Origin of the sequence: Kribbella italica, from assembly GCF_014205135.1 — a bacterium.
GTDB lineage: Bacteria > Actinomycetota > Actinomycetes > Propionibacteriales > Kribbellaceae > Kribbella > Kribbella italica.
This window is the reverse complement of record NZ_JACHMY010000001.1, coordinates 6,587,767-6,698,983: the sequence shown is the minus strand read 5'-3', so window position 1 is coordinate 6,698,983 and position 111,217 is coordinate 6,587,767. Positions and strand designations below refer to the sequence as shown.

112 protein-coding genes and 3 tRNA genes (2 of these 115 running past the window's edge) are annotated in these 111,217 nt (G+C 68.8%); 52 read left to right on the top strand and 63 right to left on the bottom strand.

Annotated elements, in window-relative coordinates; all coding sequences use genetic code 11:
• The 5 genes from HDA39_RS31295 to HDA39_RS31275 all read right to left on the bottom strand — a co-directional run.
• Window positions 1-42: the start of a DUF72 domain-containing protein gene (locus HDA39_RS31295; protein WP_184801328.1), read on the bottom strand. 846 nt of this gene lie to the left of the window's left edge; 42 of the gene's 888 nt are visible here — the first part of the coding sequence; the start codon lies at window positions 40-42; its stop codon lies beyond the left edge, outside the window.
• A 12-nt stretch (window positions 43-54) separates the two neighbouring features.
• The gene (gene fgd, locus HDA39_RS31290; protein ID WP_184801326.1) at window positions 55-1,059 is read right to left on the bottom strand and encodes a glucose-6-phosphate dehydrogenase (coenzyme-F420); all 1,005 of its coding nucleotides are present in this window, start codon (window positions 1,057-1,059) and stop codon (window positions 55-57) included.
• 147 nt (window positions 1,060-1,206) lie between these two features.
• Window positions 1,207-2,427, bottom strand: a complete 1,221-nt coding sequence (locus tag HDA39_RS31285; RefSeq protein ID WP_184801324.1) for a hypothetical protein — start codon at window positions 2,425-2,427, stop codon at window positions 1,207-1,209.
• Window positions 2,424-3,002, bottom strand: coding sequence for a hypothetical protein (locus tag HDA39_RS31280; RefSeq protein WP_202893171.1), 579 nt, complete (start codon window positions 3,000-3,002; stop codon window positions 2,424-2,426). The genes HDA39_RS31285 and HDA39_RS31280 overlap by 4 nt, the downstream gene beginning before the upstream one ends.
• Window positions 3,003-3,135: 133 nt before the next feature.
• The gene (locus HDA39_RS31275) at window positions 3,136-3,690 is read right to left on the bottom strand and encodes a hypothetical protein (protein ID WP_184801320.1); all 555 of its coding nucleotides are present in this window, start codon (window positions 3,688-3,690) and stop codon (window positions 3,136-3,138) included.
• Between the two features lie 106 nt (window positions 3,691-3,796).
• Here HDA39_RS31275 and HDA39_RS31270 point away from each other — a divergent pair.
• Window positions 3,797-3,872: transfer RNA gene (locus HDA39_RS31270), tRNA-Arg, on the top strand.
• Between the two features lie 116 nt (window positions 3,873-3,988).
• Here HDA39_RS31270 and HDA39_RS31265 read toward each other — a convergent pair.
• The 7 genes from HDA39_RS31265 to HDA39_RS31235 all read right to left on the bottom strand — a co-directional run bounded on the left by HDA39_RS31265 (window position 3,989) and on the right by HDA39_RS31235 (window position 10,074).
• Entirely contained in the window at window positions 3,989-5,305 is a 1,317-nt protein-coding gene (locus tag HDA39_RS31265) for a tyrosine-type recombinase/integrase (RefSeq protein WP_184801318.1), read from the bottom strand.
• Complete coding sequence (locus HDA39_RS31260) at window positions 5,305-5,490, bottom strand: helix-turn-helix domain-containing protein (RefSeq protein WP_184801316.1); 186 nt, start codon at window positions 5,488-5,490, stop codon at window positions 5,305-5,307. The genes HDA39_RS31265 and HDA39_RS31260 overlap by 1 nt, the downstream gene beginning before the upstream one ends.
• An 18-nt stretch (window positions 5,491-5,508) precedes the next feature.
• On the bottom strand, window positions 5,509-7,164 hold the full coding sequence (locus HDA39_RS31255) for a replication initiator (protein WP_184801314.1): 1,656 nt from the start codon (window positions 7,162-7,164) through the stop codon (window positions 5,509-5,511).
• Complete coding sequence (locus HDA39_RS31250) at window positions 7,161-7,553, bottom strand: WhiB family transcriptional regulator (protein ID WP_184801312.1); 393 nt, start codon at window positions 7,551-7,553, stop codon at window positions 7,161-7,163. Before HDA39_RS31250 ends, HDA39_RS31255 begins: the two co-directional genes overlap by 4 nt.
• Window positions 7,550-9,106 carry an FtsK/SpoIIIE domain-containing protein gene (locus HDA39_RS31245; protein ID WP_184801310.1) on the bottom strand — a complete coding sequence of 519 codons (1,557 nt, stop codon included), beginning with the start codon at window positions 9,104-9,106 and terminating at the stop codon, window positions 7,550-7,552. The genes HDA39_RS31250 and HDA39_RS31245 overlap by 4 nt, the downstream gene beginning before the upstream one ends.
• A 250-nt stretch (window positions 9,107-9,356) precedes the next feature.
• Complete coding sequence (locus tag HDA39_RS31240; protein WP_184801308.1) at window positions 9,357-9,623, bottom strand: hypothetical protein; 267 nt, start codon at window positions 9,621-9,623, stop codon at window positions 9,357-9,359.
• A 1-nt stretch (window position 9,624) separates the two neighbouring features.
• Window positions 9,625-10,074 carry a plasmid replication, integration and excision activator gene (locus HDA39_RS31235; protein WP_184801306.1) on the bottom strand — a complete coding sequence of 150 codons (450 nt, stop codon included), beginning with the start codon at window positions 10,072-10,074 and terminating at the stop codon, window positions 9,625-9,627.
• A gap of 132 nt (window positions 10,075-10,206) precedes the next feature.
• Between HDA39_RS31235 and HDA39_RS31230 the strand changes: the two genes are divergently transcribed.
• Together HDA39_RS31230 and HDA39_RS31225 are read left to right on the top strand one after the other, a co-directional pair.
• Window positions 10,207-10,995 (top strand): GntR family transcriptional regulator, encoded by a 789-nt coding sequence (locus HDA39_RS31230; RefSeq protein ID WP_184801304.1) that lies wholly within the window; start codon window positions 10,207-10,209, stop codon window positions 10,993-10,995.
• The gene (locus HDA39_RS31225; RefSeq protein WP_184801302.1) at window positions 10,992-11,504 is read left to right on the top strand and encodes a GNAT family N-acetyltransferase; all 513 of its coding nucleotides are present in this window, start codon (window positions 10,992-10,994) and stop codon (window positions 11,502-11,504) included. Before HDA39_RS31230 ends, HDA39_RS31225 begins: the two co-directional genes overlap by 4 nt.
• 89 nt (window positions 11,505-11,593) lie before the next feature.
• Here the strand turns inward: HDA39_RS31225 and HDA39_RS31220 are convergent, their stop codons facing one another.
• The 3 genes from HDA39_RS31220 to HDA39_RS31210 form a co-directional block, all read right to left on the bottom strand.
• Window positions 11,594-12,685, bottom strand: coding sequence for a hypothetical protein (locus HDA39_RS31220; protein WP_184801300.1), 1,092 nt, complete (start codon window positions 12,683-12,685; stop codon window positions 11,594-11,596).
• Between the two features lie 607 nt (window positions 12,686-13,292).
• Window positions 13,293-15,275, bottom strand: coding sequence for an ATP-binding protein (locus HDA39_RS31215; RefSeq protein ID WP_184801298.1), 1,983 nt, complete (start codon window positions 15,273-15,275; stop codon window positions 13,293-13,295).
• A 118-nt stretch (window positions 15,276-15,393) separates the two neighbouring features.
• Window positions 15,394-16,761 carry a class I SAM-dependent methyltransferase gene (locus tag HDA39_RS31210; RefSeq protein WP_184801296.1) on the bottom strand — a complete coding sequence of 456 codons (1,368 nt, stop codon included), beginning with the start codon at window positions 16,759-16,761 and terminating at the stop codon, window positions 15,394-15,396.
• A gap of 204 nt (window positions 16,762-16,965) precedes the next feature.
• Between HDA39_RS31210 and cutA the strand changes: the two genes are divergently transcribed.
• Entirely contained in the window at window positions 16,966-17,286 is a 321-nt protein-coding gene (gene cutA / locus HDA39_RS31205; RefSeq protein ID WP_184801294.1) for a divalent-cation tolerance protein CutA, read from the top strand.
• On the opposite strand, the gene HDA39_RS31200 is transcribed toward cutA, so the two are convergent.
• The gene (locus HDA39_RS31200; RefSeq protein WP_184801292.1) at window positions 17,283-18,452 is read right to left on the bottom strand and encodes an NsdA family TPR-like regulatory protein; all 1,170 of its coding nucleotides are present in this window, start codon (window positions 18,450-18,452) and stop codon (window positions 17,283-17,285) included. The two genes, cutA and HDA39_RS31200, sit on opposite strands and share 4 nt — an antisense overlap.
• Before the next feature lie 960 nt (window positions 18,453-19,412).
• Here HDA39_RS31200 and HDA39_RS31195 point away from each other — a divergent pair.
• Entirely contained in the window at window positions 19,413-19,976 is a 564-nt protein-coding gene (locus HDA39_RS31195) for a hypothetical protein (RefSeq protein ID WP_184801290.1), read from the top strand.
• 242 nt (window positions 19,977-20,218) lie between these two features.
• Here HDA39_RS31195 and HDA39_RS31190 read toward each other — a convergent pair whose 3' ends face one another.
• A complete protein-coding gene (locus tag HDA39_RS31190; protein ID WP_184801288.1) occupies window positions 20,219-20,419 on the bottom strand; it encodes a hypothetical protein in 201 nt (66 codons plus the stop codon).
• Between the two features lie 130 nt (window positions 20,420-20,549).
• Between HDA39_RS31190 and HDA39_RS31185 the strand changes: the two genes are divergently transcribed.
• Window positions 20,550-21,080 carry a YciI family protein gene (locus HDA39_RS31185; RefSeq protein ID WP_184801286.1) on the top strand — a complete coding sequence of 177 codons (531 nt, stop codon included), beginning with the start codon at window positions 20,550-20,552 and terminating at the stop codon, window positions 21,078-21,080.
• Window positions 21,081-21,445: 365 nt separating this feature from the next.
• On the top strand, window positions 21,446-23,320 hold the full coding sequence (locus HDA39_RS31180) for a phosphoenolpyruvate carboxykinase (GTP) (protein WP_184801284.1): 1,875 nt from the start codon (window positions 21,446-21,448) through the stop codon (window positions 23,318-23,320).
• 141 nt (window positions 23,321-23,461) lie between these two features.
• Here HDA39_RS31180 and HDA39_RS31175 read toward each other — a convergent pair whose 3' ends face one another.
• Window positions 23,462-23,695, bottom strand: a complete 234-nt coding sequence (locus tag HDA39_RS31175) for a hypothetical protein (protein WP_337925968.1) — start codon at window positions 23,693-23,695, stop codon at window positions 23,462-23,464.
• Between the two features lie 147 nt (window positions 23,696-23,842).
• On the opposite strand from HDA39_RS31175, the gene HDA39_RS31170 reads away from it, so the two are divergent.
• Window positions 23,843-24,733 carry an LLM class flavin-dependent oxidoreductase gene (locus tag HDA39_RS31170; protein WP_184801281.1) on the top strand — a complete coding sequence of 297 codons (891 nt, stop codon included), beginning with the start codon at window positions 23,843-23,845 and terminating at the stop codon, window positions 24,731-24,733.
• Window positions 24,734-24,789: 56 nt separating this feature from the next.
• Here the strand turns inward: HDA39_RS31170 and HDA39_RS31165 are convergent.
• Window positions 24,790-24,879 (bottom strand) — tRNA-Ser (locus HDA39_RS31165).
• Between the two features lie 298 nt (window positions 24,880-25,177).
• Between HDA39_RS31165 and HDA39_RS31160 the strand changes: the two genes are divergently transcribed.
• The 4 genes from HDA39_RS31160 to HDA39_RS31145 all read left to right on the top strand — a co-directional run bounded on the left by HDA39_RS31160 (window position 25,178) and on the right by HDA39_RS31145 (window position 29,208).
• Window positions 25,178-26,725 (top strand): LCP family glycopolymer transferase, encoded by a 1,548-nt coding sequence (locus tag HDA39_RS31160; protein ID WP_184801279.1) that lies wholly within the window; start codon window positions 25,178-25,180, stop codon window positions 26,723-26,725.
• A gap of 65 nt (window positions 26,726-26,790) precedes the next feature.
• A complete protein-coding gene (locus HDA39_RS31155) occupies window positions 26,791-27,735 on the top strand; it encodes a hypothetical protein (RefSeq protein ID WP_184801277.1) in 945 nt (314 codons plus the stop codon).
• A 12-nt stretch (window positions 27,736-27,747) separates the two neighbouring features.
• Window positions 27,748-28,206 carry a hypothetical protein gene (locus HDA39_RS31150; RefSeq protein ID WP_184801275.1) on the top strand — a complete coding sequence of 153 codons (459 nt, stop codon included), beginning with the start codon at window positions 27,748-27,750 and terminating at the stop codon, window positions 28,204-28,206.
• A 42-nt stretch (window positions 28,207-28,248) separates the two neighbouring features.
• On the top strand, window positions 28,249-29,208 hold the full coding sequence (locus HDA39_RS31145) for an alpha/beta fold hydrolase (protein WP_184801273.1): 960 nt from the start codon (window positions 28,249-28,251) through the stop codon (window positions 29,206-29,208).
• 82 nt (window positions 29,209-29,290) lie between these two features.
• Here the strand turns inward: HDA39_RS31145 and HDA39_RS31140 are convergent, their stop codons facing one another.
• A complete protein-coding gene (locus tag HDA39_RS31140; RefSeq protein ID WP_184801271.1) occupies window positions 29,291-30,157 on the bottom strand; it encodes an HIRAN domain-containing protein in 867 nt (288 codons plus the stop codon).
• A gap of 231 nt (window positions 30,158-30,388) precedes the next feature.
• Here HDA39_RS31140 and ilvA point away from each other — a divergent pair, with 231 nt between their 5' ends.
• The 4 genes from ilvA (at window position 30,389) to HDA39_RS31120 (ending at window position 34,223) form a co-directional block, all read left to right on the top strand.
• Entirely contained in the window at window positions 30,389-31,660 is a 1,272-nt protein-coding gene (gene ilvA / locus HDA39_RS31135; RefSeq protein WP_184801269.1) for a threonine ammonia-lyase IlvA, read from the top strand.
• Window positions 31,661-31,731: 71 nt separating this feature from the next.
• Window positions 31,732-32,061 (top strand): hypothetical protein, encoded by a 330-nt coding sequence (locus HDA39_RS31130; RefSeq protein WP_184801268.1) that lies wholly within the window; start codon window positions 31,732-31,734, stop codon window positions 32,059-32,061.
• 90 nt (window positions 32,062-32,151) lie between these two features.
• Window positions 32,152-33,558, top strand: coding sequence for a sensor histidine kinase (locus HDA39_RS31125; protein WP_337925967.1), 1,407 nt, complete (start codon window positions 32,152-32,154; stop codon window positions 33,556-33,558).
• Window positions 33,555-34,223, top strand: a complete 669-nt coding sequence (locus HDA39_RS31120) for a response regulator transcription factor (protein ID WP_184801266.1) — start codon at window positions 33,555-33,557, stop codon at window positions 34,221-34,223. Before HDA39_RS31125 ends, HDA39_RS31120 begins: the two co-directional genes overlap by 4 nt.
• A 67-nt stretch (window positions 34,224-34,290) precedes the next feature.
• On the opposite strand, the gene HDA39_RS31115 is transcribed toward HDA39_RS31120, so the two are convergent.
• From HDA39_RS31115 to HDA39_RS31055, 13 genes are all read right to left on the bottom strand, one after another.
• On the bottom strand, window positions 34,291-34,782 hold the full coding sequence (locus tag HDA39_RS31115) for a hypothetical protein (protein WP_184801264.1): 492 nt from the start codon (window positions 34,780-34,782) through the stop codon (window positions 34,291-34,293).
• 96 nt (window positions 34,783-34,878) lie between these two features.
• A complete protein-coding gene (locus HDA39_RS31110; RefSeq protein WP_184801262.1) occupies window positions 34,879-38,130 on the bottom strand; it encodes a family 78 glycoside hydrolase catalytic domain in 3,252 nt (1,083 codons plus the stop codon).
• A gap of 85 nt (window positions 38,131-38,215) precedes the next feature.
• Window positions 38,216-38,497 (bottom strand): helix-turn-helix domain-containing protein, encoded by a 282-nt coding sequence (locus HDA39_RS31105; protein ID WP_184801260.1) that lies wholly within the window; start codon window positions 38,495-38,497, stop codon window positions 38,216-38,218.
• A gap of 4 nt (window positions 38,498-38,501) precedes the next feature.
• Window positions 38,502-39,983 carry a rhamnulokinase gene (locus tag HDA39_RS31100; RefSeq protein WP_184801258.1) on the bottom strand — a complete coding sequence of 494 codons (1,482 nt, stop codon included), beginning with the start codon at window positions 39,981-39,983 and terminating at the stop codon, window positions 38,502-38,504.
• 80 nt (window positions 39,984-40,063) lie between these two features.
• On the bottom strand, window positions 40,064-41,527 hold the full coding sequence (locus HDA39_RS31095) for an L-fucose/L-arabinose isomerase family protein (RefSeq protein WP_184801255.1): 1,464 nt from the start codon (window positions 41,525-41,527) through the stop codon (window positions 40,064-40,066).
• A complete protein-coding gene (locus HDA39_RS31090; protein WP_184801253.1) occupies window positions 41,514-41,879 on the bottom strand; it encodes a hypothetical protein in 366 nt (121 codons plus the stop codon). Before HDA39_RS31090 ends, HDA39_RS31095 begins: the two co-directional genes overlap by 14 nt.
• 7 nt (window positions 41,880-41,886) lie before the next feature.
• Window positions 41,887-43,926 carry a bifunctional aldolase/short-chain dehydrogenase gene (locus HDA39_RS31085; protein ID WP_184801251.1) on the bottom strand — a complete coding sequence of 680 codons (2,040 nt, stop codon included), beginning with the start codon at window positions 43,924-43,926 and terminating at the stop codon, window positions 41,887-41,889.
• On the bottom strand, window positions 43,923-45,086 hold the full coding sequence (gene rhaI, locus HDA39_RS31080) for an L-rhamnose isomerase (RefSeq protein WP_184801249.1): 1,164 nt from the start codon (window positions 45,084-45,086) through the stop codon (window positions 43,923-43,925). The genes HDA39_RS31085 and rhaI overlap by 4 nt, the downstream gene beginning before the upstream one ends.
• Before the next feature lie 3 nt (window positions 45,087-45,089).
• A complete protein-coding gene (locus HDA39_RS31075) occupies window positions 45,090-45,422 on the bottom strand; it encodes an L-rhamnose mutarotase (protein ID WP_184801247.1) in 333 nt (110 codons plus the stop codon).
• Between the two features lie 13 nt (window positions 45,423-45,435).
• The gene (gene rhaS, locus HDA39_RS31070) at window positions 45,436-46,527 is read right to left on the bottom strand and encodes a rhamnose ABC transporter substrate-binding protein (protein WP_184801245.1); all 1,092 of its coding nucleotides are present in this window, start codon (window positions 46,525-46,527) and stop codon (window positions 45,436-45,438) included.
• On the bottom strand, window positions 46,524-47,573 hold the full coding sequence (locus HDA39_RS31065) for an ABC transporter permease (RefSeq protein ID WP_184801243.1): 1,050 nt from the start codon (window positions 47,571-47,573) through the stop codon (window positions 46,524-46,526). Before HDA39_RS31065 ends, rhaS begins: the two co-directional genes overlap by 4 nt.
• On the bottom strand, window positions 47,563-48,588 hold the full coding sequence (locus HDA39_RS31060) for an ABC transporter permease (RefSeq protein WP_184801241.1): 1,026 nt from the start codon (window positions 48,586-48,588) through the stop codon (window positions 47,563-47,565). Before HDA39_RS31060 ends, HDA39_RS31065 begins: the two co-directional genes overlap by 11 nt.
• Window positions 48,585-50,063: a sugar ABC transporter ATP-binding protein gene (locus tag HDA39_RS31055; protein ID WP_337925966.1), complete on the bottom strand. Its 1,479-nt coding sequence runs from the start codon at window positions 50,061-50,063 to the stop codon at window positions 48,585-48,587. Before HDA39_RS31055 ends, HDA39_RS31060 begins: the two co-directional genes overlap by 4 nt.
• Window positions 50,064-50,561: 498 nt before the next feature.
• Between HDA39_RS31055 and HDA39_RS43485 the strand changes: the two genes are divergently transcribed.
• Complete coding sequence (locus HDA39_RS43485) at window positions 50,562-51,674, top strand: LacI family DNA-binding transcriptional regulator (protein WP_337925965.1); 1,113 nt, start codon at window positions 50,562-50,564, stop codon at window positions 51,672-51,674.
• Here the strand turns inward: HDA39_RS43485 and HDA39_RS31045 are convergent.
• Complete coding sequence (locus HDA39_RS31045) at window positions 51,667-52,239, bottom strand: transglutaminase domain-containing protein (RefSeq protein WP_184801237.1); 573 nt, start codon at window positions 52,237-52,239, stop codon at window positions 51,667-51,669. The genes HDA39_RS43485 and HDA39_RS31045 overlap by 8 nt on opposite strands.
• Window positions 52,240-52,343: 104 nt before the next feature.
• Here HDA39_RS31045 and HDA39_RS31040 point away from each other — a divergent pair, with 104 nt between their 5' ends.
• A complete protein-coding gene (locus HDA39_RS31040; protein ID WP_184801235.1) occupies window positions 52,344-53,291 on the top strand; it encodes an aldo/keto reductase in 948 nt (315 codons plus the stop codon).
• Between the two features lie 58 nt (window positions 53,292-53,349).
• Window positions 53,350-53,901 (top strand): DUF4240 domain-containing protein, encoded by a 552-nt coding sequence (locus tag HDA39_RS31035; RefSeq protein ID WP_184801233.1) that lies wholly within the window; start codon window positions 53,350-53,352, stop codon window positions 53,899-53,901.
• Here the strand turns inward: HDA39_RS31035 and HDA39_RS31030 are convergent.
• Entirely contained in the window at window positions 53,898-54,590 is a 693-nt protein-coding gene (locus tag HDA39_RS31030; protein ID WP_184801232.1) for a hypothetical protein, read from the bottom strand. The genes HDA39_RS31035 and HDA39_RS31030 overlap by 4 nt on opposite strands.
• Window positions 54,591-54,787: 197 nt before the next feature.
• Here HDA39_RS31030 and HDA39_RS31025 point away from each other — a divergent pair, with 197 nt between their 5' ends.
• On the top strand, window positions 54,788-54,961 hold the full coding sequence (locus HDA39_RS31025; RefSeq protein WP_184801230.1) for a CsbD family protein: 174 nt from the start codon (window positions 54,788-54,790) through the stop codon (window positions 54,959-54,961).
• Here HDA39_RS31025 and HDA39_RS31020 read toward each other — a convergent pair.
• Together HDA39_RS31020 and HDA39_RS31015 are read right to left on the bottom strand one after the other, a co-directional pair.
• Entirely contained in the window at window positions 54,951-56,192 is a 1,242-nt protein-coding gene (locus HDA39_RS31020) for a DUF6596 domain-containing protein (RefSeq protein WP_184801228.1), read from the bottom strand. The two genes, HDA39_RS31025 and HDA39_RS31020, sit on opposite strands and share 11 nt — an antisense overlap.
• Window positions 56,189-56,545 carry a YciI family protein gene (locus tag HDA39_RS31015; protein WP_238357101.1) on the bottom strand — a complete coding sequence of 119 codons (357 nt, stop codon included), beginning with the start codon at window positions 56,543-56,545 and terminating at the stop codon, window positions 56,189-56,191. The genes HDA39_RS31020 and HDA39_RS31015 overlap by 4 nt, the downstream gene beginning before the upstream one ends.
• A 162-nt stretch (window positions 56,546-56,707) precedes the next feature.
• Here HDA39_RS31015 and HDA39_RS31010 point away from each other — a divergent pair, with 162 nt between their 5' ends.
• Window positions 56,708-58,108, top strand: coding sequence for an MFS transporter (locus HDA39_RS31010; protein ID WP_184801224.1), 1,401 nt, complete (start codon window positions 56,708-56,710; stop codon window positions 58,106-58,108).
• Here HDA39_RS31010 and HDA39_RS31005 read toward each other — a convergent pair.
• The 3 genes from HDA39_RS31005 to HDA39_RS30995 all read right to left on the bottom strand — a co-directional run bounded on the left by HDA39_RS31005 (window position 58,059) and on the right by HDA39_RS30995 (window position 59,509).
• A complete protein-coding gene (locus HDA39_RS31005) occupies window positions 58,059-58,406 on the bottom strand; it encodes a YciI family protein (protein ID WP_184801223.1) in 348 nt (115 codons plus the stop codon). The two genes, HDA39_RS31010 and HDA39_RS31005, sit on opposite strands and share 50 nt — an antisense overlap.
• A gap of 77 nt (window positions 58,407-58,483) precedes the next feature.
• Window positions 58,484-58,639 carry a DUF6131 family protein gene (locus tag HDA39_RS31000; RefSeq protein ID WP_184801221.1) on the bottom strand — a complete coding sequence of 52 codons (156 nt, stop codon included), beginning with the start codon at window positions 58,637-58,639 and terminating at the stop codon, window positions 58,484-58,486.
• Between the two features lie 96 nt (window positions 58,640-58,735).
• Window positions 58,736-59,509, bottom strand: a complete 774-nt coding sequence (locus HDA39_RS30995; protein ID WP_184801219.1) for an enoyl-CoA hydratase/isomerase family protein — start codon at window positions 59,507-59,509, stop codon at window positions 58,736-58,738.
• Between the two features lie 254 nt (window positions 59,510-59,763).
• Here HDA39_RS30995 and HDA39_RS30990 point away from each other — a divergent pair, with 254 nt between their 5' ends.
• Window positions 59,764-60,669, top strand: coding sequence for an SH3 domain-containing protein (locus HDA39_RS30990; RefSeq protein WP_337925964.1), 906 nt, complete (start codon window positions 59,764-59,766; stop codon window positions 60,667-60,669).
• A gap of 69 nt (window positions 60,670-60,738) precedes the next feature.
• Here the strand turns inward: HDA39_RS30990 and HDA39_RS30985 are convergent, their stop codons facing one another.
• Window positions 60,739-62,007, bottom strand: coding sequence for an FAD-binding oxidoreductase (locus HDA39_RS30985; RefSeq protein WP_184801217.1), 1,269 nt, complete (start codon window positions 62,005-62,007; stop codon window positions 60,739-60,741).
• A 72-nt stretch (window positions 62,008-62,079) separates the two neighbouring features.
• Complete coding sequence (sigJ, locus tag HDA39_RS30980; protein WP_184801215.1) at window positions 62,080-62,946, bottom strand: RNA polymerase sigma factor SigJ; 867 nt, start codon at window positions 62,944-62,946, stop codon at window positions 62,080-62,082.
• Between the two features lie 70 nt (window positions 62,947-63,016).
• Between sigJ and HDA39_RS30975 the strand changes: the two genes are divergently transcribed.
• Window positions 63,017-63,724 (top strand): glycoside hydrolase family 16 protein, encoded by a 708-nt coding sequence (locus HDA39_RS30975; protein ID WP_238356186.1) that lies wholly within the window; start codon window positions 63,017-63,019, stop codon window positions 63,722-63,724.
• On the opposite strand, the gene HDA39_RS30970 is transcribed toward HDA39_RS30975, so the two are convergent.
• Entirely contained in the window at window positions 63,702-64,523 is an 822-nt protein-coding gene (locus HDA39_RS30970) for a helix-turn-helix transcriptional regulator (protein ID WP_184801210.1), read from the bottom strand. The genes HDA39_RS30975 and HDA39_RS30970 overlap by 23 nt on opposite strands.
• A 100-nt stretch (window positions 64,524-64,623) precedes the next feature.
• Between HDA39_RS30970 and HDA39_RS30965 the strand changes: the two genes are divergently transcribed.
• The 4 genes from HDA39_RS30965 (at window position 64,624) to HDA39_RS30950 (ending at window position 68,372) form a co-directional block, all read left to right on the top strand.
• Window positions 64,624-65,508: an SDR family NAD(P)-dependent oxidoreductase gene (locus tag HDA39_RS30965; RefSeq protein WP_184801208.1), complete on the top strand. Its 885-nt coding sequence runs from the start codon at window positions 64,624-64,626 to the stop codon at window positions 65,506-65,508.
• Window positions 65,509-65,646: 138 nt separating this feature from the next.
• Entirely contained in the window at window positions 65,647-66,651 is a 1,005-nt protein-coding gene (trpD, locus tag HDA39_RS30960) for an anthranilate phosphoribosyltransferase (RefSeq protein WP_184801206.1), read from the top strand.
• A gap of 4 nt (window positions 66,652-66,655) precedes the next feature.
• The gene (locus tag HDA39_RS30955) at window positions 66,656-67,561 is read left to right on the top strand and encodes an RNA polymerase subunit sigma-70 (RefSeq protein ID WP_184801204.1); all 906 of its coding nucleotides are present in this window, start codon (window positions 66,656-66,658) and stop codon (window positions 67,559-67,561) included.
• Between the two features lie 55 nt (window positions 67,562-67,616).
• Complete coding sequence (locus HDA39_RS30950) at window positions 67,617-68,372, top strand: nuclear transport factor 2 family protein (protein ID WP_184801202.1); 756 nt, start codon at window positions 67,617-67,619, stop codon at window positions 68,370-68,372.
• On the opposite strand, the gene HDA39_RS30945 is transcribed toward HDA39_RS30950, so the two are convergent.
• Complete coding sequence (locus HDA39_RS30945) at window positions 68,373-69,272, bottom strand: LysR family transcriptional regulator (protein WP_184801200.1); 900 nt, start codon at window positions 69,270-69,272, stop codon at window positions 68,373-68,375. It abuts the gene before it with no gap.
• A 111-nt stretch (window positions 69,273-69,383) separates the two neighbouring features.
• On the opposite strand from HDA39_RS30945, the gene HDA39_RS30940 reads away from it, so the two are divergent.
• The 3 genes from HDA39_RS30940 to HDA39_RS30930 all read left to right on the top strand — a co-directional run bounded on the left by HDA39_RS30940 (window position 69,384) and on the right by HDA39_RS30930 (window position 72,106).
• On the top strand, window positions 69,384-69,806 hold the full coding sequence (locus HDA39_RS30940; RefSeq protein WP_238356185.1) for a PPOX class F420-dependent oxidoreductase: 423 nt from the start codon (window positions 69,384-69,386) through the stop codon (window positions 69,804-69,806).
• A gap of 166 nt (window positions 69,807-69,972) precedes the next feature.
• The gene (locus HDA39_RS30935) at window positions 69,973-71,448 is read left to right on the top strand and encodes an alpha/beta hydrolase (protein WP_184801198.1); all 1,476 of its coding nucleotides are present in this window, start codon (window positions 69,973-69,975) and stop codon (window positions 71,446-71,448) included.
• Window positions 71,449-71,467: 19 nt separating this feature from the next.
• Entirely contained in the window at window positions 71,468-72,106 is a 639-nt protein-coding gene (locus HDA39_RS30930; RefSeq protein WP_184801196.1) for a hypothetical protein, read from the top strand.
• On the opposite strand, the gene HDA39_RS30925 is transcribed toward HDA39_RS30930, so the two are convergent.
• The gene (locus HDA39_RS30925) at window positions 72,075-72,986 is read right to left on the bottom strand and encodes a GNAT family N-acetyltransferase (protein ID WP_184801194.1); all 912 of its coding nucleotides are present in this window, start codon (window positions 72,984-72,986) and stop codon (window positions 72,075-72,077) included. The two genes, HDA39_RS30930 and HDA39_RS30925, sit on opposite strands and share 32 nt — an antisense overlap.
• 160 nt (window positions 72,987-73,146) lie before the next feature.
• On the opposite strand from HDA39_RS30925, the gene HDA39_RS30920 reads away from it, so the two are divergent.
• A complete protein-coding gene (locus HDA39_RS30920; RefSeq protein WP_184801192.1) occupies window positions 73,147-73,581 on the top strand; it encodes a hypothetical protein in 435 nt (144 codons plus the stop codon).
• Between the two features lie 12 nt (window positions 73,582-73,593).
• Here HDA39_RS30920 and HDA39_RS30915 read toward each other — a convergent pair.
• Window positions 73,594-73,682, bottom strand: a tRNA-Ser gene (locus tag HDA39_RS30915).
• 119 nt (window positions 73,683-73,801) lie between these two features.
• Between HDA39_RS30915 and HDA39_RS30910 the strand changes: the two genes are divergently transcribed.
• The gene (locus tag HDA39_RS30910; protein WP_184801190.1) at window positions 73,802-75,019 is read left to right on the top strand and encodes an MFS transporter; all 1,218 of its coding nucleotides are present in this window, start codon (window positions 73,802-73,804) and stop codon (window positions 75,017-75,019) included.
• A gap of 245 nt (window positions 75,020-75,264) precedes the next feature.
• On the top strand, window positions 75,265-75,873 hold the full coding sequence (locus HDA39_RS30905; RefSeq protein ID WP_184801188.1) for a gamma carbonic anhydrase family protein: 609 nt from the start codon (window positions 75,265-75,267) through the stop codon (window positions 75,871-75,873).
• Between the two features lie 156 nt (window positions 75,874-76,029).
• On the opposite strand, the gene HDA39_RS30900 is transcribed toward HDA39_RS30905, so the two are convergent.
• From HDA39_RS30900 to HDA39_RS30880, 5 genes are all read right to left on the bottom strand, one after another.
• Window positions 76,030-77,196 (bottom strand): sucrase ferredoxin, encoded by a 1,167-nt coding sequence (locus HDA39_RS30900; RefSeq protein ID WP_184801186.1) that lies wholly within the window; start codon window positions 77,194-77,196, stop codon window positions 76,030-76,032.
• The gene (locus HDA39_RS30895; protein ID WP_337925963.1) at window positions 77,193-78,686 is read right to left on the bottom strand and encodes a cupin domain-containing protein; all 1,494 of its coding nucleotides are present in this window, start codon (window positions 78,684-78,686) and stop codon (window positions 77,193-77,195) included. Before HDA39_RS30895 ends, HDA39_RS30900 begins: the two co-directional genes overlap by 4 nt.
• Entirely contained in the window at window positions 78,683-79,351 is a 669-nt protein-coding gene (locus tag HDA39_RS43480; RefSeq protein WP_184801184.1) for a BatC protein, read from the bottom strand. The genes HDA39_RS30895 and HDA39_RS43480 overlap by 4 nt, the downstream gene beginning before the upstream one ends.
• Window positions 79,352-79,477: 126 nt before the next feature.
• Window positions 79,478-81,124, bottom strand: a complete 1,647-nt coding sequence (cobC, locus tag HDA39_RS30885; RefSeq protein ID WP_184801182.1) for an Rv2231c family histidinol phosphate aminotransferase CobC — start codon at window positions 81,122-81,124, stop codon at window positions 79,478-79,480.
• Between the two features lie 197 nt (window positions 81,125-81,321).
• The gene (locus HDA39_RS30880) at window positions 81,322-81,810 is read right to left on the bottom strand and encodes a MerR family DNA-binding protein (protein WP_184801180.1); all 489 of its coding nucleotides are present in this window, start codon (window positions 81,808-81,810) and stop codon (window positions 81,322-81,324) included.
• A gap of 162 nt (window positions 81,811-81,972) precedes the next feature.
• On the opposite strand from HDA39_RS30880, the gene HDA39_RS30875 reads away from it, so the two are divergent.
• From HDA39_RS30875 to HDA39_RS30860, 4 genes are read left to right on the top strand one after another with little or no spacing between them, the layout of a single operon-like run.
• A complete protein-coding gene (locus HDA39_RS30875; protein ID WP_337925962.1) occupies window positions 81,973-82,782 on the top strand; it encodes a carbon-nitrogen hydrolase family protein in 810 nt (269 codons plus the stop codon).
• Window positions 82,782-83,354, top strand: a complete 573-nt coding sequence (mobA, locus tag HDA39_RS30870) for a molybdenum cofactor guanylyltransferase (protein WP_184801176.1) — start codon at window positions 82,782-82,784, stop codon at window positions 83,352-83,354. Before HDA39_RS30875 ends, mobA begins: the two co-directional genes overlap by 1 nt.
• 47 nt (window positions 83,355-83,401) lie before the next feature.
• Window positions 83,402-84,307 carry a phosphotransferase family protein gene (locus HDA39_RS30865; protein WP_184801174.1) on the top strand — a complete coding sequence of 302 codons (906 nt, stop codon included), beginning with the start codon at window positions 83,402-83,404 and terminating at the stop codon, window positions 84,305-84,307.
• Window positions 84,308-84,330: 23 nt separating this feature from the next.
• Window positions 84,331-85,308, top strand: a complete 978-nt coding sequence (locus tag HDA39_RS30860; protein WP_184801172.1) for an NAD(P)H-quinone oxidoreductase — start codon at window positions 84,331-84,333, stop codon at window positions 85,306-85,308.
• 31 nt (window positions 85,309-85,339) lie between these two features.
• On the opposite strand, the gene HDA39_RS30855 is transcribed toward HDA39_RS30860, so the two are convergent.
• A complete protein-coding gene (locus HDA39_RS30855) occupies window positions 85,340-85,753 on the bottom strand; it encodes a VOC family protein (RefSeq protein WP_184801170.1) in 414 nt (137 codons plus the stop codon).
• Between the two features lie 72 nt (window positions 85,754-85,825).
• On the opposite strand from HDA39_RS30855, the gene HDA39_RS30850 reads away from it, so the two are divergent.
• The 6 genes from HDA39_RS30850 (at window position 85,826) to HDA39_RS30825 (ending at window position 91,463) form a co-directional block, all read left to right on the top strand.
• Entirely contained in the window at window positions 85,826-86,398 is a 573-nt protein-coding gene (locus tag HDA39_RS30850; protein ID WP_184801168.1) for a TetR/AcrR family transcriptional regulator, read from the top strand.
• A 25-nt stretch (window positions 86,399-86,423) separates the two neighbouring features.
• Window positions 86,424-86,798 (top strand): VOC family protein, encoded by a 375-nt coding sequence (locus HDA39_RS30845; protein WP_184801166.1) that lies wholly within the window; start codon window positions 86,424-86,426, stop codon window positions 86,796-86,798.
• A gap of 71 nt (window positions 86,799-86,869) precedes the next feature.
• On the top strand, window positions 86,870-87,454 hold the full coding sequence (locus HDA39_RS30840) for a TetR family transcriptional regulator C-terminal domain-containing protein (protein WP_184801164.1): 585 nt from the start codon (window positions 86,870-86,872) through the stop codon (window positions 87,452-87,454).
• Window positions 87,455-87,505: 51 nt separating this feature from the next.
• Complete coding sequence (locus HDA39_RS30835; protein ID WP_184801162.1) at window positions 87,506-88,117, top strand: PadR family transcriptional regulator; 612 nt, start codon at window positions 87,506-87,508, stop codon at window positions 88,115-88,117.
• Window positions 88,114-88,833 carry an ABC transporter ATP-binding protein gene (locus HDA39_RS30830; RefSeq protein ID WP_184801160.1) on the top strand — a complete coding sequence of 240 codons (720 nt, stop codon included), beginning with the start codon at window positions 88,114-88,116 and terminating at the stop codon, window positions 88,831-88,833. Before HDA39_RS30835 ends, HDA39_RS30830 begins: the two co-directional genes overlap by 4 nt.
• Window positions 88,833-91,463: an FtsX-like permease family protein gene (locus HDA39_RS30825; RefSeq protein WP_184801158.1), complete on the top strand. Its 2,631-nt coding sequence runs from the start codon at window positions 88,833-88,835 to the stop codon at window positions 91,461-91,463. The genes HDA39_RS30830 and HDA39_RS30825 overlap by 1 nt, the downstream gene beginning before the upstream one ends.
• Before the next feature lie 13 nt (window positions 91,464-91,476).
• Here HDA39_RS30825 and HDA39_RS30820 read toward each other — a convergent pair whose 3' ends face one another.
• On the bottom strand, window positions 91,477-91,647 hold the full coding sequence (locus HDA39_RS30820; protein ID WP_184801156.1) for a hypothetical protein: 171 nt from the start codon (window positions 91,645-91,647) through the stop codon (window positions 91,477-91,479).
• A 25-nt stretch (window positions 91,648-91,672) separates the two neighbouring features.
• Between HDA39_RS30820 and HDA39_RS30815 the strand changes: the two genes are divergently transcribed.
• Both HDA39_RS30815 and HDA39_RS30810 read left to right on the top strand, forming a co-directional pair.
• Window positions 91,673-92,203, top strand: coding sequence for a CGNR zinc finger domain-containing protein (locus HDA39_RS30815; RefSeq protein WP_184801154.1), 531 nt, complete (start codon window positions 91,673-91,675; stop codon window positions 92,201-92,203).
• 112 nt (window positions 92,204-92,315) lie between these two features.
• A complete protein-coding gene (locus HDA39_RS30810; protein WP_184801152.1) occupies window positions 92,316-92,921 on the top strand; it encodes a proteasome activator in 606 nt (201 codons plus the stop codon).
• 3 nt (window positions 92,922-92,924) lie between these two features.
• Here HDA39_RS30810 and HDA39_RS30805 read toward each other — a convergent pair whose 3' ends face one another.
• Window positions 92,925-93,722, bottom strand: a complete 798-nt coding sequence (locus HDA39_RS30805; protein ID WP_184801150.1) for an HAD family hydrolase — start codon at window positions 93,720-93,722, stop codon at window positions 92,925-92,927.
• A gap of 578 nt (window positions 93,723-94,300) precedes the next feature.
• Here HDA39_RS30805 and HDA39_RS30800 point away from each other — a divergent pair.
• Window positions 94,301-94,855 (top strand): WhiB family transcriptional regulator, encoded by a 555-nt coding sequence (locus tag HDA39_RS30800; RefSeq protein WP_238356183.1) that lies wholly within the window; start codon window positions 94,301-94,303, stop codon window positions 94,853-94,855.
• A 206-nt stretch (window positions 94,856-95,061) separates the two neighbouring features.
• Here HDA39_RS30800 and HDA39_RS30795 read toward each other — a convergent pair whose 3' ends face one another.
• Together HDA39_RS30795 and serS are read right to left on the bottom strand one after the other, a co-directional pair.
• Window positions 95,062-95,856 (bottom strand): HAD family hydrolase, encoded by a 795-nt coding sequence (locus HDA39_RS30795; RefSeq protein WP_184801145.1) that lies wholly within the window; start codon window positions 95,854-95,856, stop codon window positions 95,062-95,064.
• The gene (gene serS / locus HDA39_RS30790) at window positions 95,853-97,127 is read right to left on the bottom strand and encodes a serine--tRNA ligase (RefSeq protein ID WP_184801143.1); all 1,275 of its coding nucleotides are present in this window, start codon (window positions 97,125-97,127) and stop codon (window positions 95,853-95,855) included. Before serS ends, HDA39_RS30795 begins: the two co-directional genes overlap by 4 nt.
• A 105-nt stretch (window positions 97,128-97,232) precedes the next feature.
• On the opposite strand from serS, the gene HDA39_RS30785 reads away from it, so the two are divergent.
• Window positions 97,233-98,822, top strand: a complete 1,590-nt coding sequence (locus HDA39_RS30785) for a bifunctional phosphatase PAP2/diacylglycerol kinase family protein (protein WP_184801141.1) — start codon at window positions 97,233-97,235, stop codon at window positions 98,820-98,822.
• An 8-nt stretch (window positions 98,823-98,830) separates the two neighbouring features.
• On the opposite strand, the gene HDA39_RS30780 is transcribed toward HDA39_RS30785, so the two are convergent.
• Window positions 98,831-99,325 carry a DUF4446 family protein gene (locus tag HDA39_RS30780; RefSeq protein ID WP_337925960.1) on the bottom strand — a complete coding sequence of 165 codons (495 nt, stop codon included), beginning with the start codon at window positions 99,323-99,325 and terminating at the stop codon, window positions 98,831-98,833.
• A gap of 120 nt (window positions 99,326-99,445) precedes the next feature.
• Here HDA39_RS30780 and larB point away from each other — a divergent pair, with 120 nt between their 5' ends.
• A complete protein-coding gene (gene larB, locus HDA39_RS30775) occupies window positions 99,446-100,162 on the top strand; it encodes a nickel pincer cofactor biosynthesis protein LarB (RefSeq protein ID WP_184801137.1) in 717 nt (238 codons plus the stop codon).
• A complete protein-coding gene (larC, locus tag HDA39_RS30770) occupies window positions 100,159-101,445 on the top strand; it encodes a nickel pincer cofactor biosynthesis protein LarC (RefSeq protein ID WP_184801135.1) in 1,287 nt (428 codons plus the stop codon). The genes larB and larC overlap by 4 nt, the downstream gene beginning before the upstream one ends.
• A gap of 1 nt (window position 101,446) precedes the next feature.
• On the opposite strand, the gene HDA39_RS30765 is transcribed toward larC, so the two are convergent.
• The 3 genes from HDA39_RS30765 to HDA39_RS30755 are packed head-to-tail and all read right to left on the bottom strand — an operon-like array spanning window position 101,447 to window position 104,113.
• Window positions 101,447-101,764 carry a cupin domain-containing protein gene (locus HDA39_RS30765; RefSeq protein WP_184801133.1) on the bottom strand — a complete coding sequence of 106 codons (318 nt, stop codon included), beginning with the start codon at window positions 101,762-101,764 and terminating at the stop codon, window positions 101,447-101,449.
• 10 nt (window positions 101,765-101,774) lie between these two features.
• The gene (locus HDA39_RS30760; RefSeq protein WP_184801131.1) at window positions 101,775-103,361 is read right to left on the bottom strand and encodes an MptA/MptB family glycosyltransferase; all 1,587 of its coding nucleotides are present in this window, start codon (window positions 103,359-103,361) and stop codon (window positions 101,775-101,777) included.
• Entirely contained in the window at window positions 103,361-104,113 is a 753-nt protein-coding gene (locus tag HDA39_RS30755; protein ID WP_184801130.1) for a glycosyltransferase, read from the bottom strand. Before HDA39_RS30755 ends, HDA39_RS30760 begins: the two co-directional genes overlap by 1 nt.
• 197 nt (window positions 104,114-104,310) lie before the next feature.
• Here HDA39_RS30755 and HDA39_RS30750 point away from each other — a divergent pair, with 197 nt between their 5' ends.
• Window positions 104,311-105,507, top strand: a complete 1,197-nt coding sequence (locus tag HDA39_RS30750; RefSeq protein WP_184801128.1) for an arginine deiminase — start codon at window positions 104,311-104,313, stop codon at window positions 105,505-105,507.
• A 212-nt stretch (window positions 105,508-105,719) separates the two neighbouring features.
• On the opposite strand, the gene HDA39_RS30745 is transcribed toward HDA39_RS30750, so the two are convergent.
• From HDA39_RS30745 to HDA39_RS30735, 3 genes are all read right to left on the bottom strand, one after another.
• The gene (locus HDA39_RS30745; RefSeq protein ID WP_184801126.1) at window positions 105,720-106,700 is read right to left on the bottom strand and encodes a DUF5926 family protein; all 981 of its coding nucleotides are present in this window, start codon (window positions 106,698-106,700) and stop codon (window positions 105,720-105,722) included.
• A 47-nt stretch (window positions 106,701-106,747) separates the two neighbouring features.
• Window positions 106,748-107,164, bottom strand: a complete 417-nt coding sequence (locus HDA39_RS30740; RefSeq protein ID WP_184801124.1) for an ATP-binding protein — start codon at window positions 107,162-107,164, stop codon at window positions 106,748-106,750.
• Window positions 107,165-107,415: 251 nt separating this feature from the next.
• Window positions 107,416-108,273, bottom strand: a complete 858-nt coding sequence (locus HDA39_RS30735) for a glycerophosphodiester phosphodiesterase (protein ID WP_184801122.1) — start codon at window positions 108,271-108,273, stop codon at window positions 107,416-107,418.
• Between the two features lie 98 nt (window positions 108,274-108,371).
• Between HDA39_RS30735 and HDA39_RS30730 the strand changes: the two genes are divergently transcribed.
• Window positions 108,372-109,454, top strand: a complete 1,083-nt coding sequence (locus HDA39_RS30730; protein WP_202893167.1) for a zinc-binding dehydrogenase — start codon at window positions 108,372-108,374, stop codon at window positions 109,452-109,454.
• A gap of 3 nt (window positions 109,455-109,457) precedes the next feature.
• Window positions 109,458-111,217, top strand: partial view of a DUF4132 domain-containing protein gene (locus tag HDA39_RS43890; protein ID WP_184801120.1) — the 5' portion only. Its footprint extends 130 nt past the window's final position; 1,760 of the gene's 1,890 nt are visible here — the first part of the coding sequence; the start codon lies at window positions 109,458-109,460; its stop codon lies beyond the right edge, outside the window.

Genomic DNA, 111,217 nt, shown 5'->3' with positions numbered 1-111,217 from the left:
CGAGATGCCCACCCGGTACGGACCGTCCTCCCAGCGTTCCATCCCGGCGAGTGGTCAGCCGAGCTTGCGCAGCAGCGGTACGACGTCCTCGGTGAACTGGGTCAGGAAGCGTTCCTGGTCGTGGCCGGGGCCGTGGACCACGAAGTGGTTGAACCCGGCATCCAAGTACGGCTGGAACTGCTGGACGACCTCTTCGGGGTCGGAGGCAACGATCCAGCGCTTGGCGACCTGCTCGATCGGCAGCTCGTCGGCGAGTCGCTCCATCTCGGTCGCGCTGTCCACGCTGTGCTTCTGCTCCGGCGTCAGCGACAGCGGCGCCCAGAACCGGGTGTTCTCCAGCGCGTGCTCCGGGTCGCGGTCGTAGGAGAGCTTGACCTCGAGCATCCGGTCGACGTCCTCGAACTTCTTGCCGGCCTTCTCCGCGCCCTCGCGCACGGCCGGCATCAGCTTGTCGTTGTAGAGCTCCATGCCCTTGCCCGACGTCGCGATGAACCCGTCGCCCGCGCGGCCGGCGTACTTGGCGACCAGCGGTCCGCCCGCGGCCACGTAGATCTTCAGCGGCGTCTCCGGGCGGTCGTAGATCGACGCCTCGACGGTCTTGTAGAACGGCCCGTCGGAGCTGACCGACTCCTGCGTCCACAGCGCGCGGATCAGGTCGACCGACTCGCGCAGCCGCGCGAACCGCTCCTTGAACTCGGGCCACTCACGGCCCGACACGGCGATCTCGTTCAGCGCCTCGCCGCTGCCGACGCCGAGCATGATCCGGCCCGGGTACAGCACGCCGAGGGTCGCGAACGCCTGGGCAATCACGGCCGGGTTGTAGCGGAACGTCGGCGTCAGCACCGACGTACCGATCAGCACCCGGTTCGTGCGCTCGCCGACCGCGGCCATCCAGGCCAGCGCGAACGGCGCGTGCCCGCCCTCGTGCCGCCAGGGCAGGAAGTGGTCGGAGACCGTGACGCTGTCCAGCCCGAGCTCCTCCGCGCGTACCGCGTACTCGACCAGGTCCCGCGGTCCGAACTGCTCCGCCGACGCCTTGTAACCGATCCGAATGCCCACCGTCTCGCTCCTCCGTCGTAGTCCGTCCACCGAGTGACAACCCGCGCACCGCGCGTTCTATGCCGCCACTGGTGTGTCGCCACCGTACTGCGCCGGGCGTTCGCGTGAACGAGGCGCCGAGAGGCAGCCCACGACGCCGTACGACGGTCAGCTGGTCTGGCGCCAGATGTCGTTGACGACCTTCTGGGCGCCCGGCTCCTCACCCGGCGCGGCGACGGCGGCCGTGCCGACCAGCCACCAACGGCCCTGGGAGCTGAAGACGTGGCTCATCACCAGCGTGTACGGCTTGTTGGTGACGGCGTACCAGGTCGCGCTGTCCCGCCGGGTGGTCGGAGCGGAGGTCTTGTACGTCGTGCTCCACTCCTTGTCGAACGCCGCCCGGCCGGCCAGGCACGCCGCCTGGTCGGTGCACGGCCGGAGCGCGATCCGCAGGTCGATCCCTGCCTTCGCCGGGTTCGTCCCGGTGAGCACGCGGCGGTAGATCGTCGTCGACGACTCCGTGGCCTGCTTCTCGTCGAGCACCGGCGGCTCCGGGAAGCCGAACTCGAACGGCAGGTCCAGCTGCCGCGCGACCTGAAGGTCCGCGCCCGGCGGGTAGATCGCGCCGACCACCGGCGCGAACGGCCCGGACCGGGACCACGGCACGGAGGTCACCTTGTCGATCCCCGGGCTGAGCACGCCCGTCGGCAACGCGGCCGGACTGACCGCGGCCGGCGGCGGGACGGCCGGGTCGACCTCCGAGGTCGCGCTCTTGATGGCGGCGCCGATGGAGTAGGTGATGCTGAACACGGCGAGCACCACGACCACCGCCACGAGATAAGGCCACTTCTTGGAGGTGCGGGTCGCCTGCGCAGGCCCGCCGGGGCCCGCCGCGCCGGCGGAGCCCGGCGGACCGGCGGAGCCCGGCAGACCGGCGGAGCCCGGCGGACCGGCGGGGCTCGCCGGGGCGGCGGAGGCGGCGTGCGGCTCCCGCTCACCACCCGGGATCGGGGCAGCGCCGTACGGCGTGAGCTGTTCGCGGACCGCGGCCAGGGACTGCTCGTCGTTGCCGAGCAGGCCGTCGAGCGGGTCGAGCAGGCGCTCGGCGCCGGACTGGCCCGGGACGAGCTGCGTGACGGCGTACGGCCTGGTGGCGGTGAGGTTGGCGGCCCAGAGCGGGAGCTCCTGGCGCTCCGGCTCGAGCGCGGCGGTCCGGCTGGCCTGGCTGAGGCGGTCGCGGACCGCGGGGTCGTCGGCGCCGGCCGCGCTCAGCACGAGGACGACGACCTCCATCCCGGTGAACGACCGTCCGCGCCAGATCTCGGCGAGCGGGTGGTCCAGCAGCCGCTGGTCGAGCTCGTACCCGGAGATCTCCGGCGCGCTGTTCACTTCGCCTCCCAGACGGCCCGGTCGGCCAGGACGAGTGCGGCCTGCTCGGCCTTGTCGGGCGCGACCGGATGCGCCTCGTAGTCCACCTGGACGACGAGGTCGTCGCGCAGCACGACCACCGACACCTTCCAGTCCTCGCCGCCGGTCCGCCCGAGGCGGTCGATCCTCGTCGGGTAGTGCCGGCCGGGCGTGAGCTCGCCCTTCTCGCGGTCGAACGCCTTGCGCGCCATCTGGTCCGGCCGGAACGGCGGTTCGCCCTCGCCGCCGAGCTTCCCGGCGTACGGCGTGATCTGGACGTTGACCGTCGCGCCGGTGTAGGTCCGCTGACCCGACTCCTCGGCGACCGCGCGGCAGCGCACCTCGCCGGTGCCGGTCTGCGCGAACACCGGAGAAGATGCCTTGGGCAACAACCCGGAGATGTCGCCGAGCCGCTCGCACAGGTCGGCCGGCAGTTTGCGCGCGCCGGCGACGTCGTCCTCGTGCACCGGCTCACCGGCGGCGAACCCGATCCCCAGCCCCGCGACCAGCGCCACCCCGGAGGCGATCAGCGCACCCCGCACCACTCCACCAGCCATGCCCCAGACCCTAGCCACGCGGAAGCTCTCCCTTACCGATCACGTTTCCGGCCGCCCGGCAACGCGTCTTAGACGACAGCACCCGCGATCCGGTTCCCCCGCGTTTCCAGAAACCTGTACGGCGTACCGGAACTCAGCCCAGCAGGGTTTTGACCGTGCCGCCGGACTCGCTCAGCTTGCTGCCGAGTCCGGACAGGGCCTCGCCGACCGAGGCCAGGATGCCGGACAGGTCCTCCAGGTTGCCGGCCAGGCTCTCGATCTCGGTCGCGACACCACTGACCTGCCCGCTGCCGTCGTTCAGCCGCTTGGCCGCCGCGTCACCGACGCCGGGGATCTTGTCCAGCTCACCGGCCAGCCCGGACAGCATCCCGGCCGCGTCCTTCAGCCGGTCGCGGGCCGCGTTCATCGTGGTCGCGCTGCCGCTGAGCGCCTTCCGCGCGCCACCCTCGCCGTCGTCCCCGACCAGCGCACCGGCCGCCTTCGCCGCCTGCTCGCCGGCCTCGGCCAGCCCGCCACCGATCGTCTTCAGCAGCTCCGGCAGCTTGCCGATGAACGCGAGCGCGTCGTCCGGCAGGTCCTTGACCAGCTGGAGGACCTTCTCGAAGTCGTCGGAGTTCTCGAGCACGAACCCGACGGCCTTCTTCACGTCGTTGAGATCCCGCCCACCGAGCAGATCACCGATGTCCATGCCGCGAAATCTAGCCCTCGCCGGCCCGCCGTCCCGCCGTCCCGCGCCCGCTCACCCCCGATTAGCACCAAGAGCCGGTCTCGATGTATCGTTTTCGTCGTTGCCTGCGCTCGTAGCTCAACGGATAGAGCATCTGACTACGGATCAGAAGGTTGGGGGTTCGAATCCCTCCGAGCGCGCCAGCAGAAGACCAGGTCCATCAGGTGGATGACCTGGTCTTTTGTCATTCCCAGGACATGCCGAGAGGGCGGCCCACCAGCTCGGCCACCCTCTCCGTACCCCCGCCCGTACCCCAACGTCACTCCTCCGGCTGCTCCCCGAACAGAAAGCCGAGCTTGTCGACAGCATCCCGGGTCACGTCCTCGGCGACGTCCACGTAGATGACCTTCGTCACGGTCGGTGAGCTGTGGCCGAGCACGTCCTGGATGTTCTCCAGCGGCACCCCCTGGCTGTAGAGCAGCGAGGCGCACGAGTGCCGGAGGTCGTGGAACCGGATACGCCGTACGCCGGCCTTCTCGCAGAGCCGGTCAAAGTGGCGGTTCATGTTCCGCGGCTCGATCGGGGTCCCGATCATGGTCGAGAACACGTAGCCCCCCGCCTGCCATGACTCACCCGCGTTCTTCCGCTCCTGAGCCTGTGCGGCCCGGTGAGCCCGCAGAGCGGAGACGAGCGGCTTCGGTACGGCGACCAGGCGAGTACTACCGTCCGTCTTGACGTCCCCGAGCTTGAGCGCTCCATCCACCCGGTGGAGCGCCTGGTTGACCTGGATCAGAGCGGCCTCCAGGTCGACGTCCGACCAGCGCAGCCCCAGAGCCTCACCGCGACGAAGGCCGAGCGACAGCGCTACCGCGTACAGGGCGTAGAGCCGGTCATCCCGGATGGCCTCCAGGAATTTGGTTGCCTCGGCGCGGCTCCACGCTTTGAACTTCGGCCGGTACTTGTGGTTCAGCCGGAGCTTCTTGGCGACGTTCTCGGTCAGGATCTCGTCCTCGGACACGGCGTCTTGGAGAGCCGCGCGAAGCAGGCGATGCAGGTACCGAACTGTCCCATCCGAGACCGTCGACCGGCAGCAGACCTTCAGGACCAGCGCACAGCACCGAGCGCCCTCGATCGCCTTGGCGTTCTTCCGAGCTGGCCGGCCTTCCCGCTTCTTCCGCTCGACCTCTGCCCGCTCCTCCCGCGCCCTGTCCTTGCCCTGGGCACAGCACTGGCAGACCTGCTGGAGCTGGAACAGGCCGCGCCGTACGTCGTTCGGGCGGAGCGTGGTGAGCTTCTTCTTGCCGAACAGCGGTACGAGGTACTTGGTGATGAGCCACTTATAGCTAGCAAAGGTCGTGTCGCGGACCCGGTGCCGCGCGTGCTCCTCGAGCCAGTACTCCAGGTACTCCGCCACCGTCTGAGAGCTGGAGGCCACCCGCTTGCCCGACATGGTGTCGGCCTGCATCTTCGTCAGCTTCTCGTGGACCTCGTCCCACGACTTGCCGTAGACGCTCTTCCGGACCTCACGACCATCCGTCGTGATGACGTAGGCGCGACCTTCGTACAACCCGTTGGAGCGTTGCCGAATGTTGCCCTCACCGTTGACGTTGCGCTTGCCCTTCTCCGCCTTCGCCATCAGGCCGCGTCCTCGATCAGCCCGGCCACGTAGCTTCGGATGGACTCCATCGGCACCCGTCGACCGTTGCGAACCTTCACGCTCGTGAGCTCCCGTTCCTTGATGAGCCGGTAGACGGTCCACCGAGAAACGTTCAGGTGTTCGGCCGCTTCCTCGACCTTCAGCAGTCGTGAGTCGTCTTGCATGGCTTGCTCCCCAGAAAGCTAGGCCGCAGTCGCGGCGGATGAGTTGTCAGTTGCCGAATTGCTGTCGTCCGGCGGAGCGCCGGGCAGGTTGGCGCGTTGCTTGGCCTGCTCGTACTGCGTGCGCCATCGAATGCGGGTGGCGATGGCTTCGGCGAGGACTTCTTTGTGGGTCGGGATGCGCCGCAGGCTGCGTTCCTCGCCGGGGCGGATCGGTTGCCAGATGAACCGAGGTGCTTCGGGGTCGTCGTTATGGGTGGCTAGCGCGTTCTGGTCGTCCATCTCGACGCCGGCCGCCGCGAGGGTTTGGCGGACGACCTCTGATCGGTCGGCGCGGTGCTCGGTCAGGGTCTTGCCGGTCCACTGACGCGAGACGAGGACTCGTCGACCACCGAGGCCGAGGTGTGCGCGGTCGTGGGCCTTGGAGGCGCACTCACCCGGGATGGTGCTGCCGGTGGCATCCTTCGGGACGATGCCGTACCGGAGCCAGTTGGCGCACTCCGGTGAGCAGGGCAGGACGCGGACGTGTGCGTGGAGTTTGCTGATGTGAGCGCGCTGGGCTGGGTGGATCTCGTCCAGGTCTTCGCCGTACGTCTCGCCGATTACCTTGCCGAGGTACTTGGTCAGGTAGCCGACCGCCTTGCCGACCTTGGCGTCAGAGTCGGCAACGATGCCTTGGTAGTCGATCTGTGAGCCGAGGCGGACGACGTGAGCAGGTTGGGCCGCGGGGTCCGCGCCGAGGTCATCCAAAGCCTGATCCCAAGTCGGGAGCAGAGCGCCCGTCGACGGGTCCACGAATACGCCGGCCATCTCATCCCAGACGGGCATGTCCGGGTTTGACGCGCAGCCGTAGACGGGTCGCTGATGGCTCGGCCACCACACTTGGTGGTACGTCGCCTTGGCGACCTCGCGGACGGTTTCGCGGGCAACGACGCCTCGGACGGCGGCGTGCAGGTGAGGTGCTAGACGTTTCTGCGGTTCGACCACGGCGAAGTACTGCGCCTTGTAGCCGGCGCAACGGCGAAGGTTCTGCATGAAGCGGTCGATGAGCTTCGGGAAGTGCAACGCGTCGAGGGCCGCCCGGCGGTAGTTGTAGCTGTCCGGGTCTACCGGGGTCGAGAGCAGCGGTGAGTTCTGGCCGTGGATCACACCGCAGTCGCACGGGATCAGGCCCTTGCCCGGCACGCGGTGTGGCAGTCGGTGTGTCGCTCCGTAGGAGCCGAGCGTCAGCGTGATGAACATGGACGGCCGGTAGGTCTTGCCGTTGGGACCGGGGAACGTCGCGCCGATCGTGCGTTTGTCCATCTCGACCTTGGGCAGGTCGGCGGCGTCTTGGCGTCGTCGGGTCGAGCGGACTCGCCGTGTGGATTCCTCCTCATCTGCCGCGGCTTGCTCGTCGGGTACGTCGGTAGAGTCCGCCGGCGGTTCTGGTTCGGTCTCGCGGTGCCAGCCCTCGCGGCATTGCTGCATGCGGAGGCGACGGTTCGCGTCGGCGCAGGGAGGACATTTGCTGACCAGCGTGGAACCGCACGAGACTCCGACCACTCGGTCAGTGCCGGTCTGTGTGTCGATCACCCGGTTGAGCACCGGCCGTACGCAGACGCCGTTGGTCACGGCCAGGTCCCGAACGACGTCGAGCGAGAACCGGTCGAGGGTGGTCTGTGCGGTGGGGTTCATGCCGCTGCCCTCCACAGGGCGGCCGGGCCGTCGAGGACGACACTGAGCGCCTCGTCAACGTCGGCGCCGAAGGCAAGCTCTTCACGGATGGCGTCGCGCTCGGCCTCCGTCGTCCGGCCCCACACGCCTTGTTCGTCGGCAACGATCGCGGCAGCCAGGCAGGACCGCACAACCGGGCAGAAGGCGCAGAGATCCTTGGGTTCCGTCAAACGGCGAACCTCGCGGTCATCCTCGGCGTAGAAGTCGTCCGTGTCGAGGTAGCCGGCGCAGTACGCCTGATCCTGCCAACGAACGTCAATCCGTCGCACCAGCGATGCCCGAGACTTCGTGGACAGTCCAGGCACCAAGGGGAGGACCAGTTGACCCGACACCTGCCGCCGCGCGGTCATGCTGCTACTCCTTCCGGGGTGGGGATTGGCTCACGAGCGCCGACGAGATCGGGCGCGTAGAGGTCGACGAGGACGGCGATGTCTTCGTCGGTGATGTGGGAGAACCTGACCCGAATTGGCTCTGTCTCACCGTCGACCGCGACGTACCCGACGCCCGGCAAGGTCTCGGGGATCTTGTCGCAGCGGGCACCCCGCTCCCTGGCACCGTCAGCGAGGACGAGGCGGACCTGCTCGGCCTCGGCCATCCGCAAGGCAAGCCGGGTCGGGAACAGGTCGCGGAACGGGAGCACCTCCTTGCGGGGGTCTTGCAGCGCGCCCACGACGGTGATGCCGACCGCGCGACCTTGCGACAACAGGAGCGAGAACGCCTTGGCAATCCGCTTCTTCATCGCCGGGTCCGTTACGTACGCCGTCAGCGAGGCCAGCTCGTCCGCGATCAGGACGATGAACGGTTCGTCGCGACTCGGCTTGAGGAGGCGGGACAAGCCGCGGAGCTTGCCCTGTCGGCGGCGCATGATCGCTACCAGATCTTCAAGCAAGGTTGCGAATGCCTCTTCGTACTCGGCATCGCTCGCGCCGTCCATCGCCGGATCGGAGCCGTAGCAGAACCGGTGGAACAACCGCCGGCCTAGCGCGAGCTCCATCCCGCCCTTGGGGTCGAGAACCCAGAGTTGGACAAGACCTGACCGGATGCCCGGACCGAGTGCAGCGATGATCGACCACAGAACCGACCCCTTACCGGCACCGGTCGCACCTGCCACCAGGAGATGCGTGTAGAGCAAACGGAGCCGGAACATCAGACCGTCTTCGCGACGTGCGACATCGAGCGCTTGCAGGTTCGGAGGATCAGTCGCGGGGATCGGAGCAACGACTTCCCGCAGCGGGTCATTCGTGAGGAACCACAGCACCAGCCGATCGGTTCGCCGAGGCAGCGCCCAGGCGAAGAGACGCGCCATCCAGCCCTCGGCACCGCCCGGCCACCACGCGGGGATCATCGAAGCGGCCGACCGCACCCGGCAGTCCTCAGCGCCGAAGGTACGTGCGAGGCGCTCGGCGTGCTCGGCGTAATCGGTGAGGATCTGGCCCGGCAGCAACCGAACCGTCACCTGATCGACCGTGCCCGACGAGCGAACCTTGACGATTCGGGGCACGAACGTTCGATCGTCCATCCGAACCGTCAGGTTGAGCGCGCGCATCGTCGCGTCCCAGCGGGTCCGGTACTCCAAGAACCGTCGCCGTGAGCCACGCATCCGCCACACGACCCGCTGCGCGAACGAATCGGGCCACCGCCAGCGCCAACCAGCCAGGCCGGACGCCGGTACAGCCGCAGTAGCAATGACCAACCACCACTCGCCACCGGTCCAGAGCTGGTATGCCTTGAGGGCCAGAAGCGGCACGATGACGAAAGCCGGATGCCGAACCAACCAAGCGATCCCCCGGAGCAACGCCCGCAGGCAGTACCAGATCACGACCCACTTGAGCCGGATGGCGACGGTCGGAGCGCGAAAGTTCACCGGGCCCATCCCGACCTCCTTGCCCTTGATCTTCGCCATTGCCGTCAACTGCCTTTCGGTTCGGAGTCATCACGCTTTACCGCGCCCTCGGGCAGGCGGAGGGTGTACCTCGGACACGGGCCGGGTGAGTGCCGGCGCATGCCGCAGAAGGGGCATTGACCGGCCTTCGCTCCGCCGTCCGGCACACCGCAGTACCCGATCTCTTCCCCGTCCGAGCGAGCGAAGACCTCCCGCGCCTGCCGACCACAGGTGCACAACTCCCCTGGCGCTGCAGCACGCCAGGGCGTCATCAGATCCACCCCTCCGAGTAGAGGACGCGGTTGACCGGCTCGCCCTCGTCCTCGTCGCTGTCCTCGTCGTACTCGTGGTCCTCCCAGTCGTCGCCCTCGTCATCGGAGTCCGACAACCACGCCTGGTGCTGCTTGAGCCACAGACGCGTTTCGAGCCGGACGACGTTGCTCGGCTCACCGACCAGCAACTCACTGAGCAGAAACGCCGCCCGGCCGCACTGATACGCCATGTACTGACCGGGGTCCACGCTCTCCGCGACGCTCATCTCAAGCCGCCTTCTGCTCAGTCGCACGCGAGCCCGGCATGTTCTTCGGGGCGCGGATGCCCATGCAACGGAAGCTCCAGCCCTGACGGGCGCGACAGCGGTGCGAGCGACCCTCATCCGGAGCCGAGCAACCTCGGGTGTCGACCCACGGGGAGGCCGTCATGCCCTGCAACTCGATCGCCGTAAACGGCAGGCCGGGAAGCGCGGGCGGGAGCACCGGCTGAACCGACGAGATGATTCGGACGGTGAACGTCCGGTCGGCCTTGCGAGCCTCGGGGTCACCGTCCATGACGTCGAGAGTCCAGACCGGCTGGCCCGAGTCCTCGTCGATCGTCTGGACAGCGTTGGTCTTCGTGGACTTCTCGAAGTCCCGAGCTGGGGTCACCTCCGACACCGCGAACAGGCCGTACGGGAAGGTGTCGCCGAACTCAACGATGATTCTGCGCGGCATAGCCATGGTGGGTCAGTTCCCTTCATTGGATTCGTACCAACGTTTGGTATGAGACCAATCTTTACCCCGTCGCTGGCGCGAAGTCAAGGAAAATGGGACCATTGGTTGGTACGAACCAGGAGGTTCCCTCGAATGGCACAGTCCGCACCGCTCTACCAGCGCATCGCAGCCGAGCTGCGCGAGCAGATCCGCACCGGCAAGATCAAGGCCGGCGAACGGCTGCCGACCGAGCAAGACCTCATGGCCTCGCACGACGTCTCCCGCAACACGGTCCGCCTGGCGCTCGGCATGCTGCAGAACGAGGGCATGGTGACCAGCACCCCCGGGCGCGGCACAGTCGTGCGCGAGCGGATCATGGCCGATTACCACGCGACTTGGGCGGAGACTCGTGATCGTCGGGCCAGCGACCAGGCCGACGCGTTCCAGTCCGAGATGGCAGAGCAGGGGCGGCACGCCGAGTACCGCGACTTCGCGATGAGCCTCGAAGTGGCCGGCCCCGACTTCTCCAACCGGCTCCAGGTCGCCGAGGGTGAGGCACTGGTGTCCCGCGGCTTCATCCGGTACGCCGACAACCAGCCGCTCAGCATCCAGGTCAGCTACTACCCAATGGACATCGCCCAGCAGGCCGGCCTAGTCGTCCCCAACGACGTTCCCGGTGGCGCGATCCGCGCGATGGCCAAGGTCGGACACGAGGAGATCGGCTACCGCGACGAGATCACTGCCCGCATGCCGACCCCTGACGAGACCCGCAAGCTCCAGCTCGGCTCCGGCACACCGGTCATCGTCTATGTACGGACGACATTCAGCGACAAGCGCCCGCTCCGGCTCACACACACCACGTTCGCCAGTGACCGCAACCGGGTGATCTACGAACTCGGCGACGTCCGCGCCTACCTGGCCCAAGAGGGCTCCGAAGCATGATCATCGAGCGCGCCGACGCCAACGACCTGGGCGTCATCCTCACCCTCCGCACCGAGGCCAGCGAGTGGCTCGCTCAACGCGGCATCAAGCAGTGGGCCGTCGCCTGGCCCACCCCCGAGGAACAGAACCGCCGCATCCTCGCCAGCATCGAGGCCGGCGAAACGTGGATGATCCGCGACGAGAACGAGGCCACCATGGCCACCGTTGCCCTGGACACCTTCTCGGACCCTCGCCTCTGGACCCCCGAGGAACAGGCCGACCCGGCGATGTACCTGCACCGCCTCATCGTTCGCCGCAAGCACGCCGGCCTAGGAACCGAAATCATGGACTGGGCCTGCCACAGAGCCCACCGCCTCGGCCTCCACTGGCTCCGCATCGACGTGTGGACCGACAACACCGGCTTGCATGACTACTACCTACGCAACGGCTTCAAGCACGTTCGGACCCTCAATCTTGCGGACTACCCATCTGGTGCGCTGTTCCAAAGGGCGACGAGCCAACCCGGCTGATCAAGCTCCGTTCGACAAGAAGATCGGTCTTGTGTGAGGCGACCTTTCACATGCGCGTTGACCACGCGGGCCACCCAGACAGCCGCAAGTTATGCAACCTCGGGACTCTTCCCGGCACCTTTCGACGGCGCTGCGTGAACCCAACTAGGTTCGCAAAAGCACCGAACTGGCGCCCCTACGTCATGCCGTGCTAGGTGGACCGGATCATAGGCGATCTCGCTGCTTTCATACTTCATGCCGTCGTCTCGTCCGCAGAATGCCGTCTCCGGCTTGACCTTCGCTCTTCGTCCGTCGAATACGACCAGATAGCCTCGCCGATCATGCAGCGGTGCCCGCGTCCGCGTCAGCTCCAAATAGTCGACCAATTGACGCAGACCATCCTTCGCTCGCGCCTCTGTGTATTCCGTGGTCTGCTTCGGCGGATTCAATTCACCACTTTTCCCGAGCCACTTGATTTCAATAAGCCCAATCCGGTTTGAATCAGCCCATCGAACCGTGATATCAACCGGGTTGCGATCATCTGCGGGCGATTCCTGATTTACATCCGGCCTGCCATCTCGAAGGGTTGCTCGCAGGTAGTGGTAAAGAGAGCGCCGCATGAGCGACTCCGGGCCTGCCTTCCACATCACTCTCGCTGGCTCGCGCCACGCCTCGGGCAGAATAGGGCATTCACTCGATCGAGCAACCATGGTCGCGTAGCGTTTTAATGCTGCTTGGAGATCATTGAATAACGGCAATCCAAACAGAGGATACCCTCGACCTGAGGCCACTTCGGCCTCTGAACCGTTAATCCAGAAGCGCTCTCCATCAATTTTGGCGTATCGATAGATGATCGCATCTTGAGGGAGGCTATCCGGACTGCTCTCGATCTTCCAGACGGCTAAACGACCATCGGATAGCACCTGAATGGTCAGAGTGCCGGTGTTGAGAGCCGCAATCTCAACTGGTGAATCGAGTAGCGTCGCCGACGCCAGATCTAATGGATCCGATTGCTGGCCGAGCAATTTGAAGACAATCAGTGACTCACTTACCGACTCGTAATCGATCGCTTGGAAAATGTCCTTCAACACCGGATGCAGTGCGCGAACGGTATCGATTCCCGGTTGACCAAATTTGTCACGTATTTGAGTGAGATAATGATCGCGTGCGAGATCCGATAAAGCAGCCAGGTCTCTCATCATGCCTTGGTTCCATCCGCCGCGACCAAGTCTGTTTCGTCTTCATTGAGAAGGAACGTTAGCCAAACAACCGCCGGAATAAGCAGGTCAGAACCCGGCCCCAACGATTCCTCTAGAGTCTTAAAGTATTGGTAGAGCGTGAGGCGGCCATAGTCGTCTAGGAGCGCGCGTGGGCTATCTGCCGCTATTGATGCGGCAATTTGCGGCTCTCTCCGAAGGCCATTTGACAGTGCCGGCAGGGGCAAAGCGTCCGTGGCGCCTGTCGCACCGGAGATATAGCGTCTGCGAGATTCGAACCTGCGCATAGCGGCCCAGCGTCGCAGCCACTCTGCTCCAACGGGTGATAGCGAATATCGCACGTCGTCCTGGTCTACCAAGCCTGAGGTCCGCAGTCGATCCATTGCCGCAAGCAGATCGGGAGAGAATGGTGTCATCGTGTCGGTCGTTGCAAAGCCATAGCCCCACTCCGCACTTGGGCGCCCGTCGTAGACACTCAAGAGACAGGCAAGATATGCAACAGCCTGAACCTCCGCGAGACTCGCGGAGTCAAATCGCTCTGAGAGAGCAGCAGTTATCGCAAGCGCGTCAAACGACGCATCCGTATTGTCACTCATGTGTGACTACCCCCGGATGCAAGGGCCCTCTCGATCTCATCGAATGCTTCATCAAACAGCGCCTCAGACTCCGCCTGCACCTCCGAGAGCGTCGTCCACGCCGTCATTCTCTCGACTCGCATCACGGAAGGACCGCAGACCCGCGCAAGCTCTTGGACCAAGCGACTTGAGTTAATATTCGCTGTCATAATCAGCCTGTTGTTGGCCTGAACAAATTTCCCGAACATTCGTCCAGCCCGACTCTCATAGGCAATATCTAGCGAGCCCTCGGGAGTGTCGATCAACAAGCACGCAGACGAGTTGTCGCCGCCTAAATGCTCGGCCAGCGCCATACGTAGCGCGATATCGACAAAGTATCGCTGGCTTTCAGAGAGCTGAGTGGTCATTCTGCGAGCCGTGCCATTGATCGTCAGGGCCAGTTCTGGCCCTCGAGATCGCTGTTCCATCCGCACCTGAAGGTCAAGGCCCAGAAATTCATATGCAAGATGTTGGAATCTCGGCAGGAATGTTCTCTCGGCGTCTAGATACCGCGTCGCTAGGTCCCGCTGAACAGGTTCTAGCATACCGCGAAATTCATCTCGCTTGCGCCGGAATTCGTTTCGTCGCTGAACTGCGGCGGCGCGCTCCGCCTCCAGTTGTCCTATCAACGCGGTGACCGCCGACGGCCCGTGATCGTCGGTCGTTAATGTGATGTCTCCATGAAGGCGCTCGAATTCGACGCGCGAAGCGAGTGCGCGTTCATTTGCTTCCTTGGCCTCATCAACCTCCGACAGCGTTCGCTGCAGCGTTTCCTCTGCTGACTTCAGACCCTCACGAACTTCCGTGATCCTTGCGTCTAGTTCTTCCAGTTGCTCGAACGCCTCATTGCTCCGATGACTACGATCTTCAACAGGAGAGAGGCAGAGTGGGCATTTACGCTCGTCGAGGCAAGTTCTGGCATGGTCAGCGAGCGAGCTTCCCTTGTTGCCACAGATCGAACATTTTCCGTCATCAAGCAGTGATTGAATGATGGGATGGTCGTGCGGATCCACCCCGGGCGCAAACTGCGACGAGAATAGTCGATCGTAGTCTGTATTCATCGCGTGGAGACGTGCTGCGGCCGACGTGTACGCTTGCCGTGCGTCGTCAGATGCACGCAATTTTGCCTGCACTTGATTCGCGCTGGTGTCGCAGACGGCGACGATCTCCTGATACAGCTCGATCAGTCCATCATCTTCCGGCGCGGCCGAGGCGACGCGACCCCTAAGCTCTTTGATCTTTTGAGCCGCTGTTGTTGCTTGATACTGAGCGTTTCGCGCTTGAGATTCAAGCCGGTCTGATCTGCGGAGCCACTCATCTGCTTGACTGGCTAAGGTGCCGTCTACTCCGAATACTAGGTAAAGAGCTTGCCGAGCAACCTCTGGATCCCAGAACAAGAGATGCCGTCGCTCATCAAAAGTTAACAAGAAATGTTGAAGAAAGACCAACTGTTCAAAGGTGGCTAAGCCAGACCGTTCGACAATCGACTCCGTGAATCGGTCGTGCAAAGCCCGCGCTTCTTCCTCGTCCTCTGCAGTGCCACTGAACTCTGAACCGTCCGCACTTGCGATGGTGAGGCCACGCAGGGAGGTAGGACTGAACATCCCACGTGTAACGACGTAACGCGCACCGTTAACCGACAGCTCAATCGTCACTTCGGCGGTGTCGCGGTCAAGCTCGCTGACTCGTCCAGTGAAGTAGTCTCTACTGAATGAGAGACTATGCTTGAAGTATTCTTTGAGCGACGCGAATTTCTGGTCTGGATCGGCCACAATGCCCGTTAAGGCATAATTCAGGATCGCAAGAAATGTTGACTTACCCAGGCCATTTGCGCCGGACAGACAGAAGACGCCATTGCCGAACTCGACATCCACAAGTGGCATTTCTCGATACAGCGTCATATGTTTGATAATGAGGCGATCCACGTTCGGGAGGTGGATAGCACCTGTTTCGGCCGGCAAGGGAGCCTCCTGGCGGAAGGATCTGCGCCGCGCGGTCAGCGCCGACTATGGTTAGCGAAGAGCTTAGCGATAGGTTGTCACGTCGTATAGAGTTTACAACTGGAGACGGTGTCGGTCTCTAGTTGACCGGGCTCCAGTCAGCCGAGGGGGCAAGGCTCACGACGCTCTCTCGCAGATTATGGTCATCCCCACGCCTCCGGGGCCAGCGCGCGATCCTGATCTCCTCGACCGTCCAGCCAGCCAGCTCCGCTAGGGCGCTCATTAGAAGGTCCGCTGCTATAACGAATTTCTCGCTGCCAGTGCCATGGGCTGAATTTCCAACTACGAACGCCAGTCGTCCAGTCTCTTTGGTGAGATGCCGGCACGAGGAGAGCACCGCGAACATGTCGTCTGCGTAGCCTTCAATCACCTGGCGTCTGCCTTTCTCGTAACGACCAGGCGGCACCGCATCAAGCACCGGCGATACGATCTCACCTATCCGCTTGGCTGCGGCGGAATTGCGGTAGGCATAAACTTCTGGAAATTGAACGCTAGGATGGCTCCTAACGGTCGATAGCCGCTGGTCCCTCATGTGTGAAGTACTTGCGTACAAACCCAAGGCCCAAGCCTCAGTCTTGTATACCTCGGTGTAGTCAATATTATTTGGATATGGCGGCGAGAACACAGTCCAATCAATGCTGCTTGGCGAGACATGCATATCTGGGGCGCGGCCATCGGCATGCACCACGTTCGCGGCGACCCCTGACCCCATCGGGGCCCGTGCCCGCAAGTCCGTCAGGCAATCGCCAACCAGTTGATCAAAGGTCTTTTTGGGATCCAACGGCTTTCGTTCGGGCATGAACCGCAGCGCCCGGCCATCCCGGCGCATTCGTCCCGCCGGCTCGACTGCACCAGCAAGAGCCACCCGCAAGATATTCCGCACATCCTTGTCGGACTCGGCATCGATGGCTCGGGCGAGCGCTATAAGTCTGACTCGGTTCTCGGTAGGGAAGTATGCAGTATTGTTGAGAGTAACTGAGGGTGTCGTAAGATCTGACGGCTTCGACAGCAGTTTCTTGTATCGCTTCTCGGCAGCCAAAGCGCCTTTTCGGACGCTATCGGCGAGCGTCATGCCGCGCACGATCGCGGCCGTCTTCGCGGCCGCAATCGTATAGATGAGCGGATTTCGCTCGATTCCTGTCGCGGTGACCTCAACATCAAACTGATTCGCAAGGGAGATTGCACTCAACACTGTGGTGCCGCTGCCCACGAAAGGGTCCAGGACGGAAACTGTGCTATCTGTGCTAGCGCCAGCGTCCTTCAGGAGTCTTGATAAGAGCTGTGAAGAGTACGCTTCTTTTAGGTGAAACCAGCGGTGAAAAGGCTCGTCCAGGTTGCCTTGAGGAACAACAAGCCTGCTGTAATCGCCGCTGCGGTCGGACACCAGCCACCGTTCCTCCAGCGCGCGATAGTGATGAGCCAAGGTCTGCTGGGCTGTAACGGTCACGGGTCTCCTTGCGAGCTCAGCAGCCGCTTGAGCGGCCCAGATGCGGCGTGCAGGCCATCTTGCCATGAAGGGTAAGGCCGTTGCTCAGCCAACCTCCGGTGGTCATGGAATAGGCTCAGGTTTTCTGAATCTGCACCCGCGCGTGCGATAGGTCTGGCCGCGAGACGAAAGCTGACCTGACGTCCTGGACCTACACTCGGCGACATGTCTGAGTACTTGCAGGTCTCGACAGCGACGGCAACCCGTGATGAGGCGGTCCAGCTCGCAGGATCAGCAGTGGGTGCTGGCCTTGCGGCAGGCGCACAGGTTGTGGGACCGGTTATCTCGGTCTTCTGGCATGAAGGGCAGTACGGCGAGGGCGAGGAGTGGCAGTTGTTACTGAAGACCACCGAGCGCCGGTACGCCGAGCTTGAGGCCCACCTGTTGGAGAAACACTCGTGGGAAAATCCCGAAGTGAGCGCGGTGGCGATCACCGCGGGCGCAGCCGGCTATCGCGACTGGCTTGACCGGACGACTGAGGGCTAGCCGCGGGCCCGCTCAAGCACTGCCGCGACCTCAGGTCCCCCGTAACGGGCCAAGCGACTGAGAATGCCTCGCAGTCTCTCGCCTGGACGAACCGAGCCGACCCCAGAAGCGAGGTCGATGGCGTGCTCTGTCACGTAAGCGGCCCGCTCGGGGTCATCGCCATCCATCAGAGCGTGGGCAAGCCAAGTGCTGTAGAGCGCCTTGTCACGGGAGTGCGTGTCGTCGTACCGCGAAAGAGCATCGTCTAGCAACGGAACTGCACGGGCTGGACGACCGAGCTCGGTGTAGCAGCGGCCAGCCATGATGTCGATCTCCAGCGGATCGACCCAGAACACCCAGTCCGGCTCCGGGAAGTGCGACGACTCGTTGACCGCGGCTACAGCGGCATCAAGTGCTCGTGCAGTCGCCGAGACTTGCCCGCTCACGGCGTAGGTCCAGGCGAGGCGTTCTTGTAAGAGGGCGCGAACCCGAGGCGTCGCCCTCATGCCCGCGATCCGGGTGGACTCGGCGGCAGTCTGGATATCGGCTTTCTCGTAGGCCATGAACGCCAGCGAATTGCCGTGCAGGCTGGGGTCGCCCGACTCCTGCGCTGCAATCAACGCGGTCTTGTAGTGCCGTCGCGATTCGACGTACCGGCCAGCGTCAAAGGCAGCCCAGCCCGCCATCTGAGCCTGCTCGGCGAAGACTCCGGTCAGGGCCCGGGCCGTCGAACTGCTGTAGCTCGCGGTCTTGATCAGCCTCGCCGTCGCAGCCATCTCGCTCGTGTAGACCTGATAGGTATCCATCCCGCCGAGGTGATCGTCCAGGCGGCGCAGGCGGGCAGTACGTTGCCGGAGCTGGCGAATCTGTGTCGCGCCGATCTGGCTTCCGTTGCGTGCCCGTGTGAGCGGTGCGAGAGCCAGCACGGTCGCTAGGCCGGCGAAGACTCTCCGGTCGACAGACTCGGGGCCATACTCGTCTGTTCGCAGCAGGTCGTCCAGTTGCTCTTCGGACAGTTGCAGCTTCCGCGCCAGTTCAGGGCGCACCCATGCTTGTGGCTCGGTCTTGCCAGCTTCCCAGCGGACCACCGTCGACCGCTCGACGCCGAGCGCCTCGGCCAGACCGTCTTGGCTCAGGCCGACAGATTTGCGGCGCTGAGCGAGGGAGAGCCGTCGAGCGTGCGCCACGGATGCCTCATTTCTGCCTCATTCGGCCGGAACTACCTGCTGTTACCTAAGCCGTGCGGCGAGTCAACACCACAGCAAAACGGTACCAGTGGACGAAGGGCCGACACAGCGATGATCAAGCCAACGGCGAGCGATGGCGTCGAGTGGGCGGGGGACAGCGGCCGGTCCGGCGAGGCGAGTCCACAGGACTGGCCGGTCCTCCAGAGCTCCTCCTCAGACCCGTGCGACGGAAACAACCCGATGACCGGCCGCCCGTGTCGGCTCGGCTACCACCAGGGTTACCACCGCGACGACACAGGCGCGGAGTGGCTGGAGGACTGACCCCCTGATCGGCAGGGCCGGCGTGCTGACCCCTGCATCCGCGCCCGTCCTGCCTTCCACCGAGCGACCCCGGCTGAACTCCTCACAGCCGGGGTCGCTTCATTTGCGTCGGGCGAGGGCAAGGAAGCCCCACGCCCATGGGCGCTCCAGCAGCTAGCGAAGGCCAAGGGCCCTACTCGACTGTTGCTGCAAGCAGGTTGCGCCACAGTCAGCGCGTCCAGATCCTCGGCGGCAAACCCATGCCGCCTGACCGTCGTACGTAGGTGATCGGCCGTCCTGCTGCCGAGTTGACCTCTTAAGAATCAAGGCGCGCCGCAAGCGGCGCGCGGCGGGGCCGGGCTTACGACCTCGCGGCCGACGCCCTCACCCCCGCCGACAGGCCAAACGGCGTACCCGATTCCCAAGCGGTCTCCGCGGCTACTGGGTCGGCTGATCTCCGGGTCTGTGGTTCGGGCCGGCGGGTCGGCCTCGTCCCCCTGGCCGCTCGATTGTCCGGTCAGACCGCCGCGCATCAAGAGCGCCTACGGCGTCCCTCCGGGATCGGGCACGCCCGACTCTTGACCCACGACGCCCTGCCCTTGGGTTGCAGCTATCAGGGGGACGGGGCAGGTGTGGCGGTCGAGCGCTACGATCGCCGCCATGGATGCTGCTGTGGCTGCGCTGTTGGGTGTGGGGATAACCGCCCTTGCAGGGGCAGGCAACACGCTGGTCTCACACTCTCTGCAGGGCCGTCGTGACGCCCGTCAAGCTGACCAGAACTCCGCGGAACTGCGGCAGGCGCGCCGGCGGGAGCTGTATGCCCGCTTCCTGGGATCGGTCGAAGACCTCAGGATGTCGTTCATGGACTTGTCTGCTGCGCTCGCCACGGACGAGCAACTGGATGCCTTCCGGCGCGCCCGAGCTGCGCAGGCTGACTTCCATCGGCTGTTCTACGAGATCCTGCTCGTCACCGAGCAGGAGGGTACCCAAGCCGCTGCCGCCGAGGTCCAGAAGGCATTCAACGGCGTGCTGCAGGGATTCCAGGAACTAGCGAAGTCGGAGTACGACCCGACCGTGACTAGACCAGACGACGTCCTACGTGATCTCGACCGGGCCGGCAAAGCTCTGGGGCTATTCGTCGTAGTCGCTCGCCAGGAAATCTTGCACCCCGCTGGGGGTAAAGGGGGGTCCGCCAGGAACGCCGAAGCCAGCCTTGGCGAGTAAGCCATGCCGGCGTGTCACTCCGATTCAGAGGCTGCGTCCGTACCCCAGTCGTACCCCAACGGCCGCTCATTGAGAGCCAACCGGCGCACTTGGTGGCTCGGAGGCCGAGCAGTTGGTGTGCTGGAGAGTCCTCGGTGCAGGCTCCTACGGATCAGAAGGTTGGGGGTTCGAATCCCTCCGAGCGCGCAAGCAAAGCCCCAGGTCATCAGGTGGACGACCTGGGGCTTTGTCGTTGCCGGGGGTCAGCGGCCGTCGCGGCCCTTGGACGCGTCGCGGACCTCCGGGGAGTCCCAGCGGCCGCCCTTGGCGCGGATGTTGTCCGCGGCCTTCTTGTGGCCCATCTCCTCGAGCTTCTTGGGCACGTTGTTCTGAGCCCTCAGCAGGTCCATCGACTTCTGCATCGCTCGCTCGTTCCTGCGTGCTTCGCGCTCTTCCTTGCCCATGCTCATCTCCTGTACGACTCGAGGTGAGGCCGTGCGGACCTCGTACTTGTCGGGGAAGCTTCTCCCGTCGGGGGTTCAACGGGCGGTACGACGCGGGCCCGGGGCAACTGGTTCCAGGAGAGGATCGAGGATGGAGTACTTCGTGTACGGGCGCGATCGCGCCGGGGCGTTCCCGCTGAAGGTGGAGCTGAGCGAGCAGCACTGGACCTTCATGGACCGGTACGCCGGGGAGCTGATCGCGCGCGGGCCGACGCTCACCCACGACGACGAGGACGCCGAGACCACCGGCAGCCTGCACATCCTCGACGTACCGGACGCCGAGGCCGTCGAGCGGTTCGCGTACGACGAGCCGTACTACCTGGCCGGCGTCTTCGACGACGTCCTGGTCCGCGGCTTCCGCAAGCGCGTCGGTACGACGATGTGGGACTTCGCCGGCGCCGTCCCCGGCTACACCCGCTACCTCCTGCTCGCCACGGACGGCGTCGACCACGAGCCGCCGGACTCGCCGCACGTGATCCTGTACGGCGACCTGCTCGACGGCACGACCCTGGTCGGCCAGGCTGCGCTCGTCGAAGCCCCGACCCCCGAAGCTGCCGCGGCACTCCGCCCCGGCGCAGACGTCCATGTCTGGCGCTTCGGCGGCCGGCCCACCGAGGACTAGCCCCGCCGAGCAAACCCCCGGAGCGCCGGCAGCCCCTCGCCCACCGCCACCGCCCGCCACCCGCCACCCGCCACCCGCCACCCGCCACCCGCCACCCGCCACCCGCCAACAAGACCACCCACCCCTGAAGCCCCGCGCCAAAACCACCCGGCGCGGGGCTTCAGCACGTTCCGTGGCCGGTCGCGCCAGGAAACTTCCGGCGGAAAGCGGTTGTCGGCAAAAGTTTGTGATCGGGCTCACGTACTCGCGGTTCTCAACACCCCACCCGGTCGCGTACGGTTAGTACCACTTGCACACTGGTATACGCCCACTGCGTTGACTGGTATGCGACAGATCACACCGCCGAACAGGGGAATGAGCCGCCGATGACGACCACCGCCAGCCCTGCCCAGACCGAGGAAGCGCTCAGTGTCGAGAGCTCCGTTGCACCGAACACCATCGACCTGACCGACGCCCCGACTGAGCACGAGGGCTTGCGGGCCTGGGTCGCCGAGGTCGCCGCACTCACCCAGCCGGACCGGATCCACTGGGTCGACGGCAGCGACGCGGAGTACAACCGGCTCACCGACGAACTGATCGCGGCCGGCACGCTGGTCCGCCTGAACGACGCGAAGAAGCCGAACTCCTTCTGGGCCCGGACCGATCCCTCGGACGTCGCCCGCGTCGAGCAGCGCACGTTCATCTGCTCGGTCGACGAGGCCGACGCCGGCCCGACCAACAACTGGATGGACCCGGCCGAGATGAAGGCCCTGATGACGGGTCTGTACCGCGGCAGCATGAAGGGCCGGACGATGTACGTCGTCCCGTTCTGCATGGGCCCGCTGAGCGCCGAGAAGCCGATGTTCGGCGTCGAGATCACCGACTCGGCGTACGTCGTCGCCTCGATGCGGATCATGGCCCGCACCGGCGCCGAGGTCCTCGCGAAGATGGGCGTGGACGCGCCGTACGTGCCGTGCCTGCACTCGGTCGGCGCGCCGCTCGCGCCGGGCCAGGCCGACGTCATGTGGCCCTGCAACGACGAGAAGTACATCGTCCAGTTCCCCGAGGAGCGGACGATCTGGTCCTACGGCTCCGGGTACGGCGGCAACTCGCTGCTCGGCAAGAAGTGCTACTCGCTGCGGATCGCCAGCGCGATGGCCCGTGACGAGGGCTGGCTGGCCGAGCACATGCTGATCCTGAAGCTGATCTCGCCGGAGAAGAAGGTGCACTACATCGCGGCCGCGTTCCCGAGCGCCTGCGGCAAGACCAACCTGGCGATGCTCGACCCGACGCTGGACGGCTGGGAGGTCGAGACCCTCGGCGACGACATCGCCTGGATGCGGTTCGGCGAGGACGGCCGGCTGTACGCCGTGAACCCGGAGTTCGGCCTGTTCGGCGTCGCGCCGGGCACCGGCTGGAAGACCAACCCGAACGCGATGCGCACGATCGAGAAGGGCAACTCGGTCTTCACCAACGTCGCGCTGACCGACGACGGCGACGTGTGGTGGGAGGGCTACTCCGAGACCCCGCCGAACCACCTGACCGACTGGAAGGGCCGTGACTGGACGCCGGGCAGCGGCGAGCTGTCCAGCCACCCGAACAGCCGGTTCTGCACGCCGATCCTGCAGTGCCCGATCATCGCCGACGAGTACGACGACCCGAACGGCGTGCCGATCTCGGCGATCGTCTTCGGCGGCCGCCGGGCGACCACGGTCCCGCTGGTGACCGAGGCGCGGAACTGGCAGCACGGCGTGTTCATGGGCGCGACGCTGTCGTCGGAGACCACCGCGGCCGCGGTCGGCGAGGTCGGCGTGGTCCGGCGCGACCCGATGGCGATGCTGCCGTTCCTCGGCTACAACGCCGGCGACTACCTGGACCACTGGCTGACCGTCGGCAAGGAGCACGATGCCGAGAAGCTGCCGAAGGTCTTCTACGTGAACTGGTTCCGCAAGGACGAGGCCGGCAAGTTCGTCTGGCCGGGCTTCTCGGAGAACAGCCGGGTGCTCAAGTGGATGATCGACCGGATCGAGGGCCAGGCCGACGCGGTGGAGACCCCGATCGGTGCGGTGCCGGCCGCCGGCGCGCTCGACGTGAGCGGGCTGGAGCTGACGCCGGAGGCGCTGCAGGTCGCGCTGAACGTCGACGCCGAGGAGTGGAAGGCCGAGCTCCCGCTGATCGAGGAGTGGTTCGCCAAGCTCGGCGACACCGTCCCGGCCGCGCTGAGGCTCGAGCTGGACACCCTGCGCAGCCGCCTCGGCTGACCCAGTACGCCGGCGGCTGACCGGAAGCCAGTACGCCGGGGAGCGCGAAGCGCCTCGTCCCTCACCCGGGGCGAGGCGCTTCGCCGTACCCGGAGCTGTTGGGGCCAGGCGGGTGCATCGCCCGGCCACGCAGCCCGGGGGTCAGACGCGGGGTGGTGGAGCGATGCGGTCGAGCGGAACCCGTGTGGTGAGTTCCTGGCCGTTCGGGCCGTCGTACTGGACCAGGCCGACCCAGCCGTCTCCGCAGTGCAGCCGGCTGATCAGCCAGGCCGGTCTCCAGGCCCTGTCGACCCAGCAGGCGACGTGCGCCGGGAGGGACAGCTGGAGGAACAAACGGAGGTCGTACACCTGCGGTCTGACGGCTGAGTCCGTCACCGCCACCACACCCTTTCGTGAGGTCAAAAGGCTTCACCGAACGCCCGCTCCTCACCGCGGCCTCACCCGCCGGGCACCTCCCCAGTTACCCACCCCGCACCCCGATCACACCTGCAGGCACGCCGTACCGGCACATATGTTGGACGAATGAAACTTGGAATCATGCTCCCGGTCGGTGGCGACGACGGGCCGGACGGACAGATGCCGCGGTGGGCCGACACGCGCCGAATGGCACTCGCGACCGAGGCGGCCGGGCTGGACTCGGTCTGGCTGGCCGACCACTTCTTCTACCGGGACCCGAGCGGTACGACGTACGGGATCCACGAGGCGTGGACGCTGCTGAGCGCGGTCGCCGCGGTGACCGAACGGGTCGAGCTCGGGACGATGGTGCTGTGCTCGTCGTTCCGCGACCCCGGGCTGGTCGCGCAGATGGCCACGACGCTCGACGAGGTCTCCGGCGGCCGGGTGATCCTGGGTGTCGGCGCGGGCTGGCACGACCCGGAGTACGAGGCCTTCGGGCTGCCGACGGACCACCGGGCGTCGCGGTTCGCGGAGTGGGTCGAGATCGTGGCGCGGCTGATTCGCGGCGAGACGGTCACGCACAAGGGCACGTACTACCAGGTCGACGAGGCGGTGCTCGTGCCGCAGCCGGAGCGGCGGATCCCGATCCTGGTCGCGTCCCGGCAGCCGCGGATGCTGGACCTGACCGCGCAGTGGGCCGACCAGTGGAACACGGCCTGGTTCAGTGGCGTCGAGGACAAGGCCCGCGAGCGGCTGGCGGCCTTCGACGAGGCCCTGACCAGGAACAACCGGCCGGTCGGCGAGGTCAGCAAGACGGTCGGCCTGACGGTCCGGGACCCCGACCAGAAGCCGTCGGACGAGCCCGGGGCCTTCACCGGCACCGTCGAGGAGCTGGCCGAGGTCTTCACGGCGTACGCCGAACTGGGCGTCGAGCACCTGATCGTCGGGCTGCAGCCGATGACGCCGCGCTCGGTCGAGCGGCTCGCCGGGGCGAAAGCGCTCGCTTTCGGCGGCTGAAACCCGTCGTCCGACGACAAGAGCCGCCAGCGGATGCTGGCGGCTCTTGCGTACTGCGGAGGCGGCGAGATTTGAACTCGCGAGAGGGGATTACCCTCAACCCGCTTAGCAGGCGGGCGCCATCGACCGGACTAGGCGACGCCTCCTCCGACGGCCCCCGGAGGGACACGACGACGACCAAGACTATCCGGCCGGGGGCCATCGGAGCAAAGCGGGTGGACGGCGACCGGCGACGGCCGGGACCGGACGCCGTGGGAGTGTCGACCGGGCCCCCTGTAATCTGGCCGAATCGACGGGGGTCGAGTGTTGAAGTCAACCGAGGAGGCCGTGACGGCGTCTGTACTACCGGGGAGCTGATCCCACCAGGTCGTCAGCCTGCCCTCAGGGCCCGCCAGCCGCGGGTCCGCATCGCCGCCACCCGTCGTCGATCCAGGAAACGGAGCCATGTCGCGGAGCACTCGCGCAGCCGGTCGGAGGTCTGCACCCAAGGCCAACCGGTCGCGCCACAAGGCGCACCGCGCCCGGACCGTCTCGAAGGCGATCGGCCTCACCCTGGTCAGCGCCCTCGTCCCCGGGTCCGGTTTCGTCATGGGCGGCCGGACCAAGCTCGGCGCCTTCGTGATGACGCTCAGCATCGGCCTGCTCGGGCTGCTGGCGTTCGTCGGTCTGACCAAGCGTGACGCCGTGCTCACGCTGGCCGTCGACCCGAGCCAGCTGCTGATCGCGACCGCCGCGGTGGTCGTGCTCGGCCTGCTCTGGATCTGGATCGTGGTCGCCTCCCACAAGCTGCTCCGCCCGGTCAGCCTGACCGCGGTCGGCCGGCTGGCCGGTTCGGCGTTCGTCGGTCTGCTCTGCTTCGGCATCGCGGTGCCGACCACCGTCGCGGCGCAGTCGGTGATGGCCCAGCGCGACCTGGTCGGCAGCGTGTTCGCCTCCGAGGGCAACTCCAAGAGCGCGACCCGGCCGAAGGTCGAGGACAAGAAGGACCCCTGGGCGGACACTCCCCGGCTGAACATCCTGCTGCTCGGCGCGGACGACGGCGCCGGCCGCGAGGGCACCCGGACCGACACCGTGATGGTCGCCAGCATCGACACCAAGACCGGCGACACCAAGCTGATCTCGCTCAGCCGGAACTGGATGCGGATGCCGTTCCCGGAGGACTCCCCGCTGCACAAGTTCTACCCGGACGGATTCTACGACCCCGACGGCCCGGCCGAGCAGCCCGAGTTCTACCTGGACGCGATGTACCGGAACCTCCCGCTGGCGCACAAGCAGGCGCTCGGCCCGTCCGACAACGAGGGCGCCGACGTGCTGAAGGTCTCGGCCGGCGCGGCGCTCGGCCTGGACATCGACTACTACATGCAGGTCAACCTCAAGGGCTTCGAGTCGATCGTCGACGCGCTCGGCGGCATCTCGGTCAACATCAACTACAAGGTCCCGATCGGCGGCGACTACAAGGGCCCGAGCCCGAACGACGACATCCTGCCGAAGGACTACCTGCAGCCCGGCCCGAACCAGAAGCTGAACGGCCACGACGCGCTCTGGTTCGCCCGCGGCCGGTACGGCCTGGACGACGCGTCCCGGCAGGAGCGGCAGCGCTGCACGATCCACGCGCTCGTCAGCAGCGCCAATCCCGGCACCCTGGTGACGAAGTACCAGCAGATCGCGTCGGCCAGCAAGAAGCTGCTGCAGACCGACATCCCGCAGGAGATCCTGCCGGCCTTCATCGAGCTCGGGCTCAAGGTCAAGGGCGCCAAGGTCACCAACGTCGACCTGGACAAGAAGAAGAACTTCCCCAGCGGCCAGAACCCGGACTACGAGGCGATGGCGCAGATCGTCCAGAACGCGATCGCGAACAAGAAGCCGGTCCCCACCACCACCGGCACGCCGACCAAGAAGCCGTCGACCGGCAAGACGAGCCCCGCCAAGCCGCCGGCCGGTGGCACCGAGGACCTCAACGACGCCTGCGCGTACCACCCGGCCAACCCCTGATCCCTGCGGCAGGAAGCTGTCGACTGCCTGACCGGCCGGGCCGGCGTCTGCCAGACTTGTTGCCGATGAGGATCTCGTCGCGTGTCCCAGCCGTTGCCGTGGTGGTCATCGGCTTGGTCGTGACGGGCTGCTCCGGCGAGACGCCGGTGAGCGCGCCCCCGACGACGTCGCCCACGCCGTCGACGCCTCCGCCTCCCCCACCGCCGCTGTCGGCGGCGCAGTACCAGAAGGTGTTGAGCGGCATCGAGCAGCGACTCCGGCCGCTGCTCGTGCGGGCGATGGCGGCAACCACCCCGGCGGCGACGGACGCCGCACGGCTCCAACTCGCCGCGGCGCTCGAACGCGAGGACAAGGCGCTGCAGCTGGTCACCGAGCCGGACGGCCTCTGGATGGCGCACGGTTCGGTCGGCGCGGTCCTCGGCGGCTACCGCACCCTCCGGGAGACCTTCAGTACCGGCAAGCTCGACAAGTCCACCAGCTGCGGCATCCCCAAGCCCGCGGCGATGCTGCTGTACGAGGCCAAGCGGGACATCTACTACACCGTCAACAGCAGCAGCATGGTCGCGGCGGCCAAGGGACTTGCCGCGGCGAAGATCACCTTCGGCAAGTCGCTGCGGGTCTCGGAGCCGGTGCGACCGGCGACGCCCGACCGGCGGGCCGCCAACGGCGCGGTGGTCCAGCGCTCAGGGCCTCGCGGCTCCGGCCGGCTGCGGATCACCAACGGCACAACTTCGGACGTCGTGGTTGCCGTCGTCCAGGGCGATCCTCGGAAGCCTCAGGCCTCGATCTACGTTCGGAGCGACGAGCGAGCGACGCTGACCGGAATCCGCGGCGCGTACTCGGTGTACTTCAAGTCCGGCACCGACTGGGACTCCGGGCGCCGGGGCTTCACCGATCTGTGTGCGTACGAACGGTTCGACCAGCGGTTCGCGGCGGAGTCCAGCTGGCAGGTCAGCCTGGAGAAGACGGCGATCGGGAATGCCACTACAAGCTCGGTGCCGGCCTTCTGAGATCCTGGCTCGATGCGTACGACGTACCGGATGCGGGCAGGGCGGTTCCTCGGAGTGCCGGCCGCCGGGCTGATCCTGCTCGGCGTGGCCGCGATCGCATGGGCGGTCGGGCTGCCGGACGCGGTGGTGGGTGTGTTCCTCGTGCTCGGGGGTCTGGTCGCGCTGGCCGGACTGTGGATCCTGCTCCGGCCGCCGGCGTTGCTGAAGCTCGGCAAGGACCAGATCGAGGTCCGGGGCGTGAAGACCGACTGGACCGACGTCACCGAGGTCGGCCGGGTCGAGACCACGCACGGCGAGGCCGTCGTCCTGCGGACCAAGCACAAGGACGGCTCGATCCTGATCCCGGTGCGCTGGCTGCCGCCGGGCCGCGACGAGCAGCTCGCGACCGACCTCCGGGAGCGGCTGAACGCGGCGCACGGCTACACCATCTGGGACGGCACTGCCGGTGAGGACGCCGATCGCGCAGAATGATCCGCGGTGGAAATTGTCCGGATCTGATCGAAGGAGTCGCCCGTGCTGTCGTTCGAGCTGTCTGCCGAGGAACTGAGCGTCTACCAGGGCACCAACCCGCGCCCGGACGACTTCGACCAGTTCTGGGACAAGGCGCTGGCCGAGCTGGCCGGGACCGCCGCCGAGGAGTCGTTCGTCGACGCGGCCGACTTCCCGCTGACCACGGCGACCGCCCAGCACCTGTACTTCAACGGCACCGGCGGCTACCGCGTGCACGCCAAGGTGATCCGCCCGCAGCAGCCGACCGGGCCCGCCGTACTGATGTTCCACGGGTACGGCGGCGAGCAGCCGCGCTGGGTCGACCTCCTGCCGTACGCCGCCCGCGGCTTCACCGTCGCGGCGCTGGACGTGCGTGAGCAGGTCGGCTTCCGCACCGGGTCCCAGGAGCCGAACACCTTCAGCCTGCAGAACCACCTGGTCCACGGCCTCGACGGCGGGCCGGACAGCCTGCTCTACAAGCACGTCTTCCTCGACACCCGCCGGCTGGCCGACCTCATCCGCGCGCTGCCCGAGGTCGACGCCTCCCGCGTCGCGGCGACCGGCTGGAGCCAGGGCGGAGGCCTGACGCTGGTCTGCGCCGCACTCACGCCGGAGATCAAGTACGCCGCCAGCGTGTACCCGTTCCTCACCGACTACCAGCGCGCGTGGGAGCTCAACCTGGAGCGCGGCCCGTACGACGAGATCACCACCTGGTTCAAGAAGCGCGACCCGCGGCACCTGCGCGAGCAGGAGGTCTTCACGACCCTCGGCTACATCGACGTACAGAACCTGGCACCACGGATCCAGGCCGAGGTCACGCTGTTCACCGGCCTCGAGGACCAGACCTGCCCGCCCTCCACGCAGTACGCGATCTACAACAAGCTCACCGGCGTGAAGGAGCTCCGCACCTACCCGGACCTCGGCCACGACGACCTGCCGGGCGCGCACGACGACATCTACCAACTGATCGGCGCCAAGCTCTGAGCACCCGGACCACCACCCCTGGTGGACCCGCAGTACCCGCCACCACCTGACTGATTGGTGAGTACTGCGCGTCCGCCGTGGGCTAGTTGGCCTCCTTACCGGCCCAGTAGTGCCAGGTAGGGGAAGCGACTGGGGATCGGGTCAGACCGTCCGGCCAGGTGGCCGGCAGGTCGTGACTCCGGGCCGCGTAGAGGATCACCTCCGAGGCGAATCGGTCACCGCGTACGGCGACCCGGGCGGCCGTCTCCGCCCGCATGTCGGCGAGGTAGTGGACGGCCGGCAGGAACTCCGCGCTGAGCCGCGGACTGAGCCGGCCCACCGCTTCGTCGTCCAGCCGGATCTCGACCACCATCCGGTGCCGGTCGTTGATGCCGTCGTCCTCCTCGACGGCATGCATCGTGCCGTACGCCCAGCACTCGCCTTCCGGCCGGAAGAACGGTGCCAGCACGTCCGGATGCACCTCGCTGCCCGGGACCACGATCCCGCTGCCCGGCGGCAGCACGTGGAAGCTCCCGGGCGGTGGCAGATTGACCGGAACCAGCATGTGTGGCTGGCCCAGTGCGACCGCCACACTGGCGTGGAACTCGGTGCCCTGGTCGCCCTTGCCTTCCCAGTCCGCCGGCTCCCACTCACTGACCCACAGGTGGCAAGGGACCTGCGGTTGCAGACCCTGTGCCACCAGTTCTGACAGCACCGGGTGGTACCGGTGCGCATCGTCCCTCGGCAGGTAGCCGACCACCTTGCCCTGCACCCGGACAGCGATCGAGCGCGGGTCGAAGCGGTTGTGCGGTTCCGGGACGAGATCCGCCGCGGTGTCCAGGTCTGCTCCTCGCGCTGGGATGGGATCGGGAAACAGGCCACGAATCGCCTGCTCGTGCGGGGCTTCCCGCACGACCTCCTGACCACACCACAGGGCGTCTCCCCACAGACTGAACGGATTCAGTTCCATGCGTTGCCCTCCAGTCCCCGTTGACCGGTTTACTCGGCTCATCCCGTCCAGGACCCTGGCCGTTACACCGAGTGAGCGTATGAGAACTAGACTGCCCAGCCGAAGCTCTTTTCACGCATGAAAAACGGACCCGAAACTCAACGGTGTCCGCTCGTCCGTAGTGTGGACGCAGGCCGTCTTGTGCTGCGGGAAAAGTGGAGAATCACGTGCAGATGCACGGGAAGGAACGTCATGCAGGGCAGTGAAACAGTCGCTCGATCGATCGTCGACGCACAGGCGGTGGAGCAGGCCGTCGGCCGGCTCGGCGGCGTCGCGCTCCGGACTCCGCTGCAACGCAACCCGCGACTCTCCGCACGCACCGGCGCCGACGTCTGGCTGAAACGCGAGGACCTGCAGGTCGGCCGGTCGTACAAGCTGCGCGGTGCCTACAACCTGATCGCCCAGTTGTCGGACGTGGAGAAGAAGGCCGGCGTCGTCTGCGCCTCCGCGGGCAACCACGGCCAGGGACTCGCGTACTCGTGCCACACGCTCGGCGTCAACGGCCGCGTCTACGTGCCACGGACGACGCCGCGCCAGAAGCGCGACCGCATCGCCGCGCTCGGTGGATCGCAGATCGAGGTGATCATCACCGGCGACTCGTACGACGACGCGGCCGCCGCCGCGCTCGCCGAGTGCGAGGCGTCGGGGGCGACGCTGGTCCCGGCGTTCGACGATCCGCGAACCGTCGCGGGGCAAGGCACTTTGGCGGTCGAGCTCGTCGAGCAGCTCGGCCACGCGCCCGACGTACTGGTGGTTCCGGTGGGTGGCGGTGGATTGATCGCCGGTGTTGCGACGTACTTGGCCGAGCGGCACCCCGGCGTACGGATCGTCGGGGTGGAGCCAGCTGGTGCGGCGAGCATGGCTGCTGCGTTGGCTGCTGGTGAGCCGGTGACGTTGGAGCAGCTGGACAGCTTCGTCGACGGTGCCGCAGTACGGCGGGTCGGTGCGGTCACGTTGCCGCTCGTCGCTGCCGCTGAGGTCGAGATGACGTCGGTGCCGGAGGGCCTGGTCTGCTCGGAGATGCTCGAGCTCTATCAGACCGATGGCCTGATCGCCGAGCCCGCCGGCGCCTTGTCCGCCGCTGCCTTGGGCCGTGGAGTCGAGGTGAAACCGGGCGAGACGGTGGTGTGTCTGCTGTCCGGTGGGAACAACGACGTCAGCCGGTACGGCGAGATCCTCGAGCGGTCGCTGGTGCACGAAGGGCTCAAGCACTACTTCCTGGTGACGTTCCCGCAGGAGCCCGGCGCGCTGCGGCAGTTCCTCGACCAGGTGCTCGGGATTGACGACGACATCACGCTGTTCGAGTACGTCAAGCGGAACAACCGGGAGACCGGCGTCGCGCTGGTCGGGATCGAGATCGGGCGGCCGGGTGATCTGGCCGGGTTGCTGGACCGGATGGACGCGGCGCCGTTGACGATCGAGCGGATCGATCCGGGATCGCCGGAGTTCCGGTTCCTCATCTAGGCCTTGGTTCGATGAGAATTCTGTAATGTTCGGCTCATGCGGTTCTTCGGGAGGGATCGCAGGCTGTGAACATGCGATCTCCACGCCTGATCTACCTGGCGGTTGCCGTGGTGCTGGCAGTGGCCGGGTTCGCGCTGACCCAGTACCTTGCGGACCGGTCGTCGCCGGGGCTGGGCGACACGGTCGTCGTACCGGCTTCGGGTACGTCGTCCTCGCCGCCCCCGTCGCCCGGGACGCCGCCGGCCACGCGGCCGACCGTCGCGCCGTCCACCGTGATCCCGTCGAAGCCCGGCGCGGACCCGGTGACGCCGGGCAGCCCGCGGACGGCCGGCGATGACGACGACCAGGACGACGACGGCATCGACGACGATCTGGACGACGACGTGGACGGCGATGACTGAGCCTTGGTGGTCTTCCTGAGACGCCGCGAGGGTGATGGCGACGCGGGAGATCGCGAGCGCCGGACCCGGCGGAGCGGGGTCAGTGCGCGGGTGCGGATCATCGGGTGGATGCTGGCGGTGCTCGCGCTGGCCGTCGGCGCGGTGGTCTTCCTGACCTGGCAGCTGCTCTCGGCGCGCTCCGACGCGTCCGCCGACGCCGAACTGACCCACGAGGCGACCAAGTTCCGCGCGTACGTCGGCTCGGACACCGCCCGTCCGCTCGACACCCCGGAGGAGCTGCTCGACCTCTGGCTGCGAACCAATCTCCCGGACACTTCCGAGGCGTTCTTCACGATCGTCGACGGACGCGCGTACCACCGCAGCCTCGGCACTCCGCCGGCACGCCTCGACACCGACCTCGCGTTCGTCCAGCGGATCTCGGCCGGCACCACCCCGCAGTACGGGTGGGTGGACAGCACGGCCGGCAAGGTCCGGTACGGCGTGATTCCGGTCCGGGTCGGCTCGCAGCCGGTGCGTTCCCAGCTGGTGCTGCTGGAGTTCCGCGACCTGCTGGCGCAACCGCTCGAGGACGCGACGAAGGCGCTCGCGCTGATCGGTCTGGTCACGCTGGCGATGGCGGCCGGTGCGTGCTGGATCGTCACCGGCCGGGTGCTCGCGCCGATCCGCGGCGTCCGGACGACCGCCGAGCAGATCGGCGAGTCCGACCTGCGCCGCCGGATCGATGTCGTGGGCAACGATGATGTGGCGCAGCTGGCCCGGACGTTCAACACGATGCTGGACCGGCTGGAGGTCGCGTTCGTCGCGCAGCGGGAGTTCGTCGACAACGCCGGGCACGAGCTGCGGACGCCGATCACGGTGATCCGCGGGCACCTCGAACTGATGAGCGACGACCCGGTCGACCGCGAGGAGACCCGCGCCCTGGTGCTCGACGAGCTGGTCCGGATGAACCGGATGGTCGACGATCTGCTGGTCCTGGCCAAGAGTGGGCGCCCCGACTTCCTCAAGCTCGAGGAGGTCAACCTGACCGAACTGATCATCGAGGTCGTCGCCAAGGCCCGCCCGCTGGCCGACCGCACCTGGCGCGTCGACGAAACCGCGGACACCACCGTCGTCGCCGACAGCCAACGCCTCACCCAGGCGCTGATGCAGCTGGTCTCCAACGCCGTACGGCACACCACGACCGACGATCGCATCGCGCTGGGCTCGCGCGTGCATCTGCTGCGTGCTGCTGAGGACTGCCCTGTGGGCGCGCATGTTCACCTGTGGGTCGCCGACTCCGGGGAGGGCGTGGCGCCCGGAGACCGGGAGCGGATCTTCGAAAGATTTGCCCGGGGCAACGATCAGGTGCGGACCGACGGCGCCGGGCTCGGACTGGCGATCGTGCGCTCGATCGCCCAGGCCCACGGCGGCGAAGTCCAGCTGGCCGACGACGGCACCCCGGGCGCGCGGTTCGAGCTCGTGCTGCCGTGGACACCGACCGAGGGGAGCTCACGATGAACCGGATTCTGATCGCCGAGGACGAGGACCGGATCGCCTCCTTCATCGAACGCGGGCTGCGCAGCAACGGGTTCATCACCACCGTCGTCGCCGACGGCGAGTCGGCGTACCAGGAAGCGGTCAGCGGTGCGTACGACCTGCTCCTGCTCGACATCGGGCTGCCGAAGGTCGACGGTTTCACCGTCCTGCGCCGGCTCCGCGAGGCGCGGGTGAGCATGCCGGTCGTCATCCTCACCGCCCGCGACAGCATCCGCGACACCGTCGCCGGACTCGAAGGCGGCGCCGACGACTACATCGCCAAACCGTTCGCCTTCGAGGAACTGCTGGCCCGCGTCCGCCTCCGCCTGCGCAGCGACGGCTCCGGTACGGCGGATGCCACGATTCTTCAGGTCGGTGACCTCAGCCTCGACCTCCGCACCCGGCGCGCCTCGATCGACGGCCGGACCGTCGACCTCACTGCCCGCGAGTTCCTGCTGGCGGAGGTCTTCTGCCGCCATCCTGACCAGGTCCTGTCCCGGGAGCAGCTGCTCTCCCAGGTCTGGGGCTTCGACTTCGACCCGGGGTCGAACGTCGTCGACGTTTATATCCGGTACCTGCGTAAGAAGCTGGGTCCCGACCGGATCCAGACCATCCGGGGCATGGGGTACCGCCTCCGCACGGACTGAGCTTCTGCTCGGTTGTCACTGGGAGCAGTTCGCTACCTCGAAGCCGCGGTCCTCGGACTCTGGTCTCTCATTCCGGACGCTTGCCGTCCAGCACCCCACCGAAGTGCTCGGAGTCCATGTCGGAGGGACAGCCGTCGCCCTCCTCATCGATCACCGGCTCGACGCGATCGGACTGCACCGGAGCTTCGACGTCATCGGACTGCACCGAACGCTTGACATCGTCGGACGGCGTCGGGGCCGGCGCACTGGTTGCCGCCGCCTCTTCACCCAGACCATCGCCCCAGGTCGCCGTGTGCGGCGTCGTCGCGCGAACCGGCTCGGCGCTTGCCGCCGCACCAGAATCCCGCTGGTCGTCCGCAAGGGCCTGCCCTGTCGCGGGTGCCGCACCGGCTTCCGTCGGCGGGTCGTCCGGGTGGGCTGTCGCGGCTCGGACCTGTAGTTCGTGTTCTCGCGCCGCCTGCTCGGTGCTGCGTAGCTGCGACTTCTTGGCCGCACCGGTGAACACCACCAGCAGAAGCAGCACCACGACCACGCCCACGACGATCCACAGGACGGTCATTCCGTCCATCAGTCCTCCTCGGCTCGATACTCGCCGTCACAGGTACCCGGGTCGCGCCCAGGACTAACCCACCGTCCTGGACGCGACCCGCACCACTCAGGGACGAACGCTGAACCGATAGTGGCCCGAGGCAACAGTCACCGTCGTACCGGCCCCGTCGACAACCCCGCTGACCCCCTCCACCTGGCGAAGAGCGCGACCACCTTCAGTCACCCGATCCGCCGACCCAGGAAGCTTCACGATCGCCGTAGTGTTGGCCGGAACCCGCACCTCGAGCGTGAACCGCCCGTCCGACTCCTGCTTCCACCGACTCCCGACCACCCCGTACGGCGTCCGGTGCTCGAGCTCCGCCGACGTGATCCCGTCACCCGGCGTCGGCGCGATCAGCGCCTTCCGGTAGCCGGGCTCCGCCGCCGACACCCCGGCCAGCGTCCGGTACATCCACTCGCCCACCGCGCCGTACGCGTAGTGGTTGAACGAGTTCATCCCCACGTCGTTGAACGTCCCGTCGGGATTGATCGAGTTCCACCGCTCCCAGATCGTCGTCGCGCCCTTGCCGATCTCGTAGCCCCACGACGGGTACGACGTGTTCTGCAGCAGTTTGTACGCCAGGTCCGAGCGCCCGATCTTCGTCAGCACCGGCAGCAGCCCGTCGACCCCGAGGAACCCGGTCGACAGATGCGTGTCCCGCCGCTGGATCGCCGCCGCGAAGTGCTCGCCCGCCGCCGCGATCCGATCGTCCGGTACGAGATCGCTCGTGAACGCGAGGATGTACCCGGTCTGACTGTCCGACCCGACCTTCCCGTCCGCCGCGACGAACCGGCCGGCGAACGCCGCCCGCACGTCCTCGTACACCTGCTGGTACTTCGCCGCGTCGGCCGTCTTCCCGATCGCCGCCGCCATCTGGCTCAGCTGCCGCGCGCCCTTGGCGATGAACGACGTACCGATCAGCTCGCCGGGAGTCGGGTCGTCGAGGTTCAGCCAGTCGCCGTAGTCCCCACCGCCCCGGATCAATCCGTTCGAGCTGGCGACCAGGTAGTCGACGTACTGGGCCATCGAGTCGTAGTGCTGCCGGATCACCGACGTGTCGCCGTACGCCTGCCACAGCGTCCACGGCACGTTGACCCCGGCGTCGGCCCAGCCCGCGTTGCCCATGCCGCCGTCGAACGCGTTCGGCACGGTCGGCGCGACACTTGCGTACGCGCCGTCCGCACGCTGCGTGTCGCGGAGGTCCTGCAACCACTTCGTCAGGAACGCCTGCGAGTCGAGGTTGTAGACAGCGGTCCGCGCGAACACGTTGATGTCGCCGGTCCACCCCATCCGCTCGTCGCGTGCGGGCGTGTCCGTCGGGATCGAGAGGAAGTTGCCGCGCTGACCCCAGACGATGTTGCTGTGCAGCTGGTTCACCAACGCCGAGTTGGTCCGGAACTCGTTGGTCTGTTCGCCGTCCGTCCCCAGCACGACGCCGACGATCGCGCTGGCCGGAGGCGCCATCGCGACACCGCTGACCTCGATGTACCGGAAGCCGTGGAAGGTGAAGCGCGGCTGGTACGTCTCCAGCCGGTTGGTCGCGAACGTGTAGTGGTCCGTCGCCTTCGCCGACCGCAGGTTGTCGGTATAGAGCGTGCCGTCGGGGTTGAGCACTTCGCCGTACCGGATCTTGACGGTCTGCCCCGGCGATCCCCGCAGCGTCAGCCGGGAGACGCCGACCATGTTCTGGCCGAGGTCGTACAGGTACACGCCGGCCGTCGGCGACGGGATCGCCTTGGCCTTCAGCAACTGCGTGACCCGGACCGGTTGATCGGTCTGCGGGACCAGTTTGCTCGTCGCACTCGGCCGGACCTGCACCGGCGTCCACTCGTACGCCGTACGCCGCGCATCGCGACTCTCCCCGTTGAGCAGATCGGCAACCCGTACGGCGCCGGGCGCGGTCTGCCAGCTGGAGTCGGTCGCGAACACGTCGCTCGAACCGTCGGTGTACGTGACCCGGAGCTGGACGATGAACGCGGTGTCGCTGCCGTACTTGTTCGCGCCGAACATCGCCAGGTTGCCCGCGTACCAGCCCGGGGCGACCTCGGCGCCGAACGTGTTCGCGCCAGACTTCAGCTGCTTGGTGACGTCGTAGCTCTGGGACTGGATCCGGCGGGCGTAGTCGGTCCAGCCCGGGGCCAGCTCCTGGTCACCGACCTTGCGGCCGTTGAGGTTGAGCTCATAGATGCCCTGGGCTGCCGCGTGGATGCGCGCCGATCGGATCTTCTTTGCCTTGGGCAAGGAGATCTGCTTCTGGAACACCGGGATGGGTTTGCCGGGCAGCCAGAGGTCGGTGTTGCCCTTGACCTGCAGACCGCCTTGCGGGCGGACCGTTCCGTCCGGGAAGGTCTGGTCGCCGGTGGGGAACTTGGTGTCGACGAGCACCTCGCCGCCTGCGCCAGTCACCTTCAGGCTGTGGACGATGCCGTCTTCCTCACCGTTCGTGCGGAACCCGACCACGCCGGGCGCGTTGTGGTCGGAGCGCTCACGGGTGTCGATCTGCACGTCGTCTAGCCAGGTGGTGATGGTTTGGCCGGAGGTGGTGATGCGGAGGTGGTGTTGCTGTTTGAGGTCAGTGCCCGCAGGGAGCGGGATCTCGCCGAGCAGGACGTAGCCGCCGCCTGGTTGCCGGACGTGCGGGCGGAGCACGGGTTTGTCGGGGGTGAGCTGGTTGAGCTGCCACATGTAGCCGAGACCGCCGCGGCCGCGGAAGAAGACGCCGAGCGCGTCCTTCACCAGGGTCACGTCCGCGTCGATCGTCGTATCGGTCCACTCGGCGCCCGGCTGGTTGTCGGCGCCGATCCACTCGCCCTGCCAGTCCGCCGGCTGCAGCGGTCCGGTCTCGAACGTCGCGGCCGAAGACCAGGCGGAGGCGCGGCCCCGCTCGTCCCATACGCGAACGGTCCAGCGGTACGCCGTGTAGGCGGTCAGCGCGGGCCCGCCGTACGGGACCTCGACGGACTGGTCTGATCGGACCACGCCGCTGTCCCAGACGTCCGGCCGAGAGGCGCCACCAGCCTTGCCCGATTCCTCCTGGGTCGGGTCGGAGGCCGCGGCGGACGAGCCCTTGGCCGAGTCCTTCGACACGTGGATCTCGTACCGGCTTTGGGCAATACCGCGCCGCTGGCCGTCGAGCTGCCAACTGAGGCGTGGCGGCGTACCGGCGACGCCGAGTGGGTCGGTGAGGTTGTTGGTCTTCAGGTTCAGGACCTGGATGGCGGAACCTTTCGGGTCGGGCGGAGAGCCGGTCGCGGGAACCAGCGGGGTCAGCAACAGCACGGCAGCCACCAGCGGGCCGAGCCGAGAACGGAACGACATGGGCGAACTCCTCACAGAGACGGGGCGATCTACAGGGGAGACGAAGCACTTCGTACGGGTGGTGCGGTGGGTTGGGTGGGCGGGGTCAGAGCAGGCCGCGGTGTGCTGCCCAGACGATGGCTTCGATGGCGGTTCCGAACCCGAGCCGGTCGCACGCAGCGCGGGTCCGGCGTCGGACGGTCCGTTCGGACAGGTCGAGCCGGCGGGCGACTGCTTCGATCGGCAAGCCGGTCGCGATCAGGCGGAACAGCCGCAGGTCTTCGGAGCTCAGTCCCCGCGGCAGCAGTTGGTTGAGGTCGTTGGAGGGCAGCAGGTTGTGGTCCCTCAGGTCCGGGTGGGCGAGGGTCTCGTTGTGCAGGGCGGTCATCGGATCACCTGGTTCCGAACACCCGGGACTCGGCGGCGTCCCAGTCGGCCGGTCTACCCTGCGGCGCATACCGCCGCAGACGATGGGTCGCACGGACCAGCGCGCGCATCGCGCCCAGATCCGGCAACGGTTCCCCTAGGGCGCGTGCCTGGACCAGCACGTTGCCCAGTGCGGACGCCTCGACGGGACCGGCGAGCACCGGCACTCCGCAGGCGTCCGCGGTCAACTGGCAGAGCAACTCGTTCTGCGAGCCCCCACCGATCACATGCACCACGTCGATCTCACGACCGGCGATCTCCCGCGCACTGCGCAGCGTCCGCCGGTAGGCCAGCGCGAGACTCTCCAGCACGCACCGCACAGTCGCCGCACGGGTCGCCGGCTTGTCCTGCCCGGTCCGCGCACAGAACTCGTCGATCCGCGCCGGCATGTTGCCTGGGGCGAGGAAGGCTGGATCGTCGGGATCGATCAGTACGCCGAACGCCGGCGTTTCCGCAGCCTCGTCGAGCAGCGCGACGAGGTCGTCGGTCCCCCAGACTCGCAGGCACTCCTGGAGGATCCACAGGCCCATGACGTTCTTGAGGAACCGCGTGCGGCCGTCGACGCCGCCCTCGTTGGTGAAGTTCGCTTGGCGGGCTTCCTCGGTGAGCACCGGCTCCGGCAGTTCCAGCCCGGCCAGAGACCAGGTGCCCGAGGAGATGTAGGCGAAGTTCTCGCCTTCGGCCGCCGGCACAGCAACCACAGAGGACGCGGTGTCGTGCGAACCCACCGCGATCACCGGAACCCGCAGACCTTCGGCGACCTCACCGTTCACGCCACTTGGGGTCAGACCGGTTTGGTCGGCTAGCTCGGGGAGGAGTGGGCCGATGAGGTGGCCGGGTTCTCGGAGGGTGGGGAGGAGGGTTGTGGGGATGCCGACTCGGTGAGCCAGGTCCTCGCTCCAGGTGCGGGTGCGGACGTCGTACAGCTGGGTGGTGGAGGCGTTGGTCGCCTCGGCGCCGGGGATGCCGGTGAGCCAGTAGGCGAGGAGGTCGGGGATGAGGAGGAGTTGGTGGGCTTGGTCGAGGGACTGTTCGGCGACCAGCTGGTAGATGGTGTTGAAGGGGAGTTGCTGGAGGCCGGTGATGGCGTACAGGTCTTCGGCGGGGACGGTGCGGAGGACCTCGTCCATCACGCCGTCGGTCCTGGAGTCGCGGTAGTGGATCGGGTTGCTGAGGAGGCGGCCGGACTCGTCGAGCAGGCCGTAGTCGACGGCCCAGGAGTCGATGCCGATGCCGTCGATCGGGCCACCGGCGGCGGCTTTGGTGAGGCCGACGAGGGTTTCGCGGTAGAGGTGCAGGATGTCCCAGTGCAGCGTGCCCTGGATGTCGACCGGGCCGTTCCAGAAGCGGTGGACCTCGGTCAGTTGCAGGGTGCCCTCGCCGATGTCGCCGACCATGACGCGGCCGCTGGACGCGCCGAGGTCTACTGCGGCCAACCGAAGAGTCATGGGGCGAAGCTCCTTCCGGGGCGACTGGTGCGGGGCAGAAAATCCAGCGCAGGTCAGGGGAAAGCGAAGTGCTGCAGGGCTCAGCTGGGGTTGATGACCTCCAGCGGGAGGTGGAGCAGGCTGGAAACAGCCTTGAGGTCTGCTACCTGGTGACCGGTGCCAAGCGCCCAGTGGTGGGCTACGCCGGAGGCCGACCAGGCGTCGGTCCACTCGCCGGGGTCGCAGCCGAAGTCGACGCGGCTGGTGGTGTTGCCGATCTGGAGGAGAGGACCGGGAACGACCTCACCCTCGGAAGCGATCAGCTTGAACGTGCCGTCCCGAAGCTGGCCGAGCCCGAGCGCGGTCACCGGACCGTGCGCCACGTCGAACTCCACCGACACACCCCACCCACGCTTGCCGTGGTAGACCCCCAGCCCGCGCAGCAGCGGTTTCGCCGAGCTGATCGCGAGATGGGCCGGCCCGTCGTGCCCCATCTCGACCACGTTGTCGTGGAAGTTCAGTGCCTGCAACTCGGTGAACGAACCGCCCGCGCCGAGCTTGTCCATCATCAGCATCGCCAGCGAGGTCCGCAGCTCGTACTCCCCGGCCGCCGGCACACCCCTTGCCGTGAGCAACGATGCGCCGAGGATCATGCCGGCCGCGACCCGTTCGTGCGTCTCGCCGTCGAGGCCGCGGTGGTAGTACGCCAGGGTGTCGAGCTGGAAGTCCTCGACCAGCCGGTCCAGCGCGACCGACACCGTCGCGCCCCAGCGGAAGTCGTCCTCGACCACCGAGTCGTCGAGCGTGAACACTTCCTGGGCGACCTTCATCCGCGCCTCGGTCTCGGCCGCGGTCACCTTCTCGACCCGGACCCGGAGGTCGTCGATCTCCAGGATCTCGACGTGCCCGCCGAGCTGCGCGGAGACCAGGGTCGGGTCGGTGATCACGTCCATCATCCCGGGGTACAGATGTCCGAGCAGCCCGTGCCGCCCGTGCCGGAACGCAGCCCGTATGCCGGCCGCCTTCAGCCATCGACGGATCCTCGTCCACGCGCGCTCGTCCTCGAGGTACCCGGAGACCGACCGGAAGTCGATACCGCACCGCTCGAACGCGTTCGCCATCTCCGGCAGCGGGCAGGCGCCGCAGTACGCGAGCCAGGCTCCGGTGTCGAACGACGCGTGATCCATCGCCTCGGTGGGCTGCAGGTTGAGCAGCAGCACCGGTGCGCCGGAACGTTGTGCGACTGGGACCAGCATCGACGCGGTCATGTACGTCGTCAGGAACCCGACGATCAGGTCGCAATCCGCCAGCCGCAACTTCTCGGCCGCTGCGGCGCCTTCTTGGGCGTCGGAGATGAAGCCGACGTCGACGACCTCGCAGTCGAACTCGCCGAACCGCCCGGCTACTCGTCGCGCCGATGCCTGCAACTGCGGCAGCAGCTCCGGGAACTGCGGCCAGTAGGCACCGAGGCCACCTGCGACCAGTCCGATGCGGGTCTTGCGCGGCTCGACCCACGGCAGCAGACCGCCGCCGTCGACGGACCGGGCAGGATCAGCACTCCACATGGTCGTCCTCCTCGAGATAGAGCGGAGTCCCGCCCAGCAACATCTCGCCGTGGGTGGGAGTGACGCGGGGCGACCCCACGCCGCGGGTGGGACTGAGGCGGGGCGTCCCCTCGGCGCGGATCGCGGCGACGCCCGCCGACACCCCCGCGTGAGTGGGAGTGAGACGGGGCGCCCCCTCGGCGGGAGCCTTGGCGACGCCCAGCGACACCCCGGCGCGGGTGGGAGCGAGACGGAGCGTCCCCTTGGCGCGGATCGCGACGCCCGGCGACACCCCCGGGTGGGGCGCTCCGACGCGGAGCGTCACCTCGGCGGGAGGCTTGGTGAGGCGGGGTGGCAGCAGGCTGGTTGTCATGGGTGCCTCAGCGGAGGAATGCCGCGGCTACGCCGGCGTCTACTGGGACGTGGAGGCCGGTGGTGTGGGACAGGTCTCCGGCGGTCAGCGCGAAGACGCCGGCTGCGACGTGTTCCGGCAGGACCTCACGTTTGAGCAGTGTCCGCTGCGCGTAGAACGCGCCCAGCTCCGACTCCGGTACGCCGTACACCGCGGCGCGCTTCGCGCCCCAGCCCTTCGCGAAGATCCCGGAACCGCGCACCACGCCGTCCGGGTTGATGCCGTTCACGCGGATCCCGTACTCGCCGAGCTCCGCCGCGAGCAGCCGGACCTGGTGGGCCTGGTCGGCCTTGGCCGCGCCGTACGCCACGTTGTTCGGGCCGGCGAAGACGGCGTTCTTGCTGGAGATGTAGACGATGTCGCCGCCGATCCCCTGGTCGATCAGCACCTTCGCCGCGACCTTGGAGACCAGGAACGAGCCCTTCGCCATCACGTCGTGCTGCAGGTCCCAGTCGTGCTCGGTGGTTTCCAGCAGCGGCTTCGAGATCGACAGGCCCGCGTTGTTGACGATCAGGTCGACACCGCCGAACGCCAGCACCGCCTGCTCGAACGCCGCCGCGACCGCGGCCTCGTTCGACACGTCGGCGCCGACAGCGATCGCCTTGTCCGTCGTACCGATCTCCTTGGCGACGGCCTCTGCTGAGGCGGTGTCGAGGTCGGCAACCACCACGCACGCGCCTTCGGCCGCGAGCCGCAGCGCGATCGCCTTGCCGATGCCCGATCCACCGCCGGTGACGAACGCGACCCGGGTGGCGAGCGGCTTCGGCTTCGGCATCCGCTGCAGCTTCGCCTCCTCGAGGGCCCAGTACTCGATGCGGAACTTCTCGCGCTCGTCGATCGGCGCGTACGTCGAGACCGCCTCGGCCCCGCGCATCACGTTGATCGCGTTGACGTAGAACTCGCCGGCGACCCGGGCGGTCTGCTTGTCCTTGCCGAAGCTGAACATGCCGACCCCCGGCACCAGCACGATCGCGGGATCGGCACCGCGCATCGGCGGGCTGTCCGGCTCCTTGTGCCGGTCGTAGTAGGCCGCGTAGTCCTCGCGGTACTGCAGGTGCAGCTCCTTGAGCCGAGTCACCGCCTCCTCCAGCGGAGCGCTCGGCGGCAGGTCGAGCACCAGCGGCCGCACCTTCGTCCGGAGGAAGTGGTCCGGGCATGACGTCCCGAGCGCGGCCAGCTCGCCGAGCTTCTCGCGGGCGGTGAACTCCAGCACGACGTCCGCGTCGTTGAAGTGCCCGACCTGCGGGTTGTCCGTCGACGCGAGCCCGCGGATCACCGGCGCGAGCGCTGCGGCCCGCCGCCGTCGCTCCTCGTCCGGCAACGCCTCGAACCCCGGTACGACGGCGCCGAACGGCTCCGGCTTGCCGCGCTCGGCCAGGAACTGCTCGGCGGTGCGGATGATCTCGATCGAGTTCGCCTCGCACTCGGCCGAGGTGTCGCCCCAGGCCGTGATGCCGTGCCCGCCGAGGATGACGCCGATGGCCTGCGGGTTCTCCCGCTTGGTCTGCGCGATGTCCAGGCCGAGCTGGAACCCGGGCCGCCGCCACGGCACCCAGACCACTCGCTCGCCGAAGCACTCCGCGGTCAGCTTCTCGCCGTCCGCGGCGGTCGCCAGCGCGATCCCCGAGTCCGGGTGCAGGTGGTCGACGTGCGGAGCGTCGACCAGTCCGTGCATCGCGGTGTCGATCGACGGCGCCGCTCCGCCCTTGCCGTGCAGGCAGTAATCGAAGGCGGCGACCATCTCGTCCTCGCGGTCGACGCCGGGGTAGACGTCGACCAACGCGTTCAGCCGGTCGATCCGCAGCACGGCCAGGCCGGCCGCGGTCAGGGTGCCGAGGTCACCGCCGGAACCCTTCACCCAGACCAGGTCCACCGGCTGCTGGGTGACCGGGTCGGTCGCCGTGCCCTTGGCGGACGTGTTACCGCCGGCGTAGTTGGTGTTGCGCGGATCGGCACCCAGTCTGTTGCTTCGAGCAACAAGCTCGGTCGCGGTCTCGCTCACTGTCATGCTCCCCATCCGGCCTGCCGGCCGTCGGCTCGGTCCTTGGTGATCTGCTCGAAGTAGCCGCTGCGCTGGTACGCCGCGACCGGGTCGGGGTCGAGCCCTTGCTCGGTCCGCAGCTCGGCGAGCAGCGGCCGGACATCGGTGTTGTACGCGTCCATCAGCGCCGCGTTCGCGCCCAGCACGTCGCCGTCCTGCTGGGCCTTGCGCAGGGTGTCCCGGTCGACCAGCAGTGCCTTCGCGGTGGCTTCCTGGACGTTCATCACCGAGCGGATGATGGCCGGGATCTTCGCCTCGATGTTGTGGCACTGGTCGAGCATGAAGGCGATCCCGCGCTCGGGATCGAGCGCGTTGCCGCGAACGATCTCGTTCATGATCCGGAACAGCTGGAACGGGTCGGCCGCGCCCACCATCAGGTCGTCGTCGGCGTAGAAGCGGCTGTTGAAGTCGAACGCGCCGAGCTTGTCCACCCGGAGCAGGAACGCGACGATGAACTCGATGTTGGTGCCCGGCGCGTGGTGCCCGGTGTCGATGCAGACCGTCGCCTTCGGCCCGAGCTCCAGGCAGTGCGCGTACGACGTCCCCCAGTCCGGCACGTCGGTGGTGTAGAAGGCAGGCTCGAACAGCTTGTACTCCAGCAGCATCCGCTGGTCGGCGCCGAGCCGGTCGTAGACCTCCTTCAGCGCGGTCGCCAGCCGCTCCTGCCGGTCCTGGATGTCGTCCTGACCGGGGTAGTTCGTTCCGTCGGAGAACCACAGCTTGAGGTCCCGGGAGCCGGTCGCGTCCATGATGTCGACGCACTCCAGCAGGTGGTCGGTGGCCTTGCGCCGGATGCTCGGGTCCGGGTTCGTCACGCTGCCCAGCTTGTAGTCGTCGTCCTGGAACACGTTGCTGTTGATCGCCCCGAGCCGCACGCCGTGGTCCTTCGCGTACGCTGCCAGCGCCGCGTAGTCGTCGACCTTGTCCCAGGGGATGTGCAGCGCGACGCTCGGCGCGACGCCGGTGTGCTTGTGCACGACCGCGGCGTCGGCGATCTTCTCCTCCGGCGACCGCGGAACGCCCGGCTGGCTGAACACCTTGAACCGGGTGCCCGAGTTGCCGAACGCCCAGGAGGGCAGCTCGATCTCCTGCCGGCGCAGGGCGGATTTCACGGCTTCGGTCGTCATAGGTCAGTCCTTCGCAGGTGTGAGGTGGAAGATCTCGCGGAGCAGCAGGAACGACTCGTCGGGCGGCCGGCCGTCGATCCCGGTGAAGAAGTCGGTCATCTGGGCCTGCCAGCGCTCGTTCACCTCGGTCGCCGCCATCGCTTGCTGGGCCGCCTCCAGGTCGTCGGCCTCGACGTACCCGATCAGCAGGCCGTCGTCGCGGAGGAAGAGCGAGTAGTTGTGCCAGCCGGAGTCGCGGAGCGCGGCCTGCATGTCGGGCCACACGTCGCGGTGCCGTTCGACGTACTCGTCCAGCCGGTCGGGCTTGACCTGGAGGCAGAAGCAGTAGCGGTTCACGAGTGCTCCGGGATCAGAAGTCGAACTGGTCGATGTTGGCCGCGGTGAACTCGGTCGGGGGGCCGAGCACGATCTCGCCGGACGCTCCGACGGTGTATTCGCCGAGCTTGCCGGCCTTGAACTTCTCGCCCTGGGCGCCGGTGATCTGGCCGGACTTCAGGGCGGCGCCGGCGTACGCGGCCAGGTAGCCGATGTCGGCCGGGCTCCAGAGCGCGAACTTCTTCACCGTGCCGTCCTTGACGAACTGGCGCATCTGGTTCGGCAGGCCGAGCCCGGTGATCGCGACCTTGCCCTTGTAGTTGGACGAGCTGACGTACCGCGAGGCGGCGGCGATGCCGACCGTGGTCGGCGAGACGATCACCTTGAGGTTCGGGTAGGTCTGCAGCAGGCCCTGGGCCTCGGTGAAGGACTTCTGGTCGTCGTCGTTGCCGTAGGCGATCTTGACCAGCTTGAGCTTCTGGTTCGCGGGCTTGGCCAGCTCGGTCTTCATCACCTCGATCCAGGAGTTCTGGTTGGTCGCGTTCGGCGTCGCGGACAGGACGGCGATCTCACCGGAACCGCCGGCCAGCTCGCTGGCCATCTTCACCAGGCTCTCGCCGATGCCCTGCGTGGTCGCCTGGTTGATGAACGCGTCCCGGCAGGTCTTGGCCGCGTCGGAGTCGAAGGTGACGACCTTGATCCCGGCCTTGCGGGCCTGGTTCAGCGAGGGGCAGACCGCGTTCGGGTCGTTGGCGGCGATCGCGATCACGTCCTGCTGCTGCTGGATCAGGGTGTTGATGTAGCTGACCTGCGACGAGGCACTCGCGTCGTTCGGCCCGACCAGCTTGTACTCGCCCTTGATCTCGCCGACCGCGACCTTGCCGCCGCCGACCTCGACGTCGGTGTAGGGGTTGTTCAGCTGCTTGGGCAGATAGGCGATCTTCAGACCCTCCTTCAGCGGCGCGTTCGGGTCGGCCGCGGCCGACGTCGAGGCGCTCGGCGCCGCGGTCGCGTCACTCGCGGTGCTCTCCTTGGTCGTGCCACCGCCGCAGGCGGTCAGCGCGAGGGACAGGACGGCCACCGCCGAGAGCGGGACCGCCGTACGGCGGGACAGGCGGAAGGTCATGAGAGGTCCTTTCTGGACGGTGACCCAGAGGTTGGTTCGGTGCGGTGCCGGCGGCGTTGCACCGCGGTACGGACGGCGTTGGCGAGGTTCGGAGCGAGAACCGAGGCGATCAGCAGGACACCCGTCACGACGTTGAGCGCCTCGTTGGAGACGTCGGACAGGCGGAGCGCGTTCTGCAGGGAGGCGAGCAGGACGACGCCGGCGATCACTCCCGGCAACGCACCCTTGCCGCCGAAGATCGACACCCCACCGAGCAGCACCGCGGCGACCACCGCGAGCTCCAGACCGGCGCCGTTGTCGGCGCGGGCGCTGGAGTACCGCAGGGTCCAGAGCACTCCGGCCAGGCCCGCGACCAGACCGCTCACGACGTACAGCCAGAACTTGAGCCGGCCGGGACGGACGCCGGCGAATCGCGCTGCCTGCTCGCTCGCTCCGACGGCGAAGACCGCGCGGCCGACCGGCGTCGCGTGCAGGACCACGCCGAACACGATGGCGAGGATCACCACGATGATCAGCACGTTCGGGATCGAGGTGCCGCCGATCGTGCCGGTCACCCAGTCGGTGTAAAGCGCCGGGAAGTCGGCGACCGCGCTGTCACCGAGCACGACGAAGGCCAGGCCGCGGTAGAGCGCCAGGGTGCCGATCGTGACCGCCAGCGAGGGCAGGCCGAGCACGGTGACGAAGAAGCCGTTCACCGCACCGAGCACCGCGCCCAGCAGCAGGCAGACCGGGATGATCGTCTCGATCGGCTGGTTCGCGTTCCACAGGTAGCCCATCAGGGCGCTCGAGAGACCGAGCGTGCTGGCCACCGAGAGGTCGATCTCGCCGGTCACGATCACCAGCGTCATCGGCAGCGCGACCAGGGCGATCGGCAGCAGGTCGAGGACCAGGAAGCCGAAGTTCTGCGAGGTGCCGAAGTTGTCGACGCTCGCCGCCGCCACGATCAGCACCAGCACGGTCAGGGCGATGATCGCCACGTTCCAGTTCGCGAACCGGCCGGCCAGGTGGCCCGGGCGGTCGGTGAGCGCCGCGGTCTCAGCTGACATGGGAGCCTCGCTTCTTCAACGTCGCGGCGACCCGGGCCGCGACCAGCCGATCGGCACCGATCGCGAGCAGGATCAGACCGCCGACGATCGCCTGCTGCCAGAACTGGTTGATCTCGAGAACGGCCAGCGCGCTGCCGATCGTGGTCAGCAGCAACGCGCCGAGCGCCGCACCCCAGACCGACCCGCTGCCACCGAAGACGGCGACACCGCCGACCACGACCGCGGCGACCACGTTCAGCTCGTAGCCGGTGCCGGCGGCGGCGTCGATCGTGCCGAAGCGGGCGGCGAACAACACCCCCGCCAGACCGGCCAACGCGCCGCTGACCAGGAAGGCCGCGACCGTACGACGCCCGACCGCGATCCCGGCCAGCTTGGCTGCCTGCGGGCTCGAACCCATCGCGTAGAGCTCGCGGCCGGCCCGGTAGTTGCGCAGCACCAGGCCGGTGACGACCAGGACCAGCAGGGCGATCAGCACCAGGTACGGCACCGAGACGAGGGACGCGTTGCCGAAGTCGAGAAAGCCCTGCGGCAGCTCGTCGGCGTTGATCTGCTGACCACCGGCCCAGAAGTAGGTGATGCCGCGGACGACGTACAGCGTGCCGAGGGTGACGACCAGGGCCGGGACGTTGCCGTACCGAACCAGGACGCCGTTGGCGGCGCCGCAGATCCCTCCGACCGCGGCGCCGACCAGCAGGGCGACCACGACCGGGAGCCCCGGATTGTCCCGGAGCAGCGTGCCGACGGTGAAGGCGCTCAGTCCGAGCACCGAGCCCACCGAGAGGTCGATGTTGCGGGTGATCACCACCACGGCCTGGCCGACCGCCAGAACGGCCAGGATCGCGGTGCCGAGCAGGATGTCGCGGATGCTCTGCCCGGACAGGAACCGGGGGTTCGAGATCGCGGTCACCGCGACCAGCAGGACCAGCGCGATCACGATGCCCAGCTCACGGGCCCGGAGCACCACGTCGAGCGAGGATCTGCGCGCGGTCACGCCGGGCAGCCCGACGGCCGTCATACGGTCACCTCCTGACCGGTGGCGGCGAACATCACGGACTCCTCGGTGGCGTCGGCCCGGTCGAGCGCGGCGACCAGCCGGCCCTCGCGCATCACCAGCACGCGATCGGCCATGCCCAGCACCTCGGGCAGCTCCGACGAGACCATCAGAACGGCGACCCCTTCCGCGGCCAGGCTGGACATCAACCGGTGCACCTCGGCCTTGGTCCCGACGTCGATTCCGCGGGTGGGCTCGTCGACGATCAGCAGTTTCGGTGCCATCGACAACCATTTCGCCAGCACGACCTTCTGCTGGTTGCCGCCGGACAGCGTGCCGACCTCGTCGCTGAGCCGTCCGTACTTGGTCTTCAGCCGCGTGGTCCACTCCTTCGCCGACCGGCGCTCACTGCTGCCGGTCAGGAAACCCAGCTGGGACAGGGCTCTCGACCGCGGGAGCGTGACGTTCCGCTCGATCGACAGCTCCATCAGCAGGCCCTGCTGACGACGGTCCTCCGGGACCAGCGCGACCCCGGCGGCCATCGCGGCGCGGGGCGAGCCGGGCTTGAGCTTGCGCCCACCGACCTCGACCGTGCCGCCGTCGCGCGGGTCGACGCCGAAGATCGACTGCACCACCTCGGACCGGCCCGACCCGACCAGGCCTGCCAGCGCGACGATCTCGCCGGCCCGGACCTCGAAGTCGATGTCGACGAACACCGGGTCCCGGCGCAGGCCGCGCACCGACAGCACCACGGCGCCCGGTGTCACGTCCTGCTTGGGGAACAGCGCGTCGAGATCACGCCCGACCATCCGGCGGACCATCTCGTCGACGCTGAGCGCCGCCAGTGGATCGGTGGAGACGTGCTTGCCGTCGCGCAGGATCGTCACCTTCTCGCAGAGCGCGGTGATCTCCTCGAACCGGTGCGAGATGAACACCAGCGCCGCACCGTCGTCCCGCAGGGACCGGGCGACCGCGAACAAGCGCTCGACCTCGACCCCGGTCAACGCGGCGGTCGGCTCGTCCATCACCACCACCCGGGCGTCGGCCGACAGCGCCTTGGCGATCTCCACCAGCTGCTGGTCGGCGATCGACAACCCGCGGGCCGGCCGGTTCGGCGCGATGGACACGCCGAGCCGGGCGAACAGCTGCTCGGCCTGGCGCTGCATCGCGGCCCGGTCGATGGTTTTGAAACGACCCAGCGGTTGCCGGCCCATCGCGATGTTCTCCGCGACGGACAGGTCCGGGAACAGCGTCGGCTCCTGGTAGATCACCGCGATACCGGCCGCCTTGGCGTCGGCGGGGGTGGACAGCTCGATCGGGGCGCCGTCCAGCTCGAGGGTGCCGGAGTCCGGACGGTGCACGCCGGCCAGCATCTTCACCAGCGTGGACTTGCCCGCGCCGTTCTCCCCGACCAGCGCGTGCGCCTCCCCGCCGTACAGGTCGAAGGACACGTTCTGGACGGCGGCGACCGCGCCGAACGACTTCGAAACTTCACGCACCCGTAGCACCGGAGTCTCCGTCGCCATCGTCACCTCCGAAGATCTCGATCAGTTCGTTGCTGAAAGGTTTCAAGAAGATTGCCCGACGGCGAGGCCGAGCGTCAAGGGGCAGAGGGGAAGTCTGTGGACAACCACAGGCGGACCCTGCGGACAACCACAGTCCGGACAGGTACGCTTCGTGAGCTATCACGTTTCAAGCGGGGAGGTCACGTGGCTCCACCCAGCGCATCAGGACGCGCCGGAGCGCCGGATCCTGCCTCCGACCGCGGCGGCAACGGACAGACTCCGCGCGGCGGTGCCTCCCAGCGCGCCGGCGGCGGTACGCCGAGGAGCGGCTCGCCTGCGCCGCGCGCTCCCCGTACGGCTTCGACGCGGACGGGTTCAGCCGCTCCACGAGCCGGAGCGCCACGTGGCAGCGCGGCCGCGCCGAGGACCGCTGCGTCACCCTCGCGAGGCGGAGCACCTGCTCCTCGTACGGGAAGAACGCCGCGCGTCCCGGTGAAGCGCATCCCGGCGGCCGCCGTACCGGGTGAGGCCACGACGCCTGCCGCGCGAGTGGCTGGGCGTGGCCGTGGACGTGGTGCGGCTGGAGTCAAGGACGTGGCCGCGGCAGCGGGAGTGTCGCTGGGGACCGTGTCCAACGTGCTGAACCGGCCGGAAATGGTCAGCCCCACCACCCGGGCCAAGGTCGAGGCTGCGATGGAGTCGCTCGGCTTCGTCCGCAACGAGTCGGCCCGTCAGTTGCGGGCGGGCAGCAGCCGGATCCTGGCGTACCTGATGCTCGACGCCGGCAACCCGTTCTTCACCGACGTCGCCAAGGGCGTGGAGGAGGCGGCTCGCGAGGCGGGTCTGTCGGTCTTCCTCTGCAACAGCAACGAGGACGCGGCGCGCGAGGCGGACTACCTCGATCTGCTCGAGCAGCAACGCGTCCAGGGCGTGCTGATCACGCCGATCGACCCGCACACACCACGGATCACCACGCTGCCGATGCGCGGTACGCCGGTCGTCGTGGTCGACCGTTCGCTCGACGAGGGCATGCACTGCTCGGTCGCGGTGGACGACGTGCTCGGCGGCGAGGTCGCGCTGGGCCACCTGATCGAGCTCGGCCACGAGCGGATCGCCTTCGTCGGCGGGCCGAACACGATCGGCCAGGTCACCGACCGGCTCGAAGGTGCCCGGAACGCCTTGCAGGACGCGGGTCTACCCGCGGAGAACCTGGTCGAGCTCACCACTGCCGCGCTGACCGTCGCCGAGGGGCGGGGCGCCGGCCAGCGGCTCGCTGGGCTGCCGGCGGACCGCCGGCCGACGGCGGCGTTCTGCGCGAACGACCTGCTGGCGCTGGGGCTGCTGCAGCAGTGCGTCAGCCTCGGGCTGCGCGTGCCGGAAGACCTGGCGATCGTCGGGTACGACGACATCGAGTTCGCCGCGGCGGCCGCCGTACCGCTGACGTCCGTGCGGCAGCCGCGTCACCTGCTCGGCAAGACCGCCGCCGAGCTGCTGCTCGACGAGTCGTCGAATCCGGACCACGAGCACCAGAAGGTCACCTTCACGCCGGAGCTCGTCGTACGGACCTCTACCCGCGGCAAGGCCGCTGGGCAGGGCCTCAGCTGAGATCGCCGGGCAGGCCGCCGTTCGCGACGAGGGCGATGACGTCGTCGGTCGAGCGGAGGGCCGCCACCAGGCCGGGGTCGGGTGTGGCGAAGACACCGGGCAGATCGGCTTCGCCCTGGGACGGGTCCGGGGTGTAGGCGAGGCGCTCGTCGGACAGGGAGAACGCGGTGGTGACGCCGGGCTTGTCGCCGCGCGGGTCCTGCCGGTACCAGATGCCGTCGAGCTGTACGGCGGTGAGGCCGTGCAGGAAGAAGCCGCCCTTACCGTCAGCCAGGCGTTGGTAGCAGATGCCGGCCGGCACGCCCTCGGCGCGGAGCAGCGCGGTCAGGAGGTGGGCCTTACCGTGGCACAGGCCGGCGCCGTGAGCGAGCACCTCGGACGCGGCGACCGTCGGGCGGGGGTCGCCGATGTCCATCGAGTGCTTCACCTCGTCGCGGGTGAACTCGAAGGCGGCGCGCGCGAAGTCCGTCGTACCGGGGCGGTCGCGGCGGAGCCGGGCGGCGGTCTCGGTGATGGCGGGGTGGGTCGCGTCGATCACTGCGTCGGAGGCCAGGAAGTCGTTCACAGCTTGGAGCCTGCCACGGACTGTCCATGATGCGAAGCCATTTGTCTCAGGAAGCGAGCGGTCGGATTGACCTGGAGTGAACTCCGGATCAGATCGTGGAGGGCATGACTGATCTGAAGATGGCACTCGGGGCGATGCTGTTCGGTACGACGATCGACGAGCGGACGTCGTTCGCTCTGCTGGACCAGTACGTCGACGCAGGTGGGCAGTGGATCGACACGGCCGACTGCTACGCGTTCTGGGTGGACCCGAGCGGGCGCGGCGGGAAGAGCGAGGAACTGCTCGGGCGGTGGTTCGCGCAGCGGCCCGGCGTACGGGATCGGGTGAAGGTGGCGACCAAGGTCGGCTGCGAGCCGCTCTGGCCGGGCAGCTTCCCGGAGCACTCGAAGGGGCTGTCCACGAAGGCGATCGACGAGGCGGTGGAGACGTCGCTGCGGCGGATGGGGATCGACCACGTCGACCTCTACCTGGCCCACCGCGACGATCTGCAGACCCCTCTGGAGGAGACCGTCGCCGCCTTCGGCAAGCACGCGGCCGCCGGCACGATCGGCCGCGTCGGACTGTCCAACTACGCGCTCTGGCGAGTCGAGCGCGCCCGGGGCATCGCCGAGCGGCTGGGCGTCACCGGGCCGACCGCGTTGCAGCTGCGCTACTCGTACCTGCAGCCGCGTCCCTTCGTCCGGAACCACATCCACGACCACCGCTTCGGCTGGATCACCGACGAGTTCCTCGACTACGCCGACCAGAACCCGTCGCAGGAGCTGTTCGCGTACACCCCACTGATGTCCGGGAGCTATGAACGCCCCGACCGCCCGTTCGACGAAGCCTTCGACCACCCCGGCACCACCCGCCGCCTGGCGGCCCTCACCCAAGCCGCCACCACCCTCGGCGTCACCCGCAGCGAGGCAGTCCTCGCCTGGCTCACCGGCGGCTCCCCCGCGGTCACCCCAGTCGTCGGCGTCAGCACTCCGGACCAGCTCACCCACGCCCTCTCCGGCGCCCGCCTGACCCTGCCCACCGACGTCCGCGCCGCCTTGGACGAAGCCTGGTAAGCAGAAGGTTGGCTCCAGGGGCTCCTCCGGAGAGCGGGTTTCGTGCCACGCTTTGCGGGTGGACAGGGATGGGTTCTGGGGGCTGGTGGACGCGGCCCGGGAGCAGGTTGACGACACGGTCGTGGATCCGGACGGGGTCGCGGATGCGCTGATCAAAGAGCTGGGTGGGCTGGCGGCCGAGGAGATCGTCGGGTTCGGGGTGCAGTTGGAGTTGCTGCTGAGCCAGGCCTACCGGTGGGATCTGTGGGGTGCTTCCTACCTGCTCAACGGTGGGATGGGGGACGACTCGTTCGACCACTTCCGGGGGTGGCTGGTGGTGCAGGGGCGTGAGGTCTGGGAGGCCGCGCTGGCTGATCCGGACTCGTTGGCGGACGTGGTCGACGAGGACCTGGAGGACACCAGCGAGCTGTTCGACGGGGAGGCGGTGCTCGCGGTCGGGGCGGAGGCCTACAGCGCGGTGGCCGGGTCGGAGAAGGCGTTCTGGGCGGCGGTCGACGCGGGAACGCCGGACTCGCCGGACGTGCCGGCGGGCGAGGATTTCGACTTCGACGACAAGAGCGAAATGGAGTCGCGGTTCCCGCGGCTGGCCGCGCTCTACCTGGAGGGTTAGGCCGGTTCGCCACCGATGCGTTCGATGAAGGTGCGCAGCGAGCGGCGCCAGCCGGCTTGGCCTGCGTCGGGGTCGGCTGCGGCGAGGCTGACCAGGTGCTGGGTCATCTCGAAGCCGGCGACCGCCTCCTGCAGGGCGGTGAGGGTCTCTTCGGGCAAGGGCTCCCGGTCCGCCAGGACCTCGTCGCCGCGGTCGGGCACGACCTGGTGAGTCGTCCAGCTGCCGAGCCCGTCGGGGACCAGCAGCTCGGGGACCAGCGACTCGTGGGACAGCGACGCCAGGTCGCGGTTCCCGTTGTCGATGCTGAAGATCGTCGTACCGCGGCGCCGGACGTCCTCGATGCGTTCCAGCAGGGTGTCCGCCGGGTTGGCCTCGGAGACGATCAGCAGGGACTCGCCCTTGCCGGAGTCGCGGAGGCGGTCCAGGCCGATCGCCAGGTGCGGCGGAGCGTCCGGCGGCGGAGCCCAGCGGACCAGTGAGGGCCTGACGTCCTCCACGCCGGCCCGGTGCAGCTCGTCGTCCAGGTGCGCGGTCAGGTGCCACGGCTCGTCGTCGGGCGGGCCGAACAGCATCAGCCCGCCTCTGCGCGTCGTGTAGCGCCGCAGCGAGTGGGCGAACGACGTGGTCCGGGTGCCCAGCTCGGTGCCGGTCAGCATCTCGCGCAGCAGCGACGCCTTGGTGAGGTCCACAAGCCCAACCTGACACATGACACCGGCTACCGCGACCCCGCCGTACGGCGTGAGGTGGGTCACGCCGGCGTGACGGATGCGTGGCTGGACCCGACCAACCTTTCAAGCGGCACTTCGGACGGGGGGTGCCGCCCACGGTTCGCCGGTGACCGCAGGGGGTGCCGGCGGACCGTCACCCCAACGAGAGGACAAGCACGATGAGCTTGGCAGACAAGGCGAAGAACGCGGCGGAAGACCTGGCCGGCAAGGCCAAGGAGGCCGTCGGCAAGGTGACCGGTGACGAGGACCTGAAGGCCGAGGGTCAGACCGACCAGAGCAAGAGCGACCTGAAGCAGGCCGGCGAGAAGGTCAAGGACGCCTTCAAGAAGTAGTGATGCGTTCCGCCCGGGACTGCAAGTAGTTCCGCTCCGGGACCGAGGTTGTCCGGCGAGCTGCCAGCAGGTAGCTCGCCCGGGCGCCGTCCAGGTCGCCGGACATCTCCAGCAGGTGCGCCTTGACCGCCTCCAACCGGTGGTGGTCCTTCATCCGGCCATCGGACTCCAGCGGCTCGAGCAACGCGAGCCCCTCCTTCGGCCCGACGGCCATGGCCACCGCCACCGCGTGGTTGAGCCGGACCATCGGGTTGTCCGAGATCTGCTCGAGCACCTGGTACAGCGCGACGATCTGCCGCCAGTCGGTGTCTTCGGCCCGCTCGGCAGTCCCGTGCACGGCGGCGATCGCCGCCTGCACCTGGTACGGCCCCAACTGGGTCCGGGCCAGCGCATCCGAGACCAGGTGCTCGCCCTCGACGATGGCCGGCCTGTTCCACTTCAACCGGTCCTGCTCCTCCAGCGGGATCAGGGAGCCGTCGGCCGCGGTCCGGGCCGGTCGGCGCGCGTCGGTGAGCAGCATGAGCGCCAAGAGGCCGGCCACTTCGCCGTCATCCGGCAGCAGCCGCCGTACGCCGCGGACCAGCCGGATCGCCTCCGTGGTCAGCTCGGCGCTGTGCAGGTCGTCGCCGGACGACGCGGTGTAGCCCTCGTTGAAGATCAGGTACAGCACGTGCAGCACCGCGCCCATCCGCGCATCCCGCTCGGCCTCCGGCGGCATCTCGAACGACGAGCCGGCCTGCTTGATGCTCCGCTTGGCGCGGCTGATCCGCTGCGCCATCGTTGCCTCAGGCACCAAAAACCCGGCCGCGATCTGCGCGGTGGTGAGACCGCCGACCGCTCGCAGCGTCAGCGCGATCTGCGAGGCCGGCGACAGCGACGGGTGGCAGCACAGAAACAGCAGCGTCAGCGTGTCGTCGCGGCCGCCCGGGTCGTCGATCTCCGGGCTCGGGGCCACGAACTCCTCCGGCGAGGCCGTCAGGGCGGCGTTCTCCTCGCGCCGCCGCCGGGCCGATTCGCTGCGCAGCAGGTCGGTCAGCCGGCGCGACCCGACCCGGATCAGCCAGCCCCGCGGGTTGTCCGGCACGCCTTCGCCCGGCCACTGCTGGGACGCGGCGAGCAACGCCTCCTGGACCGCTTCCTCGGCCAGGTCGAAGTGCCCGTAGTGCCGGACCAGCGCACTCAGGACCTGCGGCGTCTGCTCCCGCAGCAGGAGCTCGAAGTCGTGGTTCACATCTCCAGCCCGGACGCGTCCATCACCGGCCGGACCTCCACCGCCACGTACTTGGCGTCCGGCATCCGCGCGGCGTAGTCGATCGCCTGGTCGATGTCCTCGCACTCCACCAGGTAGAAGCCCGCCAGGTGCTCCTTGGCCTCGGCGTACGGGCCGTCGGTGGTGCTGCGGGTGTTGTCGGCGTCCACCGAGACCGTCCGGGTGGTGATGGGGTCGGCCAGCCCGGCCGCGCTGACCAGCAGACCCTGCTCGGTCAGCTCGCGGGTCAGGTCCTGGTGCGACCGCGACAGGTCCTCCCGCTGCTCGGCGGACAGTCCCGCCCAGCTCTCCGGGTTGGAGTAGATCAGCAGCATGTACTTCACGGTCACCATCCTGACGGTCGACGAGGTCCCTGTAACCCCTCTCGCCCGGTACGTCGGAACAACGCCCCCGGATTCGACAGTGCCCGAATGTCGAGCCGGTGCCGTGCGGCGCCGACGTTCTCCGTGACAACCACCCGTCGTACGGAGGACCTCATGCCGAAACGCTGGCTCGCGCTGGCCCTGCTCTGCCTGACCGGCTTCATGATCATCCTGGACGCGTCGATCGTGCTGGTCGCCGTACCGTCGATCGAGCAGGACCTGACCTTCTCGTCCGGCGGCGTCCAGTGGGTCCCCAGCGGCTACGCGCTGATGTTCGGCGGCCTCCTCCTGCTGGGCGGGCGGGTGTCCGACCTGCTGGGCCGGCGGCGGGTGCTGATCGTCGGCCTGGCCGTCTTCGCCGGCTCGTCCCTGCTCTGCGGCTTCGCCTGGTCAGGTGACGCGCTGGTCCTGGCCCGCGGGCTGCAGGGGATCGCGGCCGCCGTACTGGCTCCCAGTGCGCTCTCCATCGTGATGACCACGTTCCCGGACGGCCCGGAGCGCAACAAGGCGCTGGGCATCTGGGGCGCGACCAGCGGAGTCGGCGGTACGGCGGGGTCGCTGATCGGCGGCCCGGTGACGGACGGGCTCGGCTGGCAGTGGATCTTCTTCATCAACGTGCCCGTGTGCCTACTGGTCATCGCACTGGCGCCAGTACTGCTGCAGGACAGCCGTGGCCCCGGCAAACGCGGCTTCGACCTCACCGGAGCGGTCACTGTGACCGCCGCCCTCATCGTGCTCGTGTACGCCGTGATCGAGGCGCCGGAGTCGTCCGCCGGACGCACCACGCTGCTGGCGCTCGTCTCAGCCGCTCTGTTCGCCCTGTTCGTCCTGGTGGAGAAGCGGTCGGCAGCTCCGCTCGTACCGCTGAGGCTGTTCCGCTCGCGCGCACTGATCGGCGGGAACCTGATCACGATCGCCTTCGGGCTCGGCGCGTTCGGGCTGAACTACGTCTACACGCAGTACGCCCAGCTCGCGCTCGGCATCTCGGCGATCCAGTACGGGCTGATGTCCTCGGTACTGGCAGCCGCGGCGGTCTGCGGCTCGATGGTCGGGCAGAACCTGGTCACGCGGGTCGGCGCTCGCCCGGTCGCCGCGGTGTCACTGCTGCTGACCGGTGTCGGCGCTACGGCGATGAGCAGGCTGACGGTGGAGTCCGGCTACTTCGAGCTGGCCTTCTGGGGGCTGACCTTCTTCGGAGCCGGCCTGGGCGCCGGTACGGTCGCCGGGTCCATCTCCGCCCTGGCTCAGGTGACCGGGGACGACGCCGGCGTCGCCTCAGGGCTGCAGAACGCCAGCTTCCAGATCGGTGGAGCAGTCGGCATCGCCGTACTGTCTGCTGTCGCTACGGCGCACAGCAGCGGCTCCAGCCCGGCTGGACTGACTGCCGGCTACCGCGTTGCTTTCGCGGCGTGCTGGGCCTTCGTCGCGGTCGGACTGGTCGGCGCAGGGCTGTTGAGGACCCGCGCTACGGAGCCGACAGCAGCGTCCCCCGCAGCTCAACCCGGTCACCGATGATCGCGGCGACCTGGCCGGCGATCTCCTCGGCCCGCTCGTCGGACGTGTCGATCATGAAGTAGCCGGCGACCTGTTCCTTCGCCTCGCCGTACGGGCCGTCGGTGATCACCCGGACACCGTCGCGGATCCGCACGACCTTGCCGGAGCTGGGGAAGTTCAGCCCTTCGGAGCTGACCAGCTCGCCGGACGCGGCCAGCGCGTGCTTCAGCGCGGTCAGGGACCGGATCGCCGCGACGTCGTCGGCGGAGCCGGTCCACGTGTTGTCGGTGTTGCCGAAGATGAGGACCAGGTACTTCATCCTCGGGATGCTAACGAACCGACGGGACCCCGCAAGCCCGAAGGCCCGCGGGGTCCCGTCGTTCAGCTGTTCGCGACTCAGAACCAGTGGCGTCGTCCCCCGACAGCGCGCCCGGTCGATCCGAGGATGAACAGCACTGCTCCGATCACGAGCAGGATGATCCCGATGGTCCACAGGATCGGGATACTCAGGAAGAATCCCAGCAGTAGCAGGATCAGTCCGAGGATGAGCATGAAGCCTCCTTAGTCATGACGCCGCCCAGGCGGGGGTGGCGGCTCGACTCCTGTGCCCAGTCCGGACGCAGCGCCAAACGTCCAACGGTCGTTTGATCAGTTCCAGCCGAACCGCGGGGTGCGCTTCTCGGTGAACGCGCGCACACCCTCGGTCAGTTCACCGCTCGAGATCGTCTCCTGGTACCGCTTGTACGCCGTCTGGTCAGCGTCTTCGCCCGCCAGCAAGGAGTTCACGGTTTCCTTCGCGGAACGGTTCGTCAGCTGCGACCGGGCGACCAGTTTCGCCGCGAAAGCGTCGACGTCGACGTCCAGGTCGTCGGCGGCCACGACCCGGTCGACCAGCCCCTTCAGCTCGGCCTGGCCGGCGGACAGCAGCTCACCGCTGAACAGCAGGTACTTCGTCGTCGCCGGTCCGACCAGGTCGAGCAGCACCTTGACCGCGGCCGGCGGGTAGACCACACCGATCCGGGCCGGCGTGACACCGAACGTGCTGCCGTGCGCCGCGAACCGGAAGTCGCAGTTGACCGCGATCTCCAGCCCGCCGCCGATGCAGTGCCCGCGGATCACCGCGAGCGTCGGCTTCGGGAACTCCCGCAGCGCCGCCTGGGCGCGCAGGTTCGCGGCCCGGATCTCGGCCATCGGGTCGGCCGGATCGGCGCCGGCGACCAGCTCGGAGATGTCCGCCCCGGCGGAGAACGTCGGCCCGGCCCCGGAGACCACCAGGACCTTGACCGCCGGGTCCACCGCGAGCGGCTCGAGCAGTCCCGGCAGCGCCTCCCACATCTCCCGGGTCAGGGCGTTGCGCTTGCCGACCCGGTCGATCACCAGCCGGGACACCTCACCGGTCACGATCCTGAAGCCCTGATCCATGACACGCAGTGAAACAGACCGTACGGCGCGGCGCCGCCGGCAAGATCACACCCCGTTCAGCGTGAAATCCGGCGGCGACACGTTCGTAATGCGTTAAAACTCGCGCGGAGTTGGGAGACCGAGTGGTTTCTGTGCTTGACTCCTCCGGTCGATAACGTTTTGGTCTCGACCGATTGGGAAATTCAGTGACTGAAGGACGGCATAGACAGGCGCGGCACCGTCAACCGCGCCGTAAGGTCATCCGCCCCGGCATCGTGAAGGTTGCGGTCCCCGGCGCGGCGGTGGCGCTGATGGCCACCGGGTCGGCAGTCGCCTTCCCCGACCAGGCCCCGACGGTCGATGCCCCGCTCGCAAGCTCTCCCCTGCAGCTTGCGCGTGAGACCCAGACCAGCCGGGACGCGTACCGCCCGCCGCTCGACCTGAAGCCGAGCACCCCGCCTTCGGCCAAGCCGAAGGCCCCGCCGGTCGCCAAGCACCTGAAGAAGCAGGCGCCGATCCCGACGAAGACGGCGAAGACCCGCGCCGCGGAGACGGTCAAGACGCAGCCGCTGAAGATCACCGGCAGCAAGTTCACCACCACGGACCTGAACGTCTGGACCGCGCCCGAGCAGAAGGGCAGCCTGCTGACCGTCCTGTCCAAGGGCAGCAAGGTCTCGGTCACCGGCGAGGTCCAGGGCGCCTGGGCGCAGATCGTCCGCAACGACGTGGCCCGCTGGGTCAAGGCCGAGTACCTGTCGGCCACCAAGCCGGTGGCCGAGGCCGAGGAGGCCGCCGACGGCGTCTCGTCGAAGGCCTGCAAGTCCGGCTCGGGTGTCGAGGACGGCCTGTCCGCCGACGCGATCCGGGTGCACCGCGCCGTCTGCGCGCTGTTCCCGTCGGTGTCGTCGTACGGCGGTGTCCGCTCCGGCGACGGCGGCGAGCACGGCAGCGGCCGCGCGCTCGACATCATGGTGACCGGCTCGACCGGCGACGAGATCGCGGCGTACGTGCGCTCGCACGCCAAGGAGCTCGGCGTCAGCGAGGTCATCTGGGAGCAGCGGATCTGGACCGTGCAGCGCGGCAGCGAAGGCTGGCGCGGCATGGAGGACCGCGGCGGCGCGACCGCCAACCACTTCGACCACGTCCACGTCACCGTCTACGGCAGCGAGGGCACGGTCTAAGCACGCTCGGGGCCTTGAACCGCCCTGCCGAAAGGGCCCGGACATCACGTCCGGGCCCTTTCGACGTGTTCAGGGCCTGATGTTGTGGTTCAGGCGGAACAGGTTCTCCGGGTCGTAGCGCCGCTTGATCGCGCGCAGCCGGGTGTGGTCGGTCGTCGCGTACGCCGTGGAGGTGCGGGCCGGGTCGGCGAGGAAGTTGACGAACGTCCGCCCAGTCGGGCGCAGGACCTCGGCCAGCTCGGGGACCTCCTGGTCGATGATCAGCGAGTACGGCGCCCCGCGGTGCGCGACCGGTCCTGCACCGGGTCCGGGGTTGGCCATCGCGCCGGACCAGTGGCGGAGCTCGACGGTCGGGCCGTCGAGCGCCGCGAGCGCGTCGAGCAGGTCGTCGGGCAACTCGTCGACCAGGTCGAGGTAGCGGGCCGGCGTGCCGCCCATCGCGGTCTCGGCGAAGGCGGTCGTCCGCAGCTCGCCGTCGAGGATCGGGCCGGCGACGGCGTACAGCGGCTTGAGCAGGTGCTCGGCGAGCGCGGCCTCCGCGGCGTACAGGATCTTGAGGCCGATCATGCGTCGGCCGTCGCGGGTCGACAGGGTGATCGCGGTGCTCAGGTCGTTGGGGATCGTGGTGGTCCAGTCGCGGTACGCCTTCAGGGTCGCGGCGTCGGCGGCGAAGTAGAGGATGCCGGCGTACACCTCGCTGACCGGGTAGAGGCGAAACTCGAGCGACGTGACGATGCCGAAGTTGCCGGTGCCGCCGCGGATCGCCCAGAAGAGGTCCGGGTGCTCGTCCGCGGTGGCCGTGACGACGCGGCCGTCGGCGGTGACCACCTCGGCGCGGATCACGCTGTCGGCGGCGTACCCGAACTTGCGGGCCAGCCAGCCGACGCCCCCACCGAGCGTGTAGCCGGTCACGCCGACGTCGCGGGACGAACCGGCGAGGCCCACGAGCCCGAAGTCCTGGGCCGCGTCGAGGACAGCGCCCCAGCGCACGCCCGGCCCGACCTTGGCGATCCGGCGCTCGGGGTCGATCAGGAGCGACGTCATCGCGGACGTCTTGAGCAGGATCCCGCCGTCGGCCGGCACCCGCGTGCCGTGCCCGGTCGCCTGGACCGCGATCGGTACGCCGTACTCACGAGCCATCCGTACGGCGGCCTGCACGTCACTGCGCGCGAACGCCTCGGCGACCACGAGCGGCCGCGAGTCGAACGTCGGCACCAGTGCGCGCCGCTGCTCGTCGTACTGGGCGTCGCCCGGCTGGTGGATCGCGCCGTTGAACCCGTTCCCGAGCAGCCCCGCCACCACGTCGGCGCCGACTGCCTGAATCACCTGCACGCTCATCCCGCGCTCCGTTCTCCCTGGTCTCACAGGTAAGTCGAGCGAGGGAGCGCGAAATCGACACGGTGCGGAGAACTATTTCGGCAGGGCCTGCAGCCGCTCGGTGTCGGCGAGGATGTTGATCTCGACGATCCGGCCGTCGCGGACCTCGACGGCCATCACGCCGAACAGCTCGCCGTTCATCACCGTGATCACGCCGGGTGCGCCGTTGACCGTCGCGACCTGCGTGTACGGCGCCATCCGCGCGAACAGCAGCGCCTGCTCGACGACCGCCTTCGCGCCCTGCACGAACCGCGACGCTGCGAGAGCGTCTGCGGGCACCCGGCCGGCGTCGGCCCGCAGTACAACGTTCGGATCCAGTACGGCGAGCAGTGCCTCGAAATCGCCGTCGCGCGCTGCGGTCAGGAACGCCTCGATCGCCTCGCGCTGGCGGCCCACGTCTCCGTCGCCGGTCGGCGCACCCTGGACCCGCCGCCGCGCCCGGCTCGCCAGCTGCCGGGTCGCCGCCGAGCTCTTGTCGAGGATCAGCGCGACCTCGTCGAAGCTCACCGCGAACAGGTCGTGCAGCACGAAGGCGATCCGCTCAGCCGGCGACAGCGCCTCCAGTACAACGAGCATGGCCAGCCCGACCGCGTCGGCCTGGAGGACCTCCTCCTCCGGGTCCAGCCAGCTCACCACCGGGTCCGGCACCCAGGTGTCGATCGGGTCCTCCCGCCGCGACTTGCGCGACCGCAGCAGGTCTAGGCAGACCCGGGAGACCACCGTGGTGAGCCAGCCGGTCAGATTGGCCACCTCACTCACGTCCGACCGGCTCAGGCGCAGCCAAGCCTCCTGGACCGCGTCCTCGGCCTCACTGATCGAGCCGAGCATCCGGTACGCCACCGCACGCAGATGGCCGCGGTCCTGCTCGAACTGGCGGGCTAGGTCGTCCTGGTGATCCACCGCCCCATTCTCCCGCCTGAGGGTCCCACCGACCCGTGACATGGGCGACAGCCCGGCCGATGATGGGCTGATGCAGCTCGACACCAGCGTGTGGTCGCCGTACTACTTGCCGCACTGGAGCTCCCGCGCGGCCTCGGCAGCGTCGTACGAGCAGGTCGGCTCTGACCTGCGGCTGTTCATCCCACCGGAGCAGGGCCTCTGGTGCGCCGACGACCACCAGCCACCGCTGCGGGTGTCCGGCATCCAGTCCGGCAACTACTCCGGGCCAGTCGGCAGTACTGTCGGCCAGCAGCCGTTCCGCGACGGCCAGCTGGTCCGGGAGGAGCAGGAGCCCTTCTGGGGTTGGACTCCCACGGCCCCCGCCCGCATCGAGCTGCGCGCCCGGGCTGATCTCTCCCCGCGTTCGATGGTGTCGCTGTGGATGGTCGGCCTGGAGGACCAGCCCGAGCGTTGCGCGGAGATCTGCGTGATGGAGGTCTTCGGCAACGCGCTCGAACCAGGTTCGACCGCGGTCGGCTGCGGCCTGCACAGCTTCCGGGACCCGTCGGTCCCCGATGACTTCACGACGGTCCGGCTACCGATCGACGTCGCCGAGTTCCACACGTACGCCGTCGAGTGGACCGCCGAGCAGGCCGAGTTCTACGTCGACGACCAGCCCGTACGCCGGTGCGCCGGGCCGCCGGCGTACCCGATGCAACTGATGCTGGCGGTGTTCGACTTCCCCGAGTGGTCCGACCACCAGCACGTCCCCAGCTTCACCGTGGACTACGTTCGCTGAGGTGTGCCAGGAGTTCCAGCTTCTCGTGGGACGGCGTACCGGGGACAGCGTGGTAGGTGATCAGCATCTGGCCTTCTGTGCCAGGCAGGGCGAGCTTCTCGTACTGCAGGTCGAGCTCGCCGACCTGTGGGTGGTTCAGCTCGGTCAGGCCGCTCGTCTTGCGTCGTACGTCCTGCCGGGCCCAGAGCGTCCTGAAGCGTTCGCTGTGCACGCTCAGCTCACCGATCAGCTCCAGCAGGCGCGGGTCGTCGAGCGAGTCGGCGATGACCGAGCGCAGGTAGGCAACGGCCTTGCCGGTCATCCCCTCCCAGTCCCGGTACAGCTCGCGCATCTCGGGCTCCAGGAACGCGGCCCGCAGCGTGTTCACGCCCGGTGCGAAGTAGGGGCTGATGGCAACGGCCAGCGGGTTGGTGGCGAGGGTCGTCAGGTACCTGCCCTGCACCAGTGCCGCGGTGGTCGGCCAGCTGTCGATCAGGCTCAGTACTCCGGCACTGACCTTCTCCGGCTTCGCCGCTCGGCGCCTGGACGGTCTGGCGGGCTCGGCCAGTTTCTTCAAGTAGGACTCGGCATCTGCCTCCAGCTGGAGCGCCCTGGCCAGTGAGCCGACCACCTGGTCCGACGGGTGCTGGTCGCGCCCCTGCTCCAGGCGCAGGTAGTACTCGACGCTGATACCAGCCAGCAAGGCGACTTCCTCGCGACGCAGGCCCGGAACTCGCCGGCGACTGCCACCGGGCAGCCCGACGTCCTCCGGCTGCAACCGCTCGCGGCGTACCTTCAGGTACTCGCCGAGATTGCTCATGGCACCAGAGTAGGTCGCCGTGCTCCGCTCATCCTGTCCCTGCGGATACCAGTGTGAGCAGGGTCTTCTCCGGCTCCTGGGCGCGCCACACCCTCGGAGCATGAACAACTTCGGATTCACCACAACCGCCGACGAAGTCCTGGCCGGCGTGAGCCTCACCGGCCGGCGTGCACTGGTCACTGGTGCCACCTCGGGCGTCGGAGCGGAGACTGCCCGAGCCCTGGCTGCTCACGGGGCTGCTGTCGTGCTCGGCGTACGGAACGTCGACGCTGGTCGGCGTCTTGCTGCTGAGCTGAGCGGTGACGTCACTGTTGGCCAGCTCGACCTGTCCGACCTGGACTCGGTGCGCTCGTTCACCGCCGCTTGGGACGGGCCTCTGGACCTCCTGATCAACAACGCGGGCATCATGGCGACCCCCGAGCTGACCCGTACCAAGCAGGGTCACGAGCTGCAGTTCGCCGTCAACTACCTGGGTCACTTCGCGCTCACCGCGGGGCTGCACTCGGCGCTGGCCCGGTCCGGCCGGTCCCGCATCGTTTCACTCAGCTCCAACGCGCACCTGTTCGCGCCGTTCAGCTTCGACGACTACGACTACCTGTTCCGGCCGTACCAACCGCTCGGCGCGTACGGCGAGTCGAAGACCGCCACGGTGCTGCTGGCTGTGGAGGCGGACCGGCGCTGGGGCTGCGACGGGATCCGGGCCAACGCCGTACACCCCGGTGCGATCGCCACCAACCTGCAGCAGCACACCGGTGGGCTGCAGACACCGGTGGAGCGCCGCAAGACCGTCGCGCAGGGCGCAGCGACTTCTGTGTTCGCCGCTGTGGCCGACGTCGGTGGGCGGTACTTCGAGGACTGTGGCGAAGCTGTCGTGCTCGCTGAGCGCCCGCCGCTCTTCGGTGGCGGTGTCGCGCCTTTCGCCCTCTCCCTGACGAACGCCGAGCGCCTGTGGGAGCTGGGCGAGCAGCTGGTTGCTACAGTCTGAGCATGTCCGCGCGTTTGAGCAGCTGGTGGTCCGTCTCCTAGACGGCCCTTCTGCTGCGCGCTCACCGGCCGTCTCGATCGAGGCGGCCGTTCGTGTTTCTCCTCGTCGGGGCGACCCCGCACCCACCGAGGAACTCTCATGGCACTCACCGCTCGACGGACCTGGTCCGGGCTGATCACGGACCTGCTCACCGGTCGCGACCTGACGCCGGACGACGCTGCCTGGGCCATGGACGGTGTGGTGGCCGGTACGGCGACCTCCGCTCAGGTCGCGGGCTTCCTGGTCGCGCTACGGGCCAAGGGTGAGACACCGGCCGAGATCGCCGGCTTGGCTTCAGTACTGCGCTCGTCCGCCACGCCTGTGCTGATCAAAGGCCCACTGATCGACATCGTCGGCACTGGTGGCGACCGGTCCGGCGCGGTGAACATCTCCACGATGGCCTCGATCGTGGTCGCCGCTACCGGTGCGACCGTGGTCAAGCACGGTGGTCGGGCCGCGTCGTCGAGCACTGGCGGCTCGGCGGACTTGGTGGAGGCACTGGGCGTTCCGCTCGACCTGCCCGCTCGTGAGTCGGTGCGGGCGGCTGGGATCGCCTTCCTGCACGCGCCGCTGTACAACCCGGCGCTGCAGCGGGTGGGAGCAGTACGACGTGAGCTGGCCGTGCCGACCGCGTTCAACGTGCTCGGGCCGCTGATCAACCCGGCCGACCCCAAGCACGGTCTGGTGGGGGTCGCTGACGAACGGATGCTGCCGGTGGTCGCGTCGGTCTTCGCTGAGCGGGACTCTTCGGTCCTGGTCGTGCGCGGCTCGGACGGGCTCGACAAGCTGACCACTACCGGTACGTCCCGGGTACTGACCGTCCGGGACGGGGCGGTGAGGTCTGGTGTCTTCGATCTGCGATCGGTCGGGCTGCAGCTGGCTAGGCCTGATGACCTGCGCTCGCCCGACCCAGTGGCCGTCGTACGGCGGCTGCTGGCCGGCGAGCGTGGCGCCGTACGGGACGTCGTACTGCTCAACGCGGCGGCTGCACTCAGCACCCTGCCCGGCCAGCCCTCGCTGGAGAGCTGTCTGGAGCAGTGTGCCGCGGCGGTCGACTCCGGTGCGGCTGCGGCAACACTGGACCGCTGGGTCGGCTTAGCCTGACCTGGTGGATCAGGAAGCATTCGGTCAGCTCGTCGGCCCGCTGCGCGGCGAGCTGCACGCACACTGCTACCGCATGCTCGGCTCGGACCACGACGCCGAGGACGCGGTGCAGGAGACGCTGCTGCGTGCCTGGAACGCGCTGGACCGGTTCGAGGACCGCGGTGGGCTGCGGCCGTGGCTCTACAAGATCGCTACCAACCGCTGCCTGACGCTGATCTCGCGGCGAAGCAGCCGGGACCTGCCGGCGGGTGATGCGGTACTGGAGGCGCTACCGGAGCACCGGCTGGCGTGGACTGCGTCGCTGGACCCGTCGGAGCGGGTCGTGGCGTTGGAGCGCGTGGAGCTGGCCTTCGTCGCGTCGCTGCAGCAGCTGTCCCCCTTGCAGCGGGCAGTGCTGCTGCTGCGCGACGTACTGGCCTTCGCGGCTCGGGAGGTGGCCGAACTGCTCGACACCACGGTCGCTGCGGTCAACAGTGCGCTGCAGCGGGCGCGTCAGGTCGTCGGCAACGACTCGACGCAGCAGGAGGTGCTGGCGGCGCTCGGTGAGGACGGGCAGCGCGACGTGGTACGGCGGTACATGGCGGCCTGGGAGGCGCGGGACGTCGACGCGATCGTCGCGATGCTGACCGAGGACGCGAAGTACTCGATGCCGCCGCTGCCGGAGTTCTTCACCGGGCGCGGCGGGATCCGCGGGTTCCTGGTGGACGGACCGCTGGCGGAGGAGTGGCGGTTCCTGCCGGCGCGGGCGAACGGGCAGCTGGCGTTCGCGACGTACCGGCTGGTCGATGGGCGGTTCGTGCCGAGCGGGCTGGACGTGGTCACGCTGCGCGGCGCCGCGATCGCGGAGGTCGTGTCGTTCCTGGAGGCCGACTTCCCGGCGTACGGGCTGCCGGCCGAGCTCGAGCGATGAGTTTCGGGGCTTCGTGGGGTTCTAGTGGTGACAACCCTTGGCGAGAGGACCCGAGATGGACGAGATCCGTGAACTGATCGAGCGCTGGGTCGCGGCGGTGCACGCCGGCGACCTGGACACCGTACTGGCCGACCACTCCGACGACATCGTGATGTTCGACGTGCCCCCGCCGTACGAGGGCGTGCGTGGGCTGGCGGCCTACGAGAGGACCTGGCCCGACTTCTTCACCTGGCAGGCCTCCGGCGCGTCCTTCGAGCTCACGTCGCTGGACATCACCGAGGGCACCGACGTCGCCTTCGCCGTCGCGCTGCTGAAGTGCGGGATGCCCGACGAAACGGCGGAACGCCGCCTGCGCCTCACCCTCGGCCTGCGCAAGACCGACGGCCGCTGGACCGTCACCCATGAGCACCACTCCTTCCCCCACGACGAGATCCCCTCCCCTGTCGGCGAGTCCGCGGTCCGCGACGTCCTCGACAACTGGACAACGGCGACCGCCCGGCAGGATCTCGACGCCCTGATGGCCGACATCGCGCCGGACATCGTCTCCTACGAACACGCCGGTCCTCTGCAGTACGACGGCCGCGAAGCCGTCCGCGCAGTCTGCGCCACCGGCCTCGAAACCCCGGCCGAGTTCACCACCCCCGGCCACACCATCGTTGCCCGCGACGACCTAGCCGTTGCCTGGGGCATCGATCACGTCACCGCGGACGGCACCGAGGTCAAGTCCCGCGCCACCCGAGTCTTCCGCCACACCGACGACGGCTGGCAACTGATCCACCAGCACCTCTCCTTCCCGTCCTTCCCGCAGTGACTACCGAGGCAGCTGCCGCGCAAGATCGTTGGCGGCTTCGGTGGCGATGTCGATGGCTCGGGTTGCCAGGGGTGAGCGGGTGCGGGCGGCCGGCCAGTGGAGGTGCATTTCCCGGGTGGGGGACGGTTGCAGCGGGTGGATGGTGAGTCGGTCGTCGGAGGCGGCGTCGGTTCCGTGGAGGGCCAGCCAGGGGAGGACGGCCGAGCCGATGCCGGCGCGGACCATCGACAGGATGGTTTCGTGGCCGGCTGTGCGGAAGACGATGCGGGGCCGGGCGCCGTAGCCGGCGAGGGTTCGTTCCAGCCAGCGCTGGTGGAAGGTGGGAGGCCAGGCGACCATCGGGGCGTCGTCGAGCAGCTTCACCCGGACAGGGCCATCGGGGAAGGCGCCGGCGGCGGCCACCAGGAGGTACGGCTCGTCGAGCAGCTTGACGTGCTCGACGTCGCCGTCGACGCGGCCGTCGTGGAACAGCAGGTCGAGGTCCCCGAGCTGCGGATCCTCCGGCTGCACCTCGGACAGCCTGATGTCGCAGCCGGGATGCTCGTCGAGCAGTTGCCGTACGACGGCCGGAAGGATCAGGTTGGACACGCTCTGGAAGGTGCCGATGTCGATCCGGCCGCTGCCCGCGCGGAAGCGGTCGACGGCGTCGGCCAGCGCCTCCGACTTGGTCAGCAGCTCGCGGCCGTGGGCCAGGACCACCTCGCCGAGCGGCGTCAGCCGGACCGCTCGAGGGCCTCCGGGGCGATCGAACACGGCGCCGCCGAGGGCTCGTTCCAGCGCTGCGATCTGCTGGCTCACCGAGGACTGGGTGTAGCCGAGGCGGGTCGCTGCCCGCCCGAACGTCCCTTCCTCGGCGACAGCGGCCATCGCTCTCAGGTGCCGCAGTTCGACGTCGACCATGCTCCAGAGTATCGCCAGCCACGATCGACTCGATCGGAAACCATCGCTTTTCTCGATACGCCGGGACGCCTACCGTCGGTACCACCCGCTCGTCCGAGAGGAAACACGCCGATGGCAACCATGACCGACACCGAGTGGCGATCCTTCGTCACAGCGGGGACCAGGCTCGCCCACGTGGCGCTCACCCGCGCCGACGGACGCCCGCACGTCACCCCGGTCTGCTTCGTTCTCGACGGCGACGAACTCGCCTTCGCCCTGTCGCCGGGAAGCGTCAAGGGCAAGAGCCTGGCCCGCGATCAACGCATCGCCGTCTGCATCAGCGACGAGGTGCAGCCGTACGGCTTCGTGACCGTCGAAGGACAGGCCCGAGTCTCCGCCGAGCCGGACCAGATCAGCCGCGTCGCCACGGGCATCGCCGGCCGCTACTACCCTTCGCAGCCTGCGGAGGCGATCGCCGAAGCCTTCGTCCAGGAAGGCTTCACGGCCGTGCGCATCAGCATCACCAACGTCATCGCCCGCTCCGGCCTCGGCTGACCCCTCCCTGATCGGCCCCGCCCGGGGCCGAGGCCGTTGTCGTCCGATGGTCAGGCGGTGGTCCACCGATCGACTGCGAACGGAGGACGCCTGGCCGACGCGGTGGCACCGGCACCGGAAATAGCTTCGGTGGTGACCGTTCCCGCGCTCCTACCGGAGGACACAGATGCGCAGGATCCTGACCGTGGCCCTCGCCGCCACCGCAGTCGCGGCGGCCGCCGTACCGGCGGTGTCGATGGCGGCGCCACCGGCCTCGACGACGAAGAAGTTGCCGAGCACCGTGAAGTGGGCGCCGTGCCCGCCCGACGTCGTCCAGTACGTGCCGCTCGAGTGCGCCAAGCTCGACGTCCCGCTCGACTACCGCAAGCCGGAGGGCCGGCAGATCGAGATCGCCCTGTCCCGGCTCGCGAGCAAGGACCCGTCGCAGCGCCGCGGCATCCTGCTGACCAACCCCGGCGGTCCGGGCGTCACCGGTGTCGACTACCCGGGTCTCCTTGCCCGCGCGGGGACGTCCAAGGACGTGCTGAACGCCTACGACCTGGTCGGCTTCGACCCGCGCGGCGTCGGCCGCAGTACGCCGGTGAGCTGCGACCTCACACCGGCCCAGCAGCTCCGCGGCGCCTTCGCGAAGTACGCGCACTCCGCGGCCGACGTCACCCGCGAGGCGGCGTACGCACAGACGATCGCCAAGCAGTGCACCACGTCGAAGACCGCGTCGATGCTGCCGCACATCACCACCGCGAACACCGCGCGCGACATGGACCGGATCCGCGAGGCCCTGGGCGAGCCGAAGGCGTCGTTCCTGGGCGCGTCGTACGGCAGCTACCTCGGCGCGGTCCACACGACGCTGTTCCCGAGGACCAGCGACCGGGTCGTGATCGACAGCGTCCTCGGTCCGCAGGGGTACGACGTCAACGCCATGCGCGGGTTCGGCCGTGGGCTGGAGGACCGGTTCCCGGACTTCGCCGCGTTCGTCGTCGCGCATCCCGAGTACGGGCTGGGCAAGACCCCGCAGCAGGTGAAGGCGAAGTTCTTCGAGCTCGCCCGGAAGCTGCGGGCCAAGCCGGTCGAGGGCATGAACGAGACCGACTTCCGCGCGGCCGCGTTCGGGTTCCTCTACGGCGACGCGACCATGCCCACGCTGGCCAAGCTCTGGCAGGACCTCGACACCGGCCGGCCGGTGACGGTGCCGCCGGCGACGGACAACAACACCACCATGTCCGCCCGGCTGCACGTGATCTGCAACGACAGCCGCTGGCCGGCCTCGGTCCGCGAGTACCAGCGCAACGTCCTGGTCGACCGGATCAAGTACCCGATGCTCGGCGCGGCCTCGGCCAACATCGGACCGTGCGCGTTCTGGCCGAAGCAGCGCATCGAACCGCCGGTGAAGATCACCGGCCGCGGCCCGTCGAACGTGCTCCTGGTGCAGAACGAGCGCGACCCGGGAACGCCGCTGGCCGGCGCCCAGAAGATGCGACGAGCCCTCGGCGACCGCGCCACGATGGTCACCGTCGACGGCGGCGGGCACGGGGTCTACCCGTTCAGCAAGAACACCTGCGGCAAGAACGCGGTGACGACGTACCTGGTCACCGGAGAGCGTCCGGCGCAGGACATCGCCTGCGCGGCCGAACCGAAGAAGTAGCAGCGGAAGGAGTGGCGAGATGTTCAAGGACTGGCAGGATCGCCGAGCCGTACGGCGGGTGAAGCCCGGCGACGGGCGGGAGCTGCAACGGGTCCGCTGGTGGCAGTCCATCGGCCGCTCGCTGCTCTACCTGCGGCTCGAGGACACGGTGTACGCCGTCGACGTCAGGCACTGGGGTGACAAGGAGACGGGCGAGGTCAAGGTCGATCTGTACCGCGACGGCCGGCGGTACGCCGTGTCGAAGGCCCCCGCCGTCTTCCCGGTCGAAGGCGGCGTCATCGAGGTGAAGACGAGCAACTTCGGGCTCAAACGCTGCCACTACGTGATGGCCGACGGGACCGAGTACCAGCTCGAACCGGATCCCCGCAGCGCCGAAGGGCGCCGGGCCCGGCTCGATCGCTCGCACCCGGGGCTGAGCCGCGGGATCGGGATCGTCTCGGCGATCGTGCTCGGGATCGCCGTACTGCTGCTCATCCCGCAGCTCGTCGTCCCGATCAGCCGGATCCCGCCGATCGCCGACCAGTTCGGGGTGTTCGTCTCACCCATCAGCCTGCCCGCGTGGCTGAACGTGACGGTCGTGGTCGTGACCGTGCTGGCCAGTACGGAACGGGCGCTGCGGCTGCGGTTCAACCGCCTGCTCGACGGGGCGGCGGGATGACCAGGGGCAACGGCGCGCGCAGGGAGACGCTGACGATGCCGTAGGTGAAGCCGAGGTGTTCGTTGAGGCGGCGCATCGCGTCGTTGCCGCGCTGGGTCCAGGTGTAGATCTCGGTGATCCCGTGCTCAGCGGCCCACGCCATGCTGGTGCGCTTGAGCGTCGCGGCCACCGATTTGCCGCGCCACTCCCGGCGTACGGCGGTGTAGGCGACCTCCGCGCGCTCCGGGCGGTCGGAGTCGATCATCAGCCCCGCCACACCGATCACCTCGTCACCTGCGACGGCCACGAACATCGCGGCCGGATCGTTGATCCACTCCGTCGCCCAGTCCTCCTCCGAAACCTTCAGCGGGACCGGGTGATCCATGTCCGGGAAGGTCGGCAGCGCGACCTGGTGGTAGGCCGCTGTCCACAGGTCCGGGCGGTCGGCAACCGAAACGACCTCGTACGCCGGCGGCGCCGCCGGCCACGGCTCGTCGCCGATCGGGCGGACCTGTTCGACCTGCCGATTCGTTTCCGCGAAACCGAACCGCTCGGCGAAGAGCCGGGACTCCTCGTCGTCGACACTGGCCCCCGCCATGTCGTAGCCCTGGGCAACGGCATGCTCGGCGAGCACCCGGAGCAGGTCAGTCCCGACACCACGCCGGCGGTACTCCGGCAGGACCAGCGCCGCCAGCGCCGCCCGCTCACCGTCCCCCGAACGATCCGCCAGCCCGCTGCCCACCACCACGCCGTCGACCTCCGCCAGCAGCATCAGCCGGCCGGGCCGGTCGACATCGCGCAACTCCGCGACACTCGGGCAGCGCTCGTACGGCATGATCGCGATCCGCACCGCACGCCAGGCCTCGTAGTCGGCGTCGGTGCTCGCCGTCCGGATCGTCATGGGTTCAGCTTGCCCCAGCCGTTGGCAAAGGGCTCCTGGATATCGGTACGGGCGCGGTACGGGCAGCGATCTGACAGCGGCCGCTCGTAACGTCACGGACGTTCAGCGGGCAGCTCAGGACCCCGGGCTGCTCTTGGGATTGTTTCTCGAGAGGTACACAGTGAAAAAGCTGACCCACGCCGTCCTGGCGGCACTGTCCTTCGTCATGGTGCTGTCCGTCGGGCTCGTCACGACGACGGAGCGAAGCGAGGCGGTGACCTACCTGGTGCAGGGGAAGGACTACTGGTTCACCGACAGCATCGGCGCGCTCCAGACCTTCACGGGGACCGGCGGTGTGATCAAGGTGTCCTACTACGCGTCGTGCACCTACGACGTGGCCGCCGGCGGCTTCTGGGACGCGAGACTGCAGAAGCAGACCTCCAACGGCGGGTGGAAGGTCGTGGACAACACCGCCAACGTGTCCTGCACGAAGTCCAAGAAGGTCGGCACGCTGTCCTTCGGAACTGTTGCCCGCGGCACTTACCGGCTCCAGTTCAAGAAGATCAACCGGAGCGGCAGGGTGACCATCCACTCCTTCGGCGCCTACCGCGGGTGACGACTGCCTGAGCGGAGGGTGTGGGATTCGAACCCACGATGACGGTCACCCGCCATACCGGTTTTCAAGACCAGCGCACTCGGCCACTATGCGAACCCTCCAGGCAGGTTCGCAGTACGGACCCGCCGAGGGTCGAGGATAGCGGGTGCGGGCGGATAAAGCCGTGGAGGGCTGGGGCGGAGGTTGTTAGGCTCGGCGGCCGAGATCGGAGTGCCTCCTCATGCCTACAGCCACGTCGCTCGGCCTGCCCAACGTCCGCGGCCGGGTCCCCCTCCTCGCCGGACTGGCCATCGACTCGTTCGGCGGAGGCTGTGCCGGGCCGTTGATGCTGCTGTTCTTCGTCCGGGTGGCCGACATCCCGCTCGGTACGGCGGGAGTACTGCTCACCGTGGCGACCCTGTTCTCGGTCGCCGCGCCTGCCGCGGTCGGCCTGGTGATCGACCGGGTCGGGCCGCGGAACCTCGTGATCGCCGCGCAGGTCGCGCAGGGGCTGGCCTTCGTCGGCTTCTTCTTCGGGCGGTCGACCTGGCTGCTGTTCGTCTGCGCACTGGTGAGCACGACCGGCCAGCGGATGTTCTGGTCGTCGATCTTCAGCCTGCTGGCGGACGTGTCCGACGCGGGCGAGCGCGACCGCTGGTTCGGCCTGGGCGGGATGATGCAGTCCGGCGGCTTCGGGCTGGGCGCGCTGGTCGCCGGTGCGCTGCTGACCTTCGACGGGGACACGCCGTTCCTGGTCGCGATGGCGTTCAACGCGGTGAGCTTCTTCACGGCCGGCGTACTGATGCTGTGGATCCACCCGGACCACACCGCTCGCCCGGTGGAGGACACCGGGCCGGCGCCGCAACTGCGCAAGGACAAGCTGTTCCTGATGCTCATCGGCGCGAACACGGTGCTCGCGCTGTGCACGATGATGATCGGCGTCGGTCTGCCGGTTTACGTCACCGAGGCGCTGCCCGCGCCGGGATGGCTGGTCGGCGTACTGCTGGCGGCGATCTCGGTAGTGCTGGCCACCGGGCAGACGCTGGTGGTGCGGCACACGGAGAAGCACCGGAAGATGCGGGTGATGATCCTGGCCGGGCTGCTCTGGGCGGTCTGGGGGCTCCTGATGGCCGCGCTGCTCCACATCCCGGCCGGCCTGGTAGTACCCGGGCTGATCCTGGCGACGGTGTTCTTCGCCGCCGGTGACGTGCTGCATGCAGCGACGGGGAACGCACTGGCGGCTGCCGTGTCTCCGGAGCGCGGCCGGGGGAAGTACCTGTCGTACTGGCAGTACTCCTTCACCTTCGCCAGCGTGCTGGTCCCGGTCTTCTTCGCCCAGCTGTTCGTCCGCGGTCACGCGATGCCCTGGCTGGCAATCGCCGGACTGGCGCTGATCGTGGCGGGCGTGCTGTTCGTACTCGATCGCACGTTCCCACGGCTGGCGGTACGGCGTACGTGATCGTCTGTCGTTGAGGCGTCAGCGGTTCTTGCGTTGCTTCGAACAGGTGTTCTAATGTTTTCCGTACAGCGCGCGGCACCTCTTTCCAACCCAGACCTTCGACCGAGCGGCCGAACCTCCCACCTCCGATGTGGACGGCCGGTCCGGCGATGGCCGCCCGGGGACGTGAGGACCCCGGGCGTTGGAGAGCTTTCGACGATGCAGGCTGACCAGGGAAGGTGGTGGACGACGAGAGGGGACAGTTCATGCTGCTCGAACATCGCGGCCGGAGACCGGTCGTGCCGGAGTCGGCGTACGTCGCGCCGTCGGCGGTGCTGTGCGGTGCGGTGGTACTCGGAGAAGGCTGCCGGGTGCTGCACGGCGCGGTACTGACCGCGGAGAACGGCGAGGTCCGGCTCGGGACGAACTGTGTGGTGATGGAGAACGCCCTGGTCCGCGGCCGGGCCGATCATCCCGCACTGATCGGCGACGCGGTGCTGATCGGACCGCACAGTCACGTGAACGGCGCCACGGTCGAGGACGAGGTCTTCCTCGCCACGGGCGCCGCGCTGTTCCCCGGTTCGGTGGCAGGCGCCGGCTCCGAACTCCGCATCAACAGCGTGCTCCACGTGAACTCACGCCTGGTTCCCGGCACCGTCCTGCCGATCGGCTGGATCGCCGCCGGAGACCCTGCCGAGCTCTTCTCCCCCGACCGCCACGAGGAACTCTGGGCCGCCCAGGAACCCTTGGATTTCCCCGGCACGGTGTACGGCGTACCGCGCGGCACGCCGATGCGGGACATCATGGCCCGCCAGTCCGAGTACTACGGCTCCCATCTGGAGGATCGACTGATCGAGGACTTCCCGGGAAACTAGCCATTTGGTTGCCCTTGGCAACCGGTTCTCAACTCGTCCTCAGGACCGGCGTATCGGCCTTGCTCGTTCCAGTCGGTCGGGGTCGTACTTGGTCACGTTGTAGGCGTAGGGGGACGCGTTGATTGTGTCTGGGCGCGGCGCCAAACGTGAGTTGGTTTACGGGCCGGCTGGTTGGGTGCTGATGGGGGCGACCAGGGTGAACTGGCGGACTTGGCCTGGGGGTTGGGCGGCGCAGGTCATTTGGCCGTCCACGGTGATCATGTCGGCCCGGACCTCGACGGTGATGATTCGGCTGCTGTCTGGGGTGGAGAGGGTTATGGACCAGTGGTTCGGGGGTGGTTGGGTGATGGACTTGGGGTGGAGGGCGTTGATGGAGAGGCTTGGGTCGGCCGTTCGGGCGAAGTGCTGGGCTGCTTGGACTGGTGGTGGGTGGGCGCCGGAGCCTCGGTAGTAGGTGGGGGTGATGGTGCCTTCGTTGTAGGACTGGGCGAGGGCTACGGCTTGGTCGGTGGGGACGTGGCCGTAGAAGAGGCTGTGGGGAAGGAAGACGAGGTTGGCGGCGAAGCGGTCGCCGCCGATGTGGCTGCATTCCCAGGTCCGGTCGGGGTAGGCGGCGGTGAGGGCTGCGGCGGCTGGGCGGCCGCGTACGGCGCAGCAGGCGTCGTGGCGGCCGTGGGTGCAGACGAGGTAGATCGGGTCGGTCGTCAGGGTGCCGGGGTCTGCGCCGGAGAGCACGGCCAGGAGGTGTTCGTCGGTAGGGAGTTCGCCGGTGCGGATGGACTCGCGGCCGGGCCGGGAGTCGACGAGGAACCAGCGGCGGGGTGTGCCCGCAGGAGTGCGGCCGTGGCGTCGGATGAGGACTGGGCGGCAGCGGAGTCGGGCGCAGAGCTGGGCGATCTCGGCGGGGAGATCGTCGGCAGGGTTGGCGGGCGCGGCGGTTTGCTGGGTGGGGAGATCGTCGGCGGAGTTTGTGGGCGGGGTGGTGCGAGTGAGGTCGGCTTGCGACGCGTGCGGTTCGGGGGCGGGGTCGTGGAGGGCGGCCAGCGGCGTACGGGGGTCTGGGGATGAGCGGCGGAGGGCGGTTAGGGCGTTGCGTGGCCAAGGGGTGTTGCGTTCTATGAGGAGCCAGCGTTCGGCGGGTGGGGCGGTGGCGAACAGGGGGTCGCCGCGGAGGTCTGCTGAGGCGGCGCAGCCGGTTTCGGGGCGGTAGCGGGGTGGGACGGAGTTCGAGTCCGGCCGCGGGGGTTCGGTCGGACTCGAAGGGGACCCAGTGAGCGGAGCTGGGTCGCTCGGTTCCGGCGGTCGGGGGTTGGGTTGGGTCACTCCGGACTCGCGACGAGTACCGCTTCTGTCATGAGGCGGCGGGCCAGGACCAGCTGGTCTTCGGGTGGGAGTTCGGGGAGGTCGCCTACTGCGAACGGTGTACCGGAGAGGGCTGCGGCCAGGGCTGCGGCTGTCTCGGCCGGGAAGGTGATGGTGCGATCGGGGAGGTGCAGGCGGACTGCGGCGGCACCTGAGGGGGCGCCGGAAGCCACGCCAGTGCTGGCGGAGGCCGAGCCAGTGCCGGTGGAGGCTCCCTCGGGTCTGCCTGGGCTGCTGGGCGCCGTACCGGTGAAGTTAGAGGCCGTGTTGGGCTCGGCGGCTGGTGGGGCTGGGACCACCAGGTGGTGGTTGAGACCCTGGCGTAGGCGGAGCGTCGTACCGAGCTTCAAGTCGGCTATGGCTTGGGCGTGGGCCAGTGGGGGTAGCGGGGCTGGGCGGTTGCCGGACCAGGTGCGGCGGCGGAGGCGGGCGGCCAGGTCGTCGGCTGTGGCGGTGTGGAGGTGGTCGGTGAAGAGGGCTACGACCTTCTCCAGTTCGGGGGCCAGCTGAGCTGGGTCGCCTGGGTTGAAGCCGAGGGGGAGGGCTGTGCGGAGGTCTACCTCGTTGGCGGCCAGTGCGGCTAGCTCCTGGATGAGGAGGTAGCGGGTCATCGTGTGGAGGCCGATGGTGAGGTGCGCGCTGACGCCGCCGAGTGCCTTGGCTGAGTGGAGGAAGCCGCGGGGGACGTAGAGGGCGTCGCCTGGGTGCAGTACGGCGTCTACTACCGGCTGCTGCTCGCGGGCTGCTCCGGCTACGGCCTTGGAGTGGTCGGTCCAGGGCTGGTTGCGGAGCGGGTCGAGGTGTACCGGCTCGTGGACGGTCCAGTGCTTCTCGCCGGCTACCTGCAGGACGAACACATCGTGGACGTCGTAGTGGGCCGAGAAGCCTTGGGACTCGGCCGGAGTGATGTACGCGTTGATCTGGACCGGGTGGCCGGCTTCGGATGCCAGCTGCGTGGAGAAGTCGACCAGCGCGGGCCAGGTGCGGTGCAGGGCTTGCAGTACGACGGTGTGGCCGTTGGCGAAGAGCGCGGCCACCTTGTCGTCGCGGATCTGGTCGCCGATCTCGGCACCGACCCCGCCGGAGCCGGTGAACTGGCTGTCGCCGACCACCGAGCCGTTCTTGGCGACGCGCAGGAACGGCGTACGGAGTCCTCGGCGGGAGAGCAGTTCGTCGACGGCCGCGAGGCTGAAGAGGTCTGCAAAGCCTGGCGGGGCCGGCTGACCGGGCCGATCGTTCGCTGCGGCCTGCTGGTCTGCGTCAGACGGCTGGTTGCCGGGGGCCAGGTCTGCGTCAGACGACTGGGCAAGCGGGGCGAGGTCTGCTGCTGGGGAGAGCAGGGCTCGGCGGCCCCAGTAGTTGGTGGCGAATTCCTCGGGGTCTCCGGCGACGCAGCGCCGGAGAGCCGGGCGGCCGTCCGGCAGCGGCCCGGTCTCCGGCACGGCGCTCACCAACTTCCGGAGTTACCGCCGGCACCGCCGTCCGCGCCGCCGTCGGTCGCGTTGGCATCGGCTCCGCCGTCTGCCGGACCTTCGCCGCCGCCGGCGCCGCTGTCAGCTCCTCCGTCGGCGCCGCCGTCGCTGACACCAGGCGAGGCACCACCGTCCGCGGGACCTTCCGTACTGGCACCGCCATCGGCGCCTCCGTCACTCGTACCGGGTGAGGCGCCGCCGTCCGCGGGGCCTTCGGCGTCGCCATAGCCACCGCCACCAGCGCCGCCGTCGGCGCCGCCATCGGTCGCACCTGGCGTTGCGCCGCCGTCGGCCGGGCCCTCGGCACCGCCGTAGCCGCCACCAGCACCACCGTCGGCGCCGCCATCGGTCGCACCTGGCGTTGCGCCGCCGTCGGCCGGGCCCTCGGCACCGCCGTAGCCACCGCCACCAGCACCACCGTCGGCACCGCCGTCAGTCGCACCTGGCGTTGCGCCGCCGTCGGCCGGGCCTTCGGCGTTACCGTAGCCGCCACCGCCGGCCGTGGTGTCGTTGCCTTCGGTACCGGCGCCGCTGTCGGCACCGCCGTCCGCGCCACCGTCGTGTCCACCAGGGGTCGCGCCCCCGTCCGCCAGACCTTCACCGTCGCCGGACGAGGTGGTCATGTCGTCGTCGTTCAGACCCATGATGCTGCTCCTTTCGAGGGGACTTGCGGTGCCCACCCTGTGCGCAAAGTAGATCGGGCCTAAACCCCTGCGCGGATCACAAGCTCCCGTCAGTTCTACGGCGATCTCACGGAGCAGCGGAAGGGCTCAGCCGAGCAGGTCCCACCAGACCTTGAGGAACGCGTCGGTGACGGGTTCGGGGCGTACGGCGATGCGCAGCCAGTCGGGGCCGAGGCCGGGGAACGTGTCGCCTCGGCGGACGGCGAACCCGCGCCGGCGCAGGTCCTCGCGGAGCTGGTCGGCGCCGTCGACCTGGACGAGGACGAAGGGGGCGCGGGGGACGCCGTAGGAGCGGACGCGCGGGGGTGGTGGGGGCGTCGCGTCCACCGCGTTGGCCGGGTGTGCAGGGGTCGCGGGGGTAGCCGCGTTCGCCGGGGGCGCGGGGGTCGCCGCGTTCGCCGGGGTCGCCGCGTTCGCCGGGGTCGCCGCGTTCGCCGGGGTCGCCGGGGTCGCGGGGGTCGCTCGGGTCGCGGGGGTCGCTCGGGTCGCGCGGGTCGCCGCGTTTGCGGGGATCGCCGGGGTCGCCGCGTTTGCGGGGGTCGCCGGGGTCGCCGCGTTCGCGGGGGTCGGTGGGGTCGCCGCGTTCGCTGGCGTCGCCAGGTTTGCCGCGTTCGCCGGGTCTGCCGGGGTCGACACGTTCGCCCCGGTCGCCGCGTTCGCCGGGTCTGCCGGGGTCGACACGTTCGCCCGGGTCGCCGCGTTCGCGGGGGTCACCGCGTTCGCCGGGGTCACCGCGTTCGCCGGGGTCGCCGGGGTCACCGCGTTCGTCGGGTTCGCCGGGGTTGGCGCGTTCGCTGGGGTTGGCGCGTTCGCCGGGGTTGGCGCGTTCGCCGGGGTTGGCGCGGGCGGTTCGGCGTACGGCGAGGTCGGGGCCGGGCTGTCGGCGTACAGGATGGGAGTCGAGCTGCCGGCGTACGGCGGGGTGGTGAGGCCGGTGAGGAGGTGGGTGCGTTGGGCTTCGAAGGCTTGGGCTGCTTGGAGGGCCTCGGCGGTGGCTTGGGGGGTGCTGCAGGCGATGGCGGCGGCCAGGGCGGGGGTGGAGAGGGGCCAGTGCGGTTGTACGGCGGCGAGCTGCTCGATGAGGGGTGGGGCGGCGACGACGTACCCGACTCTCAGGCCCGCGAGGCCCCAGGTTTTGGTGAGGCTGCGGATGACGACGAGGCCGGGGATCTGGGCGCCGATGAGGGAATCCGGTTCGCCGGGGACGGCGTCCATGAAGGCTTCGTCGACGACGAGGATGCGTTCGGGGCGGGCGAGTTCGCGGAGGGTGTCGGCGGGGTGGAGGACCGAGGTGGGGTTCGTCGGGTTGCCGATGACGACGAGGTCGGCGTCTGTGGGGATGTCGTTCGGGTCGAGGGTGAAGGCGTTGTCCGGGGTGAGGATGACGCGGTCGACGAGGTGGCCGGCGGAGCGGAGGGCTGACTCGGGCTCGGTGAACTGGGGGTGTACGACGACCGGGTGACGGGGGCGGAAGGCGCGGGCGATCAGTACGAAGGCCTCGGCGGCGCCGGCGGTGAGGAGGATCTGGTCGGGGTCGCAGTTGTGGCGGGCGGCGACGGCGGCTGTCGCGGCGTCGGCGCGGGGGTAGGCGGCGAGGTCGGTGAGGCTGGCGGTGATCTCGTCGAGGAGCCAGGGAGGTGGCGTGCCGGTCCGCACGTTGACGGCGAGATCCACTAGCCCGTCGCCTACCTCGAGGTCTCCGTGATGGTCCAGGTCGAATCCGTCCACAGGCACGTGAGGAGGCTAACCCGGTGCTTGGTTTTCATCTCTTGGTTGTCCATGGGGCGGGCTTCTTCGGTGGCTGCCGAGGGACGGTGGAAGGGGGGCCGGTACGACGGGCTGGTGGGGTTGGTGGTGATGCGGCCGGCAAGGGCGTGGAGGTCGGGGCCGCGGCCGCCGGCAGAAGAGCAGATTGTGTTGGGTGGGGCGCTCTAGCGGGGCATGGCGGTGGCTCGGCGTTGGCGTAGGTCTTCCAGTTCGGCTTTGGTCATGGATTCGAGGGCTTGGCGGCGTGAGGTGTCCAGGTTGGCCAGTTCGGTGGGGGTCAGGGAGTCGTGGAACTCCTGGCGGCGGGCGGTCATCTCTTCGAGTTGGTGCTGGGTCAGGCGGGTCATGGTGGTCATTCCTTCGATGAGGTTCAGCAGGGTGTGGTTGGAGGGGGCCTCGGTGGCGTCCAAGGCGGTGAGGACCTCGAGCAGGCGGTCGTGCAGTTGGGTGGCGGCGGCCAGTTGGGTTTCGACCTGGTCCAGTTGGCGGCGGATGAGGCCTCGGGGGTCTGGGACCTCGCCGTCGAGGAGTAGGCCGATTTCGGCGAGGTTGAGGCCGAAGCCGCGGAGGGCGACGATGCGGTGCGGGCGGCGGACGTCCTCACCGGCGTACAGGCGGTGGCCGGAGGGGCTGCGGGAGCTCGGGCGGAGCAACGCGATCTCGTCTTAGTGGTGCAGGGAGCGGATGCTGAGGCCGGTGGCCGCGGCCAGTTCGCCGATCTTCCAGGTGCGTTGCTCGGGGGTCATGACGTCGACGCTAGGACCTCACACCGCGTGAGGCGCAAGTATCCACAGGCCCCCGCGCGGGGTGGGGAAATGCGGCACCATGGAGACATGAAGATCGCCGTGGTGCAGGGCGCAAGTTCTGGGGACAAGGCTGCCAATCGGGAGGCTGTGGTTCGGTGGGTGGCTCGGGCTGCGGCGGCTGGGCCTGAGTTGGTGGTGTTACCGGAAGCCGTGATGGCTGACTTCGCGAGTGAGGGCGAGTCGGTGGGGGCGTTGGCGGAGGCGTTGGACGGGGAGTTCGTCAGTACGTTGCGCAAGTGCGCGCTCGAGCACGGGACGGCGATCGTGGCGGGGATGTTCGAGCGGAGCTGTGACGAGCGGCGGCCGTACAACACGTTGCTCGCCGTCGGCGCGGATGGTGAGCTGCTGGGGGCTTATCGCAAGATCCATCTGTACGACGCCTTTGGGTACAAGGAGTCGGAGCAGTTGACGCCGGGGGATGTGGCGCCCGTAGTGGTGAAGATCGGGGACACGAAGTTCGGGCTGATGACGTGTTACGACCTGCGGTTCCCGGAGCTGTCGCGGGCGTTGGTGGATGCGGGGGCGGACGTGCTCGTCGTACCGGCCGCGTGGGTGCGGGGCCCGTTGAAGGAGCACCACTGGACGACGCTGCTGACGGCGCGGGCGATCGAGAACACGGTGTACGTGGCGTCGGCGGCGCAGAACGGGCGGAAGTACTCGGGGTTGAGTCAGGTGATCGATCCGCAGGGCGTCGCCGTCGCGGCGGTCGGTGAGGCGGACGGGTTCGCGGTGGCGGAGATCTCGGGTGAGCGGCTGGCGGAGGTGCGGAAGCGGAATCCTTCGCTGGCGAACCGGCGGTTCACGGTGACGCCGCGCTGATGGGCACAGCGGCGTACGACGTGGTGGTGCTGGCGGGTGGGGCGTCACGGCGGTTCGGCGGGGTGGACAAGGCGACGCTTGTGCTGGAAGGGGTTTCGCTGCTCGATCGGGTGCTGACGGCAACTGACTCGGCGGTGTCGACTATGGTCGTCGGGCCGGAGCGGGTGACGTGCCGGGTGGTGGACTGGACGCAGGAGGATCCGCCGGCGGGTGGGCCGGTGGCGGGGGTTGCGGCGGGGTTGGGGTTCGGTACGGCGGCGGTGGTGGTGCTGGTGTCGTGTGATCTGCCGTGGTTGACGGGTCGCGATGTTGCGTTGCTTGTCGACGGGCTTGGCGAGTACGACGGGCACGGGCTGCGGGATGTTGGGGGCCGAGAGCAACCACTTGCGGCGGCGTACCGGCGGGAGGCGCTGACGGCGGCGGTGGAGGCGGTGGGTGATCCGCGGGATCGGTCGGTGCGCCGGACGTTTGCTCCGTTGAGGATGCTGTGGAGTGAGCCGAGCCTGGCCGGGCGGGATGTTGACACGTGGGCCGATCTGGATGATCCGGGGACTGCTGCGCCGGTTGAGTAGCCGGTTAATCGGTCGCTTGGTGGGGGCGTGGTGCCTAGGGTGACCGGATGGATCATGATGTTGCCGGGATGGTGCGGGTGGCCTTGCCTGGGTGGGAGATCGCGGAGGTTCTGTCGCGGTCGGGTGGGCAGTTGTCGGCGGTGTTCGAGGTGCGTGGGGCCGACGGTGGCGTGGTGATCGTCAAGGTGTACGACCCGGAGTGGGCTTGGAAGCAGGGCAAAGAGGTGCACGTGTACGGCGTGCTGAAGCCTGAGCTCGGGGAGTTGGTGCCTTCGGTGGTTCATGTGGAGCCGGAGGGGGAGCGGTTCGCGTTCACGGTGTTGTCGAAGGTGGACGGGGTGCCGTTGTCGGAGGTGGACGGCGCGGACTACCGGAGGATTTACGAGCAGGCGGGTGAGTTGCTCCGGAGGATTCACCGGATCCCGCAGCCGGCGTACGGGTATCTGACGGATCGGGTGCTGGAGCCGGTGGCGACCAACGCGTTGTACATGGCGCGGCAGTTCGCGAAGAAGTTGCGGGAGTTCGAGGAGCTCGGGGGTGATGCCGGGTTGCACCAGCGGATCACGGCGTACGTCGCCGAGCACCCGGTGCCGGCGGACGTGACGCCGGTGTTGTGCCACAACGACTTCCACGAGGGCAACCTGCTGGTCGACCCCGAGACCTGGCGGCTGAACGGGATCATCGATGTGGAGAACGCGATCGCCGCGGACCCGCTGCTGGATCTCGCCAAGGCGCAGTACTACTCGATCAAGGACGACCGGGCGAAGCTCGACGGACTGCTCGCCGGGTACGGCGAACTGCCGGCCGACTGGGAGCAGCGGACGACGACGTACCGGCTTTACCACGCGCTCGAGCTATGGGACTGGTTCACGGTGATAGGCATGACCGATCCGCTCGACTCGATCGCGCACGACCTCGCCGAGATCCTCGGCACACGGAGCGTCGCGGGCTGAGTCGACGCAGTACGGTGGCGACTATGCGAGCTGTCGTGTGTGAAGGAGCCGGTGGTGTCGAGGTCCTGACCATCGGCCGGATCGAGGACCCCACGCCGAACGTCGACGAGGTCGTGATCGAGGTCGTCGCGGCCGGGGTGAACCGGGCCGACCTGCTGCAGCGGCAGGGCCACTATCCCCCGCCGCCCGGTGCGCCCGGGACGATCGGCCTCGAGGTGTCCGGCCGGATCAGCGCCGTCGGCGAGCAGGTCGAGGGCTGGTCGGTCGGCGACGAGTGCTGCGCGCTGCTCGCCGGGGGTGGGTACGCCGAGAAGGTCGTCGTACCGGCTCCGCAGGTGATGCCGGTGCCGGAGGGCATCGACCTGATCAGCGCCGCCGCGTTGCCCGAGGTGGTCGCGACGGTGTGGTCGAACGTCTTCAGGAAGGCGCACCTCAAGGACGGCGAGACGCTGCTCGTGCACGGCGGCGCGTCCGGGATCGGCACGATGGCGATCCAGCTCGGCGTCGCGCACGGCGCGCGGGTGCTCTGCACGGTCGGCAGCGCGGACAAGATGGAGTTCTGCACCCGGCTCGGCGCGGACGTCGCGATCAACTACAAGGAGGCCGAGTGGGCCTCGGTCGTTCGCGAGGCGACCGGCAAGGCCGGTGCGGACGTGATCCTCGACATCATCGGCGCGAAGTACCTGACCGACAACGTGAAGTCGCTCGCCATCGACGGCCGGATCGTCGTGATCGGCATGCAGGGTGGCGCGAAGGGCGAGCTGGATCTGGGCCGCCTGCTGGCCAAGCGTGGCTCGATCACCGCGGCCGGACTGCGCAGCCGGTCGGTCGAGGACAAGGGCCAGATCCTGGCCGAGGTGGTCGGGCACGTCTGGCCGCTGGTCGAGGCGAAGAAGGTCCGGCCCATCGTGCACGCGACGTACCCGCTGGAGCAGGTCGCATCGGCGCACGAGGAGCTCGAGCAGTCGACCCAGATCGGCAAGATCCTCCTCACCCTCTGATCTCCACGCCCTCTGACCTCCGCACAGCCGGTCACGTCGGCGTGTTGGCGGCGAGCCACTCCGGGTCGGGGGCGACCAGCTGGATGACGTCCAGCCAGGTGCCCTCGGGGTCGCGGACGAAGAAGTGCCGCTGACCCCATGGCTCGGTGACGAGCTCCGTGGCCAGTTCGACGCCGCCCTCGACCAGGCGGGCGGCGAACTTGTCGACGTCGTCGACGACGAAGCCGAAGACGTTCGAGCTCTCGGTGGTGGCCGAGACGGCGGCCGGCACCGACGCGTGGCCGCGCTCGGTGATGGCCAGCTCCCACGACGCGTCACCGCGGCGTACGCAGATGAACCAGCCGAGATCGATGGTGATCTGCAGGTCGAAGTACTCCGCGTAGAAGGCGGCGACCTTCGCGGGGTGGGCGGTGACGACGGTGGCGCCGAAGGCGGCGGGTTGCATACAGGCTCCTAGTACTACATCTGTTGTGGTTGAGTACGACATTTGTAGTGGATGACTGCTAACCTTGTCAACATGCCCCGAAATCCGGAACGCCGCGCCCAGCTCGCCGACGCCGGCCTCGCGGTGCTGGCCGAGGCCGGCGCCCGCGGCCTCACCCACCGCGCGGTCGACGCCGCCGCCGGCCTTCCCGCCGGTACGGCGTCCAACTACTTCCGTACGCGGGACGCCCTGCTCGGGGCGCTCGGCGAGCGGATCTTCGAGCGCCTCGCGCCGACCGACGACCGCCTCCAGCCCCTGGCCGAACGAGAGCCGTCGGTCGACCTGGTCGTCGACTACGTGCGGTACATCGTCGAGCGGCTACTGGCGCTCCCCGAGCTGCCGCTGGCGCTGTTCGAACTGCGACTCGAGGCGGCCCGGAGGCCGGAGCTGAACGAGATCCTGACCCGGACCCTGCGCCAGGGATTCGACGCCGACGTCTCGTTCCACACGAACGCGCGACTGCCGGGCGGCGCGGAGGAGGTCCGACTGCTGCATTTCGCGATCGACGGACTGGTGCTCGACCAGCTCACGCCCGGCGTCGGGCACCCATACGACGTCGACGCGGCCGTCGAGCAGCTCGTCCGCCGCTTGACGCGTGACTATTAGCCATCACTTATATAGACTTGCCCGCATGGACTTCCACGGCGGACTGAATGTCGCGATGAAGGTGCCCAAGGCGGACTTCGAACGGACGGTCGCGTTCTACCGCGACGCGCTCGGGTTCGAGGTTACCGACGAGAGCGGGCCGCACGTGGTGGACGCCGTACCGCGGTGCGCGTCGCTGAAGTTCGGGCCGGTGACGCTCTGGCTCGATCAGGTGGACAACTACGCCCGGGGCGATCTGTGGCTGGAGCTCTTCACGCCGGACGTCGCGGCGGCGATGGAGCACCTGAAGAGCCACGGGATCGAGGCCCGGGACGAGCTCGAGCCCTTGCCCGAGGGGAGCGACGGGCACTGGATCACCAACCCGGTCGGCATCACGCACCTCGTCCGCAGCGCCGACTGAGCCCACGCCGAGACGGGTTCGTTGCACGGATTCGTCCCTGGATGTCGTTGCCAAGGGCTACCGTCAGGAGTGTGACTGGGGAACAGCGGCGCGGAGCGCACGTGCTGGACGCGGTGCTCGATGTGATCGCCGAGCGCGGCCTCGAGGCCGCGACGATGCGGACCGTCGCGGCGGCGGCCGGGATCTCGCTCGCGCAGGTGCAGTACTACTTCCGCAGCAAGGACGAGTTGGTGGCGTCGGCGTTTCGGCACGTCACCGAGCGGTTCGACGAGAAGCTGGCGACCGTCGACCTGTCCGGCCCACCACGCAAGGTGCTGCGCCAGGCGCTCGAGCTCTGGCTGCCGCTGGACGAGGAGCGCGCGCGTGACGCGCGGGTCTGGCTGGCGTTCAGCGCGGCCGCCGCGATCTCACCGACCCTGAAGGCGATCGCCGCCGCCACCGACAGCGAGCTCCGGGTCGCGTTCGCCCGCCTGCTGGACGCGGCCGCCGCCGAAGGCGCCCTACCGGACGTCGTCGACACCGAGACCGAGGCCGGCCTGCTGCTCGCCGTCGTCGACGGCCTGGTCGTTCAGGCGCTCACCTTGGCCGAGCCGCTGCGCGCGCAGTTCCTGACCGGTTCCCTCGACGCCCACCTGGCCCGCCTCTTCACTCCCTGACCTCAGCGCGGGATTGACCAGGCACATACTCGGTATGCATACTCAGTATCCATGTCGATCAAGCACGGTCTGCTCGCGTTGCTCCGAGCCGAACCGAAGTACGGATATCAGCTGCGCGGCGAGTTCGAGACGGCCACCGGCTCGACCTGGCCGCTGAACATCGGGCAGGTCTACACGACTCTGACCCGGCTCGAGCGGGACGGGTTCGTCCAGCCGGTCGTCGCCGAGGCAGGTCAGGACGACGGCGACGGGCGCTCGCGGTACGCGATCACCGAGGCCGGCCGGGCCGAGCTCGCCGGCTGGTTCACGACACCGGTGACCCGGGAGTCGCGGCCGCGGGACGAGCTGGCGATCAAGCTGGCGCTGGCGCTGGCCGTCCCAGGGGTCGACGTACCCGCCGTGGTGCAGATGCAGCGGACCTCGACCATGCGGTCGATGCAGGAGCTGACCCGGTTGAAGCGCAACAGCCGCGACGGCGACATCTCCTGGTTGCTGGTGCTGGAGTCGATGATCTTCTCCGCCGAGGCGGAGATCCGCTGGCTGGACCACTGCGAGGCGATGCTGTCCCGCGCCCGCCGTACCGCGAGCACGGACAGCACTTCCGGTACGGCGACGCCGGCCGAGCAGCCCGATCGGACCCACCAGGCGGAGGCCAAGCGATGAGCAGCATTCTGGACATCCGCACTCTCAGCCGGGTGCACGGATCCGGCGAGCAGGCCGTGCACGCGTTGCGCGACGTCGACCTGGCCGTCGCGGCCGGTGAACTGGTCGCCGTGATGGGCCCGTCGGGCTCCGGCAAGTCCACGCTGCTCACCTGTGCGGGCGGTCTCGACCGGCCGACCTCCGGCCAGATCCTGATCGACGGGAACGACCTCGCCACCTTGGGCAACAACGCTGTCGCCGCACTGCGCCGGCGCCGGATCGGCTACGTCTTTCAGGACTTCAACCTGATCCCCGCGCTGACCGCGGCCGAAAACGTGATGCTGCCGCTCGAGCTGGACGGCACCCGGGCCAGGACCGCCCGCAAGTTCGCCGAGGCCGCGCTGACGGAGGTGGCGATCGCGGAGCTGGCCGACCGGTTTCCCGACGAGATGTCCGGTGGGCAGCGGCAACGCGTCGCGATCGCGCGGGCGATCGTCGGCGAACGGCGGCTGCTGCTCGCCGACGAGCCGACCGGCGCCCTCGACTCCGAGACCGGAGAAGCAGTCCTTCAGCTCCTGCGCGACCGGTGCGACCAGCACGGGATCGCCGGCGTCCTCGTCACCCACGACGCCCGACACGCCTCCTGGGCCGATCGCGTCGTCTACCTGCGCGATGGTCGCCTGGTAGGCCAGTCAGGTCCGCTGCCCGAGGCCGACGTCCTGCTGGAAGCTCACTGATGGGCGGCTGGGGACCGCCTCTGCGGATCGCGGTCCGCACGGCGCGCCGCGCCAAGGGGAGAACGCTGCTGGTCGCCGCGCTGATCGGCGTACCGGTGCTGGCCGCGTCCTGGATCGGGTTGACCAACATCGCCGGGAGCCCGACCGGGGAGACCCTCGCGGAAACGACGATCGGTACGTCGGACGCCCAGCTGATGGTGTCGCCGTACGCGAAGTACGGGCCGCAGGAGCAGGAACCGCAGCTGAACGGGGGCGAGCCCGCGCCGCCGCCAGGAGTCGTGGCGTCGCGCGACGCCGCCAAGGTCGACCCGCTGGCGTACCTGCCCCCTGGCAGTACGGCGGCGCGTTCTCTGTACGAGATGGGCTCGGCCGAATTGCGCGGACCGGAGACGAACACGTCGGTCCGGCTGCTGACAGGCGACGGACAGAGCAAGCTGCTGGACGGAACCTTCAAGCTGGACGGTGGCCGGATGCCGGGCAAGCCCAACGAGGTCGCCGTGTCGCCGGAACTCGCGAAGTTCCTTGCCCTGCTGGACGGCAAGCAACTGAAGCCCGGCGCCGCCATCCGGACCGCGGACGACCAGGAGCTCGTGGTCGTCGGACTTGCCCGCACGCTGTACGACCCGGACAGCAGAGCACTGTTCACCACGCCGGACAACCGGCTGGTCGATGCCGACTCCGATGCCAGGTACTACTACCTGGTCGACCTGCCCGCCACGGCGGACCCGGACGCGGTCAGCAAGGCCCTGCTCGGCAACGGCATGTATTTGGTGCCTAGGGCAAACATCATCGACCCGCCGCCGTCCCTGTACGGCGGGACCGGCGACGCCGGCGCGGTCGCGGTGATGGCGCTGGTGATCGGGTTCGGCATCCTCGAGATCGTCCTGCTCGCCGGTACGGCGTTCGCCGTCGGCGCGCGCCGTCAGACGCGCGAGCTCGGACTCGTCACCGCGACCGGCGGCAGGCCTCGCGACGTCCGCCGGATCGTGCTGCTGCAGGGGCTCTTCGCGGGAATCCTCGGCGCCGGCGGCGGCCTGGTGATCGCCCTGCTACTGATGGTCGTCGGCAGGCCGCTGTGGGAGAAGATGCTCAACGCCGTCATCGTCGGCTTCCAGGTTCCGTGGACGACCCTGCTGGTGATCGCGCTGCTCGGCCTGCTCGCCGGGATCGCGGCGGCCGTCGTACCGGCGATCAGCGCCGGCCGGCAGATGCCGATGGCAGCGCTGGCGGGACGGTTCACCGTGACCGCCGCGGTGGTCCGGATCCGCCGGCCCGCCTTGGCGATGGTGGTCGCCGGGGTCGTGCTGACCGTCGTCGGGAGCGGCTGGATGGCCGGCGTGCTCGAGGCGGCGAAGAAGATGGCCACCGAGGGATCGGGCCGGGCGACCGTCACGCCGACCGGGCCGATCGCGCTGGTGCTGCTCGGGATCACCGCCACGATCATCGGGCTGGTCTGGATGCTGCCGGGACTGGTGGCCAAGACGGCCGGGATCGCCAGGATCTTCCCGTTGAGCGGACGGCTCGCGCTGCGCGACGCGGCCCGGCACCGCCACCGCACCGGCCCGGCGACCGCGGCGATCATGATGGCCGTCGCGGCCACGGCGGCGATCGCGTTCGCCGCGGCCAACAGCATCGCCGCGGACGCGGTCGACTACCGGCCGGAGAGCCTGTCCGGCGACGGGATCGTCAACTTCGGCGACGAGGTTCCGTACTCCGCCTCCACCGTCGAGAAGGTGGCCGAACTGATCCCGGCCAAGGCGACGTACGAGCTCGGAGCGGTGGCTCTGCGCGGGCAGCAGTCGAACGGCGGCTACACACCGGGCCTGATGGCGATGGGTCCGGCCGGTCTGCAGGGAATGTCGGGCTACCCCGTACTCGTCGTCGATCCGGACTACATCGCGCGATTCCCGGAGTACGGGCCGAAGGCGGCCGCCGCGCTGCGGGAGGGCAAGGTCGTCGTACCGGATCGGGGGGCGCTGAACGGCTCGATGGCCCGACTGACCCCGGAGAGCGACTACGAGGGCAAGCTGGCCAAAACCTTTCCGGGCGCGGTGGTGAGTTCACCGCCGGACGTCGGCCGGCTGCGCTTCGCGTCGTTCGTCAGTCCCGAGACCGCGAGCAAGCTGGGCACCGTCCAGGTCTTCCAGGCCCAGTACGTCCTCGAGCGGGAGCCGACCGACGACGAGTTCGCCGCCGTGGCCAGAGTGCTCGGCCACGACGACCTGCTCACGATCGAGAAGGGGTACCAGAGCCCGGCGCGGCTCTGGCTGCTCGGGCTGATCGGCGCGGCCACGGTCGTCACCTTGCTGGGGGTCGCGATCTCGGTCTCGCTCTCAGCGGCCGAAGGACGGGCCGACCTGGCCACTCTGGCCGCGGTCGGTGCGCCACCGCGACGACGGCGCAACCTGGCCGCGGCGCAGGCGTGGGTGCTAGGACAGCTGGGATGTCTGCTGGGCGTGGGGGTCGGTGCTCTGTACGGCTACACGGCGCACGCGGCCTTCGGGTCGCCGAGCTTCGTGATCCCGTGGCAGGAGATCGGTGCCATCGTGATCGTGGTGCCGTTGTTCGCCGGATCGCTGGCCTGGTTGATGACCCGGTCCCGGCTGCCGATGGTCCGCCGGGTCGATTAGTTGCCGCGCGCCCCTACTTGGCCCGGGTCCGGGCCAGGTCGGGGTGCGCGACCGGGTGCAGCGGCGTACTGGTGACGCGCCACTGGCCGCAGGCGCAGCTCTGGTAGGTCAGCAGTCCTTCACTGACCGGGTGTGACGACGCCACCCGCCAGCGGTGCCGGTGAAGTTCTTGTCTGGTGGTCATGGATCCATCGTGCTGTAATGGCATTATGCATCTCAACCCTTACGGCGCCGATGCCGTGCTGCTGGCGGTGAACCTGGTCACGAACCCGCCCTTGACACCGGCCGAGCTGGCGGCGCGGTGCGTCGAGAGCGGCATCGACGAGAGTCACGTCCGCGACGGACAGGTCACCGCGGAGGACGTCGCCACCGTCCGGATCGTGCTGGACGAGTGGCTGGCGGTCGTCGACGCGTCGGACGAGCAGAAGCGCGTCGATCTCGTGAACGAGATGCTCGCCAAGTACACCGAGCACCCGCGGCTGACCAACCACGCCGGCGACGGCTGGCACATGCACTACCGGCCGTTCCGCGTGCCGGTCTGGCGGCTGGTCGCGACGTTGATCAGCACCGGGACGGCGCTGCATCTGGTGGGGCGGGGGATCTCCCGGCTCGGGCGGTGCGCGATGGACGGGTGCGAGAAGGTGTACGCCGATCTGTCGCGGGGCGGGAAGCAGCGGTACTGCAGTCCGGCCTGCTCCAACCGCGACGCCGTACGCCGGCATCGCGCGCGGACTGCTTGAGGAGGAGAAGCGAGGGTCGCGGAGGGAGACGAGGGCCCGGACCCCGCGGCGCGACCGAGCCCGATGGTGCTCACCCACAGACCGCGCGCCGCGGTGCTTCTAGGATGGGGAGATGAGCGAGGAGAGCAACGAGGGCCAGGAAGTCCCGATGGCGGGGGCGCGGACCGAGGACGGCAAGATCCTGATCGTCGGGCCGGACGGGATGGCCGTCGAGGGGCCGCCGCGTGACGAGGACGACGACGTGAGCGACGGGCCACGCTCGGTGACCGAGCTGGTCGAGCAGCCGGCCAAGGTGATGCGGGTCGGGAACATGATCCGTCAGCTGCTCGAAGAGGTGAAGGCGGCTCCGCTCGACGAGGCGTCGCGCCAGCGGCTGAAGGCGATCCACGAGGCCTCGATCAAGGAGCTGGAGAGCGGCCTGGCGCCGGAGCTGGTCGAGGAGCTCGAGCGGCTGAGCCTCGACTTCACCGACGACAGCACGCCGACCGAGGCCGAGCTGCGGATCGCGCAGGCCCAGCTGGTCGGCTGGCTGGAGGGCCTGTTCCACGGCATCCAGACGGCGCTGTTCGCCCAGCAGATGGCGGCCCGTCAGCAGCTCGAGCAGATGCGCCGCGCCCTGCCGGGCGGCCAGCAGCTCCCCGAGGGCGGCCCGTTCCCCGGCGGCCCCCAGGCCAACGGCAACACCGACGGCCCGGGCAGCGGGGGCATGTATCTGTAGTTGCTAGAGATCGAACAGCGCAGCGAGGACGGTGGCGACACCGTCCTCGTCGTTCGTTCCGCAGACGTGGTCGACGACCGCGAGCACCTCGGGATGCGCGTTGCCCACGCCGTACGACGTACCGGCCCAGGTCAGCATCGGCAGATCGTTCAGCGAGTCCCCGAAGGCGATCGTCTCGGCCGCCGAAATGCCTTGTTCCGCAGCGAAATCGGCCAGCATCGCGGCCTTCGAGACACCGCTCGCGGCGATCTCCACCAGCCCGGTCCCGCCGCTGTGGCTGGCCGCCACCCGCTCGCCCACGATCGGCGCGACGCGCGCCAGCAGCTCGTCGGAGTGCAGACTGCGGTGCCGGACCAGGAGTTTCGCCGCCGGCTCGGCGAGCAGTTCGTCGATGGCGGCGATCAACGTGTCGTCCGGCTTGGGCCAGCGGTTCAGGTAGTGCGGTTCCTGTCCGTAGCGGTCCGGTCGCTCGATCGCGAACTCGACCTCCGGTACGGCGGCGCGGATCGCCTGCGCGACCTCCAGCGCGACGGCCGGGTCGATCAGCCGGGTCCGGATCGCCTTGCGCGCGGCGACGTCGTACAGAATGGCGCCGTTGGCAACGATCGCGACACCGTGCGCGCCGACCAGGTCGGACAGGTCGTGCAGCCAGCGCGGCGGCCGCGCGGTGACCATCACGAAGACGGCGCCGGCCTCCTGGATCGCGCGCACGGTCGCTTGGGTGAACGGGGAGACGGTGGAGTCACTGTGGACCAGCGTGCCGTCCAGATCGGTGGCCACCAGGCGGGGTGTTCTGCGCATCGACACCTACCTACCGTAACGGTCTTCGGGCAGACCTTTTGACCCGTTCGGACAGACTCCTTTACTCCCTCCGACAGTCATCGCGCAACCATCTGGAGATCGTTTTCCATGCAATCTGATTGACCGTTGAACAACGTCACCAGACCGTTACGGCAGGATGCTGCAAAGGCAGCAAGTTCCCCTGCGCTGCAGGGTTTGTGCATGATTTCATGCGGTGGCTGGCGGGGAACCAGGGGCGGTTCGCACGCGTCGTACGCCTTGTTCCGGATCATCCACATCCGGTCCGACCCACGCCGGGAAGAACGTCGAGGAACTGGTGCGGAATTGGGTGCAACCAAATCCGGATCGGTGACGTCAACAGTTATGGATCGGTGCGCCTAGCGCCGGACCAACAGGGGTGGGTCGGCAACGAGCGTCGGTCCATCAGCTAGTGGACTCGGGTGTTCGAACAGGCTTCATCGTTCGTTCACCGGAGTCCTGGAACTTGGGGAGCCACGATGACTGTCAACACCGCCAACCCACCCGGGGCCAGGTCCGCCCGTGCGGCTGTCGACACATCTTCCATCATGGAAGGGGCCATGACCGGCTGTATCGCACGATCCGACATTTTCCAGCACCGCCTGATGGAGGAGCCGCCGCCCGCGTCGGCGACCCGCCGGACCAGGGAGCGGTACGAGCAGCTGGTCCGGGAAGCCAAAGCGGTCTGCGCTTCCTGCCCGCTGTTCACCGACTGCCTGTTCAGCGCGGTGGCCGAGCACGACGTCAGCGGCTTCGTCGCCGGAACCACTGCTGTACAACGTCGTTCAATGCGCAACCTGTTGGACGTCGAGGTCCAGGCCGACGACTTCGACCAGCTCGCCGGGGCCCGCGGGACCCGCCGGCCGGTCAGCCACGAAGAGGTCCTGCGCCTGCGGACCCAGTACCCCAACGACAGCCTCGAGTCGCTCGCGATGCGCCTCGGATGCTCGCTGTCGACCGTGAAACGCCACCTGCGCAGGGCTCGCCGTGGTCAGAGCCCGGCCGCCAAGGCACCGCGGGCCCGTCCGGAGGTCAGCGCCGTCCTGGACGCGTTCGACGCCGTGGTGGACCAGCCCTGCCCCGCACCGCGCACCGGCACCACCCGCGTCGCCTGACCGATACTCGGCCCGCCAGCGGACTATCGGTCGAACAGCAAAGGCCCGGAACCCTGGAGCAGCAGGGATTCCGGGCCTCTTTGTTGCCTTGATGAACTATTCGGCGGAGACGCAAAGGATTGACCTCGTCGCCCGGTGAGGTTTCAAGTACCAGCCGGTGATGGGTGGCCGGTACTTGAGACGTGATCGCGTGAGAGCCGGCTGTGTCAGAACCAGCGGTTCAGTACGGCGGCCACGCCGTCGTCCTGCACCGACTTGGTCACCTCGTCGGCCGCGGCCTTGACCTCGTCCGGCGCCGCACCCATCGCGACCCCGAGCCCGGCGTACGTCAGCATCTCGATGTCGTTGCGTCCGTCACCGATCGCGACCAGCCCGGAGGCGTCCAGACCGAGCTGCGTCAGCGCGACCTTCAGGCCGGTGCTCTTGTCGACGCCCTCCGGCGCGATGTCCAGCCACGCGGTCCAGCCGACGAAGTAGCTGACCCCGTGCAGACCGAGCTGCTCGGCCAGCTCGACGAAGTCCGCCTCCGAGGCGTCCGGGTCGCGGATGATCAACCGGGTCACCGGCTCCGGCGCCAGCTCGGCGTCGGTGACCACGCGGATCGCGTCGCCGCCGAGGTCGCCGTCCGGGAACGGCGCGGTCACCCGGTACCCGCCGTCGTGCTCCTCGACCGCCATCCGCGCGTTCGGCGCGTGCTCGCGGACCGAGGTGATCACGGTCGCCGGATCGAAGGTGCGCTCGTCGACGATCTCGCCGTCCGGGTAGCTGAGGGTGCGCGCACCGTTGCTCACGACAACGAATCCGGCCTTCAGTCCGAGCCGTCGCGCGACCGGGACCGTCGACTGCCAGGACCGGCCGGTGGCCAGGATGATCGGCACTTGCGCCGACGCCCGCGCGACGGCGTCGACCACGGCGGCGGAGATCCGCTCGTCGTGGTCGACCAGGGTGCCGTCGATGTCGAGCGCGATCGCCCGCGGCCGCCAGCCGGCGGTCGCCGTCATCCGCGGACCGGTTCGAGGACCTCGCGGCCGCCGACGTACGGACGCAGCGCCGTCGGGACCCGGACCGAGCCGTCGGGCAGCTGGTGCGTCTCCAGGATGGCGACGATCCACCGGGTGGTGGCCAGCGTGCCGTTCAGCGTCGCGACGTGGCGGGTCTTGCCGTCGGCGTCGCGGTGCCGGATGTTCAGCCGGCGGGCCTGGTAGTCGGTCGTGTTCGACGTGGAGGTGAGCTCGCGGTAGGCGCCCTGGGTCGGCACCCACGCCTCGCAGTCGAACTTCCGGTACGCCGAGGCGCCCAGGTCGCCGGTCGCCGTGTCGATCACCCGGTAGGCCAGTTCCATCTTGTCGAGCATCTCCTTCTCCCAGCCCAGCAGCCGCTGGTGCTCCGCCTCGGCGTCCTCGAGGCTGCAGTAGGAGAACATCTCGACCTTGTCGAACTGGTGGACGCGGATGATCCCGCGGGTGTCCTTCCCGTACGAGCCGGCTTCGCGCCGGTAGCAGGACGACCACCCGGCGTACCGCATCGGGCCGGCGGACAGGTCGACGATCTCGTCCATGTGGTACCCGGCCAGCGCTACCTCCGACGTACCGACCAGGTAGAGCTCCGGCTCGTCCAGGCGGTAGACGTCGTCGTGGGCGTTCAGGTACCCGGTGCCGTCCATCACCTCGGGCTTGACCAGCGTCGGCGTGATCATCGGGGTGAAGCCGTACTCCACCGCCTGGTTGATCGCGAGCTGGAGCATGCCGAGCTGGAGCTGGGCGGCAACGCCCTTGAGGAAGTAGAAGCGGGCACCGGAAACCTTCGCGCCGCGCTCCATGTCGATCGCGCCGAGCAGCTCACCGAGCTCGAGGTGGTCGCGCGGCTCGAAGCCCTCGGCGGCGAAGTCACGTGGCTTGCCGATCTCCTCGATCACCACGAAGTCCGCCTCGCCACCGACCGGGGCCTGGTCGGAGACCAGGTTCGGCAGGGCACGGGACAGGACGTCGAAGCGCTTCTCGGCCTCGTTCGCGGTCGCCTCGTGGGCCTTCACCTCGGCGGCCAGCGCCTTGGTGCGCTCCAGCAGCGCGGTCCGCTCGTCGCCCTTGGCCTGCGCGACCTGCTTGCCGAGGCCCTTCTGCTCCGCCCGCAGCGACTCGAAGGCCGCGATCGACGATCGACGCTCGGAGTCGGCCACCAGGATCTCGTCGACCTGGGCCGGACTCTCGCCGCGCTTGGTCAGCGCGTCACGGACGACATCGGGGTTCTCACGGAGCACTTTGGCATCGATCACACGGACAGGTTATCGGGGTGTGTCGGGGGCGCGGAATTTTATTCGGGATGATGAGCTTGCACCAGCCGGACGGTCAGGTTTCTTCGAGGGGGTTTCAGGGCGGCGATGAACCACCATCCACCCAGTCATCTCGGCCGTGCGGTCACGGTCGTGCTGGGTGCATTGCCGTTCGCCGTGGTCACGCTGCTGGTCTTCGGCGGCTGGCCGCCACTGCGCCGATGGGACGACTCCATCGCCGCGCGCGTCGCGTCGTACGGCGCCTCCCGGCCGAGCTGGGTCGACCTGTGGCAGGTGATGGGCGCTGTGGTCCTGCCGTGGACCATGCGCGGTGTGCTGCTCGGGGTCGCGATCTACCTGTGGCACCGCCGGGCCCGCCTGCTGACGGTCTGGCTGATCGTCTCGGCCGGCGCCGAGCTGGGTCTGGTCCAGGCCGTCGCGCACATCTTCGACCGGGCCCGGCCGGCCGGGACGCTGGTCGAGGTCGACGGCTGGTCGTACGTCTCGTCGCACGCGACGGCCGCCTTCGTGATGGCCGGCGCGCTCGGCGTCGTGCTGCCGTCGGTCCGCGGCTGGCGACGCCGGTTCCGGACCCTCGTGCTGCTGCCGACGATCGCGGTCGTCCTGCTCGCCTCGGCGGACCGGATCTTCCTGAACGTGCACTACGTGTCCGACGTGCTGGGCGGCTGGGCGCTCGGGCTGGCGATCCTGACCGCGACGTCGATCGGGTTCGGGCTGCGGCCGGGCCTGCGCCGGCGGCGGCGCCGCACTCCGTCCGACGAAGCCCGTACGACGCCGCCGCGCGCGGCGGTGATCGTCAATCCGATCAAGGTCGGGGACGGCGTCGCGTTCCGCCGGAAGGTGTCCCGCGCGCTCGCCGTCCGCGGCTTCGACGACCCGCTGTGGCTGGAGACCCGCGAGGACGACGCCGGCAACGCGATGGCCAAGCGCGCGATCGAGAACGAGTCCGACCTGGTCCTCGTGGCCGGCGGCGACGGGACGGTCCGTGTCGTCACCGCCGCGCTCGCCAACACGGCGATCCCGGTCGGGGTCATTCCGGCCGGCACGGGGAACCTGCTGGCCCGAAACCTGCACATCCCGCTCGACCTGGACGACGCGCTGGAGCGCATCCTGGACGGCCGGGAGCGGCGGATCGACCTGGTCAAGGTGCACGGCGACGGGCTCGACACCGACCACTTCGCGGTGATGGCCGGGCTCGGCCTGGACGCCGCGATCATCACCGGGGCGCCGCCGATCCTGAAGGCGCAGATCGGCTGGACGGCGTACCTGGTGTCGGCGGCCAAGAACATCAACCACCCGTCGGTGAAGGTCCGGATCGCGGTCGACGACGACGAGCCGATCGAGCGCCGGGTCCGGACCGTCGTGATCGGCAACGTCGGGATGCTGCAGGCGAACATCCCGCTGCTGCCGGACGCGCGCCCGGACGACGGGCTGATCGACGTCGTGGTGATCGCGCCGCGGCGGGTGACGCAGTGGCCGCTGGTGTTCTGGCGGGTGATGACCCGGACCAAGCGGACCGAGATGTACCTCGAGCGCTTCACCGCGCGGAAGGTCGAGGTCACCGCCGCGGTCGACGTCCAGCGCCAGCTCGACGGCGACGGGATCGGCCCGGGGCGGTTCCTGTCGGCCGAGGTCGAGCCGGGCGCGCTCGTCGTACGGGTGCCCAAGCGGCGCTGAGGCCGGTGTCAGGCCTGCTCGGGCGTGGCGGGGGCGGCGGCCTGCTTGCGGAGGGTTTCGAGGGCTTCCTCTTCCTCCGGGGACAGCTTGGCCTCGCTCTCGAACGCGCTGATCTCCTTGGCGTACGAGCGGGCGTCGTTGCGGCTGTTGATCGACGTCAGGACGACGCCGTCGCCGTTGTCGTCGAGCAGGGCCACCGACCAGGACATCCGGCCGCCCATGTCGCCGAAGGCGTCGTACCGGACGATCGCCAGGTGCTGGAGCGAGAGCTTCAGGGCGGCCTGGGTCTTGTCCAGCTGCGCGCCAAGGGTGTGCAGCTGCGCGCCGACCGTGCCCGGCTTGGGCTCCGGCCGCGGGGCGAGCTCGGTCTTCGGCGGAGTCACGGGCGGCACGTCCTTGGCCGCGGCGGTCTGCCCCCGCAACGCCTGTACGGCGAACACGAGAGCGAGCACCGCTACGAAGAGTGCGGCGATCGCGAAACCGGCGGCTAACGTCGAAGACACGTGCCGCAGCCTAACGGTTGTGTGGTTTGTCAGGTGCTCTGCGTGTCCGTGAGCGGGCCCGAGCGGCCGTTGGGTGGGCTCGAATCGGCAGAAGCGGCAGGGGCGACGTAGATTCGCGGGGTGACCCATCTGCCTGACCCTGGACCTTTGCCCGGCGTGCACGACCTCGGGTACGCCCGCCTCGACACCGACCGCCTGGAGCGCACCGGCGACCCGGAAGTGGTCTACGGCGCCGGCAAGACGCCCGTTCAGATCGTGGAACTGCTGCGCACGCTGCACGCGACCCATGGCGGTCGTGCCGCGCTCGCGACCCGGCTGTCGCCGGAGGCGCAGGAGCTGGTCGCGGCCGAGCTGCCGGAGGCTGTCGTCGACCCGGTCGGCCGTACGGCGGTGCTCGGGACCGTGCCGGAGCCGAGTGGGACTGTGGCTGTGGTGTCGGCCGGTACGTCGGACGCGCCGGTCGCCGCGGAGGCCGCGACGACGGCTCGGGTGTTCGGGGCTGGGGTTGAGCTGATCACCGACGTGGGTGTTGCTGGGCTGCATCGTGTGCTGGGGGTGCGTGAGCGGCTGGCCGCGGCGGACTGCCTGATCGTGGTCGCCGGGATGGAAGGCGCGCTGCCGAGTGTGGTCGGCGGGCTGACGGGGGTGCCGCTGGTCGCCGTACCGACGTCTGTTGGGTACGGCGCTTCGTTCGGCGGGGTGGCGGCGCTGCTCGGGATGCTGAACTCGTGTGCGCCCGGGGTGACCGTGGTGAACATCGACAACGGCTTCGGAGCCGGCGTGTTCGCGGCGCGGGTCGCCCGGCGCGCGGCCCCGGCGGAGGTGAAGGAGCAGTGAGAGTCGCCTGGATCGACTGCTCAGCCGGCGCGTCCGGCGACATGCTCCTCGGGGCGTTCCTGGACGCGGGCGCGGACGTCGCGCTCGTCAACGCCGCTGTTGCGGCGGTCGACCGGTCGCTGTCGGTGCGCGTGGAGAAGACGCTCAGACACCAGATCGCGGCCACCAAGGCGTCGGTGTACGTGAACGAGGAGCCGCACCCGGAGAACGACCCGAACGCGGCGTACGCGGAACCGGCGGCTGACACCGGACATGGTCATGGACACGGACATGACCATGAAACTGCAGGGCACGGGCACTCGCACGAGGGGGCTACCCGGTCCTGGGCTGAGGTTCGGCGGGTGATCGAGGGGGCTGGGCTCGACTCCGCGGTGCAGGAGCGGGCGCTGGACACCTTTGCTCGGTTGGCTCGGGCTGAAGGGTCTGCCCATGGGGTCGATCCGGATGATGTGCACTTCCACGAGGTGGGTGCGCTGGATGCGATCGCCGACATCGTCGGAGTGGCGGCGGCTTCGATCTCGCTGGAGCTGGATCGGATCGTGGTGTCGACGGTCGCGCTCGGTGGTGGGCGGCAGGTGCGTGGGCAGCACGGCGGGATTCCGATTCCGGGGCCGGCGGTGCTGCATCTCCTGCGGGAGGCCGAGGCGCCGGTGGTCGGCGGCACCGCGCCGTACGAGATGACGACGCCGACCGGTGCCGCGCTGCTCGCGACGCTGGCCGACGAGTTCGGGCTGATGCCGCCGATCCGGATCCTGCAGACCGGTGTCGGTGCGGGCGGACGGGACCCGGTCGAGGTGCCGAACATCGTGCGCGTGGTGATCGGTGAGGCGACCGCGCAGCCGTCGACCGAGCTCGTCTACGAGACGAACGTCGACGACCTCGACCCGCGGATCTGGCCGCAGGTGCTCGCGCGCCTGCTGCAGGCCGGGGCGGCCGACGCGTGGCTGACCCCGATCCTGATGAAGAAGGGCCGGCCGGCGCACACGCTCTCGGTGCTCACCAGCAGCGCGAACGCCGAGGTGGTCCGCTCGGTGATCCTGACCGAGACGTCCGCGATCGGGCTGCGCGAGTTCCCGATCCGCAAGCACGCGGCGGACCGCGAGTTCGCCAGCGTCGAGGTGAGCGGCCAGCGGATCCACGTCAAGATCGCCCGGTACGGCGGCCAGGTGGTCAACGTGCAGCCGGAGTACGAGGACGTGGTCGCCGCGGCCACCGCCCTCGACAAGCCGGTCAAGTCGGTCCTGGCTCAGGCGATCGCTGCCGGCCACGACCTCTGGGGCTGAGTCAGCGCCCCGAGTACGGCGGGGCGAAGAACACCAGCAACGCCAGGTCCTCGGTGACGTCGGTGAAGCGGTGCGGCTCCTCCGCCGCCACGAACAGCACGTCACCGGGGCCGACCGGCTCCGTCCCGCCGGGCGTCACGATCGACGCCCGGCCCGCGGTCACCACGTAGATCTCGTCCTCGTGGTGCGGCGCCTGGTCGTCGACGCCGCCGGCCGGGATCGAGTACGTGCCGACCGACAGCGACTCGGTCCGCAGGTGCTCGGCGAAATGGTTCGGCTCCGCGGTCTGGTACTGCCCCGCCCCCACAAGCTTCTGCATCCGGCAGAGACTACTGGGACGCCGCCTTCTCCGGCGCGGTTTTCGCCTTGCGCTTCGGCCAGTCGTACGGCCACCACTGCGCCCCACCACGCCGGGCCCACAGGATCAGCATCACCAGTACGGCGAGCTCGACCGCCGGCGTGATGGTGTCGCGCAGCCGGGCGCTGAACCACTCCAGCGACTCCGACAGCGACGCCGCGACCTGGCGCGCGTTCGGATCCCGGCCGGGGACGTACGCGATCGCGAGCATCGTCGTCCGGATCACCATCAGCTTGTCGACCTTCGACGCCGCGACCGCGGCCAAAGCGGTCCAGGCGATCACGTCGTACCAAGGCAGCGTGTACATCGCCGTCAGCAGCCAGGCGACCGCGTAGATCGCCGTGTACCGGATGGCGGCCGGGGTCGGGTCGTCCGGGTGCGTCTGCGGGATCAGCGACTTCGGGAACACCTGCGACAGCAGGATCGCGACGAAGATCAGGCCGACCCAGGCGACGATCCCGATGACGGTCCGGACGAGCGCCCCGGGCAGGAACAGGTCGAACAGGCTGAAGATCACCTTGTGCGGCGTACCGGTCGAGATGAACGACGTCTGCGAGCGCGCCTGCTGGAAGGCCTGCAGGCCGACCACGGCGTACAGGCCGGCCATCGCGACGCCGCCGCCGAGACAGAACATCAGCGCGCGCCGGCGGTCCGCCCGCAGCGCCCAGAGCATCGCGACGCCGACCAGGCCGATCGACAGTTTGGTGCAGCCCGCGACGCCGAGCATCAACCCCGCCGCGAACACGTGCCGGCGGAACAGCACCAGCGCGAGCACCGCGAACATCACCGCGATCGCGTCGTTGTGCGCGCCGGCCAGGACCGTCCACAGCAGCAGCGGGTTGGCCAGGGCGAGCATCGCGACGCGGCGGCGGTTCACCAGGTCGGGGCCGACCAGCTTGAGCAGCAGCAGGCCCGAGACGACCAGGCTGACCGCGACCGTCAGCTGCAGCATCCAGACGGTCAGCTGCATCGAGTCGCCGCCGACCCAGGACGAGAACCACTGGATCCAGGTCGCGATCGGCCCGTACACGCTGCGCGCGCCCTGCCAGGGCCGCTCGGTCGCGGCGATCACCGGGTCGTAGCCGAGGCGGATCGTGTCCGCGGGGGCGGTCGTGTACGGGTTGCCGCCGAGCGACATGATCCGGCCGTACGCCGCGTAGATCAGCACGTCGCCCGAGGCCATCGGCGGGACCAGCGTGATGGCGGCCGTCGTGCCGATGCCTAGGGCAACCAATCGCTGGACGCGCGGGGCCCAGCCGTGCTTGAGGGCGCGGGTCGCCAGGTAGACGCCGTACCCGCCGAGCAGGATGGCGACGTAGATCATCACCGTGACGAGCCAGTCGTTCGGCTTGCTGTCGAACCAGTACGACGGGAGCCAGGCGTGGCGGTTGGTCAGCGTGAGGACGACGACGGAGGGGCCGAGCAGTCCGGCGGCGACGATCAACGCCGTCGAGGTCAGGTAGAGACCAACGGCACGACGCCCGTCGCGGTTCGCGCGGGCGGTTTGCTGGTCGGTACTTGAAGCTACTTCACCGGCGTTGGTCTCTTCGGCGCTCATCACGACGACTTCCGCGCGGGCAGGGCGCTGCGGGCCGCGAGCGCTCGGCGTACGTGGAGGAACTGGCGGCCGCGGTGCAGCTGGCCTCTCCAGTCGGTGCCGGTGGCTCGGTGGCGGACCTCGATCGGGACCTCGGCGATGCGGAACCCCTTGCGCCCGAGGTCGATGCTCAGCGCGACCTCGACGCCGAACCCGCTCGCCAGCGGAAGGGCCGCGTCGAAGGCCGCGCGCGTCAGGCAGCGCTGACCGGACAGCGGCTGCTCCGCCGTCCAGCCGGTCGCCTGCTGGATCCCGTCCCGCGCCAGCCGGACGACGAACCCGCGCCCGCCGGCCTTGCTGCCGTCGGCGCGGACCTGCGCCGGAAGCGTCCCGATCGTCATGTCGGCCTGGCCGTCCTGCACCGGCGCGATCAGCGGCTCGGCGCCGGTCGCGGTATCGGTCAGGTCGGCGTCCAGGAACAGCAGGTGCCGCGCGCGAGCCCCGTCGCGCCGCGCGGCCTCCGCGGCACCGGTCTCCATCGCCGCGGCCTTGCCCTGGTTCCGCTCGTGCCGGACGACGACCGCGCCGGCCCGCTCGGCCTCCTCGGCGGTCGTGTCGGTGGACCCGTCGTCGACCACGACGACCAGGTCGACACCGACGAGCTTGCGGACGGCGTCCACGGTGGCCGCGATCCGCGCGGACTCGTCCTTCGCCGGAATCACGCAGGCAACACCACGCTGCGGCTCGACCGACGGCTGATCATTCCCGGACACAGCACCGCAGCCTAATTGCTCCGGAGCCGATCATCCGCCTCCGCACCCGCCGCCTGTGGACATCTCGTTCTTTCGAAGGATCGGCTCCGGTTGGCTTTCCCGTACATATTGTCGGACAATCAGACAGATTCGATCGTTCGTACGGCGGGCACCGGTCTGCCGTAGCGTGGACAGGGACTCCGACGAGAGGGACAGGCATGACTGAGGCGTACGGCGTCGACAGCGAGGTCGGCCCGCTCCGGACGGTGATGCTGCACCGGCCGGGCAAAGAGCTGCGCCGGCTGACCCCGCGCAACAACGACAAGCTGCTCTTCGACGGCATCCCCTGGGTCGGCCGCGCGCAGGACGAGCACGACGCGTTCGCCCAGGCTCTGCGCGATCGGGACGTCGAGGTGCTCTACCTGGGCACACTTCTGACCGAGGCACTGGCCGACCCCGAGGCGCGGGCGACCGCGGTCGCGGGCGCGATCGAGGACCTCCGGCTGGGCGACACCCTGCGCGACTACCTGCGGACCGCGCTGACCGCGCTCGACCCCGCGGAGCTCGCCGAGGCGCTGATGGCCGGCGTACGCAACGACGAGGTCCGGGCCGGTGGACTGGTCACGTCGCTGCTGGCGCACGAGGACTTCCTGATCGATCCCCTGCCGAACCTGCTCTTCACCCGCGACTCCAGCGTCTGGATCCGGGACTCGGTCGCGGTCACGTCGCTGGCGATGCCCGCGCGGGTCCGCGAGAGCCAGCTGACTGCGCTGATCTATCGCTTCCACCCGCGGTTCGCCGGTGCCGACAAGGTGTACGACCACCAGCTCGAGCACGTCGAGGGCGGCGACGTACTGGCCCTCGGTCCCGGCGTACTGGCTGTCGGGGTCGGCGAGCGGACGACGCCCGCCGGTGTCGAGCGGCTCGCGCAGCGGGTGTTCGCGAAGGACCTCGCGCACACCGTGCTCGCCGTACCGATCGCCCAGCAGCGCGCGACGATGCACCTGGACACGGTCTGCACGATGGTCGACGTCGACACCGTGCTGATCTACCCGAACATGGCCGAGGAGATGCGCGCGCTCGCGGTCACCGCGGACGGCGACCAGCTGCACGTCGCCGAGCCCGAGCCGTTCCTGGTCGCCGCGGCCAAGGCGCTCGGCATCGACACCCTGCGGCGGATCGACACCGGCCTCGACCCGGTCACCGCCGAGCGCGAGCAGTGGGACGACGGCAACAACACCCTCGCGCTGGCCCCGCGGGTCTGCATCGCCTACGAGCGGACCGTGGAGACCAACGCGCGGCTCGAGGAGTCCGGGATCGAGGTGATCCGGATCTCCGGTTCCGAGCTCGGCTCCGGCCGCGGCGGCCCGCGCTGCATGTCGTGCCCGGTGCTCAGGGCCCCGATTGCTGGTTGAGAGCACAAGTAAGCCTGACGACACGCGGAGTGAAATCGGGGGTTGTCGAGCAGGCAACTTGTGAGTACTCTTCATGCCTAGGCCCAGGCCCTGTTGCTCCCCCGTCAGCAGGACTTGGGCCGTCCACGTTCGTGAGACGAATTCAGTCGTCACGAGGTCGTACGACGAAGGGCCCGCACCTCACCGGTGCGGGCCCTTCGCTGTGCGTGGTGTCAGCGGATGGTGAGCTGACGGCTGGCCAGGCCGGCCTTGGCCGCGCGCTCCTCGGTGCTGAGCGGCGTACCGGTCTTCAGTGCCTTGTCCAGCGCGGTCTGGAAGTCCGCGGCCGGCTTCTCCAGGTCGGCGGCCTCGGTGTCGGCCGGCAGCTCCCAGACCGGGGCGAGCACGCCCAGCGCCCGGAAGGACCCGATCAGGCGGCTGCCGTCGATCAGCGTCGACGAACCGGCCGCGTGCAGCCGGGCCAGCGCGTTCAGCAGGTCGTCCTCGCTGTGCGGCATCACCCAGCGCAGGTACCGGCGGTCGCCGATCTGCGTCCAGTATGCCGCCTCGACCGTCTCCAGCCGGACCGTCGGGGCCGCGGCCGCGTTGGCCCGCTCCAGCCCCGCGGCGACCTCGCCGGTCGGGTCCTCGACGTTCTCGCCGACCCAGAAGTCGAAGCCCTCGTGCACCTTGGCGACGATCGGCTCCTTGGTGTCGATCAGGTCCTGCAGCCGCGGGCCGTCCTTGAGCAGGTCGCCGAGCTGGATCGGGTTGCCCGGCTCGGTCGCCAGCGCCGCGGTGATCGCGTGCGCGACGTCGCGGCTCGGGTCACCGGTCGAGGCGTGCGTCTGCAGACCGATCCAGATCGTCTCGTCGTCGCGGACCAGGCCCGGCATCGCCATCGGCAGCAGGGTGACCAGGTTGACCTTCTGGCCCTGGTGCTCACCGGTCAGCGTCACCTCCGCGACCCCGGCCGGGACGATCTCCCGGAAGGCGATCAGGTCGCACTCGGCCGGCAGGCCCTCGAACGGCCGGACCACGAACGCGTCGGCGGCCTGCGCCCGGTCCTTGCCGTGGCACTGCTTGAACCGCTTGCCCGAACCGCACGGGCAGGGCTCCCGCGGGCCGACGTCGGCGAGGTCGGCCGGGTCGAGTTCGACGGTCCGTTTGCCGGTCACAGCGTTCTTGGCGCGGTTGCGCGACTTCTTTCCCATGGGCGCAGTCTTGCAGGATCTGATCGGAGGGGGTTAGTCAGCGAGGGTCAGAGCGGTACGACGGCGTGCACCGTGCGGTACTTGTCGCCGGAGCGGACACCCCAGTCCGAGCTGAGCATGTCGACGATCGCCAGCCCGCGGCCGCCGATCGACTCGGGGTGGGCCTCGACGATCCGCTGCGGCTCGGTCTCGCCGCGGCCGTCGGTGACCTCCAGGTGCACGCCGGCCTTGTCGATCCACCAGGCCGCGCGGACGTCGCCGGTCGGCAGCGCGGGCGCGTACCGGATGGCGTTGGACAGCAGTTCCGACAGCACCAGCTGGGCATCGTCACAGGTGGTTTCGGCGACCCGGGCCCGCGTCAGGTAGTCGTGAAGGCGACGGCGGGCAGCCGCCACCGCAGATACTTCGTGCGGCAGGACGACGTCCACGACGCTCACGTCGGCGGGCAAAGTCGCAGAGGACAAGCAGGGTCTCCTCGGTGTCGGTACAGCACTTCCACATCTGCCCACGAACAAGGGCTTGAAAACACCGGAAGGAGTTCCGTTACACAGCGACGACGAAGATCACAGCGTTTGCCGGGAAACCGTGACAAAAGCGACAGAATTGAACGTGCAAATCACGCAACGCATTCGCGTGATTACCCATCCGGAGAAGAACTGAGAAGTAACTCACAATGCTCGAACGAGCGTTCAGCTCGCCTGGTCGATCGACCTGGTCAGCGCCGCCGGACCAGCCGGCGCCGGGTCCTCGACGGCGGCGCCGGCGGCTGGTCCGGATGCTCGGCCAGAGTGGCGATCGCGAGCTCCGGCCGGTCACTGATGATCGCGTCGACGCCGAGCGCGTGGCAGTGCCGGACGTCCTCGGGGGTGTTCACCGTCCACACGTGCACCTGGTGGCCGTGCTTGTGCGCGCGGTCGACGTACTCGGGATGCGCGGTGACCAGCTCCAGGCTCGGTCCGGCGTACGAGACACCCGTCGGCAGGGAGCCGTCGCGGAAACGCAGCGGGATCCGGTCCATCAGCAGAACCGTCCGTACGCCGGGCGCCATCGTCCGCATCCGCCGCAGCGACAGCCAGGAGAACGACATCACCCGGGCCGGCGACTCGGTCCCGACCTTCGGGTGCGCCCAGCCGTACCGGTCGAGCGCCTCGATCAGCCGTCGCTCCACCAGCCCGGCGTACCGGGTCGGGTGCTTGGTCTCGATCGCCAGCTCGATCGGGCGGCCCGCGTCGCGGACGGTCGCCAGCAGCGTGTCCAGCGTGAGCACCTTGGTCAGGTCCGGACTCGGCAGCTCGGCCTCGTCGTCGAGGTCGGCCCACGGGTTCTTCCACGACCCCCAGTCGAACCCGTCCAGCTCCTCCAGGCTCATCGTGGACAGCACGCCGCGGCCGTTCGAGGTGCGGTCGATCCGCCGGTCGTGCACACAGACCAGGTGACCGTCGGAGGTGAGCCGGACGTCGCACTCGAGCCCGTCCGCCCCCGCCGTGACCGCACGCTGGTACGCCGCCAGCGTGTGTTCGGGACTGACCTCACTCGCGCCGCGATGAGCAACAACGCTCGGGCGTTTCGCCATGGCACAACTCTGGCACGCGGCTTCGGGCGGGTGTTAGTCAGCCACGCCGCGCTGCGGGAAATCGGTTGCCGTTGGTTTCCGTGGCGGAGACTGGGCCGGTGAACGAGAACGAACTGCCGAGCGCGGACGGCGCCTCGACGCCGGGCTTGGCGACGCCGGGCTTGACCACGCCGGACGTCGCTTCGGCGACGCCAGGCGTCGCCTCGTCGATGCGGGCCGTCGTCCTGCCCGGGCCGGTCGCGGCCGCGGACCTTCGCGTCTCGCTGGTGCCGGTCCCGGAGCCACCGGCCGGGTGGGTCCGGATCAAGGTCGAGGCGTTCGGGCTGAACCGCTCGGAGTACCACCTGCGCGCGGGCCTGGCCACCGGCGCCGTCTTCCCGATCATCCCCGGCATCGAGGCGACCGGCCGGGTCGACCTCGCGCCCGGCGGGGAGTTCGCGGTCGGGCAGCAGGTCGTCGCGATGATGGGCGGCATGGGCCGCACGTACGACGGCGGCTACGCCGAGTACACCGTCGTCCCCGCGTCGTCCGTCATCCCGGTCGAGACGACGCTGGACTGGGCCACCCTCGGCGCACTCCCCGAGATGCTGCAGACCGCCCACGGCTCGCTGTACACCGGCCTCGACATCCAGCCCGGCCAGTCGCTCCTGATCCGCGGCGGCACGTCGTCCGTCGGCGCGGCGGCCGCCGTACTGGCGAAGGAACGCGGCCTGACGGTCTTCTCCACCACGCGCAACCCCGATCGCCTGGAAACCCTGCGTTCGCTGGGCGTCGACCACCCGCTGGTTGACGACGGCAACATCTCCGGCCAGGTCCGCGCCGTACTCCGCTCCGGTGTCGACGCGGCCCTCGAGCTCGTCGGCACCAACACCCTCCCCGACACGCTGCGTGCAACCCGAGTCCACGGCACCGTCTGCTTCACCGGCATGCTCAGCGACACCTGGACGATCCCCGACTTCTACCCGATCGGCTACCTCCCCAACGGCGTCCGCCTCACCGCGTACGGCGGCGAGTCCTCCGACCTCCCACCCGAGGCCTTCCAGCACTACGTCGACCTGGTCGCCGCCGGCCGCCTCCCGATCCGCATCGACCGGGTCTTCCCCCTCGACGAGATCGCCGCGGCCCACCACCTGATGGAGACCGGCGGCGCCATCGGCAAGCTGGTCGTCCGGATCGACTGACCCGTGAGCGAGCCCGAGGATCCCGACGACCTGGTCGAGCAGCAGTTCCTGTCCGCAGCTCGCGAGCTGGGCGCGGCGGAGATGACCGCGATGCTCGCCGAAGCCGGTGTCCTGCTGGAGCGGGTGTTTGACACCAGTTCGCCGTACGGCGAACGTCGGCTCACACCGCTGGCCGGGTACGTGTACGACCGGATCCACGAGGTGAACGGCCTGACGCTCGTCGAGGTCTCGCAGGTCCTCGACGGCCTGGGGCTGGACGGCCCGCGGCTCGTGGTGGACAGGTATCGGAGCGACTACCGCGGACTCGGGGTGACCTGGCCGGACGAGGACGTTGCGCCGTTTGTGCTGCAGACGTTGCCGCTCTGGCTGGAGGTGGTCCGAGCGGGAGTGGATCGCGAGTTCGACCCGCAGGCGCCGTACCGCGCGCTGGCGACGCTGCCGGAGCTGCCCGATCCTGTGGTCGACGCGCTGTTCGAGGCCGCGCTCGGGCGCCGGAAGTCCGTACGACGGTTCGCGCAGGACGCGTTGGGCGGTGGGCACGAGGCCCGGATTGTAGTTGCCCTGAGCAACAGACGAGCCGAGGCCCGAGCGGAAGCAGAACGCTGGCTGGAACGGCTGGGCCACGGCGTACCGGTGGAGCCGACCGTCGACCGCGTCGGTCCACCGGAAACTCCAACGCCCAAAGGCCTGGAGTGGTTGCGTTTCGAAGACCTTCCGTCGATGCATTGGAGCGACACCGGTGAGGTGATTCCGGCAACACTTCTGAAATGGCTCGTCTGCCAAGCGGTGAACAACAAAACACCGGAACCCAACGCACTGATCCGGTCGTACGCCGGACTGATCACCGAACAGGAGGACTTCGGCTACTTTCTCCTGGAACGATGGATCGCCCGCGGGGCCACGATCGGCCTGAAAGGCCTGCTTGCCGTCGTCGCGGTATGCGGCGGAGAACGCTCGGTCGCACTGGCCGAAGAACACCTGACCGAGTGGTACGGCGTCCGCGCCGCCCAGAGCAAGGCCCTGATCGGCATGCTCGCCTGGACCGACCACCCAGCAGCGACCCAACTGGTCCTGTCAGTCCCCACACGCTTCCGCACCAAGACCCTGCAGGAGGAAGCCACACGGCAGGCCGCGGCCCTTGCCATACGCAAGGGATGGACCACCGACGAGCTATTCGACCGTTCCGTTCCGACGGAGCCCGACAAGAAGACGCTCGAGCTGCAGACCGCCCGCCTGTACGAGGCGATGTGCGCAGGCCGCACGTGGACCTTCCAGGACTGGCAGCAGCACCTCAACCAGCACCCGGTGATGGGCAAGCTCGCCCGGCGGCTTGTCTGGATGACCGCCCAGCCGTTCCGCCCACTCGACGACGGCCGACTGGTCGACGTCGACGACGATCTGGTCGAGCCCCCGGCGGACGCACGGGTCTCGATCGCGCACGCCGCCGTGGTCGACGAGGAGACGCGCCTGCGCTGGCAGCACTACCTGGCCGACTACGGGATCGCCACCCTGTTCCCGCAGTTCAGCAAGGCGGACCGTCGACCGGCGGACGGCTACCGGCTGACGGAGTTCGAAGGCATCCAGTTGCCGGCTTTCACCCTCCGCTCAACCGTCCGCAGGCTCGGATACCTCCGCGGACAGACCCTCGACGGACCGTCCTTCGACGAGTACGCGAAGCCGTTCCCGTCGATCGGCCTGACCGCCGTCATCAGCTTCAGCGGCAACGAGCTGCCCGAGGAGAACCGCACCGTCGTCCTGGGGGC

Coding starts and splice junctions, on each gene's coding strand:
- HDA39_RS31280 (WP_202893171.1), bottom strand. CDS start 3,002: ATGGCTGGTGGAGTGGTGCGGGGTGCGCTGATCGCCTCCGGGGTGGCG.
- HDA39_RS31275 (WP_184801320.1), bottom strand. CDS start 3,690: ATGGACATCGGTGATCTGCTCGGTGGGCGGGATCTCAACGACGTGAAG.
- HDA39_RS31265 (WP_184801318.1), bottom strand. CDS start 5,305: ATGGCGAAGGCGGAGAAGGGCAAGCGCAACGTCAACGGTGAGGGCAAC.
- HDA39_RS31260 (WP_184801316.1), bottom strand. CDS start 5,490: ATGCAAGACGACTCACGACTGCTGAAGGTCGAGGAAGCGGCCGAACAC.
- HDA39_RS31255 (WP_184801314.1), bottom strand. CDS start 7,164: ATGAACCCCACCGCACAGACCACCCTCGACCGGTTCTCGCTCGACGTC.
- HDA39_RS31250 (WP_184801312.1), bottom strand. CDS start 7,553: ATGACCGCGCGGCGGCAGGTGTCGGGTCAACTGGTCCTCCCCTTGGTG.
- HDA39_RS31245 (WP_184801310.1), bottom strand. CDS start 9,106: ATGGCGAAGATCAAGGGCAAGGAGGTCGGGATGGGCCCGGTGAACTTT.
- HDA39_RS31240 (WP_184801308.1), bottom strand. CDS start 9,623: ATGAGCGTCGCGGAGAGCGTGGACCCCGGTCAGTACATGGCGTATCAG.
- HDA39_RS31235 (WP_184801306.1), bottom strand. CDS start 10,074: ATGCCGCGCAGAATCATCGTTGAGTTCGGCGACACCTTCCCGTACGGC.
- HDA39_RS31230 (WP_184801304.1), top strand. CDS start 10,207: ATGGCACAGTCCGCACCGCTCTACCAGCGCATCGCAGCCGAGCTGCGC.
- HDA39_RS31225 (WP_184801302.1), top strand. CDS start 10,992: ATGATCATCGAGCGCGCCGACGCCAACGACCTGGGCGTCATCCTCACC.
- HDA39_RS31220 (WP_184801300.1), bottom strand. CDS start 12,685: ATGATGAGAGACCTGGCTGCTTTATCGGATCTCGCACGCGATCATTAT.
- cutA (WP_184801294.1), top strand. CDS start 16,966: ATGTCTGAGTACTTGCAGGTCTCGACAGCGACGGCAACCCGTGATGAG.
- HDA39_RS31195 (WP_184801290.1), top strand. CDS start 19,413: ATGGATGCTGCTGTGGCTGCGCTGTTGGGTGTGGGGATAACCGCCCTT.
- HDA39_RS31190 (WP_184801288.1), bottom strand. CDS start 20,419: ATGGGCAAGGAAGAGCGCGAAGCACGCAGGAACGAGCGAGCGATGCAG.
- HDA39_RS31185 (WP_184801286.1), top strand. CDS start 20,550: ATGGAGTACTTCGTGTACGGGCGCGATCGCGCCGGGGCGTTCCCGCTG.
- HDA39_RS31180 (WP_184801284.1), top strand. CDS start 21,446: ATGACGACCACCGCCAGCCCTGCCCAGACCGAGGAAGCGCTCAGTGTC.
- HDA39_RS31170 (WP_184801281.1), top strand. CDS start 23,843: ATGAAACTTGGAATCATGCTCCCGGTCGGTGGCGACGACGGGCCGGAC.
- HDA39_RS31160 (WP_184801279.1), top strand. CDS start 25,178: ATGTCGCGGAGCACTCGCGCAGCCGGTCGGAGGTCTGCACCCAAGGCC.
- HDA39_RS31155 (WP_184801277.1), top strand. CDS start 26,791: ATGAGGATCTCGTCGCGTGTCCCAGCCGTTGCCGTGGTGGTCATCGGC.
- HDA39_RS31150 (WP_184801275.1), top strand. CDS start 27,748: ATGCGTACGACGTACCGGATGCGGGCAGGGCGGTTCCTCGGAGTGCCG.
- HDA39_RS31140 (WP_184801271.1), bottom strand. CDS start 30,157: ATGGAACTGAATCCGTTCAGTCTGTGGGGAGACGCCCTGTGGTGTGGT.
- ilvA (WP_184801269.1), top strand. CDS start 30,389: ATGCAGGGCAGTGAAACAGTCGCTCGATCGATCGTCGACGCACAGGCG.
- HDA39_RS31130 (WP_184801268.1), top strand. CDS start 31,732: ATGCGATCTCCACGCCTGATCTACCTGGCGGTTGCCGTGGTGCTGGCA.
- HDA39_RS31120 (WP_184801266.1), top strand. CDS start 33,555: ATGAACCGGATTCTGATCGCCGAGGACGAGGACCGGATCGCCTCCTTC.
- HDA39_RS31115 (WP_184801264.1), bottom strand. CDS start 34,782: ATGACCGTCCTGTGGATCGTCGTGGGCGTGGTCGTGGTGCTGCTTCTG.
- HDA39_RS31110 (WP_184801262.1), bottom strand. CDS start 38,130: ATGTCGTTCCGTTCTCGGCTCGGCCCGCTGGTGGCTGCCGTGCTGTTG.
- HDA39_RS31105 (WP_184801260.1), bottom strand. CDS start 38,497: ATGACCGCCCTGCACAACGAGACCCTCGCCCACCCGGACCTGAGGGAC.
- HDA39_RS31100 (WP_184801258.1), bottom strand. CDS start 39,983: ATGACTCTTCGGTTGGCCGCAGTAGACCTCGGCGCGTCCAGCGGCCGC.
- HDA39_RS31095 (WP_184801255.1), bottom strand. CDS start 41,527: ATGTGGAGTGCTGATCCTGCCCGGTCCGTCGACGGCGGCGGTCTGCTG.
- HDA39_RS31090 (WP_184801253.1), bottom strand. CDS start 41,879: ATGACAACCAGCCTGCTGCCACCCCGCCTCACCAAGCCTCCCGCCGAG.
- HDA39_RS31085 (WP_184801251.1), bottom strand. CDS start 43,926: ATGACAGTGAGCGAGACCGCGACCGAGCTTGTTGCTCGAAGCAACAGA.
- rhaI (WP_184801249.1), bottom strand. CDS start 45,086: ATGACGACCGAAGCCGTGAAATCCGCCCTGCGCCGGCAGGAGATCGAG.
- rhaS (WP_184801245.1), bottom strand. CDS start 46,527: ATGACCTTCCGCCTGTCCCGCCGTACGGCGGTCCCGCTCTCGGCGGTG.
- HDA39_RS31065 (WP_184801243.1), bottom strand. CDS start 47,573: ATGTCAGCTGAGACCGCGGCGCTCACCGACCGCCCGGGCCACCTGGCC.
- HDA39_RS31060 (WP_184801241.1), bottom strand. CDS start 48,588: ATGACGGCCGTCGGGCTGCCCGGCGTGACCGCGCGCAGATCCTCGCTC.
- HDA39_RS31040 (WP_184801235.1), top strand. CDS start 52,344: ATGACTGATCTGAAGATGGCACTCGGGGCGATGCTGTTCGGTACGACG.
- HDA39_RS31025 (WP_184801230.1), top strand. CDS start 54,788: ATGAGCTTGGCAGACAAGGCGAAGAACGCGGCGGAAGACCTGGCCGGC.
- HDA39_RS31015 (WP_238357101.1), bottom strand. CDS start 56,545: ATGCTGCTGATCTACTCCAACCCGGAGAGCTGGGCGGGACTGTCCGCC.
- HDA39_RS31010 (WP_184801224.1), top strand. CDS start 56,708: ATGCCGAAACGCTGGCTCGCGCTGGCCCTGCTCTGCCTGACCGGCTTC.
- HDA39_RS31005 (WP_184801223.1), bottom strand. CDS start 58,406: ATGAAGTACCTGGTCCTCATCTTCGGCAACACCGACAACACGTGGACC.
- HDA39_RS31000 (WP_184801221.1), bottom strand. CDS start 58,639: ATGCTCATCCTCGGACTGATCCTGCTACTGCTGGGATTCTTCCTGAGT.
- HDA39_RS30995 (WP_184801219.1), bottom strand. CDS start 59,509: ATGGATCAGGGCTTCAGGATCGTGACCGGTGAGGTGTCCCGGCTGGTG.
- HDA39_RS30985 (WP_184801217.1), bottom strand. CDS start 62,007: ATGAGCGTGCAGGTGATTCAGGCAGTCGGCGCCGACGTGGTGGCGGGG.
- HDA39_RS30975 (WP_238356186.1), top strand. CDS start 63,017: ATGCAGCTCGACACCAGCGTGTGGTCGCCGTACTACTTGCCGCACTGG.
- HDA39_RS30970 (WP_184801210.1), bottom strand. CDS start 64,523: ATGAGCAATCTCGGCGAGTACCTGAAGGTACGCCGCGAGCGGTTGCAG.
- HDA39_RS30965 (WP_184801208.1), top strand. CDS start 64,624: ATGAACAACTTCGGATTCACCACAACCGCCGACGAAGTCCTGGCCGGC.
- trpD (WP_184801206.1), top strand. CDS start 65,647: ATGGCACTCACCGCTCGACGGACCTGGTCCGGGCTGATCACGGACCTG.
- HDA39_RS30950 (WP_184801202.1), top strand. CDS start 67,617: ATGGACGAGATCCGTGAACTGATCGAGCGCTGGGTCGCGGCGGTGCAC.
- HDA39_RS30945 (WP_184801200.1), bottom strand. CDS start 69,272: ATGGTCGACGTCGAACTGCGGCACCTGAGAGCGATGGCCGCTGTCGCC.
- HDA39_RS30940 (WP_238356185.1), top strand. CDS start 69,384: ATGGCAACCATGACCGACACCGAGTGGCGATCCTTCGTCACAGCGGGG.
- HDA39_RS30935 (WP_184801198.1), top strand. CDS start 69,973: ATGCGCAGGATCCTGACCGTGGCCCTCGCCGCCACCGCAGTCGCGGCG.
- HDA39_RS30930 (WP_184801196.1), top strand. CDS start 71,468: ATGTTCAAGGACTGGCAGGATCGCCGAGCCGTACGGCGGGTGAAGCCC.
- HDA39_RS30925 (WP_184801194.1), bottom strand. CDS start 72,986: ATGACGATCCGGACGGCGAGCACCGACGCCGACTACGAGGCCTGGCGT.
- HDA39_RS30910 (WP_184801190.1), top strand. CDS start 73,802: ATGCCTACAGCCACGTCGCTCGGCCTGCCCAACGTCCGCGGCCGGGTC.
- HDA39_RS30905 (WP_184801188.1), top strand. CDS start 75,265: ATGCTGCTCGAACATCGCGGCCGGAGACCGGTCGTGCCGGAGTCGGCG.
- HDA39_RS43480 (WP_184801184.1), bottom strand. CDS start 79,351: ATGGGTCTGAACGACGACGACATGACCACCTCGTCCGGCGACGGTGAA.
- HDA39_RS30875 (WP_337925962.1), top strand. CDS start 81,973: ATGCGGCACCATGGAGACATGAAGATCGCCGTGGTGCAGGGCGCAAGT.
- mobA (WP_184801176.1), top strand. CDS start 82,782: ATGGGCACAGCGGCGTACGACGTGGTGGTGCTGGCGGGTGGGGCGTCA.
- HDA39_RS30865 (WP_184801174.1), top strand. CDS start 83,402: ATGGATCATGATGTTGCCGGGATGGTGCGGGTGGCCTTGCCTGGGTGG.
- HDA39_RS30860 (WP_184801172.1), top strand. CDS start 84,331: ATGCGAGCTGTCGTGTGTGAAGGAGCCGGTGGTGTCGAGGTCCTGACC.
- HDA39_RS30855 (WP_184801170.1), bottom strand. CDS start 85,753: ATGCAACCCGCCGCCTTCGGCGCCACCGTCGTCACCGCCCACCCCGCG.
- HDA39_RS30850 (WP_184801168.1), top strand. CDS start 85,826: ATGCCCCGAAATCCGGAACGCCGCGCCCAGCTCGCCGACGCCGGCCTC.
- HDA39_RS30845 (WP_184801166.1), top strand. CDS start 86,424: ATGGACTTCCACGGCGGACTGAATGTCGCGATGAAGGTGCCCAAGGCG.
- HDA39_RS30835 (WP_184801162.1), top strand. CDS start 87,506: ATGTCGATCAAGCACGGTCTGCTCGCGTTGCTCCGAGCCGAACCGAAG.
- HDA39_RS30830 (WP_184801160.1), top strand. CDS start 88,114: ATGAGCAGCATTCTGGACATCCGCACTCTCAGCCGGGTGCACGGATCC.
- HDA39_RS30825 (WP_184801158.1), top strand. CDS start 88,833: ATGGGCGGCTGGGGACCGCCTCTGCGGATCGCGGTCCGCACGGCGCGC.
- HDA39_RS30820 (WP_184801156.1), bottom strand. CDS start 91,647: ATGACCACCAGACAAGAACTTCACCGGCACCGCTGGCGGGTGGCGTCG.
- HDA39_RS30815 (WP_184801154.1), top strand. CDS start 91,673: ATGCATCTCAACCCTTACGGCGCCGATGCCGTGCTGCTGGCGGTGAAC.
- HDA39_RS30810 (WP_184801152.1), top strand. CDS start 92,316: ATGAGCGAGGAGAGCAACGAGGGCCAGGAAGTCCCGATGGCGGGGGCG.
- HDA39_RS30805 (WP_184801150.1), bottom strand. CDS start 93,722: ATGCGCAGAACACCCCGCCTGGTGGCCACCGATCTGGACGGCACGCTG.
- HDA39_RS30800 (WP_238356183.1), top strand. CDS start 94,301: ATGACCGGCTGTATCGCACGATCCGACATTTTCCAGCACCGCCTGATG.
- HDA39_RS30795 (WP_184801145.1), bottom strand. CDS start 95,856: ATGACGGCGACCGCCGGCTGGCGGCCGCGGGCGATCGCGCTCGACATC.
- HDA39_RS30785 (WP_184801141.1), top strand. CDS start 97,233: ATGAACCACCATCCACCCAGTCATCTCGGCCGTGCGGTCACGGTCGTG.
- HDA39_RS30765 (WP_184801133.1), bottom strand. CDS start 101,764: ATGCAGAAGCTTGTGGGGGCGGGGCAGTACCAGACCGCGGAGCCGAAC.
- HDA39_RS30760 (WP_184801131.1), bottom strand. CDS start 103,361: ATGAGCGCCGAAGAGACCAACGCCGGTGAAGTAGCTTCAAGTACCGAC.
- HDA39_RS30750 (WP_184801128.1), top strand. CDS start 104,311: ATGACTGAGGCGTACGGCGTCGACAGCGAGGTCGGCCCGCTCCGGACG.
- HDA39_RS30745 (WP_184801126.1), bottom strand. CDS start 106,700: ATGGGAAAGAAGTCGCGCAACCGCGCCAAGAACGCTGTGACCGGCAAA.
- HDA39_RS30735 (WP_184801122.1), bottom strand. CDS start 108,273: ATGGCGAAACGCCCGAGCGTTGTTGCTCATCGCGGCGCGAGTGAGGTC.